At 71.9% G+C, this 115,343-nt stretch carries 94 protein-coding genes (2 of these 94 cut by a window edge); 48 read left to right on the top strand and 46 right to left on the bottom strand.

Annotation, left to right across the window (positions count from 1 at the left end; genetic code table 11):
- On the bottom strand, positions 1-2,047 hold the 5' portion of the coding sequence (locus AB0J87_RS18775) for a LuxR C-terminal-related transcriptional regulator (RefSeq protein WP_363966714.1). Its footprint begins 308 nt before the window's first position; 2,047 of the gene's 2,355 nt are visible here — the first part of the coding sequence; it begins with the start codon at positions 2,045-2,047; its stop codon lies off the left edge, out of view.
- Between the two features lie 257 nt (positions 2,048-2,304).
- Between AB0J87_RS18775 and AB0J87_RS18780 the strand changes: the two genes are divergently transcribed.
- Positions 2,305-3,816 carry a serine/threonine-protein kinase gene (locus AB0J87_RS18780; RefSeq protein ID WP_363966716.1) on the top strand — a complete coding sequence of 504 codons (1,512 nt, stop codon included), beginning with the start codon at positions 2,305-2,307 and terminating at the stop codon, positions 3,814-3,816.
- Between the two features lie 3 nt (positions 3,817-3,819).
- Here the strand turns inward: AB0J87_RS18780 and AB0J87_RS18785 are convergent, their stop codons facing one another.
- The 5 genes from AB0J87_RS18785 to AB0J87_RS18805 form a co-directional block, all read right to left on the bottom strand.
- Complete coding sequence (locus AB0J87_RS18785) at positions 3,820-4,698, bottom strand: nucleoside hydrolase (RefSeq protein WP_363966718.1); 879 nt, start codon at positions 4,696-4,698, stop codon at positions 3,820-3,822.
- Positions 4,699-4,729: 31 nt separating this feature from the next.
- The gene (locus AB0J87_RS18790) at positions 4,730-5,548 is read right to left on the bottom strand and encodes a carbohydrate ABC transporter permease (protein ID WP_363966720.1); all 819 of its coding nucleotides are present in this window, start codon (positions 5,546-5,548) and stop codon (positions 4,730-4,732) included.
- 2 nt (positions 5,549-5,550) lie between these two features.
- The gene (locus tag AB0J87_RS18795) at positions 5,551-6,411 is read right to left on the bottom strand and encodes a sugar ABC transporter permease (RefSeq protein ID WP_355201073.1); all 861 of its coding nucleotides are present in this window, start codon (positions 6,409-6,411) and stop codon (positions 5,551-5,553) included.
- 200 nt (positions 6,412-6,611) lie between these two features.
- Positions 6,612-7,895, bottom strand: coding sequence for a sugar ABC transporter substrate-binding protein (locus AB0J87_RS18800; protein WP_363966723.1), 1,284 nt, complete (start codon positions 7,893-7,895; stop codon positions 6,612-6,614).
- A gap of 166 nt (positions 7,896-8,061) precedes the next feature.
- Positions 8,062-8,613 carry a hypothetical protein gene (locus tag AB0J87_RS18805; protein WP_363966725.1) on the bottom strand — a complete coding sequence of 184 codons (552 nt, stop codon included), beginning with the start codon at positions 8,611-8,613 and terminating at the stop codon, positions 8,062-8,064.
- Between the two features lie 247 nt (positions 8,614-8,860).
- Between AB0J87_RS18805 and AB0J87_RS18810 the strand changes: the two genes are divergently transcribed.
- The 17 genes from AB0J87_RS18810 (at position 8,861) to AB0J87_RS18890 (ending at position 33,149) form a co-directional block, all read left to right on the top strand.
- On the top strand, positions 8,861-10,495 hold the full coding sequence (locus tag AB0J87_RS18810) for a pectinesterase family protein (protein ID WP_363966727.1): 1,635 nt from the start codon (positions 8,861-8,863) through the stop codon (positions 10,493-10,495).
- Positions 10,496-10,583: 88 nt separating this feature from the next.
- Positions 10,584-11,918 (top strand): hypothetical protein, encoded by a 1,335-nt coding sequence (locus AB0J87_RS18815; RefSeq protein WP_363966729.1) that lies wholly within the window; start codon positions 10,584-10,586, stop codon positions 11,916-11,918.
- A gap of 56 nt (positions 11,919-11,974) precedes the next feature.
- Positions 11,975-12,871 carry a nucleoside hydrolase gene (locus tag AB0J87_RS18820; RefSeq protein WP_363966731.1) on the top strand — a complete coding sequence of 299 codons (897 nt, stop codon included), beginning with the start codon at positions 11,975-11,977 and terminating at the stop codon, positions 12,869-12,871.
- A 673-nt stretch (positions 12,872-13,544) separates the two neighbouring features.
- On the top strand, positions 13,545-14,567 hold the full coding sequence (locus AB0J87_RS18825) for a sugar-binding transcriptional regulator (protein WP_363966733.1): 1,023 nt from the start codon (positions 13,545-13,547) through the stop codon (positions 14,565-14,567).
- Between the two features lie 792 nt (positions 14,568-15,359).
- Positions 15,360-17,603 (top strand): Ig-like domain-containing protein, encoded by a 2,244-nt coding sequence (locus AB0J87_RS18830; RefSeq protein ID WP_363966735.1) that lies wholly within the window; start codon positions 15,360-15,362, stop codon positions 17,601-17,603.
- 16 nt (positions 17,604-17,619) lie between these two features.
- Positions 17,620-19,602, top strand: a complete 1,983-nt coding sequence (locus AB0J87_RS18835; RefSeq protein WP_363966737.1) for an ABC transporter substrate-binding protein — start codon at positions 17,620-17,622, stop codon at positions 19,600-19,602.
- Positions 19,603-19,611: 9 nt separating this feature from the next.
- Complete coding sequence (locus AB0J87_RS18840; RefSeq protein WP_363966739.1) at positions 19,612-20,610, top strand: ABC transporter permease; 999 nt, start codon at positions 19,612-19,614, stop codon at positions 20,608-20,610.
- A 6-nt stretch (positions 20,611-20,616) separates the two neighbouring features.
- The gene (locus AB0J87_RS18845) at positions 20,617-21,747 is read left to right on the top strand and encodes an ABC transporter permease (RefSeq protein WP_355201089.1); all 1,131 of its coding nucleotides are present in this window, start codon (positions 20,617-20,619) and stop codon (positions 21,745-21,747) included.
- Positions 21,722-22,717 carry an ABC transporter ATP-binding protein gene (locus AB0J87_RS18850; protein ID WP_363966741.1) on the top strand — a complete coding sequence of 332 codons (996 nt, stop codon included), beginning with the start codon at positions 21,722-21,724 and terminating at the stop codon, positions 22,715-22,717. The genes AB0J87_RS18845 and AB0J87_RS18850 overlap by 26 nt, the downstream gene beginning before the upstream one ends.
- Entirely contained in the window at positions 22,714-23,754 is a 1,041-nt protein-coding gene (locus AB0J87_RS18855; RefSeq protein ID WP_363966743.1) for an oligopeptide/dipeptide ABC transporter ATP-binding protein, read from the top strand. The genes AB0J87_RS18850 and AB0J87_RS18855 overlap by 4 nt, the downstream gene beginning before the upstream one ends.
- On the top strand, positions 23,751-24,791 hold the full coding sequence (locus AB0J87_RS18860; protein WP_363966745.1) for a sialidase family protein: 1,041 nt from the start codon (positions 23,751-23,753) through the stop codon (positions 24,789-24,791). Before AB0J87_RS18855 ends, AB0J87_RS18860 begins: the two co-directional genes overlap by 4 nt.
- Positions 24,788-25,969, top strand: coding sequence for a sialidase family protein (locus tag AB0J87_RS18865; RefSeq protein ID WP_363966747.1), 1,182 nt, complete (start codon positions 24,788-24,790; stop codon positions 25,967-25,969). Before AB0J87_RS18860 ends, AB0J87_RS18865 begins: the two co-directional genes overlap by 4 nt.
- A complete protein-coding gene (locus AB0J87_RS18870; protein ID WP_363966749.1) occupies positions 25,966-27,408 on the top strand; it encodes an ABC transporter substrate-binding protein in 1,443 nt (480 codons plus the stop codon). Before AB0J87_RS18865 ends, AB0J87_RS18870 begins: the two co-directional genes overlap by 4 nt.
- Complete coding sequence (locus AB0J87_RS18875; RefSeq protein ID WP_363966751.1) at positions 27,405-28,793, top strand: DUF5060 domain-containing protein; 1,389 nt, start codon at positions 27,405-27,407, stop codon at positions 28,791-28,793. Before AB0J87_RS18870 ends, AB0J87_RS18875 begins: the two co-directional genes overlap by 4 nt.
- 2 nt (positions 28,794-28,795) lie before the next feature.
- Positions 28,796-29,791, top strand: a complete 996-nt coding sequence (locus AB0J87_RS18880) for a DUF5605 domain-containing protein (protein WP_363966753.1) — start codon at positions 28,796-28,798, stop codon at positions 29,789-29,791.
- Complete coding sequence (locus AB0J87_RS18885; protein ID WP_363966755.1) at positions 29,788-31,839, top strand: hypothetical protein; 2,052 nt, start codon at positions 29,788-29,790, stop codon at positions 31,837-31,839. The genes AB0J87_RS18880 and AB0J87_RS18885 overlap by 4 nt, the downstream gene beginning before the upstream one ends.
- Complete coding sequence (locus tag AB0J87_RS18890; RefSeq protein WP_363966757.1) at positions 31,836-33,149, top strand: glycoside hydrolase family 28 protein; 1,314 nt, start codon at positions 31,836-31,838, stop codon at positions 33,147-33,149. Before AB0J87_RS18885 ends, AB0J87_RS18890 begins: the two co-directional genes overlap by 4 nt.
- Before the next feature lie 72 nt (positions 33,150-33,221).
- Here AB0J87_RS18890 and AB0J87_RS18895 read toward each other — a convergent pair whose 3' ends face one another.
- Entirely contained in the window at positions 33,222-35,093 is a 1,872-nt protein-coding gene (locus AB0J87_RS18895) for a beta-L-arabinofuranosidase domain-containing protein (protein ID WP_363966759.1), read from the bottom strand.
- A gap of 411 nt (positions 35,094-35,504) precedes the next feature.
- Between AB0J87_RS18895 and AB0J87_RS18900 the strand changes: the two genes are divergently transcribed.
- From AB0J87_RS18900 to AB0J87_RS18910, 3 genes are read left to right on the top strand one after another with little or no spacing between them, the layout of a single operon-like run.
- Positions 35,505-37,211, top strand: a complete 1,707-nt coding sequence (locus AB0J87_RS18900; RefSeq protein ID WP_363966761.1) for a hypothetical protein — start codon at positions 35,505-35,507, stop codon at positions 37,209-37,211.
- Positions 37,205-39,883 carry a family 78 glycoside hydrolase catalytic domain gene (locus AB0J87_RS18905; protein ID WP_363966763.1) on the top strand — a complete coding sequence of 893 codons (2,679 nt, stop codon included), beginning with the start codon at positions 37,205-37,207 and terminating at the stop codon, positions 39,881-39,883. Before AB0J87_RS18900 ends, AB0J87_RS18905 begins: the two co-directional genes overlap by 7 nt.
- 22 nt (positions 39,884-39,905) lie before the next feature.
- Positions 39,906-41,117 (top strand): GDSL-type esterase/lipase family protein, encoded by a 1,212-nt coding sequence (locus AB0J87_RS18910; protein ID WP_363966764.1) that lies wholly within the window; start codon positions 39,906-39,908, stop codon positions 41,115-41,117.
- Here the strand turns inward: AB0J87_RS18910 and AB0J87_RS18915 are convergent.
- Both AB0J87_RS18915 and AB0J87_RS18920 read right to left on the bottom strand, forming a co-directional pair.
- Positions 41,054-42,676, bottom strand: coding sequence for a DapH/DapD/GlmU-related protein (locus AB0J87_RS18915; RefSeq protein ID WP_363966766.1), 1,623 nt, complete (start codon positions 42,674-42,676; stop codon positions 41,054-41,056). The two genes, AB0J87_RS18910 and AB0J87_RS18915, sit on opposite strands and share 64 nt — an antisense overlap.
- 15 nt (positions 42,677-42,691) lie before the next feature.
- Positions 42,692-45,649: a glycoside hydrolase family 2 TIM barrel-domain containing protein gene (locus AB0J87_RS18920; RefSeq protein ID WP_363966768.1), complete on the bottom strand. Its 2,958-nt coding sequence runs from the start codon at positions 45,647-45,649 to the stop codon at positions 42,692-42,694.
- A gap of 132 nt (positions 45,650-45,781) precedes the next feature.
- On the opposite strand from AB0J87_RS18920, the gene AB0J87_RS18925 reads away from it, so the two are divergent.
- From AB0J87_RS18925 to AB0J87_RS18940, 4 genes are read left to right on the top strand one after another with little or no spacing between them, the layout of a single operon-like run.
- Entirely contained in the window at positions 45,782-47,278 is a 1,497-nt protein-coding gene (locus tag AB0J87_RS18925; RefSeq protein WP_363966770.1) for an alpha-L-fucosidase, read from the top strand.
- A gap of 15 nt (positions 47,279-47,293) precedes the next feature.
- Complete coding sequence (locus tag AB0J87_RS18930) at positions 47,294-49,786, top strand: family 78 glycoside hydrolase catalytic domain (RefSeq protein WP_363966772.1); 2,493 nt, start codon at positions 47,294-47,296, stop codon at positions 49,784-49,786.
- Positions 49,783-50,778, top strand: a complete 996-nt coding sequence (locus AB0J87_RS18935) for a hypothetical protein (protein ID WP_363966773.1) — start codon at positions 49,783-49,785, stop codon at positions 50,776-50,778. The genes AB0J87_RS18930 and AB0J87_RS18935 overlap by 4 nt, the downstream gene beginning before the upstream one ends.
- A 9-nt stretch (positions 50,779-50,787) precedes the next feature.
- Positions 50,788-52,179, top strand: a complete 1,392-nt coding sequence (locus AB0J87_RS18940; RefSeq protein ID WP_363966775.1) for a glycoside hydrolase family 28 protein — start codon at positions 50,788-50,790, stop codon at positions 52,177-52,179.
- Positions 52,180-52,196: 17 nt separating this feature from the next.
- On the opposite strand, the gene AB0J87_RS18945 is transcribed toward AB0J87_RS18940, so the two are convergent.
- The gene (locus AB0J87_RS18945; RefSeq protein ID WP_185072310.1) at positions 52,197-52,853 is read right to left on the bottom strand and encodes a response regulator transcription factor; all 657 of its coding nucleotides are present in this window, start codon (positions 52,851-52,853) and stop codon (positions 52,197-52,199) included.
- Positions 52,850-53,842 (bottom strand): histidine kinase, encoded by a 993-nt coding sequence (locus AB0J87_RS18950; RefSeq protein ID WP_363966777.1) that lies wholly within the window; start codon positions 53,840-53,842, stop codon positions 52,850-52,852. Before AB0J87_RS18950 ends, AB0J87_RS18945 begins: the two co-directional genes overlap by 4 nt.
- A gap of 322 nt (positions 53,843-54,164) precedes the next feature.
- On the opposite strand from AB0J87_RS18950, the gene AB0J87_RS18955 reads away from it, so the two are divergent.
- From AB0J87_RS18955 to AB0J87_RS18965, 3 genes are all read left to right on the top strand, one after another.
- Positions 54,165-55,451, top strand: coding sequence for an ArsB/NhaD family transporter (locus tag AB0J87_RS18955; protein WP_350733872.1), 1,287 nt, complete (start codon positions 54,165-54,167; stop codon positions 55,449-55,451).
- Positions 55,452-55,524: 73 nt separating this feature from the next.
- On the top strand, positions 55,525-56,085 hold the full coding sequence (locus AB0J87_RS18960; RefSeq protein ID WP_363966779.1) for a hypothetical protein: 561 nt from the start codon (positions 55,525-55,527) through the stop codon (positions 56,083-56,085).
- Between the two features lie 74 nt (positions 56,086-56,159).
- Positions 56,160-56,699, top strand: a complete 540-nt coding sequence (locus tag AB0J87_RS18965; protein ID WP_363966781.1) for a hypothetical protein — start codon at positions 56,160-56,162, stop codon at positions 56,697-56,699.
- Between the two features lie 18 nt (positions 56,700-56,717).
- Here AB0J87_RS18965 and AB0J87_RS18970 read toward each other — a convergent pair whose 3' ends face one another.
- The 4 genes from AB0J87_RS18970 to AB0J87_RS18985 all read right to left on the bottom strand — a co-directional run bounded on the left by AB0J87_RS18970 (position 56,718) and on the right by AB0J87_RS18985 (position 61,944).
- Positions 56,718-57,398 (bottom strand): TetR/AcrR family transcriptional regulator, encoded by a 681-nt coding sequence (locus tag AB0J87_RS18970; protein WP_363966783.1) that lies wholly within the window; start codon positions 57,396-57,398, stop codon positions 56,718-56,720.
- Positions 57,399-57,445: 47 nt separating this feature from the next.
- Entirely contained in the window at positions 57,446-59,164 is a 1,719-nt protein-coding gene (locus AB0J87_RS18975) for an ABC transporter ATP-binding protein (protein ID WP_363966785.1), read from the bottom strand.
- A complete protein-coding gene (locus tag AB0J87_RS18980; RefSeq protein WP_363966787.1) occupies positions 59,161-60,963 on the bottom strand; it encodes an ABC transporter ATP-binding protein in 1,803 nt (600 codons plus the stop codon). The genes AB0J87_RS18975 and AB0J87_RS18980 overlap by 4 nt, the downstream gene beginning before the upstream one ends.
- Before the next feature lie 81 nt (positions 60,964-61,044).
- Positions 61,045-61,944, bottom strand: coding sequence for a MurR/RpiR family transcriptional regulator (locus tag AB0J87_RS18985; protein WP_363966789.1), 900 nt, complete (start codon positions 61,942-61,944; stop codon positions 61,045-61,047).
- Positions 61,945-62,057: 113 nt separating this feature from the next.
- Here AB0J87_RS18985 and AB0J87_RS18990 point away from each other — a divergent pair, with 113 nt between their 5' ends.
- From AB0J87_RS18990 to AB0J87_RS19015, 6 genes are all read left to right on the top strand, one after another.
- A complete protein-coding gene (locus AB0J87_RS18990; RefSeq protein WP_363966791.1) occupies positions 62,058-63,443 on the top strand; it encodes an MFS transporter in 1,386 nt (461 codons plus the stop codon).
- Positions 63,440-63,868, top strand: a complete 429-nt coding sequence (locus tag AB0J87_RS18995) for a GAF domain-containing protein (protein ID WP_363966793.1) — start codon at positions 63,440-63,442, stop codon at positions 63,866-63,868. Before AB0J87_RS18990 ends, AB0J87_RS18995 begins: the two co-directional genes overlap by 4 nt.
- Complete coding sequence (locus tag AB0J87_RS19000; RefSeq protein ID WP_363966795.1) at positions 63,865-65,076, top strand: amidohydrolase family protein; 1,212 nt, start codon at positions 63,865-63,867, stop codon at positions 65,074-65,076. The genes AB0J87_RS18995 and AB0J87_RS19000 overlap by 4 nt, the downstream gene beginning before the upstream one ends.
- A gap of 42 nt (positions 65,077-65,118) precedes the next feature.
- Positions 65,119-65,916 (top strand): alpha/beta fold hydrolase, encoded by a 798-nt coding sequence (locus tag AB0J87_RS19005; RefSeq protein WP_363966797.1) that lies wholly within the window; start codon positions 65,119-65,121, stop codon positions 65,914-65,916.
- A gap of 67 nt (positions 65,917-65,983) precedes the next feature.
- On the top strand, positions 65,984-67,516 hold the full coding sequence (locus tag AB0J87_RS19010) for a carboxylesterase family protein (RefSeq protein ID WP_363966799.1): 1,533 nt from the start codon (positions 65,984-65,986) through the stop codon (positions 67,514-67,516).
- 52 nt (positions 67,517-67,568) lie between these two features.
- On the top strand, positions 67,569-68,900 hold the full coding sequence (locus tag AB0J87_RS19015; protein WP_363966801.1) for a penicillin-binding transpeptidase domain-containing protein: 1,332 nt from the start codon (positions 67,569-67,571) through the stop codon (positions 68,898-68,900).
- Positions 68,901-68,918: 18 nt separating this feature from the next.
- Here the strand turns inward: AB0J87_RS19015 and AB0J87_RS19020 are convergent, their stop codons facing one another.
- From AB0J87_RS19020 to AB0J87_RS19030, 3 genes are read right to left on the bottom strand one after another with little or no spacing between them, the layout of a single operon-like run.
- The gene (locus AB0J87_RS19020; protein WP_363966803.1) at positions 68,919-69,587 is read right to left on the bottom strand and encodes a GntR family transcriptional regulator; all 669 of its coding nucleotides are present in this window, start codon (positions 69,585-69,587) and stop codon (positions 68,919-68,921) included.
- Entirely contained in the window at positions 69,584-70,741 is a 1,158-nt protein-coding gene (locus tag AB0J87_RS19025; protein ID WP_363966805.1) for a CoA transferase, read from the bottom strand. Before AB0J87_RS19025 ends, AB0J87_RS19020 begins: the two co-directional genes overlap by 4 nt.
- Positions 70,738-72,171, bottom strand: coding sequence for an aldehyde dehydrogenase family protein (locus AB0J87_RS19030; protein ID WP_363966807.1), 1,434 nt, complete (start codon positions 72,169-72,171; stop codon positions 70,738-70,740). The genes AB0J87_RS19025 and AB0J87_RS19030 overlap by 4 nt, the downstream gene beginning before the upstream one ends.
- Before the next feature lie 67 nt (positions 72,172-72,238).
- Here AB0J87_RS19030 and AB0J87_RS19035 point away from each other — a divergent pair, with 67 nt between their 5' ends.
- Entirely contained in the window at positions 72,239-73,402 is a 1,164-nt protein-coding gene (locus AB0J87_RS19035) for an acyl-CoA dehydrogenase family protein (RefSeq protein WP_355201148.1), read from the top strand.
- Here the strand turns inward: AB0J87_RS19035 and AB0J87_RS19040 are convergent, their stop codons facing one another.
- From AB0J87_RS19040 to AB0J87_RS19080, 9 genes are read right to left on the bottom strand one after another with little or no spacing between them, the layout of a single operon-like run.
- A complete protein-coding gene (locus AB0J87_RS19040; protein ID WP_363966809.1) occupies positions 73,403-74,470 on the bottom strand; it encodes a C45 family peptidase in 1,068 nt (355 codons plus the stop codon).
- Entirely contained in the window at positions 74,467-75,063 is a 597-nt protein-coding gene (locus tag AB0J87_RS19045; RefSeq protein ID WP_355201152.1) for an FMN-binding negative transcriptional regulator, read from the bottom strand. The genes AB0J87_RS19040 and AB0J87_RS19045 overlap by 4 nt, the downstream gene beginning before the upstream one ends.
- A 4-nt stretch (positions 75,064-75,067) precedes the next feature.
- Positions 75,068-76,054 carry a P1 family peptidase gene (locus tag AB0J87_RS19050; protein WP_363966811.1) on the bottom strand — a complete coding sequence of 329 codons (987 nt, stop codon included), beginning with the start codon at positions 76,052-76,054 and terminating at the stop codon, positions 75,068-75,070.
- Entirely contained in the window at positions 76,051-76,788 is a 738-nt protein-coding gene (locus AB0J87_RS19055; RefSeq protein WP_363966813.1) for a dipeptide/oligopeptide/nickel ABC transporter ATP-binding protein, read from the bottom strand. Before AB0J87_RS19055 ends, AB0J87_RS19050 begins: the two co-directional genes overlap by 4 nt.
- The gene (locus AB0J87_RS19060; RefSeq protein ID WP_363966815.1) at positions 76,785-77,711 is read right to left on the bottom strand and encodes an ABC transporter ATP-binding protein; all 927 of its coding nucleotides are present in this window, start codon (positions 77,709-77,711) and stop codon (positions 76,785-76,787) included. The genes AB0J87_RS19055 and AB0J87_RS19060 overlap by 4 nt, the downstream gene beginning before the upstream one ends.
- Entirely contained in the window at positions 77,708-78,526 is an 819-nt protein-coding gene (locus tag AB0J87_RS19065) for an ABC transporter permease (protein ID WP_363966817.1), read from the bottom strand. Before AB0J87_RS19065 ends, AB0J87_RS19060 begins: the two co-directional genes overlap by 4 nt.
- Positions 78,523-79,503, bottom strand: a complete 981-nt coding sequence (locus tag AB0J87_RS19070) for an ABC transporter permease (RefSeq protein ID WP_363966819.1) — start codon at positions 79,501-79,503, stop codon at positions 78,523-78,525. Before AB0J87_RS19070 ends, AB0J87_RS19065 begins: the two co-directional genes overlap by 4 nt.
- 2 nt (positions 79,504-79,505) lie before the next feature.
- Complete coding sequence (locus tag AB0J87_RS19075; protein WP_363966821.1) at positions 79,506-81,128, bottom strand: ABC transporter substrate-binding protein; 1,623 nt, start codon at positions 81,126-81,128, stop codon at positions 79,506-79,508.
- Between the two features lie 14 nt (positions 81,129-81,142).
- Positions 81,143-83,041, bottom strand: coding sequence for a primary-amine oxidase (locus tag AB0J87_RS19080; RefSeq protein WP_363966823.1), 1,899 nt, complete (start codon positions 83,039-83,041; stop codon positions 81,143-81,145).
- Positions 83,042-83,539: 498 nt separating this feature from the next.
- On the opposite strand from AB0J87_RS19080, the gene AB0J87_RS19085 reads away from it, so the two are divergent.
- Positions 83,540-84,703 carry a LacI family DNA-binding transcriptional regulator gene (locus AB0J87_RS19085; RefSeq protein ID WP_363966825.1) on the top strand — a complete coding sequence of 388 codons (1,164 nt, stop codon included), beginning with the start codon at positions 83,540-83,542 and terminating at the stop codon, positions 84,701-84,703.
- Between the two features lie 7 nt (positions 84,704-84,710).
- Here AB0J87_RS19085 and AB0J87_RS19090 read toward each other — a convergent pair whose 3' ends face one another.
- Entirely contained in the window at positions 84,711-85,379 is a 669-nt protein-coding gene (locus AB0J87_RS19090; protein ID WP_363966827.1) for a lytic polysaccharide monooxygenase, read from the bottom strand.
- Positions 85,380-85,699: 320 nt separating this feature from the next.
- Between AB0J87_RS19090 and AB0J87_RS19095 the strand changes: the two genes are divergently transcribed.
- A complete protein-coding gene (locus AB0J87_RS19095; RefSeq protein WP_363966829.1) occupies positions 85,700-86,290 on the top strand; it encodes a Uma2 family endonuclease in 591 nt (196 codons plus the stop codon).
- A gap of 9 nt (positions 86,291-86,299) precedes the next feature.
- On the opposite strand, the gene AB0J87_RS19100 is transcribed toward AB0J87_RS19095, so the two are convergent.
- From AB0J87_RS19100 to AB0J87_RS19115, 4 genes are all read right to left on the bottom strand, one after another.
- Complete coding sequence (locus AB0J87_RS19100) at positions 86,300-87,343, bottom strand: TauD/TfdA family dioxygenase (RefSeq protein ID WP_363966831.1); 1,044 nt, start codon at positions 87,341-87,343, stop codon at positions 86,300-86,302.
- A 97-nt stretch (positions 87,344-87,440) separates the two neighbouring features.
- On the bottom strand, positions 87,441-88,127 hold the full coding sequence (locus tag AB0J87_RS19105) for a response regulator (protein ID WP_363966833.1): 687 nt from the start codon (positions 88,125-88,127) through the stop codon (positions 87,441-87,443).
- A complete protein-coding gene (locus tag AB0J87_RS19110; protein WP_363966835.1) occupies positions 88,124-89,263 on the bottom strand; it encodes a hypothetical protein in 1,140 nt (379 codons plus the stop codon). Before AB0J87_RS19110 ends, AB0J87_RS19105 begins: the two co-directional genes overlap by 4 nt.
- A gap of 48 nt (positions 89,264-89,311) precedes the next feature.
- Positions 89,312-90,421, bottom strand: a complete 1,110-nt coding sequence (locus tag AB0J87_RS19115) for a hypothetical protein (RefSeq protein WP_363966837.1) — start codon at positions 90,419-90,421, stop codon at positions 89,312-89,314.
- Between the two features lie 325 nt (positions 90,422-90,746).
- Here AB0J87_RS19115 and AB0J87_RS19120 point away from each other — a divergent pair, with 325 nt between their 5' ends.
- A complete protein-coding gene (locus AB0J87_RS19120; RefSeq protein ID WP_363966839.1) occupies positions 90,747-91,499 on the top strand; it encodes a SpoIIE family protein phosphatase in 753 nt (250 codons plus the stop codon).
- Positions 91,500-91,560: 61 nt separating this feature from the next.
- Complete coding sequence (locus AB0J87_RS19125; protein WP_363966840.1) at positions 91,561-92,028, top strand: hypothetical protein; 468 nt, start codon at positions 91,561-91,563, stop codon at positions 92,026-92,028.
- 6 nt (positions 92,029-92,034) lie between these two features.
- Here AB0J87_RS19125 and AB0J87_RS19130 read toward each other — a convergent pair whose 3' ends face one another.
- Positions 92,035-93,102 (bottom strand): CU044_5270 family protein, encoded by a 1,068-nt coding sequence (locus tag AB0J87_RS19130; RefSeq protein WP_363966842.1) that lies wholly within the window; start codon positions 93,100-93,102, stop codon positions 92,035-92,037.
- Positions 93,099-93,638 carry a sigma-70 family RNA polymerase sigma factor gene (locus AB0J87_RS19135; protein WP_363966844.1) on the bottom strand — a complete coding sequence of 180 codons (540 nt, stop codon included), beginning with the start codon at positions 93,636-93,638 and terminating at the stop codon, positions 93,099-93,101. The genes AB0J87_RS19130 and AB0J87_RS19135 overlap by 4 nt, the downstream gene beginning before the upstream one ends.
- Before the next feature lie 88 nt (positions 93,639-93,726).
- Here AB0J87_RS19135 and AB0J87_RS19140 point away from each other — a divergent pair, with 88 nt between their 5' ends.
- Both AB0J87_RS19140 and AB0J87_RS19145 read left to right on the top strand, forming a co-directional pair.
- The gene (locus tag AB0J87_RS19140) at positions 93,727-94,026 is read left to right on the top strand and encodes an SAM-dependent methyltransferase (protein WP_363966846.1); all 300 of its coding nucleotides are present in this window, start codon (positions 93,727-93,729) and stop codon (positions 94,024-94,026) included.
- A gap of 107 nt (positions 94,027-94,133) precedes the next feature.
- The gene (locus AB0J87_RS19145) at positions 94,134-95,123 is read left to right on the top strand and encodes an endonuclease/exonuclease/phosphatase family protein (RefSeq protein ID WP_363966848.1); all 990 of its coding nucleotides are present in this window, start codon (positions 94,134-94,136) and stop codon (positions 95,121-95,123) included.
- On the opposite strand, the gene AB0J87_RS19150 is transcribed toward AB0J87_RS19145, so the two are convergent.
- Positions 95,120-97,459 (bottom strand): glycoside hydrolase family 3 N-terminal domain-containing protein, encoded by a 2,340-nt coding sequence (locus AB0J87_RS19150; protein ID WP_363966850.1) that lies wholly within the window; start codon positions 97,457-97,459, stop codon positions 95,120-95,122. The two genes, AB0J87_RS19145 and AB0J87_RS19150, sit on opposite strands and share 4 nt — an antisense overlap.
- Positions 97,460-97,791: 332 nt before the next feature.
- On the opposite strand from AB0J87_RS19150, the gene AB0J87_RS19155 reads away from it, so the two are divergent.
- Positions 97,792-99,216 carry a vanadium-dependent haloperoxidase gene (locus AB0J87_RS19155; protein WP_363966852.1) on the top strand — a complete coding sequence of 475 codons (1,425 nt, stop codon included), beginning with the start codon at positions 97,792-97,794 and terminating at the stop codon, positions 99,214-99,216.
- Positions 99,217-99,300: 84 nt separating this feature from the next.
- Here AB0J87_RS19155 and AB0J87_RS19160 read toward each other — a convergent pair whose 3' ends face one another.
- A complete protein-coding gene (locus AB0J87_RS19160; protein ID WP_350733938.1) occupies positions 99,301-99,489 on the bottom strand; it encodes a hypothetical protein in 189 nt (62 codons plus the stop codon).
- 451 nt (positions 99,490-99,940) lie between these two features.
- On the opposite strand from AB0J87_RS19160, the gene AB0J87_RS19165 reads away from it, so the two are divergent.
- From AB0J87_RS19165 to AB0J87_RS19175, 3 genes are read left to right on the top strand one after another with little or no spacing between them, the layout of a single operon-like run.
- Positions 99,941-100,942 carry a winged helix-turn-helix domain-containing protein gene (locus AB0J87_RS19165; protein ID WP_363966854.1) on the top strand — a complete coding sequence of 334 codons (1,002 nt, stop codon included), beginning with the start codon at positions 99,941-99,943 and terminating at the stop codon, positions 100,940-100,942.
- A gap of 14 nt (positions 100,943-100,956) precedes the next feature.
- A complete protein-coding gene (locus tag AB0J87_RS19170) occupies positions 100,957-101,232 on the top strand; it encodes a hypothetical protein (protein ID WP_363966856.1) in 276 nt (91 codons plus the stop codon).
- Positions 101,229-102,308: a transglycosylase SLT domain-containing protein gene (locus AB0J87_RS19175; RefSeq protein ID WP_363966858.1), complete on the top strand. Its 1,080-nt coding sequence runs from the start codon at positions 101,229-101,231 to the stop codon at positions 102,306-102,308. Before AB0J87_RS19170 ends, AB0J87_RS19175 begins: the two co-directional genes overlap by 4 nt.
- On the opposite strand, the gene eccB is transcribed toward AB0J87_RS19175, so the two are convergent.
- Complete coding sequence (gene eccB, locus AB0J87_RS19180) at positions 102,302-103,720, bottom strand: type VII secretion protein EccB (protein ID WP_363966860.1); 1,419 nt, start codon at positions 103,718-103,720, stop codon at positions 102,302-102,304. The two genes, AB0J87_RS19175 and eccB, sit on opposite strands and share 7 nt — an antisense overlap.
- A 151-nt stretch (positions 103,721-103,871) precedes the next feature.
- Here eccB and AB0J87_RS19185 point away from each other — a divergent pair, with 151 nt between their 5' ends.
- Both AB0J87_RS19185 and AB0J87_RS19190 read left to right on the top strand, forming a co-directional pair.
- On the top strand, positions 103,872-104,189 hold the full coding sequence (locus tag AB0J87_RS19185) for a hypothetical protein (protein ID WP_350733947.1): 318 nt from the start codon (positions 103,872-103,874) through the stop codon (positions 104,187-104,189).
- On the top strand, positions 104,186-105,025 hold the full coding sequence (locus AB0J87_RS19190) for a hypothetical protein (RefSeq protein WP_363966862.1): 840 nt from the start codon (positions 104,186-104,188) through the stop codon (positions 105,023-105,025). The genes AB0J87_RS19185 and AB0J87_RS19190 overlap by 4 nt, the downstream gene beginning before the upstream one ends.
- On the opposite strand, the gene eccD is transcribed toward AB0J87_RS19190, so the two are convergent.
- Entirely contained in the window at positions 105,022-106,404 is a 1,383-nt protein-coding gene (eccD, locus tag AB0J87_RS19195; RefSeq protein WP_350733951.1) for a type VII secretion integral membrane protein EccD, read from the bottom strand. The genes AB0J87_RS19190 and eccD overlap by 4 nt on opposite strands.
- 102 nt (positions 106,405-106,506) lie before the next feature.
- Here eccD and eccCa point away from each other — a divergent pair, with 102 nt between their 5' ends.
- The gene (eccCa, locus tag AB0J87_RS19200) at positions 106,507-110,502 is read left to right on the top strand and encodes a type VII secretion protein EccCa (RefSeq protein ID WP_363966865.1); all 3,996 of its coding nucleotides are present in this window, start codon (positions 106,507-106,509) and stop codon (positions 110,500-110,502) included.
- Here eccCa and AB0J87_RS19205 read toward each other — a convergent pair.
- The 8 genes from AB0J87_RS19205 to mycP all read right to left on the bottom strand — a co-directional run.
- A complete protein-coding gene (locus AB0J87_RS19205; protein WP_350733955.1) occupies positions 110,499-110,927 on the bottom strand; it encodes a hypothetical protein in 429 nt (142 codons plus the stop codon). The two genes, eccCa and AB0J87_RS19205, sit on opposite strands and share 4 nt — an antisense overlap.
- The gene (locus tag AB0J87_RS19210; RefSeq protein ID WP_363966867.1) at positions 110,924-111,625 is read right to left on the bottom strand and encodes a hypothetical protein; all 702 of its coding nucleotides are present in this window, start codon (positions 111,623-111,625) and stop codon (positions 110,924-110,926) included. Before AB0J87_RS19210 ends, AB0J87_RS19205 begins: the two co-directional genes overlap by 4 nt.
- A 2-nt stretch (positions 111,626-111,627) precedes the next feature.
- Entirely contained in the window at positions 111,628-111,954 is a 327-nt protein-coding gene (locus AB0J87_RS19215; RefSeq protein ID WP_350733958.1) for a hypothetical protein, read from the bottom strand.
- A 4-nt stretch (positions 111,955-111,958) separates the two neighbouring features.
- Positions 111,959-113,209 (bottom strand): hypothetical protein, encoded by a 1,251-nt coding sequence (locus tag AB0J87_RS19220; RefSeq protein ID WP_363966869.1) that lies wholly within the window; start codon positions 113,207-113,209, stop codon positions 111,959-111,961.
- A gap of 14 nt (positions 113,210-113,223) precedes the next feature.
- Complete coding sequence (locus tag AB0J87_RS19225; RefSeq protein ID WP_350733962.1) at positions 113,224-113,559, bottom strand: hypothetical protein; 336 nt, start codon at positions 113,557-113,559, stop codon at positions 113,224-113,226.
- Between the two features lie 5 nt (positions 113,560-113,564).
- Positions 113,565-113,864, bottom strand: a complete 300-nt coding sequence (locus tag AB0J87_RS19230; protein ID WP_350733964.1) for a WXG100 family type VII secretion target — start codon at positions 113,862-113,864, stop codon at positions 113,565-113,567.
- A gap of 16 nt (positions 113,865-113,880) precedes the next feature.
- Complete coding sequence (locus tag AB0J87_RS19235) at positions 113,881-114,204, bottom strand: WXG100 family type VII secretion target (RefSeq protein WP_192791395.1); 324 nt, start codon at positions 114,202-114,204, stop codon at positions 113,881-113,883.
- Positions 114,205-114,288: 84 nt separating this feature from the next.
- Positions 114,289-115,343, bottom strand: partial view of a type VII secretion-associated serine protease mycosin gene (gene mycP / locus AB0J87_RS19240; protein WP_363966872.1) — the 3' portion only. The gene runs 106 nt beyond the window's last position; only the last 1,055 of its 1,161 coding nucleotides appear in the window; the start codon falls outside the window, past its right edge; it ends in the stop codon at positions 114,289-114,291.

Genomic DNA, 115,343 nt, shown 5'->3' on the forward strand with positions numbered 1-115,343 from the left:
CGCGCTTGACGGCCGTCTGGAAGGCCGGTTCGCCAAGAGCCCGGCGGGTACGGTCCTCGCATTCGTCGTGGTACCGGACGAGGTGGCCGAATCCCAGCAGGGGCGTGCCGATCGCCTCCCAGACGTTGCGCAGAACGCCCAGCAACGCGCCGGCCCGCGGGTACTCCTCCTGCGCGGCGGCGATCCAGGCCAGCACCTCGATCGTGAGCCCGACCCCGACCGAGTCGTCCAGAGCGTGGAAGACGCGCAGGCTCTCCTGCTCCAAGGCGGTCGCGCCCCGCACGTCGCCCTGGCGCCAGCGTTCGATGCCGAGCGCCGTCATCGTGTACGCCCGGTGCCAGCTCTCGCCGTGGGCGTCGCAGATGGCGATGCCCTCCTCGGCGGCGGCGACGGCGCTGTCCGAACTGCCGAGGAACGAGTGCGCCAGGCAGAGCCAGGTCAGCGCCTGGACCTGGCCCGCCGGGTCTCCACCGGCGCGATGATGGGTCACCGCCTCCTCGAAGGACTTGACGGCCGACTCGGTGTCTCCCGCGTGCATGGCGACCATTCCGGAGTAGAGCGCGACGTAGCCGAGCACCGGTTCCAGCCCGAGTTTCTCGCCGAGCGTCCTGCTCTTGGCCAGCAACCCGACGGCCGAGGCCTGATCGCCCTGGATGATGGCGAGCGAGCCGCATGCCCACAGCGCCCGGGCCCTGACCTCGGACCGGGCGGCGGGCTGCGCGAGTCCCTGTTCGAGCCAGTCGCGGCCTTCGCCCAGGTGGCTGCTGGTGATCCAGTGGTCGAGCAGGTCGCTCGCCATGTCGATGCAGAGCCCGGCGCGCTCGGCCTGGCAGTACTCCAGGGCGGTGCGCAGATTGGGGTGCTCGACGCGCAACCGGGTCAGCAGCCGCGCCTGCGCCGGGCCGAACAGCTGCGCCTGCGCCTCACGCGAGAGCCGCCGGTAGTAGTCGCGATACCGGCGTTTCAGCTCCTGCTCCTGCCCGGAGGCCACGAGGCGCTCGCGCCCGTACTGCCGGATCGTGTCCAGCAGCCGGAATCGCACTCCGTACGGATGTTCCTCGCGGATCAGGACGGACTTCTCCACCAGGCCGATCATCAGATCGAGGATCTCGTCATGGGCGATGCCGGCCCCGGCGCAGACCGCTTCGACCCCCTCCAGATCCAGGCTGCCGGTGAACACCGACAGGCTCGCCCACAGCCGGCGTTCGTGCTCGGTGCAGAGCCCATGACTCCAGTCGATCAGGGCGCGGAGCGTCCGGTGGCGGGACACCGTGGCGCTCGGCCCCGTGTTGAGCAGCCCGAACAGATCGTCCAGCCGGTCGAGCAGCTGGTGGAGCGAGAGCACGCGCAGCCGTACGACGGCGAGCTCGATGCCGAGCGGCAGACCGTCCAGGCGACGGCAGATCTGCTCGATCATGTCCTGGTTCTCGCTCGTGACGGTGAAATCGGGCAGCACGGCCGTGGCTCGCTCGGCGAAGAGCCGTACCGCGTCGGACATGGCGGACGCCGTGTCAGGCTGGGAGTCGCAGCCCGGCAGCGGCAACGTCGGCACGGGGAACGCCTGCTCGCCGACGGCTCCCAGCGGCTGCCGGCTGGTGGCCAGGATGCGCAGGTCCGGGGCGCAACGCAGCAGCGCCTGGGCCATCACGGTGGACTCGTCGAGGACGTGCTCGCAGTTGTCCAGGACGACCAGCGCCCGCCGCGCGCACAGGTGCTCGGTGAGCACCTGGAGGGGCGGCCGGGCGGTGTGACTCTGGATCTTCAGCGCGGCGATCGTGGCCTGGGGCAGCAGTGCCGGGTTGTCCAGTTCGGCGAGTTCGACCAGCCAGACCCCGTCGGGGAAGGCCCGCCGCAGGTCGGTGGCGACGCGCAGGGCCAGCCGGGTCTTGCCGACGCCGCCCGGACCGGTGAGGGTGACCATCCGGGCCTCGGAGAGCAAGCGCTTGATCGCCGCTACTTCGTGCCGACGCCCGATGAAACTGGTCACCTCAGCGGGCAGACCGCCGGCGTACGTCTGCGCCGAGGCGCGCAACGTGGCAATGGTCATCGATGCCTCGCATCGGCTCCAGCGAGTGGGTCACCTTACGTGACCAAGAGCCGATATAACCAACATATGCCCAGGACGGGCGCCGATGACCCGGACGATATGCGTGGCCAACGGGCATATCTGGACCTTGTACCGAATCATGGGCAACCCCGGCCTCGCGCGTGGAACAAATTTTGCGCTGCGTGTCTGACTTGTCACTTAACTGACCTTGGCGGTGCTCTGATACGATCTTGGCCCACTGACGGGCTGGAGGCTTGGTGGCCGAAGTGTTGGCCCTGTTGGCCGAGGATCCCAGGACGGTGGGGTCCCACCGCCTGGAAGGGCGGCTTGGGGTAGGCGGGCAGGGCACCGTCTACCTGGGGCGCGGCGGCGACGGCGGCCCGGTGGCGGTCAAGCTCCTGCACCCGCACCTGATGGCCGACCACCGGGAGCAGAAGCGGTTCCTGCACGAGGTGGAGACCGCCAGGCGGGTGGCGCCCTTCTGCACGGCCCAGATCCTCGACTGCGGGTTTCTCGGGGGCAGGCCGTACATCGTCAGCGAGTTCGTGGACGGGCCGTCGCTGCATGACGCCGTACGCGACAACGGGCCGCGCGGGGCGGCCGCCCTGCAGCGGCTGGCGATCAACACCGCGACCGCCCTGATGGCCATCCACGAGGCCGGCGTGGTGCACCGCGACTTCAAGCCCGGCAACGTGCTGCTCGGGCCCGAGGGGCCGGTCGTCATCGACTTCGGCATCGCCCGGGCGCTGGACCTCAGCCAGTCGGTCGTCAGCAGCCAGGCCATCGGCAGCCCCGCCTACATGGCGCCCGAACAGATCTCCGGCGGCGACATCGGGCCCGCGAGCGACCTGTTCGCCTGGGGCGCGACCATGGTCTACGCGGCCACCGGGCAGCACGCCTTCACCGGCGAGTCGATCCCCGCCGTCCTGCACACGATCCTGCACGGCGAGCCGGACCTCGGCGGGCTGGACGGGGCGGTGCGGGCGCTGCTGGAAGAGTGCCTGTCCAAGGTCCCGGCCCGGCGGCCCACCGCCGCTCAGGTGATCGAACGCCTGCGCGCTCTGCCGTCCCCGCTCTGGAACACCGTTCCGGTGAGCCGCCGGCCGGGACGCCCGGCAGTCGCCGTTCAGAAGGCGGACGGCCGCAGGCGCGGCCTGGTCATGGGTACGGCGGGCGCGACCCTGCTCGTCGCCGCCGCGGCAGCCGGCTACTTCGCGCTCGTGCCCGCCGCGTCCGGCAGCAAGGCGACCGGGACGACCGCGGCGACCGCGGTGGCGTCGGTGCCCGTGGCCCTGCCTTCCTCCAGCGCGCCTGAAACGCCGACCACGCAGGACACACCCGCCCCGGCGGAGATCGAGCGGTCGTCGGCGGCCGAGGCCGTGCCCAGTACGAGCGCCGTCCCGCGCGGCACGTCGAGCCCGACCCGCAGGGCGTCGCGTACGAAAGCCCCGGTCGTCGAGCCCACCCAGAAGCCGACCAAGAAGCCGACCCGCAAGCCCACGACCAGGCCGACCAGAACCACACCGCCCCCGAGCAGCCCGCCGGCGCCCTCCCAGGGCTCGATCACCTTCAACGACGCCCATGAATACTGCAAAGCGCAGGGCTACAGCATGGCCGCCGGAAACTGGAGCTCGCTGTCGTGCTTCGGCATGACGAACAAACCCATCACCGCGACGGCGGTGTGCCAGTGGAAGTACCAGGGCCGCGACGCGGTCGCCGAGGAGCCTCAGTACGCGTACTCGCAGGAGACGGCCTGCCGGCTGTCATGATGATCATGCCCTCGCGGCGGCGGCCACGATGCGGCGGACGATCTCCTGGGCGATGGGCTCCGGCGAGCCCGAGACGGTGACCCGGGTACGGCCGCCCCCGGGCACGAACGTGCTGGAGCCGTCCGCCCCCACCTCCACCCGGCCCTCCGGGCTGAAGGCGAACAGGTCCGGCGCCAGCATGCTCAGCACCGTGATCGGGTCGTGCGGGCTGTTCCACTCCTCGTTCCAGAACCGCCACCACTGCTCGATCTCCGCCTTCAGCGCCTCCCCCAGCGCCCCGGCCCCCGCGACGGCGGCCACGTCGGCGGCGTCCATCCGGACCGTGGTGGTGATCTCCAGGCCGGTCACCGTGATCGGCGCCCCCGAGCCGAAGACGATGGCCGCCGCCTCCGGGTCGCAGCGCAGGTTGTGCTCCGGCTCGGGGTCGTTGAAGCGGCCGCCCATGATCCACAGGTGCCGGACGTCCCGGGCGAACGACGGCGACGCCGTCAGGGCGTTGGCGAGGTTGGTGAGGGGCCCGACCGCCACGACGTCCACCTGGCCGGGCGCCCGGCTCACCTGGTCCACCAGGTACGCCGCCGCGTCCCCGGAGTCGACCGCCTCGGTCTCCAGGTCGGTGAAGAGCCTGCCCTCGTGACCCGCCCACCAGACGGGCCGGTCCGTCAGGGTCCTGGCCGCCCCCGGGATGACGGTCAGGGACCGGTCCGCGAGACGTACCAGCCGCTTGGCCAGGCGCGCCCGCAGCAACGTGTCACCGTAGACGGTCGTGCAGCCGACCAGGTCCACCTCCGGCGAGCCGAGCAGGACGGCGAGCGCCAGCGCGTCGTCCACGTCGGAGCCGATGTCGGTGTCGAAGATGACGCGCATGGTCGAAGAACTCATGGAGACCCTTCTCGGAGGTTGTTCTCGGAGGTTATTTGAGGCCCGTGGTGGCGATGGACTGCGTGAAGTGACGCTGGAAGCGCAGGATGATCAGCAGCGGGATGACCGTCAGCACGATCGAGCCCGCGAACAGTTGCCCGTAGTCGATGGTGAACTGGCCACGCATGTTCGCCAAGGCGATCGGGCCGAGCTGGTGCTCGGCGTCGGTGCCGATGAGCAGCGGCCAGACGTACGACTGCCACTGGAAGATGAACAGCGTCAGGCCCGCGCTCACCAGGGCGGGACGCGAGAGCGGCAGGTAGATCCTGGCGAACACGCCGAACCAGCCGAGCCCGTCGATGCGCGCCGCCTCCACCAGGTCCTTGGGGATGGCCAGGAAGAACTGGCGCAGCAGGAAGATGGCCAGGCCGTGGCCCAGGCCCGGGAGGATGAGCCCGGCGTACGTGTTCGTCAGGTCCCAGTCCCGGAACAGCGTGGCGAGCGGGATCGCGATCGCGTCGAAGGGGATGAGGAAGCTGAGCACCACGATCGCGAACAGCGCCCCCTGGCCCCTGAACCGCACCGCCGACAGCCCGAACGCGGCCGCAGCCGAGATCAGCAGGCCCACGGCCACGGTGGCCAGCGCCACGAGCAGGGAGTTGAGTATCGCGCGGCCGAAGTCGCCGGTGACCAGGCTCGCGTAGTTGCCGAGGGTGGGAACGGCCGGTACGAGCGTCTCCCACGACAGCCGCGAGATGTGGCGGAAGATCTCCGAGCCGCCACGCAACGAGCTGGACAGGGCCCAGAGCAGGGGCAGCGCGAAGGCCAGGCCGATGATCGTGCCCAGCAGGGCGTACAGACGTCTGGACACGGTCAGTCCCTCCCCCGGAGCAGCCGGAACTGCACGATCACCACGGCCAGGACGAGCAGCACGAGCAGCATCACCTCGGCCTGGGCGAGGTTCAGGTCGCCCACGGAGTAGGCGCGGGTGAAGATGTCGAACATGGTGACGTTGGTGGAGCCCTGCGGGCCGCCGTTGGTCAGCATCTGTACGGGAGCGAAGACGAGGAAGTTCGAGACCGTGTCCGCCACCAGCACGAACGCGAGCGGCCTGCGCAGCAGCGGCAGCGTGACGTGCCAGAAGCGCGCCCAGGCCGACGCGCCGTCGATCGCGGCGGCCTCGTACAGGGAGGTGGGGATGTCCTGGAGCCCGGCGATGAGGAACATCATCCAGTAGCCGACGCCGATCCACGACAGCAGCACGATCAGCGACCACAGGGCCTGGCCCGGCGAGGTGAGGAACGGCTGCGGCGGGATGCCCAGCACGCTCAGCACCGAGTTGAGCAGGCCGTCCGGCCGGTACGCGACGCTCCAGATCGCCGCCGAGACCGCCGGGGGCACCGCGATCGGCAGGATCACCAGCACCCGCAGGAACCGGACGCCCGCGAAGCGGCGGGTGAACAGGACCGCGAGGGCCAGGGCGGCGGCGATCTGCAGCGGGTTGACGATCAGGCTGAACACGAGCGTGACGCGGACGCTCTGGAGGAACGTCGGGTCGGCGAAGAGCGTGGCGTAGTTGCCCAGGCCGACGAACGTGGTCTCGCCGGTGACCAGGCTGGTGTGGCTCAGGCTGCTGGCGAACGCCATGACGGCGGGGATCAGCCGGAGGACGAGGAGCGCGACCAGGGCGGGCGCCAGGAACGCCAGCGACACCAGCACCGGCCGCCCGACCACCCGGCCGCTCCGCTTACGCCGAGACGACGGCCACCCGCCAGCCACGCCTCCGCCTTTACCTCCACCTCCGGACGACAGCCGCCCGCCCGCCACGCCTTCGTCCTTGCCTCCGCCTCCGCCTCCGGATGACGGCCGCCCGCCCGCCACGCCTCCGCCTCCGCCTCCGCCTCCAGAGGACAGGTGCCTATCCGACGCGTCCGTCATCGCAGCTGGGCCCAGGCCGTCTTGACCTCCTGCGTGGCCTGTTCAAGCCGGGTCTTGGGATCGGCGCCGTTCCGGATGTCGGCGAACGCCTTGGTCATTATGTCCTCGAACTGGATGTACCCCACCGACCTGGGCCGCGCGACCGCCGTGTTGTCGGCGTCGTACGTGAGGATCTCGCCGACCCCCTTGCTCTTGTCACCGCCCAGCGCGTCGAGGGTGGGGACGTACTTCTCGAAGGCGGCCCGGTTCGACGGGATGATCGTGGTGGCCTTCGTGGTCAGCAGGTTGCCCTCGGGGTCGAGCGAGGCGTACTCGAGGAACTTGCGCGCGAGCGGCTGGTTCTCCGAAGCCGGGTTGATGCCCCAGGACCACGAGCCGGTCGGCGTCACCTGCTTGCCGCCCTTGAAGTAGGGGTACGGCGCCACGCCCCAGTCGAGGTCCTTGGCCCCCGAGAAGACGCCCACGTCCCACGGGCCGCCCGCGAAGAAGGCCACCTTGCCCTCACTGAACAGCGGCGAGGTCTGGAACGAGCCGACCCCGCGCGGCGCCAGCTTGTTCGCGAACAGGTCGCGGTACCAGGTCATCGCCTTCACCCAGCCGTCGGTGGTCAGGTCGGGCGTCAGCATGTCGGGCCCGGTGATCCCGGAGCCGCCGCCGAGCGACTCGGCCAGGCTCTGCAGCTGGTAGTACTGCTCGATCTGCTCGGGGATGAACGCCCACTGGGCGCCACCCTCGGCCTGCGCCTTCTTGCCCGCCTCGATCGTCTGCTCCCACGTCCAGCGCTTGGCGGGGTCGCTCGGCGGCGGGGTGATCCCGGCCTTCTTCAGCAGGGTCTTGTTGTAGAAGAGGAACTGGTCGGAGGTCCAGATGGGGACGGACCAGAGCTTGCCGTTGTGCTCGTTGACCTCGTACTGGGCGGGCAGGGCCGCCTGCTTGACCCGGTCCTTCCAGTCGCTCAGATCGACCAGGAACCCCCGGGTGGCCAGCGCCGCGACGCGCGGCTGGTCGACGGTGTAGACGTCGATCGTGTCGTCCTTGGCGGCCAGCCGCTGCTGCAGCGTGCTGTTGAGCTGGTCGAAGGGGATCTGCGTGTACGCGACCTTCACGCCGGGGTTCTTGGCCTGGAACCCGTCGATGACCGGCTGGAACGTCTTGGGATCTTCGGGCCCGACGAACCGCAGCGTCGTCGACGCCGAATCTCCCCCGCCCCCGCCTCCTCCGGATCCGCACCCGGCCGCCAGCACGGCCAGGAGGCTCACCAGGGCCAGGCTCTTCTTCATGGCGTTGCTCCTTCAAGCCTTCCGGCCGCTGACCAGGTCAAGCGCCGACTCTACACGTGTCACATCCACGATGGCCGCCCAGCATGCCACGAACCCCCACGAACCGACAAGACCTCCCGCTCTTGACCGATCTTGTCGAGACGTCTACATATATATTCAAAGTCAACTATCCATTCGCTCTCAGAGAGGTGAATGTGAAGGCCCCGATCACCGCGCTCCTCACCGCAGCGCTCGCCTTATCCCCCATTCCCCCACCCTTCACCTCCCCGGGAACGACCCCCCTAGCCAGCGCCGAGACCGCATCCACCAGCAACACCTCAGCCACCACCGCCAGGACGACCACCAGCAGAGCCACAACCACCACCGCCAGGACGACCACCAGCAACACCTCACCCACCACCGCCAGGACAACCACCGGACACGCCCCCGTCCACCGTGACCGGCACCGCCGAGCCACAACCACCACCGGCGGGACGATCACCCGCACCAGAACCACAGCCACCCCCAACGGAGCGACCACCAGCGCCAGCACGACAGCCACCACCACCGCGGCAGCGGCCACCACCAACAGGGGCCCAGCCACCATCGACGGAGCCACGACCACCAGCAGCCGAGCCAACGCCGCCATCGACAAAGCGACGATTAGCGGAGCCACAGCCGCCATCGACAGAGCGACGACCAGCGGAGCCGCAGCCGCCATCGGGGCGGCAAGCGTCAACGGACCAACCACGACCGAGGCAGCGGGAACCCTCACGGAACCGACCGCGGCCGATCGGGCGGGGGCCCTCAGCGGACGGGATGTGCCCAATGCGGCGGGAACCCTCACAGAACCAACCGCGGCCGATGGGGCGGGGGCCCTCAGCGGAGGGGATGTGCCCAATGTGGCGGGAACCCTCGGCGGACCAGACACTGACGATGGAGCGGGGGTGCGATTTTCGGTGCCCGGGCGGGCGAGGGGGACCTGCGTGGACGCGCCGTTGAAGATCAGCTTCCCGGCACCCCCGACGCTGGGTTCCTCTGGCGCGATCGAGGTGCGCCGGGTCACCGACGGCGCGTTGGTCGATCGGGTCGAAGCCGCCGCGGCCAAGGCAGACAAGAAGAACATCGGCGCCGCCGTCTCCGACACGGGCCTGCCGCACGACTTCTCGTACGAATCGATCATGATCGACGGCAACACGGCCAACGTGTACCTGCACCGGCAGCTCGAGTACGGGCAGGAGTACTACGTCACCGTCGACCCCGAGGTGTTCGCGGGGTTCGGCGGGGTGCAGGAAGCCGGAAGGTGGGGCTTCAATACCCGGAAGCGGGGGGTTCAGAGCCGGCACCTGACGGTTTCCGGGACTGGGACCGGGGACTTCTGTACGGTACAGGGCGCCGTCGATGCCGTGCCGACCGGCAATCAGTCGCCTGTGACGATCGACGTACGGCCGGGTGTCTACACCGAGATCGTCTACGTACGCGAGGACCGGCCGCACATCACCGTGCGCGGGGCGGGCGCGGGCCGGACCGTGATCCAGTACGCCAACAACGATCTGCGCAATGGCGACGCCGCACTTCGCCAGGGCGGCCCCGCCGATGTGTGCCCGCGCCGCGTGCTGGAGACCTCGGACCTGCACAACTGCTGGCGGGCCATGTTCGGGGTGGACGCGGCGGACTTCCGGATTCAGAACCTCACACTTCACAACACGACCCCCGACGGCGGCTCGCAGGCGGAGGCGTTCCGGGGCAACAACGAGCGGATCGCACTCGAACGCGTGGACCTGCGCAGCCACCAGGACACCCTGCGCCTGCAGGGCAAGGGGTTCGTCACCGGCAGCCGGATCAGCGGCGACACCGACTTCGTGTGGGGCACCGGCACGGTGTTCATCCAGGACTCGGTGCTGGAGTCGACGGACGCCGGCTACATCTCGCAGAGCCGCAACGACGCGACCCGGCCGGGCTCGGTGTTCGTCCGCACCAAGCTGACGCGCGCCCCCGGCGTCCCGGACGGCTCGGTGGTGCTGAGCCGCAGCGCCGTGTGGCGGTTCACGCACAGCCAGGCTGTGTTCATCGACACCGAGATGGACGGCCACATCGCCCCTGTCGGCTGGGCCATCGACCCGAACGACTGCGCGCAGGCACAGACTCTCTCCTTCTGGGAGTACGGCAGCACCGACCTCACCACCGGCCGCGCCATCGACACCGCGCAACGGCTGCCCTGCTCCCGCCAGCTGACGACCGCCGAGGCGGAGAAGTGGAGCGACCCGTCGTTCGTCCTGGGCGGCTGGAACCCCCCGGCCACGCTGAGCCGGGCAGCGGCGCACCTCCGGCCACCGAACCAAGGCGATGCGCTCTCCTGGCGAAAGGACCGCCGCGGTACCTCTCCAGGCCACCGGACCGGAGCGGTGCACCCCGGCCACCGGACCAGGGCGGTGCGCCTCCTGGCCGCTAGACCAAGGCGGTGCACCTCCCGACCACCGAACCAAGGCGACACGCCTCCCAGAGAACGAGCCAGGGAGGTGCACCTCCCGGCCACCGGGCCAAGGCGGCGCATCCCGGCCATCGGATCGGGGCGGCGCATCCCGGCCATCGGATCGGGGCGATACGGCTCCGACCACTGAGCCAGGGCAGTGCGCCTCCCGGTAACCGGGTCGGGGTGGTGGCGGGTGCTGAGATCACGGGTTTGACGTAGTGGAAGGAATGGATGAGATGGACAAGTTGGCTAGTAGGCGTGCTCTGCTGGGCGGGGTGCTGGGTGGTATCGGGGCGGCCGTCGTCGCGGGGCCGGCCGAGGCGGCGAGTCGTACCGGTGCGGGGGCCGGGGTCGTGGGCCGCGCCGGGAGCGCAGCCGGGGTCGAGAGTGCGGCCGGGAGCGGGAGTGCGGCGGGGGTCGAGAGTGCGGCGGGAACGGGTGGGCTGGACGAGGGGGTGCGCGGGGGGAAGGGGGTGCCGCGGCCGGTGGCGCCGGTCAATCAGGAGGTGGCGGCCAGGTTCGGGCCCGAGTACAAGACGCTGCCGCCCGCCGTCGCAGGCGTCGACATCGAGCCGCTGATCGGAATCGCGTCGGCCGCCGACATCGCCGCCAAACGTAAGGGCATGATCGACTACATCTGGAAGGGCGCGGGGCAGCCGAAGACGCTCCCCACCGTCGAGACCGACGTGCCGGCTCCTGACTTCGCCTCCCTGACGGGTGTTCGCCGGATCGACCGGCTGACGGTCCCCCTGGGCTACCAGGTTTCGGCCAAGGTGTACGACATCGTCCCGCGCCGCGCCTGGAACCGGCGCCTCGCGCTCTACCACAACGGCCACGGCGAGCCGTTCGACACCATGCTCCGCACCGTCCAGGCCCTGCTCGACCGCGGTTATCGGGTGATGGCGTACGCGATGCCGTTCCAGCACTGGAACCAGCAGCAGATCGCCGACCCCAAGGACCCGGCGAAGCTGCTGCCGAACCCCTCCCACCGCGAGCTCCCGCCCTGGGAGAGCACCGAGTTCTCCGCCCTGACCTTCTTCCTCGAACCGCTCACGATCACCCTCAACTATGCGCAGGCCACGTACCGGCCGGCCTCCGTCGAGATGATCGGCCTGTCGGGCGGGGGCTGGGCGACGACGGTGTTCGCGGCGCTGGACCCGCGCGTCACCCGCAGCTATCCCACGGCCGGGTCGCTGCCGTTCTTCCTGCGTCCCGCCTCGCCGAAGCCGCGCCCCACGACCGGCGACTGGGAGCAGACCAAGGAGGCGCTGCCCGGCTTCTACGCCGCCACCTCCGACGACTTCCTCGACATGTACGTGCTGGCGTCCGTCGGTCCGGGGCGTGGGCAGGTGCAGATCCTCAACCGGTTCGACGAGTGCTGCTTCAACGGGGTCGGGCACCGCGTCTACCAGGCCCCGGTACGCGACCGGGTGGCGCTGCTCGCCGGCGGGCGGCCCGAGCACGGACGGTGGGATCTCCTTGAGGACGCCACGCACGACGACCACACCATCTCGCCGTTCGCGCTGTCCGTCATCCTCTGGGACCTTGACACCACAAATGTCACAACCTAATATCGGAATATAGATACGTACTTGAATAGATATTCAAGATAGATGGAAGGGTGTGCATGGCGGGCCGTACCTTTTCCCACCGGCGCAGAGTGATCGTCAACACCGACGCCAAAAACGAGGCGGACGACCAATTCGCCATCGTGCACGCCCTGCTCTCACCGAGCCTCGATATTCGCGGGCTGATCGCCGCGCATTTCGGCAATCGCCGCACCCGATCGAGCCTGGAGGAAAGCCGCGCGGAAATCGACCTGCTGCTGCGGTTGATGAAGCTCGACGGCACGGTCAGGGTCGAGGACGGCACCCCGTACGCGCTGCCCGACGTGGTCACCCCGGTCCCGTCGCCCGGCGCGGACCTGATCATCGAAGGGGCCATGCGGGACGTCCCCGAGCCGCTGTACGTGGCCTTCCTCGGCCCGCTGACCGACATGGCCTCGGCCCTGCTCCTGGAGCCGCGCATCGCCGAGCGGGACGTGACCGTGATCTGGATCGGCGGCAACGGGTACGACGGGCGCGGCGGCCTGCCCGCCCGGCCGGAGTTCAACCTGTCCAACGACATCGTGGCGGCCAATGTCGTGTTCTCCTCGGCGGTCAAGGTCTGGCAGGTCCCGGCGCCGACGTACCGGATGACGGCGGTCGGATACGCCGAGCTCGACGCGAAGGTGGCGCCGTACGGCGAGATCGGCGAGTACCTCGTGCGCCAGCTCGTCGAGTGGAACGAGCAGCACAGCGGGCCGTCGATCGAGTTCCGCGCGCTCGGCGATTCGCCCGCGATCGGGCTGATGCTCCATCCCGACTGCGGGACGTGGGTGGAGCGCCCCGCCCCGAACTTCCGCCACGACGGGTCGTACGACTTCTCCCTCGAAAATCGGGCGATCCGCACGTACGACTCGATCGACGCGCGGTTCATCTTCGAGGACTTCTTCGCGAAGCTGCAGGCCTTCGCCCGGCGGTAGGCGCGATGGTGGGAGGGAGGGGTGCGACGTGGGCTCGCTGACGTTCGGGGGCGGGGGCGGGGGCCGGAGTGGGGCGGTCGGGCAGCCTGCCGGCGGTCTGCGGCTCGGTCGGGGCTCGCCCGGCTCGCGACCCTGGGCCGGAGGAGTGGGCTGCACACGAAGCTGGGGTCGCTCGGCGGCCTCGGCGCGGCGCCGACCAGGTCGAACGGGCCGCGGTCCGATGGTGCTGAACCGACCACGTCGAACGGGCGGTGGGCCGATGGTGCTGAACCGACCACATCGAACGGGCGGTGGGCCGATGGTGCTGGAGCGGCGACGTCGAACGGGCGGTGGGTCGCGGGTGCCGGAGCGGCGACGTCGAACGGGTCCTGCGGTGGTGCCGAACCGGCGACGGTGGCCTGGGGGCGGGGGGACGGTGCTGCGGCAACCGGGCGGCGGGGCGACGGTGCTGGGGTGGCGTGGCTGGCGGATGGAGCGGGTGGGGGTGGCGGTGGCGCGGTCGGTGTACGGTCCCGTCGGGTGCTGTCCTGGGTGGCGGGTCGTGGCGCGTGCCACGTACCCGCGGCATCGTGGTGCGAGCGTGGCCGCGGGCTAGCAGAATGGCACTCGGCAGTGGCCCGGGCTCGCCACCGGACCAGCATGAGCGGCGGAGCCGAAGCGGAGGCCAGCGATCGTGGGAGCTGACAGTCAGTTCGAGAAGGGCCGCTCCGGCGGTGAGCCCATGAGGTTCAGCGGTCGCCGGCTCAGCCAGGAGTCGGAACGCATGCGGCTCCTGGTGCGGGTCGCCCGCCTCTACCACGAGCACGGGGTGCGCCAGCCGCAGATCGCGGCGCAGTTGCGCATCTCGCAGCCGCGGGTGTCGCGGCTGCTCAAGGAGGCCGCGGAGATCGGCATCGTACGCACGGTGGTCGTGGTGCCCAGCGGCGTGCACGCGTTACTGGAGGAGGACCTCGAGCGCAAGTACGGCGTGGAGCAGATCATCGTCGTGGACGCCACCGGCGACAACCACGACGTGGTGGCCGCGCTGGGCTCGGCCGGCGCCACGTACCTGGACGCCACCCTGATCGGCGGCGAGCACCTGGGCATCTCATCCTGGAGCGCCAGCCTGCTGGCCACGGTGGAGGCCATGCAGCGCCGTCCGGTGCAGGTGGCGGAGGAGGTCGTCCAGCTCATCGGCGGGGTGGGCAAGGGGTCCGCGCAGGTCCAGGCCACCCGTCTGGCCGCCCATCTGGCCGATCTCACGGGCGCCGAGCCCGTCTTCCTGCCCGCGCCCGGCCTGGTCGGGTCCGCGGCCGCCCGGCAGGCGCTTTCGGACGATCACGTCGTACGGCAGGTCGTGGATGCCTGGTCGCGGTTGACCACGGTGCTGGTGGGGATCGGGAGCCTGGATCCGTCGCCGCTGCTGCGTGACAGCGGCAACGCCATCTCGGAGGAGGACTTCGAGACGTTGCGGGAGTTGGGGGCGGTGGGTGACGTGTGCCTGCGCTTCTTCGACGCCGAGGGGCGGCTGATCGCGTCGCCGCTCGAGGAACGCATTCTTGGCATCTCGGCGGCTGATCTGCTGCGGGTGCCGCGGCGGATCGCCATCGCGGGGGGTCGCCGGAAGACGGCGGCCATTCGGGCGGCGTTGCGTGGGGGGTGGGTGAACACGCTCATCACGGATGTGGGTGTGGCTGAGCAACTCCTTAAGGACTGACCTTCGCCTGGTCAGGGGATGGTCTTGCTGGGGGCGGTCTTGCTGGGGGCGGTCTTGCTGGGGGTGGTCTTGCTGGGGGTGGTCTTGCTGGGGCCCAGTTGGGCGCGGCTGCCTGAGGGCCGGTGACGAACCGACTGGGCGCTGTGCCTCGTGCGCAGTGCCGCACCCGCGTGCCGGAGGAGCCGTAGGTCTTGCGCGGTGGAGGTCGCCTGGCTTGCATGCCGGAGGGGGCCGCCGGGGTTGCGTGCCGGAGGTGTGCCGGGCTTGGGCGGCGGGGGCCGTTCAGCTTTGTGCTGCAGGTCGCCAGGCTGGGCGGCGGAGATTGCCGGGCTTAGGGGCAGGAGGCCACCGGGTTTGGGTGGCGGGTCGGCGATCCCGCGTGACGGAGGCCGTCAGCGTGCGCGCCCAAAGGGCGTCGGGCTCGTGGGGGCGGACGGCGTCGGGCTCGTGAGGCCGGGGCGGGCCGGGCGGCTGGGGGCGGTGTGAGGTGGGTGGGCGGGTTCGGGTGGGCCCGTTGCGGGGGTTGACGCTGGATCTGGCGGGTTGGAAAGCGCTCTTGACAGTCACAACGGTGTCGTTCACGATGTGATGAATCCACTCCATTCATGGCTGAATAAAAATTCTCACTTAGCGACAGCGTGGTCCGGAGTCGTGCCGAAAGACGGCACAGCCCTGTCTATTCGGGGCAGAAAGCGAGCGTTTCGCATGAGCGAGGCCGAAGGCTTCGATCGCCAGCAATCAGAATTCAGTCGCCGGGATTTCGTGCGGTCCGCGGCGTTGGTTCCGCCCGCCGTGGCATGGGCGGGCACCTCCGGCGTGGCGGCACCGCCCAGCCCGAGCCCCACGCCCACCGTCGCGCCGAAGGTGAAGGCGAAGGGTGTGCCCGCCTTCCCCGGCGCCGAGGGGGCCGGGATGTACACCACCGGCGGCCGGGGCGGCGCCGTGTACGAGGTGACCACCCTCGACGACGACGGCCCCGGGTCCTTACGTGAGGCGGTGGCGAAGTCCGACGGGACGGTCGTCTTCCGGGTCTCCGGGAACATCAAGATCAAGGGCGGCCTCGACATCACCGGCTCGAACCTCACCATCGCCGGCCAGACCGCCCCCGGTCACGGCATCACCGTCATCGGCAACGAGACGCAGATCAAGGGCAGCAACATCATCCTGCGCCATCTGCGCTTCCGCGGCGGCGACGAACTCGGCACCGCCATCGACACCTTCGGCGCCCGTGGCGTGCGGGACATCATCATCGACCACTGCTCCTTCAGCTGGGGCGTGGACGAGTGCTTCTCCGTCTACGGCAACACCAACGTGACCGTCCAGTGGTGCATCATCTCCGAGGGCCTGGTGAACTCGGTGCACCCCAAGGGCCGGCACGGCATGGGCGGCCTGTGGGGCGGCGACACCATCACCTACCACCACAACCTGCTCATCCACGAGAACGGCCGCAACCCGCGCTTCAGCTTCACCGAGGGCATGAGCCTGGTGGTGGACCACCGCAACAACGTGATCTACAACCCCGGGATCACGACCTGCTACGGCGGCGAGTGGGCCAACGGCATCAACATCATCGGCAACTACTACAAGCCCGGCCCCAACACGCTGCCCCCGATCGCCAGGACGATCGTGGCCCCCGGCCGGTTCGGCGAGTGGCACGTCAGCGGCAACACGGTCGAGGGCCACGCCGACCTCACGGCCGACAACACGCTCGGCATCACCTACCCGACCGGCGGCATCACGCTGCGGCCCAGGCCGGTGGAGTTCGAGAACGGCATCACGGAGCAGCCCGCGCAGCAGGCGTTCGCGACGGTCCTGGAACAGGCCGGAGCCACCCTGCCGCGACGGGACGCCATCGACGCCAGGCTGATCAACGAGGCGCGCACCGGCACGGGGCGCCACATCAACTCCCAGAAGGACGTGGGCGGCTGGCTGCCGGCGCCGCCCGAGGTGCCCGCTCCCGCCGACAGCGACCACGACGGCATGCCGGACGAGTGGGAGACCGCCCAGGGGCTGAACCCGGAGAGCGCCGACGACGCCAAGACGGTGGACGGCAGCGGGTACACGAACCTGGAGCGCTACCTGAACTCCATCCAGCGAGCCGGGGCCCGCAACCCCGAGGTGGCGATCCTCTCCCCCAAGATCGACCAGGTGTTCGCGGCGGACACGGACCAGCAGTCCGTCGTCGTCCAGGCCGACGCCAAGGCCCTCGACGGCGCGTCCATCGCCAAGGTCGAGTTCTTCCACGGCGACAAGAAGATCGGCGAGGCCACCGCGGCGCCGTACCAGGCGACCTGGGCGGACGCGACCGACGGCACCTACTCCCTGACGGCGCGCGCGACCGACAGCACGGGGTCGGCGACCACCTCGTCGCTGGTGCCGATCCACGTCACCCGCACCATGACCCACAAGCCGTGGACGGCGAAGGACATCGGCGAGGTGGCCATCCCCGGGAGCACGGCGCTGAAGGACGGCGTGTTCACGCTGAAGGGCTCCGGGAAGATCGCGGGCTGGAAGGACTCCTTCCACTTCGCCTATCAGGCCGTCGGGTTCAGCCAGCGGGGCGAGGTCATCGAGATCACCGCGCGGGTGGACAGCATCAGCATGGGGCACGTCGACGCCGTCGCGGGCATCATGGTGCGTCAGGACCTCGCGCCGAACTCACCGTTCATGCTGGCCGGCATCGGTCTGTCCGCGAGCGGTGACGACGGTGCCGGCATGCGCGCCAAGGCCATCAGGGTCGCCTCGAACGGCAAGCAGCCCAGCGTCGGCATCTGGCCGGCCGCCGGCGAGGACCCGCTGAACCCGAAGAAGCCGTACTGGCTGCGCCTGGTCTGCCGGAGCCTGCTGACCGGGGACAACGAGTTCGAGGCCTTCCTGTCGTCCAACTCGCTGAACTGGGACCGCATCGGCTACGAGCGCATCGCGATGCGGACCGGCCGGTTCTACATCGGCCTCGCCGTCGACGGGAACCAGGAGGCGAACGCGGTCCACGCCTACACCACGGCCAGGTTCAGCCTGGTGAAGGTCAATCGTTAGAACTGGAGCACCCCCCATGACCCACCAACCGTTCACGAGGAGGAACCTCCTCCGCGGCGGCGGCCTTCTCCTGCTGACCACCGCCACTGGCTGCAGCTTCCTCGACACCAGCCCCGACACCGGCGGCGCCGTCCAGGCCGCCGACATGTCCGCCAAGGAGTCCCCGGCGCTGGCGCAGCTGGTCAAGAGCGGCAAGCTGCCGCCGCTGGAGCAGCGCCTGCCGAAGAACCCCCTCGTCGTCACGCCGCTGAAGGAACCGGGCAGGTACGGCGGCACCTGGGCCTCGGCCCTCGTCGGCGACGACGACATCGACTGGCTGACCAACACCCTCGGGTACGAGCCCCTGGTCAGGCTCAAGCCCGGCACGAACGGCCAGAAGGGCCCTGACGACATCGTGGCCAACGTGGCGGAGTTCGAGGTCAAGAACGGGGGCCGGGAATACGTCTTCCGCCTGCGCGAGGGCCTCAAGTGGTCGGACGGCCAGCCGTGCACCGCCGACGACCTGATGTTCGCCTTCGAGGACGTGGCCACGTACCACGACCTGCACACCACCGGCATCTACGACCTCTACCTGGAGAACGGCAGCACCACCGAGCGGGTGAAGGTCGAGAAGGTGGACGACCGGACCGTCCGCTACGTCTACAAGGAGCCGAAGGCGGGGTTGCTGTTCCAGATCGCGGTCGCGACGTTCGAGCGGCCCGGCCCGATCGGGTTCCTGCTGCCCAAGCACTACCTCAAGCAGTTCCACAAGAAGTACAACCCGGACGTCGACCAGCTGGCCAAGGACGAGCAGCTGGAGGACTGGACGCAGCTGTTCATGCAGAAGCAGGACCCGTGGCACAACGCCGACCAGCCCACGCTGCACGCCTGGAAGGTGAGCAGCCCGATCGGCAAGGGCACGGCGCTGGTGGCCGAGCGCAACCCGTACTACTGGAAGGTCGACCAGCAGGGGCGCCAGCTCCCGTACATCGACCGCTACCGGGCGGAGGTGCTGGGCGACGTCCAGGTCGAGCTGCTGAAGATCATGAACGGCGAGATCGGCATGCAGCTGCGCAACTTCAACACGCCGGAGAACAAGCCGCTGGTCTCCCAGAACGCCGCCAAGGGCAAGTACCGGCTGTTCGACGTGCCGAGCCGGCTCAGCAACACGATGATCATCCAGTTCAACCAGAACATCGCGGACGACGAGCTGCGCAAGCTGTTCCAGAACAGGGACTTCAGGATCGGGCTGTCGTACGCGATCAACCGCAAGGAGATCATCGATGGCGTGTACGCGGGCCAGGGCGAGCCGTGGCAGGCCGCGCCGTCCAAGCGGAACGTGGTCTATGACGAGGCGTTCGCCAAGCAGTACACCGAGTTCGACGCGGCGAAGGCGAACGAGCACCTCGACAAGGCCGGGCTGACCAAGAAGGACGCCGACGGCAAGCGTCTGGGCCCCGACGGCAAGCCGCTGATCGTCACGGTCATGGCCAGCACCGAGTTCCCGCACCACACCGAGGCGCTGGAGTTCGTCAAGAAGGGCTGGGAGGCGGTGGGGGTCGGGCTGCGGGTGGACCCGGTCGCGGGCACGCTGTTCACCGAGCGCACGATGGCGAACCAGCCGCAGGTTTCCACGTACACCTGCAGCGACTTCGACATCATCACGGGCACCGGCGGCGACCACTACTACGTGCCGAGCAACTCCGGCAGCGCCCGCTACGCCATCCGCTGGGCGCAGTGGTACGGCAGCAAGGGCAAGGCCGGCGACGAGCCGCCCAAGGAGGTGCGCGACCAGCTGGAGGCATTCACCACGATGCGCACCGAGCCCGACACCACCAAGGCGATCGAGTCCGCCAAGAAGGTGATCGAGATCGCGGCGCAGCAGTTCTACGCGATCGGGATCAGCACGTACCCGGACGAGTACGGCATCGTGTCGAACAGCTTCAAGAACGTGCCCGACTCGATGGCCGGCGCACCCACCACCCCCGGGCCGACCCAGCCCGAGCAGTACTCCCTCTGAGGAGCCGACGTGCTGGGATACTTCGGCCGCCGCCTGGTGTACGTGGTGGTGACGCTCTGGGCGATCTCGATCGTCACGTTCGTCATCATCAACCTGCCGCCGGGCGACTACGTCTCGACGCTCGTGGCCAACGCGCAGGCCGGCGGCGAGGGCCTCACCCCTGCGGAGATCACCAACCTCAGGCACCGGTACGGCCTCGACGACCCGCTCCTGCTGCAGTACTGGCGCTGGATCACGGCGATCCTCCTGCACGGCGATTTTGGTCAATCGTTTGCCTGGAACCAGGCGGTCTCCACGCTCATCGGCGAGCGGGTCGCGCTGTCGGCGGTGCTGTCGATCAGCTCGCTGCTCATGGTCTGGGCGATCGCGTTCCCGATCGGCATCTACAGCGCGGTCAAGCAGTACTCGTGGGGCGACTACGGCTTCTCGTTCCTGGGGTTCATCGGCATGGCGGTGCCGGAGTTCATGCTGGCGCTGGTCCTCATGTACGTCGGCTTCCGCTTCTTCGGCCAGAGCGTCGGCGGCCTGTTCTCCCCCGAGTTCCAGGACGCCGCCTGGAACCTGGGCAAGGTCCTCGACCTGCTCGGCCACCTGTGGGTGCCGATCGTGGTGATCGGCGTGTCGGGCACCGCCGGCATGATCCGGGTGACCCGGGCGAACCTGCTGGACGAGCTCTACCGCCCGTACGTGCACACGGCCAGGGCCAAGGGCCTGCCGGAGTGGAAGCTGCTGCTGAAGTATCCGGTGCGGATGTCGCTCAGCCCGTTCTTCAGCACGGTCGGCTGGCTGCTGCCCGGCCTGATCGGCGGGGAGACGATCGTGTCGGTGGTCATGAGCCTGCCGACCGGCGGCCCGCTGCTGCTCAACGGCGTCATGAACCAGGACATGTACCTGGTCGGCAGCTTCATCATGATCCTCAGCACGCTGACCGTGATCGGAACCGTGCTGAGCGACCTGGCGCTGGCGTGGTGGGACCCGCGAATCCGCAAACGGTACAAGAGAGAGTAGCGCCGCATGTTCCTCAGGCGACCGACCAAGGAAGTGGGAACGCTGCCGCAGTGGCGGCTGATGTGGCGGCAGTTCCGCAGGCACCGGCTCGCGCTGGCCGGGATGGCCATCCTGGTGCCGGTGTATTTCGTGGCGATCTTCGCGGAGTTCTTCGCGCCGATGTCCAGTTCGACCGCGAACACGTCGATGACGTACGCGCCGCCGCAGGTGCTGCGCTTCTCGGGCGACCTCGGCCTGTACGTGCACGGCTACCGCACCGAGCGCGACCCGAAGACGTACGAGCAGCGTTACACCGAGGACCCCGGGCAGCGGATCGACGTCGGGTTGTTCGTGCACGGCGACGAGTACGAGCTGCTGGGCCTGATCCCGTCGGACCTCCACCTGATCGGCCCGGTCACCAAGGGCGAGCCGGTCTTCCTGCTGGGCTCCGACCAGAACGGGCGCGACCTGCTGTCCAGGCTCATCCACGGGGCCCGGGTGTCGCTGTCGATCGGCCTGGTGGGGGTCGCGGCCAGCTTCTTACTCGGCATGCTCATAGGCGGCATATCCGGATATTTCGGGGGCGGCGTGGACAACGCCGTGCAGCGGGTCATCGAGTTCCTGATCGCGATCCCGACGCTGCCGCTCTGGATGGCGCTCTCGGCCGCGCTCCCGACCGACTGGGGGCCACTGACCAGGTATTTCGCCATCACGGTGATCCTGTCGCTGATCGGGTGGACCGGGCTGGCGAGGGACGTGCGCGGGCGATTCCTGTCGCTGCGCGAGGAGGACTTCGTCATGGCCGCCCGGCTGGACGGCGTGGGCCGGCTGTCGATCATCTTCCGGCACATGATCCCGTCGTTCGCCAGCCACATCATCGCGTCGCTGTCGCTGGCCATCCCGAGCATGATCCTCGGCGAGACGAGCCTGAGCTTCCTCGGGCTCGGCCTGCAGGCGCCGGCGGTGAGCTGGGGCGTGCTGCTGGAGGGCGCCCAGAACATCCGCGTGGTCGCGAACGCCCCCTGGCTGCTGGCGCCGGGCGTCGCGGTGGTGGTGGTCGTGGTGGCCATGAACTTCTTCGGTGACGGTCTGCGCGATGCGGCGGACCCATACGGGAACAGGAGGGTCCGGCGTGGCCGCAGACGACGTGCTGCTTGAGATCGAGGACCTGCGCACCCACTTCCTGCTCGACGACGGCGTGGTCTGCGCGGTGGACGGCGTGGACCTGCGGGTGCGCAAGGGCGAGACGCTGGCCATCGTCGGCGAGTCCGGCTGCGGGAAGAGCGTCATGGCCCGCTCGATCCTGCGCCTGGTGGACCCGCCGGGCCACATCGAGGGCGGGCGGATCACGCTGCACCGCGAGAGCGGCCCCGTCGAGCTGGTCGGCGCGAACCGCCGGCTGCTGCGGCAGGTCAGGTGGCGGGACATCGCGATGGTGTTCCAGGAGCCGATGGCCTCGCTGAGCCTGGTGCACACGATCGGCAGCCAGATCGTCGAGGCGGTCCGGCTGCACGAGAACGTCGGCAAGGCCGCCGCCCGGCGGCGCGCGATCGAGATGCTCGACCGGGTCGGCATCCCCATGCCGCAGCGCCGGGTGGACGCGTACCCGTTCGAGCTGAGCGGCGGGATGCGGCAGCGCGCGATGATCGCGATGGCGCTGTCCTGCCGGCCGAGCCTGCTCATCGCCGACGAGCCGACGACGGCGCTGGACGTGACCACCCAGGCGCAGATCCTGGAGCTGCTGCGGGACCTGCAGGCGGACTTCGGCATGGCGATCATGATGATCACCCATGACCTGGGGGTGGCCGCGCAGGTGGCCGACAGCATGGCGGTCATGTACCTGGGCCGGGTCGTGGAGTACGGGGCGGCCGAGCAGGTGCTGGCCGCGCCCCGGCATCCGTACACGCGGGCGCTGCTGCGCTCGATGCCCCGGCTCGGACGGGCCTCGCGGACCCGGCTGACGGCCATCAAGGGCATGGTGCCCCCGCCGTACGCGCGGCCGGACGGCTGCCCGTTCCACCCGCGCTGCGACTCCGTCGTGGCCGGGAAGTGCGACGTCGTGCTGCCGCGCCGGGTCCCGATGGCCGACCGTGAGGTCTCCTGCCTGCTCTACGAGGAGGAAGCGTGAGCACGGAACCCCTGCTCAGCATCGAGGGGCTGACCAAGCACTTCCCCATCCGCAGCGGGCTGCTGGGCCGCCAGGTGGGCGCGGTGAAGGCGGTGGACGAGGTCGACCTGGCCATCGAGCCCGGCAGCACGCTCGGCCTGGTCGGCGAGTCCGGCTGCGGCAAGACCACGCTCGGCCGGTGCATCGTGCGGGCGCACGACCCGACCGGCGGGCGCATGCTCTACCGGCAGCCGGACGGCTCGGTCATCGACGTGGCGGGGCTGCAGGAGAAGGAGCTCAAGCCGTACCGGGCGCAGGTGCGGATGATCTTCCAGGACCCGCACTCCTCGCTCAACCCGCGCAAGACCCTGCGCGAGATCATCGGCGAGCCGATGCGCGCGCACAGGTACGGCTCCAAGGAGGAGATCGACGAACGTGTCGGCGAGCTGCTCGACCGGGTGGGCCTGCGCCCCGAGTACGCCAACCGCTACCCGCACGCCTTCAGCGGCGGCGAGCGGCAGCGGGTCGGGATCGCGCGGGCGCTGGCCCTGTCACCCCGGCTGGTGGTGGCCGACGAGGCCGTGAGCGCGCTGGACGTGTCGGTCCGCGCCCAGATCCTGAACCTGCTGAGGGACCTGCAGGAGGACTCGGGCCTGGCCTACCTGTTCGTCAGCCACGACCTGGGCATCGTCGAGCACGTCTCGGACGTGGTCGCGGTCATGTATCTCGGCAAGGTCGTCGAGCAGGGCCCCACCGAGGAGCTGTACACGCGGCCGCTGCACCCGTACACCGAGGCGCTGCTGTCGGCGGTGCCCGACCCGGACCCGGCGGCCAAGCGGCACCGGGAGCGGATCAAGCTGCTGGGCGACATCGCCGACCCGGCGCACGTGCCGCCGGGCTGCCCGTTCCATCCGCGCTGCGTGTACGCCAGGGACACCTGCCGTACGGAGCCGCCGCCGCTGCGCGAGATCGGGGGCCGCCGGGTGGCCTGCCACCTGGCCGAGGAGCTGGAGCTGCGCGGCGTGCCGGACCCGGACGTACGGGAGGTGAAGGCATGAGTGATCCGCGCTTCGACGGCGTCGTCAGGCCGTCGGCGGACCTTCCGGGCGCGCGCGAGGCGCTGCTGCCCGCGCCGCACGGCCCGGACAACCACGCGGCCAACCTGCTGCGCACCCGGGGCGGCGACCTGCTGTGCACCTGGTTCAGCGGCCCCGAGGAGGGCCACCCCGGCACCGACGTCATGCTGTCGCGGCTGGCCGGCGACCGCTGGGAACCGCCTCAGGTGATCGCCGCCGACCCGGAGCGCAGCGAGCAGAACCCGGTGCTGTTCGAGGCGGACGGGCTGCTCTGGCTGCTGCACACCTCCAGCGAGCCGTACGACCAGAAGAGCGCGCACGTCGTGGCCAGGACCTCGGCGGACGCCGGACGTACGTGGAGCGAACCCCGGGTGCTGCTCGCCGAGCCAGGGATCTTCGTGCGGCACCCGCCGCTGATCCTGGACGACGGCACCTGGCTGCTGCCCGCCTACCACTGCGGCGCCTCCGGCGACCGCAGCGTCGTCGAGGTCAGCGCGGACGGCGGGCTCACCTGGGCCGAGCACCCGGTCCCCGGCAGCCGCGACCTGGTGCAGATGACGATCGCGCGGCGGCCGGACGGCCGGCTGCTCGCGCTGTTCAGGGACCGGAAGGCGGGCCGCGTCCACGCCTCGGACTCCGCCGACGGCCGTACGTGGTCGGCTCCCGAACGGACCGACCTGCCGAACAACGACTCCTCCGTCCAGCTCACGAGGGTGGATGGCCGGCTCGCGCTCGTCTACAACGACGCGAGCCTGGAGCGCGACCAGTTCAGATGGGTGACCAAGAACGGGGAGCGGCGCAGGAAGGCGCTGCGCACCCCGCTGGTCCTCGCGGTGTCGGAGGACGGCGGCGCCCGGTGGCCGCACCGGCGGGTGCTGCAGGACGCCGACCCCGAGTACTGGCAGAACGAGCTCGGCTACTCCTACCCGAGCGTCATCGACGGCGGCGGCGGACGCCTCCACGTCGCCTTTTCCTACCTGCGGAAGACCATCAAATATCTGGAGATTGACCAGCCATGAGATTCAGGCAGAGCATCTTGTACGGCGCGCTGGCGGTGGCCGTGGCCGTCCCGTCGTACGTCACCGATGACGGCGGCGGCGTGGTGCGGGTGGAGCCGACCGGCTCGTACGCCTGCCGCCAGGACGTGGCCGCCCCCGACCCGAACGTGCCCAAGGTGCACGCGGCCGCGATCGCGCAGGCGCCGACGGGCGACATCCTGACCGTCTACTACGGCGGCACCTCGGAAGGTGCGCCCAACCAGGCGCTCTACCTGTCGCGCCTGGCGGTGGGCAAGAAGACGTGGTCCAAGCCCGAGGTGGTGTTCGACGAGCCGGGCAAGGCCGACGGCAACCCGGTGCTGTGGTCGGACGGCAAGCGCCTCTACCTGTTCTTCGTGACGATCGAGGGACACGGCTGGGAACAGGCCCCGATCCGGCTGATCACCTCGGACGACGGCGGCCACACCTGGAGCCGGCCGACCTACATCCGCAAGGAGTGGGGGTGGATGGTCGGCACCAACCCGATCCGCATGTCCAACGGCGAAGTACTGCTGCCGATCTACGACGAGGCGGGGTCCAGCTCCGGCTTCTACGTCTTCAGCCAGGACATGAGCACGTGGAAGGCGTATCCGGAGGAGCACACGAGCTGGATCAGGACGGCGAAGAGCTCGATCCAGCCGACGGTCGTCGAGGTGGAGCCGGGCAAGCTGGTCGCCTACATGCGCACCGGCGACGGCGCGATCTACAAGAGCGTGTCGACCGACTTCGCCCGCACCTGGAGCGCGCCGGTGGCCGAGCCAATCGGCAACCCGAACTCGCGGATCGCCGCGCTCAAGCTGGACGACGGCAAGCTGGTGCTGGCCTACAACCCCTGGGTCGAGCACCGCTCCCCCATGCGGGTGTCGCTGTCTCCCGACAAGGGCCGGACCTGGGAGAACTCCGTCGACGTGGAGGCGCAGTCGGGGCCGCAGTTCACCTATCCGGTGATGACGCAGAGCAGCGACGGCTTCATCCACATGGTCTATTCCTACAACCGCAACAACATCCGGCACGTCGTCTTCAACGAGTCCTACCTGCGTGACGCCGTGGGCCTGCTGTCGAACTGGCCCGAGCACACGATCACCGAATTCAGGAGCGGCGTCCGGCGGAATGTCGTGCGCCAGTGCAGCTACACGCCTTCCAAGGGGGAGTCACAATGAACCACAAGACCCGCGGGCTCGCGCTGCTCGCGCTCGCTCTGACCGTCGTCGCCACCCCCGCCAACGCCTCGGCGGGCGCATCGACTGGGGAGTGTAAGAACGTCCCCAACAAGTACAACCAGCCGTTCAGCGTCTGTGACGACGAGCTGTTCATCTTCGCCGCCAACTACAAGCCGTTCGAGTCGAGCGTCGACGGGAACAGGCAGGGGACCAGGGTCTTCGACGAGATCATCGGGAACAGGCTGCGGGCCGCGTTCCCCGGCGTAAAGATCAAGTACGCGACGTGGGACCTCCCCGTACGCTACGAGAACCTCAAGAGCGCCGGGGTCACCCCCGACATCATCATCGAGGACCCGAAGTCCCGCATCGACCGCGACCTGGAGCCGATGGGCTGGGTCGGCGACCTCACCCCCGACCTCCAGAAGGCCGGCATCGACCTGAGCAAGCTCAACAAGGCCAGCGTGGAGCTGGTCAAGTCGCGCTCCGACGGCGGGGTCTACGGCGTGCCGCTGTTCATCGACGAGCACGTGCTGCTCTACAACAAGAAGATCTTCGACAAGTTCGGGGTGAAGTACCCCAAGCCCGGCATGACGTACGACGAGGCGTACAACATGGCCAAGAAGCTGACCAGGGACGACGGCCTGGACCACTACAAGGGCTACATGCAGCACCCCGACCAGTACCTGGAGTTCAACCAGCTCGGCCTCTACCCGTTCCAGCCCACCACGAGCGAGGAGCCGAAGCCCGAAGAGGTGAAGGTCAGCATCAGCGGCGACGGCTGGAAGCAGTACGTGGAGAACCTGTACCGCTTCCTGGAGATCCCGCGCAACGACTTCACCACCGTCACCGACTTCTTCAAGGGCGACATGAGCCGGCCGGGGCACCTGGCCATGGCGGTCGAGACGCTGTCGCGACTGAACATGTACGCCGGCAGCGAGCTGTTCATCGAGGACGGGGACGAGGAGTCGTTCAAGGAGCAGGCCAAGAACGTCGACATCGGGGTCACCTCCATCCCGGTGCTCAAGCGGGGCTCCAAGGCGATCTACCAGCCGAACACCCGGGCCGCGTTCATCCCGCCGTCCTCGGCGAAGAAGGAGCAGGCGCTGCAGATCGTCAAGTGGCTGGTCTCCGAGGAGGCCCAGACCGAGCTGTCCAAGCAGGGCATCAAGGCCGTCCTGCAGACCGACAATGTCGTGTCGAACTTCGGCAAGAGCGTCCCCGAGCTGGCCGGCATCGACACCTCGGGCGTGTACTGGGGCGAGAACGCCACCGTGTCGAACTACCAGAACACCGAGTTCTGGGACCTGCCGCTGTACTCGGTCTTCCGCCAGCACGTGCTGCGTGACGGCATGACGGCCGAGCAGTCGCTGACCGTCTCCGAGCAGCAGGACATCCCCGCCTACATCAAGGCGCAGGCCGCCGCCGGGAAGGACTGGTGATTTTTCCGGACACCGTGGAGCGCTGGGGCGTCCACGAGATCGAGCTGGCCGGACCGGCGGGCGGCAACCCCTTCGCGGAGGTTCGCCTGTCGGCCCGGTACCAGTACCGCAACCGCGTCGTGGAGGCCGAGGGCTTCTACGACGGCGACGGTGTCTACCGCGTCCGGTTCATGCCGGACGCGGTGGGTCCGTGGCGGTTCACGACCGTCAGCAACGTGAGTGAGCTGGACGGGCACGCGGGCGGCTTCGAGGTGACGCCCGCGTCCGCCGGCAACCACGGTCCCGTGCGGGCCGTCGGGACGGGCTTCGCGTACGCCGACGGGACGCCGTACCTGCCGTTCGGGACGACCTGCTACCACTGGACGCACGACATGGACGAGGAGCGCGAGCGCGAGACGCTGCGGACGCTGGCGGCCTCGCCGTTCAACAAGCTCCGCATGTGCGTGCTGCCGACCGGGCGGATGGCGCCGCCCGAGGTGCCCTTCGCCGGAGACGACCCCGGCGGGCTGGACAAGACGCGCTTCAACCCGGTGTTCTTCCGGCACCTGGAGGCCCGCATCCGGGACCTGCGGGACATCGGGGTCGAGGCCGACGTGATCCTCTTCCACCCGTACGACGAGGGTCTGCGCGGGGTGGAGGACATGGGGCGCGAGGCCGATCACGCGTACCTGAGCCACGTCGTCGCCCGCCTGGCGGCCTACCGGAACGTGTGGTGGTCGGTCGCCAACGAGTACGACTTCAACCACGCCAAGACCGTCGCCGACTGGGACGACCTGCTGCGGACCGTCGTGCGGCTGGACCCGTACGAGCATCTGCGGTCGATCCACAACGGGACGCGGATGTACGAGGTCGCCTCCCTGTATGACTTCACCAAGCCGTGGGTGACGCACCAGAGCGTGCAGCACTGGGACGCCACGCTGACGGACGAGTGGCTGCGTACGTGCCCCAAGCCCGTGGTGATCGACGAGATCTCCTACGAGGGGGACGCGGGCAAACGCTGGGGCAACATCAGCGGGCCCGAGCTGGTGGACCGGTTCTGGGAGGGCATGGTGCGCGGCGGGTACGTCGGGCACGGCGAGGTGGTGACCGGCGGGCCGGGCCGGCCGTGGGTCGGCAACGGCGGCGAGCTGCGCGGGCAGAGCCCGGCCAGGATCGCGTTCCTGCGCGAGGTCATGGAGGCCCGCCGCGACGGCGTGCACCTGCGCTACCTGGGGCGCCGGCAGCCCTCCTCCGTGACCGTCGAACTCCCGGAAGGGAACCACGAGGTGGAGCTGATCGACGCCTGGAACATGACGATCACCCCGGTGGACGGGGTGCACCGGGACCGGGTGCGCGTCGGGCTGCCAAGCCGGCCGTACCTGGCGCTGCGAATGACGAGGGTGTGATCATGATTTCGCTGGCCACTACCGCGCTCGGCTGGCACCTGCAGGGCGAGAAGCGGCGGGCGCGGACGCTGGCCACGCTGGAGTCGTCGCCGTTCGACCGGGTGCGGATGGCGGCGTTCGCGACGCGGTGCTCGCTGGACTCGCTGGAGGAGCGGGTGGCGGAGCTGGGCGCGATCGGCGTGACCGCCGAGCTGGTCCTGCTGCACCCCTCCGACGGCATCGGGGACGTGGACGCGGCCGCCCGCCTGGTGGCGGAGGTGGTGCCGCGGCTGGCCGCGCACGCGAACGTGTGGTGGTCGCTGGCCGCCGACCCCACCCTTTTCCCCGAAATTTCCGAACACGACTGGGTACGTCTCGCGGATCTGGTCGCCGAGGAGGACCCCGGGCACCACCCGCTGTCGATCACCGCCGAGGCGGGCTCGCCGCTGCTGTGGCGGCGCGCGTTCACGCACGGGAGCGTGGCCGCGCGCAGCCCGCGCGACGCCTGGGTGCTGACGCGCGACCACCACAAGCCGGTGCTCATGGACATGTGCGGGTACGAGGGGGACTCGGACGATCCATGGCACAGCCTGACCCCCGAGGAGGTCGTCGCCCAGGCCTGGGACGGGTCGGTGCGGCGCCGGTACGTCACGCACGGGGAGTCGTACCTCGACGACGAGGGACTGACCTGGTCGGAGGCCGGCGGCACGCTGGCGGGCGCGGCCGTGGCGCGGCTGGGGCTGCTGCGGGAGGTGATCGCCGAGACGCCCGCGCAGGCGCGTTACCGGGATCGGGACGCGCCGATGCTGGAGGTGCCCGGGGAGTTCTACCTGGAGTACTGCGGCGAGCACCGGTTCCCTGAGCGGGTGTACGAGGTGCCGGCCGGGCGGTACGAGGTCGAGGTGATCGACACGTGGGAGATGACGGTCGGCTCGCTGGGGGTCCAGGAGGGCGGGACGCTGACGGTCCCGCTGCCGGCCACCGGGACCCAGGCCGTCCGCCTCAGGCGGCACGCGTGACGGCGTCCGCTGTTGTCGCCGCCCTCACCGAGCCGGGCGGGAAGGTCGTCGAGGTGGTGCCCGGCGAGGGCGGCCCCGAGGTGCGGCTGAGCCACCGCGACGCGGACGGCCCGCACCTGCGGGCGCCGCTGCGCGGCCTGCTCACCGCCTCCACCGGCCGCCCCTGGCGGATCGAGCACCCGGGCTCCGTCCACCTCGCGCCCCTGGGCGAGCCTCTGGTGGCGACGGGGCCGCCCGGGGCCGCACCCGGGGGCGAGGCCCTGGTGGTGACGGCGCGGACGGGGCCGCTCGGGGCCAGGCTGGAGCTGGCCTTCACCCCCGGCGGCCTGCTCACCCTCACCGCCACCTGGCACAACGACTCCGAGCACGAGGTGACCGACGTGGCGGCGGGCCTCCTGCTCCCCCTCCCCACCGACGACGCGAACGTCACCATGCCCGGCGTCCTCTACAACGGCAACCCCTCCTCCGACCCCCACCGCAGGGTCCCCCGCGTCGAGCCGGGCGGCGGGTTCGTGTGCGAGCAGGACCGCCTGCCCATCCCCGCCGTCAACGCCGCCTGGTCCGGCCGGTACGTCAGCCTCTTCGCCCACCCTGCCCCCCGCCGCGACGCGGAGGGCAGGGTCACCTACGACTCCCTGGGCGTCATCAGGTACCCGGGCCTGACGGTGGCCGCCATGACCGGCGTGATCATGTTCGACGGCAGGCCCGACGTCTGCTACGTCAGCAAGGCGGAGGTCGCGGACGACCCGATCGGCTACCGGACCCTGGCCCCGGGCGAGACGATCACCACCAGGCACACGCTCGACTGGGGCGCGGTCGAGCCGCGCGGCCACGGCTTCAGGAAGCTCGTCCATACGCGGATCCACCCGGAGGACGAGGGCGCCCGCCCGCTCGGCCGGGAGGACATCGTCCGGCTCAAGGCCAACGCCATGGACGCGCGCTGGACCGGCCACGGCTACCTCGCCTACGAGGGCACCCGCCACGGGCGGCCCCGGTCGTACCTGTACGGCTGGACCGGCCAGTGCCTCAAGCTCGCGCTGTGCGACGCCCTGCTCGGCCGCCCGGAGCGGACCCGCCGGGCGGCGGACTTCTACGTCGAGGGCAGCCGGACGCCGGCCCCAGGGCTGCGGCACGGCCGGTACCTGCTCGACGAGGGCCGGTGGGAGACGTTCCGCAAGGACGGCGCGGACTTCGTCTCCAGCCGCGCCCACGGCGAGACGGTAGCGGACCTGGCCGGGATCGCGCTGCACTTCAGGGAGGCGGGGCTGCCGGTCCCGCCCGCGTGGGAGGAGGCGGTGGAGGAGGCCGCCGCCTTCTTCTGGCGGACCAGGCTCCAGGAGGGCATCGTCCCGATCGGCTGGACGCCGGACGGGCGGCCGTTCTCGGCGATGGTCAGCGCGGCCGGCATCGCCTGCGTCCAGGCCATGCTGGGCGCGTACCGGCTGAGCGGCGAGCGGGTGTGGCTGCGGCGGGCCGAGGAGGTGCTGGGGCACTATCACCGGCTGCACGCGGCCACGTTCGAGCGGCCGTTCGCGCACGCCACGCTGGACGCCTCCGGCGAGGACAAGGAGGCCGGGATGTACTACTTCCTGGCCGCCTTCGAGCTCTACCGGCTCACCGGCCGCGACCTGTACGCGCGGTGGGCGGAGGCGGCGGCGGACTGGCTGCTGACGTTCGTCTACGTGTGGTCGCCGGAGTTCGACGCGGGCAGCACGTTCGAGCGGCGCGGGTTCAAGGCGTGCGGCTGGCCGTCGGTCAGCGTGCAGAACCACCACCTCGACGTGTTCTTCCCGACCTCCGAGCTGATGGAGTTCGGCCTGCTGACCGGCCGGCCCGGGTACGCGGCCAGGGCCGAGACGATCCTGCACGCCATGGGCCAGGGCATCTGCCGCGAGCCCGGCGACTGGGGCTTCGAGACGCCCGGCGAGCAGGGTGAGGGGTTCTTCCAGACCAACTGGCAGCGCAAGGGCGAGGCGAACACGTGGAACCCGTCCTGGGTGATCGCGCTGCCCCTCTACCACGCGCTGCGCATGAGGAAGGTTCCATGAACGAGGAAGAGGCGTGGCGGTACGCCGACGAGTTGCGCGAGCGCGTGCGACCGCCGGAGTTCCCCGACCGGTGGTTCGACCTCACGGAGTTCGGCGGCTCGGGGGGCACGTGGACGGGGGCGTTCCACGCCGCGATCGAGGCGTGCCACCAGGCGGGCGGCGGCCACGTGCGGGTGCCTCCGGGCACGTACCCCACCGGCGCCGTCCACCTGCTCAGCAACGTGGACCTGCACGTGGAGGCGGGCGCGACGATCCTGTTCAGCACCGACCCCGCCGACTACCTCCCCGCCGTCTACACCCGCTTCTCGGCCATCGAGTGCTACAACTACTCCCCCTTCGTCTACGCCTACGGCCAGGAGAACATCGCGATCACCGGCGCCGGGACGCTCGACGGCGGGGCGGGGCCCGAGCACTGGTGGCCGTGGGTGGGCACGCCGGAGTTCGGCTGGCGGCCGGGCACGCCGCACGAGGCCGACGACTGGGCCGCGCTGCAGCGGATGGCCGCGCGGAACGTGCCCGTCGAGGAGCGCGTGTTCGGCGCGGGCCACTACCTGCGGCCCAACCTGATCCAGCCGTACCTGTGCCGCAACGTGCTGGTCGAGGGCGTGCGGATCGTCCGCTCCCCCATGTGGGAGATCCATCCCGTACGCTGCGAGAACGTCCTGGTCAGGAACGTGACGATCCACTCGCGCGGCCCCAACAACGACGGCTGCGACCCCGAGTCGTGCCGCTCGGTGGTGATCTCGGGATGCGTGTTCGACGTGGGCGACGACTGCATCGCGATCAAGGCGGGGCGCGGCCCCGACGGGCGGCGGGTCGGGGTGCCGTGCGAGGACGTGCTGATCGAGGACTGCGACATGCGTTACCGGTACGGCTCGGTCGCGATCGGCACGGACACGACCGGCGGGATCCGCAACGTCTTCGTCCGCCGCTGCCGCTGGGGCGGGCCCGGCCTGTACTTCGGGCTCTACATCAAGACGAACTCGGTGCGTGGCGGCTTCGTGGAGAACGTCTTCGTCAAGGACATCGAGATCAGCGGGCTGACCAAGGAGGCGGTCTCGATCGACCTCTACCACGGCGACGGTCACAACGGCGACGAGGCGCCGCTCATCCGCAACATCAACGTCGCGGGGCTGCGCAGCGACCGGACGCGCAGCGCGTACCTGCTGCGGGGGTATCCCGAGCAGCCGCTGAGGGAGATCACGATCAGGGACAGCTCGTTCACCGGGGTGCTCCGGGCCGACGTGGCACAGCACGTCGAAGACCTGTCGGTCACCGGCGTCACGGTGACCGCCGCGTCTCAGGAGTAGGTCCCTGGGAGGTATGGCCGGGCGCGCGCGGCGACGGCCGTGGTCAGGCCACGCGCGCCCGGAGATCATGGGTCAGCCGTGCATCGGCGCCCAGACCGTCATCGGGCCCGTCCCCCGGTTCGCCCACGCGTAGTACGGCACGAACGTGAGGTCAACCGGGCCCGCGTGCTCCGGTTCGTGGGGGGCGGCGGCGGTGCGGTAGGGGAAGCCGCCGTCCTCCTCCCGGTGCACGTGGGCCCGGCCGCGCGCGATGACCGGCACCACCTCGTCGGGCAGGCCGGTGACGGCGGTCCCGTCGCGGAGGTCCGCGCCCGCCACGCACAGGTCGTCCACGATGACGCCGGGGTGGTCGGCCTGCTCCAGGCAGTAGACCAGCGGGCCGCGCTCGACGGCCACCTGCCCGCGGGCCACGTCCAGGCGGGGTACGGCCACCGTCAGCCGGGGCCGGATCCCGAGGTCGAGCACGATCCGGTCGCCGGGCCGCCAGGTCCTGCGGACGCGGTGGTAGGTGCCGGGCTCGGCCGGCCGGTCGTCCACGCCGGCGGCGTCGGCCCAGGCGGGGATGCGGGCCGAGAGCGTCCACGGCCGGTCGGGGGTCTCCCTGACCGTGATCTCGATCCGGCCGCTCCACGGGTAGCCGGTCGCCACCTCCAGCACCACGGAACCCGCCCGCACGGTGCCGGGCGCGTACAGGTGGAGCTGGACGCCGTCGCCGTCCCTGGTGGCGAGGTAGTGGTCGAGGGAGGAGAGCAGGCGCATCACGTTGGGCGGGCAGCAGGCGGTGCCGTACCAGTCCTGGCGGCCGCGCGCCGGCGAGCGCAGGTCGTCGGGGTCCGCGCCGGCGCGCACGCGCAGCGCGTTGACGTAGAAGAAGCGGTCGCCGCCGAGCGAGACGCCGGGCAGGACGGCGTTGTAGAGCGTGCGCTCGATCAGGTCCGCGAACCCGGGCGCGCCGGTGGCCAGCAGCATCCGCCACGACCACTGGATGCTGCCGATGGCCGCGCAGGTCTCACAGTAGGCGGTGTCCGGGGCCAGCTCGTGGTGGCCGCCGAACGCCTCGCCGTACCAGTTCGAGCCGAGGCCGCCGGTGAGGTACGTCTTGGTCGCCACCATGTCGTGCCACTGCCGCTCCAGGGCGGCGAGCAGCTCGAGATCGGAGGTCTCCACGGCGACGTCGGCCGCTCCCGCGGCCAGGTACATGGCGCGTACGGCGTGTCCCTCGACCGTGGCGGCCTCGCGCACCGGCACCCGGTCCTGCCGGTAGCCGGGCCCGTGGTGGCCCTTGAGCGGGATGAGCGCGTGGCCGCGGGTGGTGACCTGGCGTGCGGCGAGGTCGAGGTACGCGCGCGTGCCGGTCTCCCGGTGCAGCTCGGCCAGGCCCATCTCGACCTCGGGGTGGCCGTCGAGCGCGTCCGGGGGCAGCGCCGCCGCCAGGTGGTCGGCGAGCCGGGTGGCGACCCCCAGCAGCGTACGGTCGCCGACCGCCCGGCTGCCCGCCACCGCCGCCTGCATGAGGTGGCCCGCGCAGTAGAGCTCGTGGCTGGAGGCCAGGTCGGAGTAGCGCTCGGCGCCGGTGAGCCGGGTGTGGGTGTGCAGGTAGCCGTCGTCGCACTGGGCGGCCGCGACCAGCTCGGACGCCTCCTTGTACGGCCGCGCGAGGTCGTCGTCGTCCGCCCGGCCGCGCTCCCAGGCGAGCGCCTCCAGCCACTTGTAGACGTCGGAGTCGGCGAACACCTTGCCGCGATGCGGGCCCGCCTGCCTGAGGTTGTCGAACGCGCCGGACTCGCGTACCCGCTCGCCGCCCAGCGGGATCGTGACCTCGCGGTTGACCCGCTGCCGCGCCCCCCAGAACCCGCCCTCGACCCGCCCGCCCGCCACGGGACGCAGGGCCACCGCCGCGTCGGGGCCGGGCCGTACGACCGAAGACATCCGATCATCGCTCATACTGCTCATCCTGCCTCAGGGCCAAATATCCAACAAGGGTCGAATATTTATGCTCCACGATGCCGTATCCGGGACCCGCCGACCGGGGTTGCCGTCCCTTGGGGAGGGCGCCCACCGGCCACCCGCCGGAATCGGGGTGGCGGCGCGCACCACCGACCGCCCGTCGAGCGTCGCCGCTTGGAGCGGAGCCGTGCGTCGCCGCTTGGAGCGAGGGGCGTCGCCGCCGCTTGGAGCGGGGCGTGGCGCCGCCGAGCGCGCCGTGGGGCGGGAACGGCGCGCACCCTCGGCCACCCCTTCCCCCCAGAAGGACCTCGGCCGAAGTGCGGGGGTGCGGCTTGACGGGGCGGGAGGGACGACGCACGCTTGATGGGACGTCTATGCATGTATGAATATTTATGCGAAGGGACGCCCATGCCCGAAATCCCCGACACGGTGCTGCTGGAAGAACGGGCCGAGCTGGCCATGAACGCGGTGGCCGGACTGCCCGACCAGGACATGGACGGCATCCCGTACTTCAGCGCCGACCTCCTGGCCCGCCCCGCGGCGCTGCGGCACGGCGACTGGGACTACGGCTCCAGCCACGGACGGCTCCTGGACGCCTGCGTGCTCGCCCGGCAGATGACCGGCAAGGACACCTGGCGAGAGGTGGAGGAGGGGTTCAGGCGGCGGCTGATCGGCTTCTTCGGCGACGACGGGCTGAGCTACCGCCTGGCGCGCCCCGAGGTGGGCTGGCCCCCGAACGCCAACCTCATCGACCAGCGGGCGGTCCTCCTCTCGCTCACCACCTGGTACGTCTCCGACGGCGACCCCGAGGCCAGAAGGCTGGCCGACCGGCACGTGGCCGCGCTCAAGCGGATCGCGATCAAGGAGCGGGACGTGTGGTTCTACCCCGCCTCCGAGTACACCCCCGGCGGCTGGCCCTCGCCGAACGCGATCGCGCTCCACCTCGCCCCCGACCCGGCCTCGTTCAGCGGCCGGCTCATCATGCCGCTGCTGCGCTACCACCAGGCGACGGGCAACGAGGACGCGCTGGAGCTGTGCGGCTGGTTCGCCCGGCTGATCGTGCACAAGAGCGGGGTCTTCAACGAGGACGGCTCCTTCAACCCCGCCCGCGCGTACCGCAGCGCCCACTTCCACACCCGCCTCGGCACGCTCGAAGGGCTCGCCCGCTACGCCCGCCACGTCGGCGACCACGAGCTGACCGCGTACGTCCGCCGCGCCTACGACTGGGCACTCGGGCAGGCCACCGCGTTCGGCTGGACGCCCGGCGACCTGGCCGACCAGCGCTACGAGCACGAGAGCTGCTCCCTGGTGGACCTGATCGGCACCGGGACCACGCTGGCCGGGTCGGGCCACACCGCGTACTGGGGCGTGGTGGAGCGGTTCCTGCGCAACCATCTCGTGGAGTCGCAGCTCCTGGACCTGAGCTGGGTGGAGTCCGCGCCCGACACCTCGGGGGACGAACCGGGCTGGGTCACCCACGTGCGGGTGGGCGAGCGGGTACGCGGGGCCTTCGCCGGGTACGGCGCGCCCAACGACTTCGTCTGCGACGTGGAGCTGGGCCGCGGGCACACGGCCGACGTGCAGGCGTGCTGCGTCGGCTCGGGGCTGCGCGGCCTGTTCTGGGGCTGGAACTCGATCGTCACCGCCGATCCCCACGCCGTCCGGGTCAACCTGCTCCTCACCCGGGCCACCCGGCACGTCACCGTGCTCAGCCACCTCCCCCACGAGGGCCGCGTCGACCTGGACGTCCACGAGGACCTGCGCGAGCTGCGGATGCGGGTGCCCGACTGGGCCGGGTACGCCAAGGTGCGCGTCGCCCGCGAGAGCGGGGGCTTCGACGGGACCCAGGCCGGGGCGTGGGCGCCGGACGGCTATCTGTCGATCCCGGCGCCACGGCGAGGGGAGCGCGTCACGGTCACGTTCCCGGTGCCCGAGACGGCGACCACCGAGGTGGCGGCGGGGCGGGAGTACCGCGTGCGCTGGCGGGGGGACGACGTGATCGGCATCAGCCCGGAGGGGACCGCCCGGCCGATGTACAGCGGGCGCAAGGTCCATCCGACCGCGCCCCGGCGCGACTACGAGCTGGCCCGGCCGGCGAAGGAGTGGGCATGGTGAACTGGTCTCTCCCCGAGGTGCCCGCAGGCGGCTCGCTGCGGCCGTACGACCTGCGCTGCGAGCACCGCGGCACCCCGCTCGGCATCGGCACGCCGGTGCCGAGGCTGAGCTGGCGGCTGGCCTCGGACCGGCGCGGCGACGCGCAGGACGCGTACCGGATCCGGGTCCACGCGCGCGGCGCGCTGGTCTGGGACAGCGGCTGGGTCGAGGGCCAGGACGTCAGCGCCGACTACGGCGGCGCGCCGCTGGCGTCGTTCACCCGCTGCACCTGGACGGTCGAGGCCCGGAGCGAGACGGGGCCCGGCGGGGCGGCGGAGTCGTGGTTCGACACCGGGGTGATGCACCAGGACGAGTGGGTGGCGGCCTGGATCGGCCACGATCCCGAGACCGAGCCGCCGTTCGAGCCGCCCACCGACGAGGGCGAGCCGCGTTCCGCCCGCACCGCGGGCCTGCCCGCGCCACGGTACTTCCGGCGCGTGCTCGACCTGCCCCCGGCGACCGCCGTGCGGATCGCGTGCAGCGCCCGTGGGCTGTACGAGCTGCGCGTCAACGGCCACCGGGTCGGCGACGGCGAGCTGACGCCGGGCTGGACCGACTACCGGCAGCGGGTGCCGTACCAGGTGTACGACGTCACGGACCTGGCCGGCGACGGCCCCGTCTGCGTGGGGGCGATCCTCGCGGACGGCTGGTGGTCCGGCAGCCTCGGCTGGGACATGCGGCAGCAGGCGCAGCGGTACGGCCGGCGCCCGCAGCTGCTGGTCCAGATCGTCGCCGAGCACGAGAACGGCTCCCGTACGGTCGTCGGCACCGACGGGCGCTGGCGGGAGAGCACCGGGCCGCTGCGCCACGCCGACCTGCTCATGGGCGAGTGGTACGACGCGCGCCTCGAACAGCCCGGCTGGGACCTGCCCGGATTCGACGACGCCTCCTGGGCCCCCGCCGGAGTCGTGGACACCGCGCACGACGTCCTCGTCCCGTCCGCCGCCGAGCCCGTCCGCGTCACCCAGGACCTCGTGCCGGTGGACGTCCGCCGAGGCGACGGCCGTACCATCGTCGACCTGGGCCAGAACATCGCGGGCCGGGTCCGCCTGGTGGTGCGCGGCGCCCCCGAGGGCGCCCGGGTCACGCTGCGCCACGGCGAGGCGCTCGACGACGACGGCGGCCTCTACACCGCCAACCTGCGCTCGGCCGAGGCCACCGACCACTATGTGGCGGCCGGGGCGGCGGTGGAGACGTTCGAGCCGCGCTTCACCGTGCACGGCTTCCGGTACGTCGAGGTCAGCGGGCACGCGGACGTCGAGGTCGTGGGGCGGGTGCTGCACTCCGACACGCCGGTCGCGGGCGAGTTCTCGTGCTCGGACGACATGGTGCGGCGGCTGATGAGCAACATCCGGTGGAGCCAGCGCGGCAACTTCGTCTCCGTGCCGACCGACTGCCCGCAACGCGACGAACGCCTCGGATGGACCGCCGACGCGCAGGTGTTCCTGCCGACCGCCTGCTACAACGCGGACGTGGCCGCGTTCTTCACCGGCTGGCTGGCGGACCTGCGGTACGCGCAGACCGGCGAGGGCGCGGTGCCGGACGTGATCCCGCACGTGATGACCGAGCGGCACGGCACGCCCGGCTGGGGCGACGCCGCCACCGTCGTCCCGTGGCACCTGTACCGGGTGTACGGGGACGAGCGGGTGCTGCGCGACAGCCTGCCCAGCATGCGGCGCTGGGTGGACCACGTCGAACGCCACAACCCCGACCTGATCTGGCGCAACCGGACCGGCAGCCACTACGGCGACTGGCTGCAGGCGGGCGGGCGGACCTCGCGCGAGGTGATGGCCACCGCGTACTTCGCGCTGAGCGCGGAGCTGACCTCGAAGGCCGCCTCCGTGGTGGGCGACGTGGCCGCTTCCGCCCACTATGCCGAGCTGCGTTCGAGGATCGGGGAGGCTTTCGTCCGGGCGTTCGTGTCGGCGGACGGCCGCGTCACGGGCGACACGCAGACGGGCTACCTGCTGGCCCTCGCGCACGGCCTGATCCCCTCGCCCCTCGTCCCTTCGGCCGTCGGGCATCTGGTGGCCGACCTGGAACGGCGTGGGCGACGCCTGACCACCGGCTTCGCCGGGGTGGGGCTGCTCGGTCCCGTCCTGTCCGCGCATGGCCACCACGACCTGGCCTACTCCCTGCTGCACGACGACCGCTACCCGTCGTGGGGGTACTCGATCAAGCGGGGCGCGACCACGATCTGGGAGCGGTGGGACGGGTGGACGGAGGAGAGCGGCTTCGGGCCCGTCGCCATGAACTCCTTCAACCACTACGCGCTGGGCTCCGTCGGGGCGTGGCTGTACGGCGGGGTCGCGGGGATCGGGCAGGAGGAGGGGTCCGTCGGGTTCCGCCGCCCGCTCATCCGGCCGCTGCCCGGCGGGCGGCTCCAGTGGGCCGCGGCCTCGTACGACAGCCCGCTGGGCCGGCTGGGCAGCCGGTGGGAGGTGGACGGGAACACGCTCCGGCTGGAGGTCCGCATCCCGCCGGGGGCCGAGGCCACGGTGCACGTGCCGACCACCGATCCGGCGTCGGTCCGCGAGTCCGGCGCGCCCGTGCCCGGTGAGGTCGCCGGCGGGGCGCTGGTGTGCCGGGTCGCGTCCGGCCGCTACGAGTTCACCGCGGCGTGGGAGCGATGACGGAAGGCCGCCCGGTGACAACGTGGCAGCCACCGCCGAGCGGGCCGGGAGCAGCCTGATGACGGGAGGCCGTCCGGTGACCACGTGGGCGGCCGCCGCCGAGCGGGCGGGGGCCGGGCTGCGGGATCTCACCGTACGCAATCTGGTGCGGACCGGCGCGGGCGGGACCGGCCTGCGGGTCCGGCTGACCAACGCGCTCGGGGACCGGCCGGTGACCTTCGGGCACGTCCGCGTGGGTGTCCCGCGCTCCGGGGCGGCGCTGGTGCCGGGGTCGAACCGGACGGTGACGTTCGGCGGGCGGCCGGAGGTGACGCTGGCCCCGGGCGCGACCGTGCTCGGGGACCCGCTGCCCGGCCGGGTGGCCCCCCGGCAGCGCCTGGCCGTCAGCCTGCACCTGCGGGGCGACGGCGGCGTCCTGACCGGCCGCAACCGGGCCACGGCCCCGCCGGACGACGCGGCCTACCGGTCGCTCCCCGGTGACCACGCCGCCGACGAGGACGGGGCCGCGTACGTCGAAGGGGTGGCGGTCTGGCACCGGCTGGACGCGTTGATCGTCACCGCGCCCGAGCCGGTGTCGGCCGTGGCGGTGCTCGGGGACTCGATCACGACCGGGGTCGGCTCCGAGACCGGCCACGGCTGGCCGGACCTCCTCGCCGACCGGGCCCTGCTGGAGTCGTGGCCGCTCTCCGTGGTGAACGAGGGCGTGTCCGGCGGCCGGGTGCTGGCCGCCGGGACGGGACGCGACGCCGAGGCGCGGCTGGCCGCCGAGGTGCTGGCCAAGCCGGGGATCGGCGCCGTGATCCTGCTGGCGGGCGTCAACGACCTCGGGGCGGGCGCGCGGGCGGAGCCGCTCGTCGCCGCCTACCGGCGCATCGTGGAGCGGGCGCACGCCGCCGGGGTACGCGTGATCGGCGGCACGCTCCCGCCGTTCGCGGGCGCGGAGTACCACACGGCCGAGGGCGAGCGGGCTCGGGAGGCGGTGAACGCGTTCGTACGGGACGGCGGCGTGTTCGACGGGCCGGCCGACTTCGACGCGGCGCTTCGCGACCCCGCCGACCCCCGCCGCCTGCTGCCCCGCTACGACTGCGGCGACCACCTGCACCCGAGCGCGGCGGGCCACCGGGCGATGGCCGCCGCGCTCGAACTGCGCGTGTTGCTCGATGCCGCCGGTCAGCGGCCGGGTCTGGGCAGGCGCGCCGCCGGCTCCGGGCGGTGGATGCCCCGGGGGCGGTAGCCGAGCGCGTCGGAGACGCCGAGGTAGTCGGCGAGCAGCCAGATGATGGCCAGCCACATCTCGGTACCCTGCAGCCCCGGCGTGCGGGCCGCGCCGCTCCCCCTGGTCAGGGCGAAGCTGAGGCCCGCCCCGTCGTGCCAGCCACCGACCGCCCGGACGAGGTGCTCCTTCGCCCACACCGCACCCTCCTCGCGGCGGTGCCGGGTCTGCCTGCCCAGCAGCCACAGCGGGTGGATGACGTCGAGCACGTTGCAGGCGTTGCCGGTGTCCGGGCCGAAGTAGCGCGGGTCGCGGGCCTGCGCGAGCACGGTGTCGACGGCCCGCTCCGGGTACGGCACCGGCAGCCCGAACTGCGCGAACGTCCCCCGCGTGAGCCGGTAGAACCCGTTGACCACCTGCAGCCAGCCCGCGTCCGGGTCCGGCTCGCCCCACATCCCGTGGGCCTGGCTGCAGCGGGTGAGCAGCCAGCCGTACAGGGTCTCGGTCTCGCCGCGCACGCCGAAGTCGGCGAGGTTGCGGTGCAGGCCGGTGCCGAACGCGTCCACCCACGAGCCCGCCGTCCAGGCGTTGCGCTCCCAGTCGAGGGCGTCGAGCGAGGCGATCAGGTCCTGGGAGGTGACGTCCGCGACGGCGTGGACCGGGTGCCGGAAGCGGGTGCCGAGCAGGTCGAGGGCGTAGCCGACGCAGAGCACGTGATAGGCGGTGACCCCGTCCAGCTCCGGTGGCCCGGAGGCGTCGAGCTCCGGGACCAGGCCCGTGGCCGGGTCCTGGCGGTCGCGCAGGAACGCGACGATCTCCTCCCGCGCCGGGGTCGGGGGCGGGCCGTCCAGGAGGAGGTCGGCGATCTCCACCGCGTCGCACCAGGCGCGGACGGTCGGCGGGGCGTCCGGGCGGTCCACGTACCGCTCCCCCGTCCAGCAGCGCCCCAGCACGTCCTCCGCCTGCTCCCTGGCACGGGCGGCGAACCCGGCGAGCAGCCCCTCCAGATCGTCCCCCGAGCCGGTGGCGCGGCGGTCGCGGATGCGGCGGGCCGGGTTGCCCGCGACCATGGCCCAGGCGGGCACGTCCTTGGTGACCACCGCGCCCGCGCCGACGACGGCGTGGTCGCCGATCGTCACCCCGTCGAGCACGACCACGTTCGAGCCGATCCACACGTCGTCGCCGATCCGGATGCCCTTCGACGTGGTCGGCTGGCGGAAGACCGGGCGGTCGGGGGCGGTGCCGTGGTTGAAGCCGAGCAGGGACGTGTGCGCGCCGATCCGCACGGCGTCGCCGAGCACGATGTTCCCGCGCACCACGGCGTACGGGTTGACGGTGCAGTCGTCGCCCATGACGACGTCATGGGTGACGTACGCGTGGGCCGCGATGTAGCAGTGGTCGCCCATGCGCAGGCGGTCGGCGTACACGGCGGCCAGCGGCGAGACGAACACCTTGCCCGCCTTGAGGTCGAACCTGGCCCGCAGCTCCTCCAGGTGGCTCTCCTGGGCGCGGCGGTCCTCCTCGGTCGCGTGGTCCCAGAACAGCCACGGGCAGAAGTCGAACTTGGTCGGTTCCGTCATGTGATCAGCATCCTCTCAGGCGGTCAACGTCATCGACCAGGAGTGGCGGCGGACCGGCAGCCGGTACCGCTCGGGCAGGGCGGGGCCGCAGGAGGCGCTGCCGAGGCCCTGCTGCCCGTGGTCCAGGTTCAGCCAGACGCGTCCGGAGTCGCGCAGGTCGTGCGGCCTGCCCGCCGCCTGCAGCGCCTCGCTGGTCCAGCGGCGGGCGGTGAAGTCCAGGTGCGGCTCGCCGTCCACGCGCAGGGTCGGCAGCCCCGCGCCGGACAGCATCAGCCAGCGGGTCTCGACGTGGTTGCCGTTCTCCTGCGGCACCACGTACGGGGTCTGGAGCGCGTCGATCGCCAGCGCGTACCGGCCCACCCGCGCGGCGTCCCGGCTGTCCGCGTACGACTCGCCCGGGCCCCGCCCGAACCACGTGACGTCGGTGTAGCCGCCGGGCAGGGCGAACCTGGCGCCCATGCGCGGCGGGCTCACGTTCAGGTGGCCGTAGGCGGTGTCGTGCCAGTCGCCGACGGGCTCGGCCTCGATCCGCAGGTGCAGCGCGCCGTCGCGCCACTGCCAGGTGTACGTGGTGAGGAAGCCGAGGGTCCGGGTGGCCGGGCCGCTCCGGCCGCGGACGACCAGCGTGCGGTCGTCCGGCCTTTCGAGGGCGACGGTCCGGTGCAGGAAGCGGTCGAGCCCCACGGCCTCCCAGTCGGCGGCGAGCGCGTTCCTGGGGCCCTGGCCGCGGTCGTTCTCGGTCGGGGCCCGCCACACGTCCAGCACCGGCCCGTCCAGCTCGACCCCGTGCAGCCGGACCAACCGCCCGCTCCTCCGATCGAACACCGCCCCACCCAACCGCAGCCCGCCACCCGGCGCACTGCCCGGCGTCCTCGTCGCATCGCCGCCCACCAGGCCATCCGCCGTTCCGCCCGCCAACTGGGAGGCGGTGGGGCCGAGGCGGGACTGGGTGAAGGCGACCACGTGCCCCGCCGGCGCCCAGCGGGTCGCGGCGGCGAGCGCGGCTTCGATCGTGATCCACGTCTCGCCTTCCCCCGCGACCGCCACCTCCGGCAACGGCACCCGCACCGTCTCCCGCGGCCCGCACCCCGGGACCCGCAGCACCCCGCCCTTCGACGCAGGGACGCCGTCCACCTCAACCCACCACCGGAAGTCCAGGTGTCCGAGGTCGATCAGGTCGTGCTTGTTGGCGACCACCACCTCCCCCGCCCCCACGTCCACCGCGATCCCGACCGGCTCGATCGCCTTGCGCAGCTCCGCCAGCCCCGGGGACGGCGTGCGGTCGGGGAACAGCAGCCCGTCCAGGCAGTACCGGCCGCCGTTCGGCTGGTGGTCGATGTCCCCGCCGTGCCGGAAGTACGGGCGGCCCAGCGCGTCGTGCCCCGTCAGCCCGTGGTCGATCCACTCCCACACGAACGCCCCGCAGAACCGCTCGTACGACTCCAGGATCGCCTGGTAGTCGGCCAGGGAGCCGGGCCCGTTCCCCATGGCGTGGGCGTACTCGCACAGCAGGAACGGCAGCCCGCGACGGCGCACGTCGTCGGCCGACCCCGGCACGACCCCGTCCGGCGGGTCCTCCTCGCGCCGCCCGATGCGCTCCAGGTCGTCCAGCGACGGATACATGAGGCTGTGGAAGTCGGAGTGCCGGTAGCTCGGATCGCGCTCGTAGTGCAGCGGCCGGCCGGGGTCGCGGGCCCGGATCCACCGCTCGATGTCGCCGAACGCCGGCCCGCTCCCGCTCTCGTTGCCCAGCGACCAGATGACGACGCTGGGGTGGTTCTTGTCGCGTTCGACCATGCGCCGGGCCCGGTCGAGCAGGGCGTCGCGCCACATCGGCTCGGCCGGCGGGTTGCCCTCCCAACCGGCGTAGATGAACCCGTGGGTCTCGATGTCGCACTCGTCCACCACCCACAGCCCGTACTCGTCGCACAGCCGCAGGAACTCCGGGTGCGGCGGGTAGTGGGCGGTGCGGACGGCGTTGACGTTGTTCCGCTTCATCAGCACGATGTCGCGGATCATGGTGTCGCGGTCGAGGGCCCGGCCGCGTTCCGGGTGGTGTTCGTGCCGGTTGACGCCGCGGAAGAGGACCGGCGCCCCGTTGATCAGCAGCCGCCCGCCGGCGATCTCGACGGTCCTGAACCCGATCGGGAGGTCGATCGTCTCCCCGGCCGCCGTGAGGGTGCCGCGGTAGAGGCGCGGGCACTCCGCGCTCCACGGTTCGACGCCGGGGACGGTGACCTCCTCCCCGGTCGCGACCGCGAGGCCCAGCTCGGGGATCTCGACCAGGCCGGGGGCGTCGGCGGTGACGAGGAGGGTGCCGGAGCCGCCGGAGGCGTCGTAGGAGGCGCGGACGGTGAGGTCGTCGATGCCGCCGGAGGGGCGGGCCAGCAGCTCCACGTCGCGGAAGATGCCCGGCAGCCACCACATGTCCTGGTCCTCGAGGTAGCTGCCGGACGACCAGCGGTGCACGCGTACGGCGAGCAGGTTGCCGCGCGGCCGGACGAGCCCCGTGACCTCGAACTCGAACGGCAGCCTGCTCCCCTTCGAGTGGCCGAGCAACGAGCCGTTCAGCCACACCGTGCCGCAGGAGTCCACCCCCTGGAAGCGCAGCATGGCCCTGCCGCCGGGCCGGCCGTCGGGCCAGTCTTCGGGCAGGTCGAAGTGGAGGCGGTAGTCGCCTGTGGGGTTGCCGTCGGGCAGGTGCGGCGGGTCGATGGGGAACGGGTAGGCGGTGTTGGTGTAGAGCGGGCGGTCGTACCCCTCCAGCACCCAGTGCGACGGCACCCGGATCGTCTCCCAGCCGGTGTCGTCGAGCGCCGGGTCGGGCAGCGAGGGGCCGGTGCCCTCGGCCGTGCCGGAGAGCCGGAAGCGCCACTGACCGTTGAGCGACAGGCGCGGCGCGTCGGAGAGGAAGTCCGCGCGTGCCGCCCGCCGCCCGGAGCCCGGCCCGGGATCTTCGTGGAAGTCAACCATCCGCACGCCCTTCCGCGACAAAACGTTTTAACCCTATACGCGAAGATTCCCGCCTGCCAGCTCCTCATGCATTGACATCCGACATTGAATAAATATATCCTAGGTAAATCGTTTCAATAAGATAGGTGGGCCATGCGCGGGTTTCTGCCGGACTGGGAGTCGCTTCGCCGTCACCCCATCCCCGAGTGGTTCGGGGAGGTCAAGTTCGGCATCTGGTCGCACTGGGGCCCGCAGTCCGTGGCGAGCTCGGGCGACTGGTACGCCCGCCACCTCTACGGCATGCAACCCGCCTCCGAGGCCTGGGAGCGCCGCCGCGCCGACCGCCAGCACGCCCACCACCGCGCCCGCTTCGGCGCGGGCGGCGCGAAGGACCTCTTCCACCGCTGGCGCGCCGAGCGCTTCGACCCCGGCGAGCTGATCGACCTGTACGTCTCCAGCGGCGCCCGCTACTTCGTCGCCCTGGCCGCCCACTGCGACAACTTCGACCTGTGGGACTCCGGGCAGCATGCCTGGAATGCCACCCGCATCGGCCCGCGCCGCGACATCGTCGGCGCCTGGGAGCGGGCGGCCCGCGCGGCCGGGCTGCCGTTCGGGCTCAGCTTCCACAACAACTGGACCTGGCGCTGGCTCGACGTCGCGCACGGCGCCGACCCGGCCACCGGCCGGCCGCACGACGGCGCGCTGGCCAAGGGCGACGGCGCCGGCACCTGGTGGGAGGGCCTCGACCCGGCCGAGCTCTACCCGGCCAGGCACGCCCCGGGCGCCAAGCCCCCGCCCCAGGTGGCGGACCGCTTCTACGCCCGCGTGCGCGAGGCGATCGACCGCTACCACCCCGACCTGGTCTATCTCGACGACGGCCGCCTGCCGTTCGACGCGGGCAGCGTGGTCGAGTCGGAGCCGGTCAGCACGCGCGGTCTCGACCTGCTCGCCCACTACTACAACACCTGCCCGACCGGCGGCCTGGTGACCGTCAAGGACGTCCCCGACGCCGACCGCACCGCCGTCGTCCTCGACTGCGAACGCCGCCAGCTCGACGCGGCGCAGCCGTACCCCTGGCAGTTCGACACCAGCGACGGTGAGTGGTTCGACTGCTCGGACGACGACCCGATGTTCCACCCGCGCAAGACGTCCCAGCAGGTCGTGCACACGCTGATCGACGTGGTCAGCAAGAACGGCACCCTGCTGCTCAACGTCCCGCAGCGCGCCGACGGCACCGTGGACGCGCACGCCCGTACCCTGCTGGGCGAGGTGGGCGACTGGCTGCGGGTGTGCGGCGAGGGCGTGTACGGCACGACGCCGTGGAAGCGCGCCGCCGAGGGCGCCACGGGCCTGGGCGAGACGAAGGGGTACGAGGGCTACAACGAGGCCGACCGCGCCTACCGGCCGGGCGACATCCGCTTCACCCGGCGCGGCGACGCGGTGTACGCCACGCTGCTCGCCTGGCCGGAGGAGGGGACGGCCGCGATCACCAGTATGGGCACCGGCGAAGGGCTGCTGGAGCGCCGCCCCGCCAGGGTCGAGCTCCTGGGCCACGGCCCCGTCGCCTGGCGGCTGGCTGAGGAGGCCCTGTATGCCGACCTGCCCCCGACGCCACCCACGAAAGCCGCGTACATGCTCAAAATCACCTGACCTGGAGCCCCTGCCATGGCGACCAACCTGCGAACGTGCGACCTGATCGACCCCCTCGGCATCGAGATCACCCGCCCGACACTCAGCTGGCAGCTGACCGGCGCCACGATGCAGACCGGTTACCACGTACGGGTCGAGCCCGACTTATGGGACACCGGCGAGGTCGAGTCGGCCGACCAGCGCGTGGTGTACGACGGGCGGCCCCTGACCTCCCGGACGGCGGCGCGCTGGCGGGTGCGGATCCGCGACGGCGACGGCCGATGGTCCGGCTGGAGCCCGCCCGCCCGCTTCGAGCTGGGTCTGCTGAGCCCGGACGACTGGACGGCCTCGTGGATCACCCACCCCGACTGGCACGACGAGGGCAACCCGCGCGCGGGCGAGGGCAGGCCGCTGCCGCTGCTGAAGGGCGAGTTCGTCCTGGCCCAGCCGGTCGTCCGCGCCCGGCTGCACGTGGCGGGCCTCGGCGTCTACGTCGCCACGGTGAACGGCGGGCCGGTGACCGACGCCGTGCTGGAGCCGCCGTACACGGACTTCACCAGGCGCGTCGTGTACGCCACCCACGACGTGACCGAGCTGCTGCGCGAGGGCCGCAACACGCTCGGCGTCGAGCTGGGCCCGGGGATCGCGCACGTCTTCCCGCACCAGGACCGGTACATGAAGTTCTTCGGCTCCAAGGCCGCCCCGCGGGCCATCGCGCAGCTCGAACTGGACTACGCCGACGGCTCGTTCGGCCGGTTCGCCACGGGCCCCGACTGGCGGGCCGCCGAGGGCCCGACCGTGCGCTCCCACTGGTACGGCGGCGAGGACCACGACGCCCGCCGTACCGCCTCCGCCTGGCGACCCGCCACCGTCGTCCCCGGCACGAAGGACGTGCTCAGGTCGCGCGCCTGCCCGCCCATCAGGGTCACCGAACGGCTGCCCGCGGCCGCCAGGCTCGCCGCCACCGACGGCACGCCGGTCTTCGACGTCGGCACGGTCGTCGCGGGCTGGGCCGAGCTGAGCCTGGACCTCCCGGCCGGCCGCCACCTGCGGCTCGTGCCCGGCGACCAGCTCGACGGCTACGGCCGGGTCATCCAGTCGAAGCCCACCACCGGTGCGCCGATCTTCAACACGTACGTCACCAAGGACGGCCCGCAGACCTGGCACCCGAGCTTCCGCTACGACGGCTTCCGCTACGTCGAGGTCCAGGGCCTGCCCGAACACGTCGGCCCGGAGGCCGTGACCGCGCTCGTGCTCCGCGCGGACAACACTCCCACCGGCTCGTTCGAGACCTCCGACGCCCTGGTCAACGACATCCACACGATCATCGACCGCGCGGTGCGGGGCAACATGTACAGCGTCCTCACCGACTGCCCGCACCGGGAGAAGCTGGGCTGGCTGGAGCAGACCCACCTGCTGTTCGACGTCGTCGCCTACAACTACGACGTGGCCGCCTACTACCGCGAGCTGCTGGTCACCATCGCCGAGGCGCAGACCGGGGACGGGCTGGTGCCGGACATCGCGCCGGAGTTCCTGGTGTTCGACGCGCCCTTCAGGGACGACCCCAACTGGGGCGGCGCGATCGTCCGCATCCCGTGGCAGCTCTACCGCTGGTACGGCGACCCGTCGGCGATGGAGACGCACTACGACGCGATGCGCCGCTACGTCGACTACCTCACGTCGAAGGCCGTGGACGGCGTCCTCGGCCACGGGCTGGGCGACTGGATCGGACTGGACGACTCGACGCCCGTCCCGCTGGTCTCCACCTGGGGCTACTGGCGGGCCGCGGGCACGCTGGCCCGCGCCGCCGGCGTGCTGGGCCGCGACGACGACGCCAAGCGCTACCGGGCCCTGACCGAGCAGATCACCGCGGCGTTCCCCCGTACTTTCGCCGGCTCCCGCAGCCAGGCGTCGGAGATCCTGGCGCTCGACATGGGCGTGATCACCGACGAGCGGGTGCTGGACCGGATCTCCGAGGCGGTGGCGGGCGGCGGCATCACGGTCGGCGAGATCGCGCTGCCCGCCCTGTTCAGGGTGCTCGGCCGCGCGGGACGGCACGACGCCCTGTGGGCGTTCGCCACCTCGACGAGCCACCCCAGCTACGGCTACCAGGTACGGCACGGCGCCACCGCGCTCACCGAGGCGTGGGACGGGCCGACGAGGGGCCTGTCGCAGAACCACTACATGCTGGGCGCCGTCGACGCCTGGTTCTACCGCGGCCTCGGCGGCATCGGCCAGGCCCCCGGCTCGAACGGCTTCCGCAGGCTGCTGATCGAGCCCGCCGCCCCCGGCGACCTGGAGTCGGTGCGGGCGAGCACCGTGACCCCGTACGGCGGGGTCGAGGTGTCCTGGACCCGCGCGGACGGGGAGTTCACGCTCGACGTGGCGGTCCCGCCGGGCTCGTCGGCCGAGGTGCGGCTGCCGGATCTCGGGCTCGCCCGGCACGCCTTGCCGGACGCGGCGGTCAAGCTCGGGGCCCGTGCTTACGAGGTGCCGGCCGGGCGCTGGACGTTCGGGGCAGGCAGGTGATCGGCACGTACGACGCCGCCCGCGTCAGGACCCCGCACAAGGTCGGCAGGCTGCTGGTCGAGGCGTCACGGGAGCCGGGCAGGTTCGACAGCCTCTTCGTGGACTGCCCGTTCGTGTGTTCCGACGGCGGCGAGTACCTGATGACGTACGTCGGCTTCGACGGGACCGGCTACCAGACCGCGCTGAGCCGATCGGCGGACCTGGTGTCGTGGACGCCGGGGGAGGTGATCCTGCCGCGCGACCCCGCGCACCCGTACCGGGGCTACAACGCGGCGCTCACGTCGATCGTGCGCGACAACCGCCTCGACTCCCCCGGCCAGGTGACCTGGCTGGACGGCCGGGCGGTCGGCACGTACCACGCCTACCCCGAGGCGGGCATGGAGATGGGCGCGGCGGTCATCGGGTTCGTGGCCGGTGACGACCTGCGTACCTGGGCAGACGTGGGGTCGGTGCTGCGCCCGCAGGACGGCGGCGCGTGGGAGCGCGGCGGCCTGTACAAGTCGTGGCTGCTCCGCCACGACGGCCTCTACTACTGCTTCTACAACGCCAAGAACCGCACCTACGACGGCTGGCGCGAGCAGATCGGCTACGCCGTCTCCCCCGACCTCGAACGCTGGGAGCGCCCGGAGCCCGGCCCGGTCGTCCCGCACGGCGGTCCGGGCGAGTTCGACGAGCGCTTCGCCTCCGACCCGTGCGTGCTGCGCGACGGCGACTGGTGGGTGATGTTCTACTTCGGGCTCTCGTTCGACGGGCACGCGAGGGAGAGCTTCGCGGTCTCCCGCGACCTGCGCACCTGGCGCAAGAGCGGCGAGATCCTCATCGACGTGGGCCCGCCGGGCTCGGCCGACGACACGTACGCGCACAAGCCCGCGCTCGTCTCCCACGGCGGGCGGCCCCACCACTTCTACACGGCGGTACGGCGGGTCGAGCCGTACCAGGTCGGCGAGCACACGCTGGTCGAGCGGCGCGGCATCTCCCTGGCCCATGGATAGGAGCGCACCATGAAGTCCCGCAGGAGCTTCCTGGCCGTGGCGGCCGGCGCCGTGCTGGCCCCCCAGCTGGCCGGGCGCGCGGAGGCGGCCCCCGACCTGGACGGCTGGGCCAGGGTGCCGCGGATCCGGCGGCGGATCAGGCCGCCCCGCTTCCCCCGCCGCACCTTCCCCGTCACGCGCCACGGGGCGGTCGGCGACGGGACCGCGATGTGCACCGAGGCCTTCAGGCAGGCGATCGCGGCCTGCGCGGCGGCGGGCGGCGGGCGCGTGCTCGTGCCCGCGGGGACGTACCTCACGGGCGCGATCCACCTGGCCGACAACGTCGAGCTGCACCTGGAGGCGGGCGCCACGATCCGGTTCAGCCGGAACCCCGCCGACTACCTGCCGGTCGTCCACACCCGCTACGAGGGTGTCGAGCTGATGAACTACTCCCCGTTCGTCTACGCCTACGAGCGGGAGAACGTCGCGATCACCGGCAGCGGCACCATCGACGGCCAGGCCGACGCCACGCACTGGTGGGACTGGTCGGGCGACCCGCCGCCGTCCGAGCGTCCCGACAAGAACCTGCTGGCCGCCATGGCCGAGCAGGGCGTGCCGGTGGCCGAGCGGGTGTTCGGCGAGGGCCACTACCTGCGCCCCAACCTCATCCAGCTCTACCGCTGCCGCAACGTCCTGATCGAGGGCGTGACTGTCAAGGACTCCCCCATGTGGAACATCCACCCGGTCCTGTGCACCAACGTGACGATCCGCGAGGTCACCGTGGACAGCCCGAACGGCCCCAACAACGACGGCTGCGACCCCGAGTCCTGCGTGGACGTGCTCATCGAGCGGTGCGAGTTCAACACCGGCGACGACTGCGTGGCGATCAAGGCGGGCAAGAACGCCGACGGCCGCCGGGTGAACGCGCCCTCCATGAACGTCCTCGTGGACTCCTGCGTGATGCGCGACGGCAACGGCGGCGTGACCATCGGCAGCGAGACCACCGGCGGCGTGCGCTGGGTCTACGCCTGGAACTGCACGATGAGCAGCCCCCGCCTGGAGCGCGCGATCCGCGTCAAGACCAACCCCGACCGCGGCGGCTACGTCAGGGACGTCTACTTCAGGGACATCACGGTGGGGCAGGCCGCCGACGCGGTGATCGAGGTGGCCCTGAACTACGAGAACAAGGACACCGGCCCGTACTTCCCCGACGTGGGCGCCATCGACGTGCGCCGCCTGCGGGCCGGGCGGGCGCCCAGGGCGTTCAACCTGATCGGCAACCCGGGCAACCCGATCAAGGGCGTGCGGGTGACCGGCAGCGTGTTCGAGGAGATGGCCGAGGACGACGTCGTACGCGACGTGACGGGGCTCGTGCTGCGCGACGTCTGGATCAACGGCCGCCGCGTGGACTCCGGGGGATGAGACGGTTCCGCCCCTGATCAGGGCTCGACGAGGCCCGCGCGGATGGCGTAGCGGGTCAGGTCGAGGCGGTCGCGCATGCCGAGCTTCTGCAGGATGTTCGCCCGGTGCCGGTCCACGGTCTTCACGCTGATGACCAGCGTCTCCGCGATCTCCTTGGCCGAGTTGCCCTCCGCGATCAGCTTGACGATCTCCTCCTCCCGGGGCGTCAGGATGCTCTCGGGCATGCGCTCGCCCTCGCGCGAACGCTGCAGGTAGTCGCGGATGAGCGCGGTGACCGCCCCGGGATACAGGAACGGCTCGCCGCGCATCGTCGCCCGGCACGCCTCCAGCAGGTCCTGGTCGGCGACCGACTTGAGCACGTATCCCGAGGCGCCGACCTTGAGGGCCTCGAAGAAGTACTGCTCGTTGTCGTACATGGACAGGATCAGGATGCGGATGCCGGGCGCGCGGCGGGAGATCTCGCGGGCCGCCTGGAGCCCGGTCATGCGCGGCATCGCGATGTCCAGGATGGCCAGGTCCACCGCGTCCTCCGACGCGGCCGCGACGGCCTCCGCGCCGTCGGCGGCCTCGGCGACGACCTCCAGGTCGGGCTCCGCGTCGAGGATCATCTTGAGTCCCCGGCGGACCAGCGCGTGGTCGTCGGCCAGCAGGATCCTGGTCTTGGCAGTGCTCACCGCGTTGGGCTCCGATCGCTCGGGATGGTCAGGTGGACGCGGGTGCCTTCCCCCGGTGGGGAGTCGACGGTCAGGCGGGCGCCGATCAGCAGGGCTCGCTCGCGCATGCCCCGGATCCCGGCCCCGTCCTGGCGCGCGCCGCCCTGCCCGTCGTCGGTGACGCGCAGGGTCAGCCGCCCGTCGTGCGTGGCCAGTGACAGCTCGGCACGCGTGGCACGGGCGTGCCTGGCGATGTTCGTGAGGCTCTCCTGGGCGATCCGGTACAGCACGAGCTCGACGTCCGCGCCCAGCTCGGGCAGGTCGTGCTGGACGGCGCGGGTCACCTGGACCCCGCTCATCTGCGAGACGTCGCTGCACAGGGCGCTCAGGGCGGCGTGCAGCCCGAGGTCCTCCAGCACGCCGGGCCGCAGCCGGCGGGCGACCTGCCGGACCTCGTCGAGGCTGGCGCGTACGGTCTCCTGCACGCCGTGCAGGTCCTCGCGCAGGTCGTCCGGCGCGCGGTCGACCACCCGCTTCAGGCCGAGGAGCACCACGGTCAGGCTCTGGCCGATCTCGTCGTGCAGCTCGCGGGCGATGCGCCGCCGCTCGCCCTCCTGGGCGGCCAGGGCGTGGCCGCTGCTGGCGCTGCGCTCGGCCTCCAGGCGGTCGAGCATCGCGTTGAACGTGGCGATCACGTGGGTGAGGTCGCTGTTGCCGCCGTCGGTCAGCCGCTCGCCGGTACGCAGCAGGTCCACGCGCTGCATGAGCGTGGTCAGCGCGTCCAGCGGGGCCAGGCTGCGGCGCAGGAGCAGCGCGTTGGCGGCCAGCATCAGCGCCAGGCCGACGATCAGCACCGGCACCTCGGCCAGCACGAGGGGCGCGGACACGGTGGCCGGTGAGATCGCGAGGACGAGCGTGGCCACCGCGAACACCAGCCCGTTGATCATGAACAGCCGCCGGAACAGCGCCTGTGCCGGGCTCCCGGCCGTCCTCTTCGCCCTCTCGGTCATTTCACCAGCCTCTTTGTCTCCCGGTCCGGTTGTCGATCCGGCCTGACCCCCATCCTGCGGGACGTCCCTACATGCTCCGTCCCTCCCCGTATGGGTGCTGGACCCGATGGTGCCGGGCCCACCCGGGCCACGAGACTGGGACGGAGCCGCCGCCCGCGAAGGATGTCCTCGAAGCGGCGCGCGCGACGAGACGATCATCCTGGAGCGGCGGCTCACCAAGCCCGAACCCGTTCCGACCCCGGAGGTCGATAGTCGTGTGCCGCCAATCCCGCCTTGTATCGTCATGCCCCGCCGCCCGGTCCGGGCCGCCGGGGCGTGACGGATGAGCGCATACGTAGCCCTCGCGATCTTCCTGGTCGCGTTCTTCTTCATCGCCACCGAGAAGGCCGACAAGGTCAAGGTGGTGCTCATCGCCGCCGGGCTGATGGCCGTCCTGGGCCTGGTCCCGGGCGCGGAGGTGTTCTTCTCCGAGCACGAAGGCATCGACTGGAACGTCATCTTCCTGCTGTTCGGCATGATGATCATCGTGGGGATCATCAAGCAGACGGGGGTCTTCGACTACCTCGCCATCTGGGCCGCCAAGCGGTCGCAGGGCAGGCCGTACCGGCTGATGGTCATGCTGATGGCGATCACCGCCATCGCCTCGCCCTTCCTCGACAACGTCACCACGATCATGCTGGTCGCGCCGGTCACCGTCATGGTGTGCGACCGGCTGCGCATCCCCGCCCAGCCGTACCTCATCGCGGAGGTGCTGGCCTCCAACATCGGCGGCGCCGCGACCCTCATCGGCGACCCGCCCAACATCATCATCGGCAGCCGGGCGGGGTTGACGTTCAACGACTTCCTCGTCCACATGGCGCCGATCGTGGTGGTCGTCTTCGCCGTGTTCGTGCTGCTCACGCGGGTGCTGTTCCGCGGGTCGTTCCACTATGACGCCGGGCACGCCGCGGCGGTGATGGCGCTGGACGAGCGGCGGGCCATCACCGACCCGCGGCTGCTGACCCGCTGCCTGGTGGTGCTGGGCCTGGTGATCGCCGGGTTCGCGCTGCACGCGGTGGCTCACGTCGACCCGTCGATCGTGGCCCTCGTGGGGGCCGGGGTGATGCTGATGGTCTCGCGCACGGACGTCCACGAGGTGCTGCGCGAGGTCGAGTGGTCCACGCTGGTCTTCTTCATGGGTCTGTTCGTCATGGTCGCGGGCCTGGTCCACACGGGTGTCATCGGGGCGATCGGCACGTGGGCCCTGGGCGCGCTGGGCGACGACTACTTCGTCGCCGCGACGGCGCTGCTGTTCGGCTCGGGCGTGCTGGGCGCGTTCTTCGACAACATCCCGTACGTCGCCACGACCGCCCCGATCGTGGAGGGCGTGGTCGCGCAGATCCCCGACCCGAGCACGGGGCAGGCGCTGTGGTGGGCGTTCGCGCTGGGCGCGGACTTCGGCGGCAACGGCACGGCGGTGGCGGCCAGCGCGAACGTGGTGGCCCTCGGCATCGCCGCGCGTTCCGGACACAAGATCACCTTCTGGCAGTTCACCCGGTACGGCATCGTCGTGACCGTCATCAGCACGCTGATGGCCTGGGCGTACGTCTGGCTGCGCTACTTCGCCTGACCGGGGAGATCAGGGGAAAGTCAGGGGCGATCACCGATGAGCGCCCCTGACCCGAGGAGGCATCGTGGGCCTCATGAACCGCCTCACCCAGTTCTCCTTCACCGCGGCCCCCGCCGCGCTGCTCGCCGGCAGTCTCCTCACGCGCCTCCCCGGCGCCGATGCCGTCGGCGGGCCGTGGTGGGCGGCCGCGCACGCGGTCCTGCTGGCCGGGTTCCTGATGTTCGGCGTCATGCTCCTGGCGCTGCGCCGTATAGCCGGGCCCGTGACGGGCGGGTGGCGGGCGGCGGCGGACGCCGCCACGGCGGTGGCGCTGCTCAGCACGGCCGCCAACGTCGTCGGTCTCGCCGTCGACCTCTACAACAGGTTCGAGAGCCCGCGCGTCGCGGCGTGGGAGCCGTTCGTCTACGGGGCCGCCTTCGCCGCCCTGGTCGCGCTGGCGTCCGTGCTCGCGGCGCTGCGGCGGGTCACGGTGCTGAGCGCGGCCGTCACGGCCACGGGCGTGGCGGTGCTGATCGGGGGGTTGCTCGAACCGGCCCTGACGCCGGTCGGCATGGCGCTCATCTGGCTCGGCACGCTGCTGCTGAGCAGGGGCCCGGCCGAACCGGCGGGGCAGATCGGCTACCGGCTCCACTGAGCGATCGCCCCGGCTTCAAGTGGGTACGTCCATGAAGGTCCCGACTCCCGGCTTTCATGAAGGAGTGGTGCCCCATGCTCTATGTCTTCGGCTTCGAACGCATCGGCGTCGCGGTGAGCGACATCTACTTCGTCGACCCCGACCCGATCAGGGGACAGGAGGGCGCCGAGCGCGGCGTACGCCTGGAGCTGCGGAAGCTGCATCCCGGCGAGCTGAACGGGTCGATCTACTCGGCCCGGCCCATCACCGTCGAACGCCCCCTCTGGCGGGTTGACCTGCTGGAGTCGGTCAACAGCGCACCCGGCAGCTTCGACCGCACCCACCATCACCCCGGCATCGACGGGTGGGAGCCGGGGAGGCGGGTGTTCGACAAGGAGCTCTCCGGCGAGCCGCTGAAGTGGCTGAGCGGACGGCTGGCCGACCTGGAGGGTGTGCTCGACGAGGTCGGGGTGGACCGCGGCGAGGTGAGCCCGGCGGACGTGACCGGCCTGCGCGAGCGTGCCGGGGAGATCGTCGAGACCGTCGCCCGCCTGCTCGACGGCGTCCACTCCGGCGCCCTCGCGACCCCGCCGGACGACGCCTCGGCCGCCGCCGTCCGCGCCAGCTGGTTGTGAGGACGGCAGCGCTTCTGGCTAGGGGGCCAGGCCGGCCGCGATGCCGTCCAGGACGAGGCCGAGCTTGCGGTTGAACCACACGGAGGCCGGCTCCGACAGCGCCCGCCGCATGACGGGCGCCACCTCCGGGCCGACCGCCTCGGCCCAGGCGTCGGCCGAGCTGTCGCGGACCTTGGAGGTGCCGACAGAGCTGCCTGCGGGCGCGTCCAGCTGCTGGCCCCTGCCGAAGACGTCGATCGCCAGGTCGAAGACGGTGTCGACGGCGAGGAACGCGTCCTCCACCGCGAAGCCGTAGCCGATCAGGCGCTGGACGGCCGCGCCGAAGCGGTGCATCACCTCGTCGGGGAAGCGCTTGAGCTTGAGGAATTCCTTGATCAGGCCGGGATGCGCCTCCAGCAGCGCCCACAGCGCCCCGGCCTGCGCCTCCAAGTCCGATCGCCACTCGCCGGTCGGCTCCGGCCAGTCCGCCTTGCCGATCGCGCGGTTGATGGCCACGATGACCAGCTCCTCGCGGTCGGCCACGTGGCGGTAGAGGGCCGAGTGGGCGACCCGGAGGCGGTCGGCCACGGTGGCCAGGGTCAGGTTGTCGAACCCGACGGCCAGCGCGGCGTCGGCGATGTCAGGCCGGGTGATGCGCGGCGGGCGGCCCCGCGGGCGGCCCAGCACGCGCCACTCCCGCGCCGTCGTCTCCTCACCCATCGAGCCCCCTACCGCCGTCGATCGCGTCGCGCCGGGCCGTCCACCGGTCAGGCGCGTACGAGGCGCCAGCCGCGGGCCCGCGCGCGTTCTTCCCAGAACGCAGCGTACCGGCCACCCGCGTCCAGCAACTCCTGGTGGGTGCCGCGCTCGGCGATCACGCCGCCCTCCAGCATGACGATCTGGTCGGCGGCGGCGATCGTGGTCAGCCGGTGCGCGATCACCAGCAGCGTCCGGTCGCGGGCGAGCGTGGCCAGCGCGTCCATCAGAGCGGACTCGTTCTCCGGGTCCAGCGCGGCGGTGGCCTCGTCCAGCAGCACGATCGGCGCATCCTTGAGGATCGCGCGGGCGATGGACACCCGCTGGCGCTCGCCTCCGGAGAGGGTCGCCCCGGCCTCGCCGACCCTCGCCTGCCAGCCGCCGGGCAGCCGCGCGGCGATCTCCTCGACGCGCGCCAGCCGGCCCGCCTCGCGGACCTCCTCGTCCGTGGCGTCCGGCCGCCCCAGCCGGATGTTGTCCTCCAGCGTGCCCTCGAACAGGTACACGTCCTGGAACACGATCGACAGCTGGGCCATCAGGTCCTCGGGCGGGTAGTCGCGCACGTCGTTCCCGCAGACCCGGACCGACCCGGCGGAGGCGTCCCAGAAGCGGGCGATGAGACGGGTGAGCGTGGTCTTGCCGGACCCGGAGGGCCCGACCAGCGCGGTCACCGTGCGGGGCGCGACGGTGAAGCTCACGTCCCGCAGCAGCGGCCGCTCGTCGTAGGCGAAGCTCACCCCGTCCAGCTCGATCGACGGCTCACCGGCCCGCGCCGTGCCGCCGGACGGCAGCGGCGGCGTGGTCAGGACGTCGCGGATGCGCCGCAGCGCGCCGTGTGCCATGCGCAGCTCGCCGCCCACGTCGGCGGCGGCGAGCAGCGGTTCGGTGAACCGCACGGCCAAGACCAGCACCCCGACCAGCTCCGGCACGTCCACCGCGCCGCCGAGCGCCAGCGAGCAGCCCACCAGCAGGATCGCGGTGAAGGCGAGCTGCACGGTCAGCGCGACCGTTCCGAGGCCGGGCAGCGTGGTCCGCAGGAGGCGCCGCAGCGCCGACCGCTGCCGCACCAGCGCGTCGTCGAGCAGGTCGTAGCCGTCCGCCGTGCGCCCGAACGCCCGCAGGGACGCCTGCTGCCGGGCGAACTCCACCACGCGGTCGGCCCCCTCGGCCCCCGCGTCGTCCATCGCGGTGTCGCTGCGCTGCACCAGGGTCTGCGTCCAGCGGAACGCCAGCCACAGGAACGGCGCCGTGACCAGGGCCGCCAGCCCCAGCCGCCAGTCGAACACGAACATGCACACCAGCACGGTCGCCGGCGCGGTCACCGAGGTCACCACGACCTGGAGCAGGTGGGCGGGCACGCTCATCACGTCCATGACGCCCTTGCCCGCGAGCTGCCCGAGCCGGCCCACCCGGTCGGCGCTGAACCAGCCGACCGGCAGCCCGGCCACGTGGTCGCCCATCCGGTGGTAGAGCGTGCGCAGGGCGGCCAGGCCGACCGCGTAGCCGTACTGCGACTGCTGGTAGGAGGCGACGGCGGTGGCCGCGACCACGACGGCGAAGGCCGCGAGCCACGGTCCGGCCGCCTCGCCGGACAGCAGCGCGCGCAGCACCGGCACGAGCATCGCGAACGACGCGCCCTGCAGCACGCCGTACACGATCATCGCGAGCAGGCTGCGGCGCAGGCGCGCCCCGTGCTCGGGGCCGAGTACGGCGCCCAGTTCTCCGATCATGCCCGGGTCCAATCCCGATCGTCGTCGCGTACGTGGGCCGCCCACAGCCGGGTGTAGAGCCCGCCGGCCGCGCGGAGCTCGTCATGGGTGCCGCGCTCGACGATCCGGCCGCCGTCGAGCACCGCGATCTGGTCGGCGCCGGTGATCGTGCCCAGCCGGTGGGCGATGACCAGCAGCGTGCGCCCGGCCACCAGCGTGGACAGCGCGTCCTGGATGGCCGACTCCGACTCCGGGTCGGCGAACGCGGTGGCCTCGTCCAGCACCAGGATCGGCGCGTCGGCCAGCAGGGCGCGGGCGATCGACACGCGCTGCGCCTCGCCGCCCGACAGGTGGGCGTCCTCCCCGATCACCGAGTCGTAGCCGCGCGGCAGCTCCGTGATCCGGTCGTGGATCTGGGCCGCGCGGGCCATCCGCTCGACCTCCTCGCGCCCCGCATCGGGGCGGCCGAGCGCGATGTTGTCCGCGACGGACGCGCGCAGGAGCTGCACGTCCTGGAGGACGAAGCCGACGTGGTGGTACAGCTCGGCGGAGCCGATGTCGCGCACGTCCACGCCGCCCACCGTCACCTGGCCCGAGCCGGGGTCGTAGAAGCGGGGAAGCAGCTTGGCCAGCGTGGACTTGCCCGAGCCCGACGGCCCGACCAGCGCGGTCACGGTGCCGGGCATCAGGGTCAGGTCCACCCCGCGCAGCACCGGCGTGCTCCCGTCGTACGAGAACGACACCTCGTGGAACTCCACCCGGCGGCCCTGCGGGCGGGTCGGCTCGGCGGGCTCGGGCAGCGGCGGCGTCGCCAGCAGCGCGGCCACCCGCCCGGCCGACTCGGCCGCGCGCCGCAGCCGCATCGAGCCCATGTCCAGGGTGAGGAACGGCGCCGTCAGCGCCACCCCGACCAGCACGAACGGCAGCACGTCCACCGGCGCCAGCCAGCCGTTCGCGGCGAACACGACGCCTCCCGCGGTGGCCACGAGCAGCATGGTCGGGGGCGAGATGAGCGCGTTCGAGACGCCGCTGAGCCTGAGCATGGGCCGCACCCAGGCGCCGAAGAACTCGGCGAAGTCGTCGGCGGCCTCGGCGAAGCGCCGGTAGGAGCGTCTGGCCTGCCCGAACGTCTTGATCACCGCGATCCCCTGCACGAACTCGACCACGGCGGCGCTGATCCTGGTGTTCGCCTCGCTCCAGCGCCGCATCTGCTCGTCGTAGCCGCGCATCATGACCGCGAACGCGACGGCGAACAGCGGCACCGGAATGAGCACGACGAGCGTGAGCCGCCAGTCGACGTACAGCAGGTAGGCGAGCGCGGCCAGCGGGGTCACCACGGCGGCGAGCAGGTCGAGCAGGGCATGCGCGACGAGGTGGTGCATCTCGCGCACGTCGTCCTGAAGGACCTTCTTGACCTGGCCCGAGTTGCGCTCGCCGAACCAGCCCAGCGGCACCCGCGACAGGTGCGCGGCCATCCGGCGACGCAGGTGGAGCTGCAGGTCGGCGTCCGCGAAGTGGGTGATCGCCCCGGCCAGGCCGAACGACGTGAACCTGACCAGCAGCCCGGCCACCGCGATCCCGGCGATCAGCCAGACCCGGCCGGCCTCGGGGGCCGGGCTCAGCAGCACCCGGGCCAGCTCGGCCACGCACACGAACGGCACGAGCGCCGAGACGGCGTACACCACCTGGAGCACGGCGGCGGCGACCAGCCTCGGGCGGATGGGGGCGAGCAGCGCCAGTAACGCGGCGCGGTCGGGAGCGGGCCCGCCGTCCTCGGGCGGGGACGCCACGGGGGCCGCCGGTTCGGCGGTGATCGTCATGTGTGAGCCTCCGCGCTTCGAGGGTTTCCGCCTGGAACCGATTTTGTTACAGGCATTCTCGAATAGGCAAGGCTCACATAACTAAGGCCTCGGCGGACTGGGGGGTGTAGGGGTGGCCGGGCGGCGGTGCAGCAGGCCGAAGCGCGTCCACATGGCCTCCGCCGCCTCGATCGAGGCGCCCGTACGGGCCGGGTCCACGGCGGCGAGCTGGGTGACCAGGGCCTGGGCGACCGCCATGCCCGCCGTCAGCGACGGGAAGAACGCCTCCCCCTCCGCCGGCACCATGACCACCTCCTCGGCCGCCTCGGCCAGCGCGGGACTGGCCGCGTCCGTGAGGGCGAACACCCGCACCCCGCGCGAGCGGGCGACGTTCGCGGCCAGGACCGTGCTCTCGTACAGGCGCCAGAAGCTGATCGCCACCAGCACGTCCCCGGCGCCGAGCGCGGCCACCGCGTTGGCCAGCTCCGCGTCGCCGTTGGTCACGGCCGTGACGGGATAGCCCGCCAGGCGGGCGTTGTGGGCCAGGGCCAGCCCGACGGCCGCGTAGCTGCCGTCGGCGACGATCACGGTACGGCCCGCCGCGGCCACGGCCTCGGCGATCGTGAGCAGGACGCCCTCGTCGAGGCGGCGGTTCAGCAGCGCGAGGCTGTCCAGGTCGCGCCGGAGCGAGCGGGAGCTGGGCGAGCCGGTGCCACGGTGCTCGGCGGCCACCTGGCCGGCGCTCAGCGAGGACAGGTAGCGCGCCCGCAGCTCCTGCTGGAGCGCCGGCCACCCGGCGAACCCGAGCGCCTGCGCCGTACGCGTCACGGTCGCCACGTTCACCCCCGCGACCTGCGCCAGGTCAGCCGCGGACTCGAACGACGCCCGACGCGGCTGGGAGAGCAGGATCTCCAGCACCGCGGCCGCCTTGCCGCGCAGCCCGCGCGGGGGCACCCGGGTCCGCAACCACTCCTCGAAGCTGTCCGCGGCCTGCTCTGTCACCGTGTCCCTCTCCACTGCCATTCTGCAAAGACCATTGCATTTCGGATATTTCGCACTATATGTTGCTTCGCAATCAACCTGAAGGGGCCATGACCTCGGGAAGGTGTTGTTCAATGACCCTGTTGGCCCGTCTGGACCGGCTCCCGCTGAGCCGCCCTCACTACCTGCTCCTCCTCATCGGCGGCCTCGGCTACACCTTCGACGGCATGGACTCGGCCGTCGTGGCATTCTTGCTCCCCAGCGCGCAGGACGCCTGGGGCCTGTCCAACGGCCAGCTCGGCCTCATCGGGTCCGCGACGCCGTTCGGGTTCCTGTTCGGCGCGACCGTCGCCGGCCTGCTCGGCGACCGTATCGGCCGCAAGAAGGTCATGATGTACGCGCTCGCCTTCTACGCCGCCTTCTCGGTGGTCGCCGCGTTCGCCCCGAATTATGAGGTCTTCCTGGGCTCCCGGGTGCTGGCCGGGGCCGGCGCGGGCGCGGAGAGCGCGATCATCGCGCCGTTCCTGTCCGAGTTCGTGCCGGCGAAGCGGCGCGGATGGTTCATCGGCGCGCTGGCCGGGTTCTTCTCGTTCGGGTTCGTGATGGCGGCGCTGATCGGCCGCTTCGTGGTGCCGACGATGGACGACGGCTGGCGGATCGCGCAGGTGATCACCGCGCTGCCGATCGTCATGCTGCTGTGGTGGCGCCGCTCGCTTCCGGAGTCGCCGCGCTTCCTGCTGCAGAACGGCCGCGTGGACGAGGCCGAGGCGGTGGTCGCCGACCTCGAACGCCGCGTCGAGCGGGCCACCGGACAGCCGCTCCCGCCGGTGCCCGAGCCGGCCGCCCAGCCGGCCAGCGACACCGCCACCAAGGCGGCCGGGGTCAACCTGATCAGCGCGCTCCGGTTCCTGTGGAGCCCGGTCATGGCCAGGCGGACGGCTGTGACGTGGCTGATCTGGTTCGTGATCACGTTCTCGTACTACGGGTTCTTCTCGTGGATCCCCACCCTGCTCGTGCAGCGCGGCATCACGGTGACCAAGAGCTTCGAGTTCTCGATCATCATCTACCTGGCGCAGGTCCCCGGCTACTTCTCCGCGGCCTGGCTGTCGGAGCGGCTCGACCGCAAGAACACCATCGCGATCTACCTGTCAGGCTCGGCGGTCAGCGCGTTCTGGCTGTCGCAGATGGACACGCCCGCCACGATCACGCTCGCGGGCGCGGTGCTGTCGTTCTTCCTGAACGGCACGTACGCGGGCGTCTACTCGTACACGCCCGAGGTCTTCCCCACCTGGATCCGCGCCACCGGAACGGGCCTGTCGAGCGCGTTCGGGCGGGTCGGCAGCATCCTGGCCCCGACGATCATCGGGCTGTCGGCGGCGAGCCTCGGCTTCGGCGGCGTGTTCGGCCTGACGACGGCGGTGCTGGTGGTCGGGGTGGTGTGCGTGGTCGTGTTCGGCCTGGCCACGGCCGGGAGATCACTTGAGGAGCTGACGGAACCCGCCAAGGAGGCGAGCAAATGACCGGATTGAGCGAGCTTGAAGAGACCGTGCGGCGGGAGGTGGGAGTGCGGCTGTTCACGGTCCTGGCCTGGGTGCCGGAACGGCGGGCGCTGCGCCGCGTCCACACCAGCCATCCCGAGCAGTATCCGGTGGGCGGGGAGAAGACCGTGGAGGTCGCCCAGGGCTGGCTGGGGCGGTGCATCGAGGGCCGGGAGCCGTACTTCGGCAAGGACCGGGCCGCGGTACGGGAGATCTTCGCCGACCACGAGCTGATCGAGAGCCTGGGCTGCGGGACGATCATCAACGTCCCGGTGGTCGACCAGGGGGAGGTGCTCGGCGTGCTGAACATCCTCGACGCCGAGGGAAGCTACGACGAGGAGTCGGTGGCCGTGGCGCGCTCGCTCGCGCCGCTCGCCGTCCCGGCGCTTCGTGGAGGTGCGGCATGAGCTTGTTGCTGCGTAATGCCCGGGTCCTGGACGTGACGAGCGGCGAGTACGCCGAGGGCGACCTTCGCTGCGCGGACGGCCGGGTCGCCGAGACGGGACCCCGGCTGAGCGCGCCGGACGGCACGCGGGTGATCGACCTCGCCGGTGCGCACGTGGTGCCGGGGCTGATCGACGCGCACGTGCACGTCACCGCCTCCACCGCGAACCTCGGCACGCTCGGCTCCATGTCCCCCTCCTACGTCGCCGCGCACAGCGCCCAGATCATGGGCGGGATGCTCGACCGGGGCTTCACCACGGTGCGCGACGCGTCCGGCGCCGACTTCGGGCTGGCCGACGCGCAGGCCGAGGGGCTGATCCGGGGGCCACGGCTGCTGTTCTGCGGCAAGGGGCTGAGCCAGACCGGCGGCCACGCCGACTTCCGCGGCCGGGGCGAGCACCAGCAGGACGATCACCCCTGCTGCGCCGGCGTCGGCCGCGTGGCCGACGGGGTCGACGCCGTCCGCGTCGCCGCCCGCGACGAGCTGCGCAAGGGCGCGCACCACATCAAGGTCATGGCCTCCGGCGGCGTGGCCTCCCCGACCGACCGCATCGACTCGACCCAGTACTCCATGGACGAGCTGCGCGCGGTCGTCGAGGAGGCCGAGGCGGCCAACCGGTACGTCGCCGCGCACGCCTACACCGCCCGGGCCGTCAACCGGGCGCTCGAGGCCGGGGTGCGCTCGATCGAGCACGGGAACCTGATCGACGACACGAGCGTGGAGCTGTTCCGGCGGCACGACGCGTTCCTGGTGCCGACGCTGGTGACGTACTGGGCGCTCAAGGAGGAGGGGCTCACGTTCGGGCTGCCCGAGCGGAGCTGGCGCAAGGTGGACGAGGTGCTCGAGGCCGGGCTGGTCGCGCTGGAGCGGGCCGCGCGGGGCGGGGTGCGGCTGGCGTACGGGACCGACCTGCTCGGCGGCATGCACCGGCACCAGAACCACGAGTTCCGGCTGCGGCGGGAGGTGCAGCAGCCGATCGACGTGCTGCGGGCCGCGACGACCGGGGCGGCGGAGCTGGTCGGGATGGCGGGCGAGGTCGGCACGCTGGCCGTGGGGGCGCACGCGGACCTGCTCGTGCTCGACGGCGATCCGCTGGCCGACATCGGCGTCCTCGCGGACCCCGCCCACTTCAGGCACGTCGTCCAGGCGGGCCGCGTCGTCTCCGGCTGAGCCGGAGCCGCTTCGGGGCGGGCGGCGTTGCATAGTGGCAGGGTGACCACGCTGACGCGCGCCGCTCTCGTGGTGGTCGCGGTGCTGCTCCTGCTGCTCGCCCTGCTGTGGGTGTTCCAGCGGCGGCTGATCTACCTGCCCGACAGCGCGCCCGTGCCGCCCGCCGCCGAGGTCGTCCCGGGCGCGCGGGACGTCACGTTCACGACCGGCGACGGGCTCCGGCTCGCGGCCTGGTACGTCCCCGGCACCCGCGGCGTGACCGTCCTGATCGCGGGCGGGAACGGGGGTAACCGGCGCGACCGCGCCCCCTTGGCCCGCGCGCTGTCGGAGCACGGGTTCGCGGTGCTCCTCATGGACTACCGCGGCTACGGCGGCAACCCCGGCAGCCCGACGGAGGAGGGGCTGCGCCAGGACGCCCTGGCCGCCCGCGACCACCTCGGCGACACCCGCATCATCTACTTCGGCGAGAGCCTGGGCGCGGCCGTGGTCACCCGGCTCGCCCTGGAGCGCCCGCCCGACGGCCTGGTGCTGCGTTCGCCGTTCACCGACCTGGCCGCCGCCGGGCGGGCCAACTACCCGTTCCTGCCGGTCAGGACGCTGCTGCGGGACCGCTTCCCGGTCGCGGAGAGCATCCGGCGGGTGCGGGCGCCGGTCGTCGTCGTGTACGGCACCCGCGACACGATCGTGCCCCCGCGGCTCAGCAGGGCGGTCGCCGAGGCGGCGGGCGAGCGGGCCACGACCGTCGAGGTCGCCGGGGCGGGCCACAACGACCTGGTCATGCTGGCCGGCGACGAGGTCGTGGGCGCCGTGGCCGACCTGGCCGGGCGCATAAATCAGTAGTTCCACACCCCCTCATCGTGTACGTTCAGGAACGGAAGGATTACACACGGTAACCATAGGGGGCCCAGTGAGACTCGTTCGCGCCGCAGCGGCGGCACTCTCCCTGGTCATGACCACCACTCCCGTCGCCGCCGAGTCGGCCCCGTCCGCGCTGGTGCGCACCGACAAGGGCATGGTCAAAGGCGAGGTGCGCAAGGACCACCGGGCCTTCCGCGGCATCCCGTACGCCCAGCCGCCCACGGGCCCGCTCCGATGGCGGCCGCCGCAGCCGGCCAAGCCGTGGACGGACGTCCGCGACGCGACGGCGTTCGGCAGCCAGTGCGCGCAGCTCGCCGAGCCCTACGGCGGCAAGACGTCGTACGGCGAGGACTGCCTCTACCTCAACGTCACCGCGCCGCGCAGGGGCCGCGACCGGCCGGTCATGGTGTGGCTGCACGGCGGCGGCAACGCCGGCGGCAACCCCGCCTTCTACGACCTGACCAGGATGGCGACCCGTGGCGGCGTCGTGGTCGTGAGCGTCAACTACCGGCTGGGTGCGCTCGGCTGGCTGGCGCACCCCGCGCTGGAGACGGGCGAGCGCTACCAGAGCGGCAACTACGGGCTGCTCGACCAGCAGGCGGCGCTGCGCTGGGTGCGGCGGAACATCGCGGCGTTCGGCGGCGACCCCCGCAACGTGACGGTGTTCGGGGAGTCCGCCGGAGCCGCCGACATCTGCGCCGACCTGGCCTCGCCCACCGCCGCCGGGCTGTTCGACAAGGCGATCGTGCAGAGCTTCAGCTGCTCCTCCCCCACCCGCACCGAGGAGCAGGCCGAGGCCGAGGGGGCCAGGTTCGCCGCGGCCGTGGGCTGCGCCGCAGGAGCCGCCGCCTGCCTGCGGGCGCTGCCGGTCAAGACGCTGCTGGAGGCGTTCCGGGGCCACAACCCGTACCCGGTCGCGGGCGGCGACCACGTGCTGCCGCTCCAGCCCCGCGCGGCGATCGAGAGCGGCCGGATCAACCGCGTGCCCGTCATGCACGGCAACACGCTCGACGAGATGCGCCTGTACGCCGGCCTGACCTACCCGAAGCCGATCACGCAGGCGCAATACGAGCAGTTCGTGCGCGCCACGTACGGGGCCAACGCCGGCCAGGTCCTGGCCCGCTATCCCGCCACCGGCCCCGACCTGCGGATCGGGCTGGCCACCATGCTGACCCACGGCACCGGCCCGCTCGCCACCTGCACGCACCAGGACGCCTTCGGCCTGCTCTCCCGGGCCGGGGTCGAGGTCTACGCCTACCAGTTCGCCGACCGCGCCGCGCCGCCGCTGATGGACGTGCCCGGTTTCGAGGAGGGCGCCGAGCACGCGACGGAGCTGGTCTACCTGTTCCCCGGCCTGCTCGGCCGGCTCAACGCCGAGCAGGAGAAGCTGTCGAACGCCATGATCGGCTACTGGACGTCGTTCGCCCGCGACGGCCACCCGAACGCCCCCTGGGTCCCGCGCTGGCCGCGCTTCAGCGGCTCCGGCGACGTGCTCAGCCTGGCGCCGGGCCGCGGCGGCATCCACCTGACCGACACCGCCGGCGCCAGCAATTGCGCCTTCTGGGGCTCTTTGCAGTCATGATGGCTCATAATGCGGGTTGTCCCTGAAGATCCGCGAGCCCCCGAGGTGAGCCATGAAACCGCTCCGCGTCGTCGTGGCCGCCGTGGGGGCGGGGGCGCTTCTGGCCGGCGGCTTCCTGTTACTGCGCGGCGGCGGCGACAACCCGCCGCCGCGTGATCGCCTGGCGGTCGCGCCCGTGGTCGTGCGTCCCAACGTGCTGGTGGACGCCCAGGGCGCGGTCCTGGAGGAGCTCACCGGCGACTGCGCGGCCAGCCGCTACCCGTATGTCTGCATTCAGGCGAAGGAGGAGCTCGACGAGGACCTGCTCCGCCGCAGCGGCCTGACCATCGTGACGGCGATCGACCAGCGCGTGCAGCGCGCCGCCCAGCAGGGCATCGACCGGTACGTGCGCCGCGAGGACGCGCCGGTCGCCGCCCAGGCCATGATCGTGCCGGGCACCGGCGAGATCAGGGCCCTGGCCGCCAGCCGGGCGCCCGGACCCGGCGCCGAACCGCCCACCGACCGGTTCGGCTTCCAGCAGGGCACCACGGCGATGGTGTACACGCTGACGGCCGCGCTGGGGAGCGGCATGCGTTATGACGACGGCTTCCCTTACCTCAGCCAGTATCGGGCGGCGAACTACCACGCGATCAAGAACTGCAAAGGTGAGAACGTCGCCGAGCCGTCGTTCTCGATCGTCAACAGGCAGCGCGACCACGGCGCGTTCACGACCCTGCGCTCGGGCACCCGGACCGCCGAGAACACGTTCTTCATGAAGCTGACGGAGAAGGTCGGTCTGTGCGAAAGCGTGCAGGCGGCCAAGCGCCTCGGGCTCAAGCGGGCCGACGGCCTGCCGTTCCAGGAATTCGAGACGTTCTCGTTGGGGATCAACGAGGTGGACCCGGTCTCGCTCGCCGGTTCGTACGCCACCCTCGCGGCGCACGGCAGGCAGTGCGAGCCGCGGCTGGTCACGGAGGTGCGCGGCGACACGGGCGTCATGCGTTCCTTCCCGGCGCGGTGTCAGGAGGCGCTGGAGCCCGCGGTCGCCGACGCGGTGACCGACGTGCTGGCGGAGGCGCTGGCCAAGGGCCCGCTCAAGGGGCTCGGCCGGGACGCGGCGGGCATGGAGGGCACCGCTGACGAGTTCTCCACCGCCTGGTACGCCGGTTACACCCCCGACCTGGCCTCTGCCGTCGCGCTCGGCGACCCGCGCGGCGCGGTCAAGCACAAGCTGTCGGACATCACCATCGGCGGTCGTCGCTACCGGCACGTCGAGGGCACGTCGATCCCCGGCCCGATCTGGAAGTCCTCGATGACGGAGGCGCTGGCCGGCAGTGCGGGGACGGCGTTCGCGAAACCGGACCTGGCGCGCTTCGGCGGCTGCCGCGACCACTGCGCCCCGTAACCGCTCCGGCTCCCCCGATCAGGCGGGGTGGTCGAGGAGCGACTCCAGCTCGGCGACCGCGTGGGCGCGGTGGATGTCGAGGGTCCTCACCGCCTCGTCGGCGGCGAGGCGGCGCAGGGCGTCGAGGGTGGCGCGGTGCTCCTTGACGACCCGCTCCCGGTTGCCCGCGTCGCCGTAGTACATCGACCGGTAGGCGTCCGTGGTGTCCCACAGGGTCCTGATCAGGCGGACCAGCCGGGGCATGCCCGCGCAGTCGAACAGCGTCATGTGGAACAGCCGGTTGGCCGTCGCCATGGCCAGCACGTCGCCCGCCGCGGCAGCCCGCTCGACCTCCTTCTGGGCCGACTCCAGCCGGGAGAGGTCGTCGTCCGTGAGCCGCTCGACGGCCCGCCGGACGGCCTCCTCCTCCAGCAGCTCACGGATGCGGTAGACCTCGCGCAGGTCGTCGAGGGAGAGCATGGCGACGCAGTAGCCCTTGTGCGCCTTGTAGGTGACCAGGCCCTCGCCTTCGAGCGTCTTGAGCGCCTCGCGCAGGGGGACGCGGCTGACCTGCAGCTCCTCGGCCAGCGCGTCCTGCCGGATGGGGGCGCCGGGACGCAGGCGCCCGGTGGTGATGGCAAGGCGGAGCTCGCCCAGCACGAACTGCTGGGCCGTCGGCGGCCTGCGTCGTGCCTCGTCCGAACTCATCGCCCCAATATCTCACGAACCCATTCCTCGTCCTCCCCCAGCCGGGGCGGCCGGTGGCGGTAGGAGGGCGGGGTGGCGCTGAGCCGCAGCGGGTTGGCGACCTGGCCGACGCCGTCGAGCCGTACGGAGGGCTCCAGGCCGAGGTCGTCGGCCAGGGCGAAGGCGGCGGCCAGGTCGTTGATCGGGCCGCAGGGCACCCCGGCGGCGGTGAGCGTCTCGAACCACTCGTCGGCCGTACGGGCGGCCAGCGCCGCGTTGAGCTCGGCGACGAGCCCGATGCGGCCGGCGACCCGGTCCGCGTTGGTGGCGTAACGAGGGTCACCGGCGAGGTCCGGGCGGTCCAGCGCCCCGCAGAGGGCCTGGAACTGGCGGTCGTTGCCGGCCGCGATCACGATCGGGCGGTCGGCGGCCTCGAAGACCTCGTACGGGACGATGCTGGGATGCCGGTTGCCCATCGCCTGGGGGACCACTCCGGCGGCGGCGTAGGCGGAGGCGTGATTGGTGAGCGCCGACAGGAGGGACGACAGCAGCGAGACCTCGACGTGCTGCCCCTCGCCGGTGCTGTCGCGGTGGCGGAGCGCGGCCAGGATGCCCAGCCCGGCGTGCAGCCCGGTGATCACGTCCACCAGCGCCACGCCGGCCTTCGTCCCGGGCCCGCCGGGCTCGCCCGTGACGCTCATCAGCCCGCCCACCGCCTGCGCGATCAGGTCGTAGCCGGGCAGCCCGGCACCGGGTCCCGACCCGAACCCGGTGATCGAGCAGTACACCAGCCCGGGGTTGAGCTCGCGCAGCGAGGGGTAGCCGAGCCCGAGCCGGTCCATCGTGCCGGGCCGGAAGTTCTCGACCACCACGTCCGCCCGGGCGGCCAGCGCCCGGGCGACCTCGATGTCCGCGCGCAGGTCGAGGGCGATCGAGCGCTTGTTGCGGTTGACGCCGAGGAAGTACGTGGCCTCGCCGTCGGGCGCGTACGGCGGCCCCCAGGCGCGGGTGTCGTCCCCCGCGCCCGGCCGCTCCACCTTGACCACCTCGGCGCCCAGATCGGCCAGCAGCATCGTGGCGTACGGCCCCGCCAGCACCCGGCTGAAGTCCGCCACCAGCAACCCCGACAGCGCACCGGTGCTGTGTCCAATTGTTCGCTCGCTACGCTCGCTCACGCCGGCGCCCCGAGGTAGACGGTCATCGTGTGGGTGAAGAACTCGCGGGCCGCCCGCCCCTGCTCCTTGGGCCCGAACCCGCTCTGCTTGACCCCGCCGAACGGCACGTACGGGAAGGTCCCGGCCGACTCGGAGTTGATGTGCAGCACGCCGACGTCCAGGCGATCGACCGCCCGCAGGGCCACCCCCAGGTCCCTGGTGAAGATGGCCGCCGACAGGCCGTGGTCGCTGAGGTTGGCCAGCCCCAGGGCCTCCTCGGTCCCCGACGCCCGCACCACGCCCACCACGGGCCCGAACAGCTCGGTACGCCAGAAGTCCACCCCGGTTCCCGGCAGGTCGAGCACGGTCGGCGGCACGAACCAGCCCTCACCGTCGTACGGGGAGGAGCCCGCCAGCGGCTTGGCCCCCTCGTCCACGGCCCGCGCCACCCCGGACGTCACCCGGTCCCGGGCGGCCGAGCTGACCAGCGGGCCCATCTCCACGCCGGGCGACAGGGGGTCGCCGACCACGAGGCGCGCGGCCCGTTCGGCCACCCGCTCCAGCAGCTCGTCCGCGACCGGGGAGGCCACGATGAGCCGCGAGGTGGCCGTGCACTTCTGGCCCGTGGAGCGGAACGCGCCCAGGCAGACCTGCTCGGCCGCGTGGTCGAGGTCGGCGTCGGCGAGCACGACGGAGGCGTTCTTGCCGCCCATCTCCGTCTGCACCGGCTTGCCCAGCTCGCCGCAGCGCGCGATCACGGCCCGCCCGACCGCCGTGGAGCCGGTGAACGAGATCGCGTCCACGCCGGGGTGGTCCACGATGGCCGAGCCGGCCTCGGCCTCGCCGTACACGAGGTTGAGCACGCCGTCCGGCAGCCCCGCCGAGGTCAGCGCCTGCGCCAGCCGGTAGGCCAGCAGCGGCACCAGCGACGACGGTTTCCACACGACGGTGTTGCCGTAGCTGAGCGCGGGCGCGATCTTCCAGGCGGGGATGACGATCGGGAAGTTGAACGGCGTGATCAGCCCGGCCACGCCGATCGGCTTGCGGACCACGAGGACGTTCTCGCCGGGCCGCGGGGAGGCGAAGATCTCGCCGCTCTCCCGGTCGGCCTCGCCCGCGTAGTAGCGCAGGATCCGGGCCGAGCCCCGTACCTCGGCGACCGCCTCGGGCAGCGTCTTGCCCTCCTCGCGGGCCAGCTCGGCGCCCCACTCGTCAGCGGCGGCGTCCACCAGGTCGGCGGCGGCCACGAGCACCGCCGCGCGGGCGTGGTGCGGCATCGCCGCCCACTCCGGCGCCGCCGCACGGGCCGCGGCGACGGCCCGCTCCACCTCGGCTGCGGAGGCGAAACGCCCCCGCGCGACCACTTCACTGGGCCGGGCCGGGTTGGTGTCGGCGAACTCCTCGCCGTCGCCCTCGACCCAGCGGCCGCCGATGAGATTCAGAAGGTCCATGGTCAACGAACCCTAACTGTGCAATATTGGATTTTCAATATTGGATCCAAAATACGGAGGCCATCCGATGATCACCCCGACCGCGCTCTTCGCCATCGACACGCTGCTCACCGAGGAGGAGCGCGAGATCAGGAACACGGTCAGGCGCGTCTGCGACCGGGAGATCCGCCCGAACGTCGCGGAGTGGTTCGAGACCGGCGAGCTGCCGGCCCGCGAGCTGGCCCGCACGCTCGGCTCGCTGGGCGTGCTCGGCATGCACCTGGAGGGGTACGGCTGCGCGGGCATGGGCGCGGTCTCGTACGGGCTGGCCTGCCTGGAGCTGGAGGCGGCCGACTCGGGGCTGCGCAGCCTGGTGTCGGTGCAGGGCTCCCTCGCGATGTACGCCATCTGGAAGTACGGCAGCGAGGAGCAGAAGCAGGAGTGGCTGCCCGCGATGGCGGCCGGCGAGCGCATCGGCTGCTTCGGCCTGACCGAGCCCGACTTCGGCTCCGACCCGGCGGGCATGCGGACCACGGCCAAGCGCGAGGGCGGCGACTGGGTGCTGAACGGCACCAAGATGTGGATCACCAATGGCTCGGTCTCGGACGTGGCGGTGGTGTGGGCGCGTACGGACGAGGGTGTCAGGGGCTTCCTGGTCCCGGCGGGCACCCCGGGCTTCACCGTGAACGACGTCAAGCACAAGATCTCGCTGCGCGCGAGCGTGACGAGCGAGCTGGTGCTCGACGGGGTGCGCCTGCCGGACGCGGCCATGCTGCCCGGCGCGCGGGGCCTGTCGGGGCCGCTCGGCTGCCTGAACGAGGCGCGGTTCGGGATCGTGTTCGGGGCGATGGGGGCGGCGCTCGACTGCCTGGAGACGGCCATCGCGTACGCGGGTGACCGCGAGGTGTTCGCCAGGCCGCTGGCCTCGTTCCAGCTCACCCAGGAGAAGCTCGCCGACATGGCGCTGGAGCTGGGCAAGGGCCTGCTGCTCGCCGTGCACCTGGGCCGGCTGAAGGAGGCCGGGACGATCACCCCCGAGCAGGTGAGCGCCGGCAAGCTGAACAACGTGCGCGAGGCCCTGGAGATCGCCAGGAAGTGCCGCACGCTGCTCGGAGCGAGCGGCATCACCCTCGAATACCCGGTGATCAGGCACTCCGTGAACCTCGAGTCGGTGCTGACCTACGAGGGCACGTCCGAGATCCACTCCCTGGTCCTGGGCAAGGCGCTCACCGGGATCGCCGCGTTCCACTGATCAGAACGTCTGCCAGGTCGCCTCGGTGACCTGGCACGGCCCGCCCTGGTGCACCCGCAGCCGCGCGGCGGAGAGGTCCAGCGCGATCGTCGCGACGGTCTCCCACCGCTGGTTGATCGGCATCGTCTGGTCCGGGTGGGCGCAGACGGGGGCGTCCTCGGGGCCGTGGCTGAGCATGGCCAGCGCCCGCTTGGTGTGGTCGTCGCTGCTCAGGCCCTCGGTGTTGGCCCGCAGGTGCTGGAACCTGGCGTACGTGCTGGGCCGGTCGGTGGAATGCCGCTCGTCCTTGGCCAGCGCGGGGTCGAGGAAGTGGTTGCAGTGCTGCAGCACGCCGTCGGGCTCCGGCGGTATGACCGCGACGCCGGCCGGGGAGATCTCGATCGAGGCCGCGTCCGACGAGGTCACGGCCGTGATGACGGTCGAGGCGGAGACGGTGGCCGAGCGCGCGATGTCGGCGGCCTCCTCCACCGTGGTGGCCTCGTCCAGGATCCTGCGGGCGATCAGGTGGACGGGCACGCCGAGGTCGGCCGTGTCGGAGTCGTGGCGCAGGATGTTGAAGTGGATGCCGAGCCCGGCCGTGTTCACCCCGATCTTGGCCAGCGCCCCGGCCTCGGTGAACGTTCGCACGACGTGCCCCGGACGCGGTTCCAGCTCCCAGAGCATGGGCGCGTCGCGCAGGTGGTCGTGCCAGTCCCACGTCTGCACCGTGCGCGGCGCCTCCCCCGCCCCGGGCAGCACGACGGAGGTGGAGCACTCCCCCTCGCCGGTCGCGTCGATGGCGGCCAGGATCTCCGTGCGCGCGTTGACGACGGCGACCTGCCAGGGCTCCAGGCCGGCGCCGCGCGCGATCCCCGCGATCTCCTCCGCCAGGTGCGGCGCCCAGTCGGCGGTGCGCTCCATGGCCAGCTCGCCCCACGTACGGACCTGCGTCGCGGTGGCGCCCGCGACGGTGAACAGGTCGGTGTAGCCGGAGAGGTTGGCACGGATCGCCCTGCTCCGGTGCGTGCCGAGTTCTTTGCCGCGGGCTCGGGGGTCAATCTGCGTGGACGTGAAGGTGGGGAAAGTCATGAACCATCCATCAGGTCGGCGAGCCTGGGGTTCTCGGCCGCGAACGAGGCGCGGACGCGCGCGTACCGCTCGGCGTCGATGTCCTGGCTCAGTTTGAACATGCTCTTCTCGGTATGCACATGCACCCGAAAAGCCACTACCCCCGGCAAGAGCGCCGCGAACCTCTCCCTGGACGCCGGGGTCGGCTCCCAGGAGGGCGAGCGGAGCGACTCCAGCGCCGTGACGGTGCGCTCCACCACGTCGAGCGCGTCGTCGAGCAGTTCCACCCGTCCCGTCACGTGCACGGCCGCGTAGTCCCAGGTCGGGACGGCCGGGTCGGTCGCGTACACGGTGGGCGAGACGTACCCGTGCGCGCTGGAGAAGACCACGAGCACCTCGGGCGAGGACTCGAAGGAGCGCCAGTGGGGGTTGGCGCGGGCCATGTGGCCGAGCAGCGCGCCGCCTTCGAGCACGCCTTCCTCGAGGATGACGGGGACGTGCGTGGCGACCGGCACGCCGTCCACCGTGCTGACGACCAGGGCGAACGGGTTCCGCCTGACCAGCTCGACCGCCTGGGCCGGGTCCTTGGCGGCGTAACGGGGGAAGACATGCATCGGGCTACTCCACCGCGCTCAGGATCGCGTCCCAGGCGAGCTCCGACGCGAGCGTCCCGAAGCCGGTGGGCTTGACGCTCACCAGGTCCACCTCGTCCGTGGTCATCGCGAACAGCACGTCGCCGTCGTTCATGGTGTGGAACGGCTGGATGCCGCGGTGCATGGAGCTGTGCACCTGGCGGCCCACCTGGAGCAGCTCGATGTCGGTCAGCTTCACGTTCGTCACCATGACGGTCAGCGTGGTGTTACCCATGACGGCCGGGGCCGGGTCGCCGACCATCGCGGCGTAGTCGGCGCCGGGGTGGCGGCGGGCGCCGTCCTCGGCGTGGTAGTTGCCGCGCACGATCCCGCCCTGCCGGTCGACGACCGCGCCGACGGCGTTGACCACGGTCGCCACCAGCACCTTGGCCTCGCCGAACGTGCCGAACGCGGCCCCCTGACCGGCGAACTCCGCCCGGCCGAAGTCCACCTTCCCGGCGCTCGCCGTGCGGCCCGCGCCGCACCGGCCCACCGGGAACTCGCCTTCGACGGCGTTGCGGAGCGCGGCCCGGCCCAGCTCGCCGTCCGGGTAGACGGCGGTCTCCCTGGCCGAGAAGTCGTAGATCACCGCGCCGGACACGAGCTGGAGGTCGTCCCAGCGGGTCCGGTTGTCCCTGCGGGCCAGCAGCTCGTCGCTCACGCCCGCGGCGGCGGCCAGACCGTACACCGAGCCGCCGGCGAAGCAGATGGCGTGGTTGTAGTCGTACCCGCCGCTCATGCCGACCGCGCCGCCGCGCGCGTCCACGGCCGTGCGCGCGCCCGCCGGCACGTGGATCACGGTGCACCCGGTGGGGCCCTCCGCGTACTCGGCCGTGCCGACGAGCACGCCGGGCAGGTCGAACGCGACCGACCCGCGACCGGGGCTGGCCTGCGGGGTCAAAGGCAGGTCCGCGTTGCGCGGGACCCCGGGCGCGAACGCGGACGGAGTTGCAAGCCGGGGCTCATTCGTCACAATGCCTCCAAAAGCTGTTTCGAATACTCGTGAGCGGGGGCCGAGTAGAACGTGGCCGTGTCGGCGGTCTCGACGATCTCGCCCTTGCGCATGACCGCGATCCGGTCGGCGACGTAGCGGACCGCGCCGAGGTCGTGGGAGATGAACAGGGCGCTGAAGCCGTACTCGGCCTGCAGGTCCTTGATGAGATTGAGGATCTGCACCTGCACGGAGACGTCGAGCGCGCTGACGGCCTCGTCGAAGACGATGAACCTGGGCCGGGTGACCAGCGCGCGGGCGATGGAGACGCGCTGCCGCTGGCCGCCGGACAGCTCATGGGGATAGCGCGAGGCGAACGACGCCTCCAGCCCCACGTGCTCCAGCATCTCGGTGACCGCGTCGCCGGCCGGGCGGCCGAGCACGTCCAGCGGCTCGGCGACGCTCTGGCCGACGCGCATGCGCGGGTTGAGCGACCAGTGGGGGTGCTGCAGCACGGCCTGCATCCGGCCCGCCAGCTCGCGCCGCCGCTTGGGGAAGGGGCGGCCGTCGAACCTGACCGTGCCGGACGTGGGCCGCTGCAGGCCGAGCGCGACCCGGCTGCTGGTCGTCTTGCCCGAGCCGGACTCGCCGACCAGGCCGAGCGTCTCCCCCTCCGCGACGGACAGGGACACGTGCCGCATGGCGTCCAGGTGGATGCGCCGCAGCGGCGGACCCGCGGCGAAGGTGACGGTGACATCGTCGAGCTCGAGTATCACGCCGCCACCTCCCCCGCGCGGTGGCAGAGCACGTCCTGGTCGCCCACCCGGACCGGTTGCGGGCGCTCGTGCTCGCAACGCTCCTCCGCGAACGGGCAGCGCGGCGCGAAGGCGCAGCCCGGCGACGGCCCGGTGAGCACGGGCGGGCGGCCGGGCACGGGCTCCAGGCGGACGCCGTGGGCCGCGGCGGCGGGCGCCGACCCGGCCAGCGCCGCCGTGTAGGGGTGGGCGGGATGGCCCAGCACCTCGCGGGCGGGCCCGGTCTCGACGACCCGGCCGCCGTACATGACCGCGACCCGGTCGCATCTGCGGGCGACGGCGGGCAGGTCGTGGCTGAGCCACAGAATGCTCGTCCCGGCCGCGGCGGCCAGGGAGAAGACCACGTTCAGCACCTCCTCGCGCACCTGGCTGTCCAGCGCGGCGGTCGGCTCGTCCGCGACGAGCAACTCGGGCTCGGTGGCCATGGCCATCGCGATGGCCACCCGCTGCGCCATGCCGCCGGAGAGCTGGTGCGGGTACGAGCGCACGACGCGGGGGTCGTCGAGCTTGACCCGCCCCAGGTGGAAGCCCACGTCGGCGCCGCGCCCGAGCACCAGGCGGAGCTGGTCGCCGACGCGCATGGTCGGGTTGAGCGAGGCGATCGGGTCCTGGAAGACGAACCCGAGATGCTGTTTCCGCAGCTGGCGCAGGCGCTTGGGCGGCAGGTCGAACACCGGCTCCCCGGCCACCACGACCTCCCCCTCGCTGCGCCGGGCCGTCCCGGGCAGCAGCCGGCCGACGGCCGAGCCGAGCGTGGACTTGCCGGACCCGCTCTCGCCGACCAGGCCGACGGTCTCCCCCTGCGCCACCTCCAGGTCGGCGCCGTCCAGCGCCCTGGTCTCGGCGTAGTCGATCACCAGGTTCCGCACCGTGAGCAGGCTCATGTCAAGGACCTCGTCTCCCGGGGTTCGAGCCGGTCGCGCAGCCCGTCGCCCACCACGTTGATCGCCAGGATCGCCGCCACGAGCACGACCCCCGGGCCGAGGATCAGCCAGGGCGCGGCGATCATGTAGGTGCCGCCCTGCTGGATCAGCACGCCGAGCGAGGCCTGCGGCGGCTGCACGCCGAACCCGAGGAAGCTCAGCCCGCCCTCGACCGCGATCCCTACCGACAGCGCGTACGTGCCCTGCACCGCGATCGTGCCCGCCACGTTGGGCAGCACGTGCCGCCCGAGCACGCGTGGCAGCCCGGCCCCGCTGATGACGGCCGAGGTGACGTAGTCGCGCTGCGACACGGCCACGGCGGCGGCCCGCACCAGCCGGGTCATCAGCGGGATCGTCACCAGCACGATGCTGGCCAGCGCCGCCGTCTGCCCGGCGCCGAGCACCGCGGCGACCAGGATCGCGAGCACGATGGCGGGGAAGGAGTAGAGCACCTCCACCAGGCGCATCACCAGCTCGTTCAGGTAGCCGCCGCGGTATCCGGCGATGATGCCGAACGTCGCGCTCAGCGCCGCCGTCACCAGCACGGCGACGGACGACAGCAGCAGCGTCGTGCCCACGCCCTCCATGACGCGCGGCAGCACCGAGCGGCCCAGGTTGTCGGTGCCCAGCCACCAGCCGGGCCCCGGCGGCTGCAGGCGCGGGCCGACGATCGCGTCCGGGTCTCCCCCGGCCCCGACCAGCGAGCCCAGCGCGAACACCACCAGGACCGCCAGGCAGACGAGCCCGCCGATGGACAGCCGGTCCAGCTTCCTCATGAACGCCTCCCCGCCAGCACGCCCAGCCTCGGGTCCAGGACCCCGACGAGCAAGTCGATCAGCACGTTCATCACGATGAACACCGCTGCCGCCAGCAGAACGCCCGCCTGCACGACCGCGTAGTCGCGGCGGCCGACGGCCTGCACGATGTAGGAGCCGACGCCCGGCAGGTTGAACACGTGCTCCACGATGAGCGCCCCGCCCAGCAGGTACGCGGTGATGGTGCCGAGCAGCGTCACCACCGGGGTGGCGGCGTTGCGCAGGATGTGGTGCCGGACGATGAACCACGGCGACTCGCCGCGCCCGACGGCGGCCGTGACGTACGGCTCGACCAGCACCCCGAGCACGGCGTCCCGGGTGGTCCTGGCGGTGACGGAGATGGCGAACACCGACAGGACGGCGGCCGGCAGCACCATCGTGGCCAGGTTCGCGGCCGGGTCCTGGGTGAAGGGCACCCACGTGCCGACCTCCAGGCCGAGCGCGTACCGGGAGAAGACGAACACGACCAGGCTGCCCAGCACGAACTCCGGCACGCTGACGCCGAGCCCGCTGAGCAGCCGCCCCGCCGCGCCGCCGCCGCCCGGCGAGCGGCCTGACTGGGAGCGCACGGCGGTGAGCACGCCCAGGGGCACCCCGGCCAGCGCGCTGGCGACCACGGCCAGCACGGTCAGCTCGCCGGTCACCGGCAGCCGGGCCAGGAGCTCCGCGCCGACCGGCTGGCGGCTGATCATCGAGATGCCGAAGTCGCCGCCCGCGACGGCGGCCAGCCAGTGCCCGTACTGCATGAACACCGGCTGGTCGAGCCCGTAGCGGGCGGCCAGCTCCACCTTCTGCTCGGCCGTGGCGAACGGGCCCAGCACGGTCTCCGCGAAACCGCCGGGCATCAGGCGCACGGCCGTGAAGATCAGCACGGAGACGCCCAGGAGCGTGGCGGCCGAGCTGAGCGCCCGGCCGGACCACCACATCAGCAGGCGCATGGTTACTGGGTCTTCTTCACGCGGGCGTCGGCGATCAGGCGCAGCACGTTGCCGTACCCCTCGGTGGCGTACAGGCTGGGGCTGAGCGCGTCGGTCCGGAACGCGATCGTGGCCGGGCGGGTGACCAGCGGGATCATCTGCGCGTCGGTGTCGGCCTTGGCGCAGACGGCCGCCAGCGCCTTGTCGCGGGCGGCTCCCGCGGGCTCCTTGCCGGCCGCGTCGATGAGGGTGTTCAGCTCCTTGTCGGGCTTCATGAAGCCGACGTTGAAGCCGGCCGTCTCCGGGTTCCACCACTTGGTGACCATGCCGGGGTCGGCGTAACCGGCGAACCAGGACATCGCGGCGTCGAACTCGGCGGGCGCCTTGCCGTACACCTTGCCCGACCAGCTCGCCTCGTCCAGCTGCTCGATCTTCATGGTGATGCCGGCCTGCTGGAGGTTCTGCTGAATCACCTGGGCGACCGCCGGGGCGGGCTCGGTGGAGAAGATGCTGAGCGTGAACGTCAGGTTCTGGGCGCCCGCGTCGGCCAGCAGCTTCTTCGCCTCGTCCACGCTCTTGGACGCCGACGGCAGCGCGGCCGGGTCGCACGCGCCCGGCAGGCCAGCCGGGGTGACGGCCGTCGGCTTGCCCTTGCCGCCGAGCGCCACGTCGGCGATCTGCTTCGGGTCGAGCGCGATGGCGACGGCCTGGCGCACCCTCGGGTCGGCGAACTTGGAGCCGGCCGCCTGGGTGTTGAGCATGAGGTAGTAGAAGTCCGTGGTGGCCTGGGTGACGACCTGGACGTTCTTCGCCCCGGCCAGCATGGTCGCCGAGTCGACGTTGCCCAGCGTGGCCAGGGCGGCGCTACCGTTCTGCAGGGCGGCGATGCGCGCGGCCTCCTCGGGGGCGATCGTCACGTTGACGGCGTCGGCGGCCGGCTTGCCCTTGGCCCAGTACTTGTCGTTGCGCTTGAAGGTCCACGACACGTCCTGGCGGTGGTTCTCCACCACGTACGGGCCGGTGCCGAGCAGCGTCTTGGCCGGGTCGACCGACTTGTCGTCGATCTCCTTCATGGGCAGGACAGCGGCGGGGATGTTGGCGAGGGCGGCCAGGAACGGCGTGTACGGCTCGCTCAGGGTGACCTTGACCGCGCGGTCGCCGTCCTTGGCGACCGACTTGACCGGGCCGAGCTGGCCGCGCCAGACCGACTTGGAGGCCAGCAGCCGCTTCAGGCTGCCCACCACGTCGTCGGCCGTCATCTCGCGGCCGTTGGAGAAGGTGACGCCGTCGCGCAGGTGAAAGACGTACGTCTTGGGGTCGGGGGTGTCCCACTTCTCGGCCAGCATGGGCTGCACGCTGAAGTCGGGGCCCACCATGACCAGCGTCTCGTAGGACAGCGAGAGCAGCTGCCAGGTGGTGGCGACGTCGGCGAGCTGCGGGTCGTACCCGGTGGCGGCGCCGCTGTCGATGTGCACGGCCAGGTTGAGCGTGCCACCGGTGGGGAGCGACGGGTCGGCTGTGGCGAGGTAACCGGTCGGATTGGGCTGGTCGGGGGCTGTGGCGGGGGTGGTGGTCGTTCCGGTGGCGGCGCAGGCCGAGGCCAGCAGAGCTGCCATGACACCGCAGGCCAGGCGTATGGGACGCATGGGCCTCTTCTCCTCTAGTGGCAGGAACGTTCGGCGGCGCTCGGCGGGACGTCGAGCGTGGGGTTGCGGTCGAAGAACCCGACCGGCTTGAGTACGAAGCCGCACGTGTCGACCGGCATGATCGGCCAGTCCTCCGTGCGGGGGAAATGTGTCAGGCCGAACGTGTGCCACAGCACGATGTCCTGCCCGTCGATGTCGCGGTCGGCCCTGGTGTAGGTGGGCAGGCCCGCGCCGCCGGGATGCTGGTTGACCAGGTCACCGGCAGGATAGCGCTCTGCGGGATGGTACCGCGTCACCCACAGATGCCTGGTCGCGAACTCGGCACGCCTGCTGATCGACGACTCCGGGTGCGCGAGCAGGGCCGGCTTGCCCTCGGGGTACAGGGCGTAGCCGACCGGGCGGCCGAGGCGGTTGCGTACGTCGGGGTTGACGACATGCCAGGTGCGCTCCCTGGCGAGGTCGGCGTCGCGCCGCCCCTCCCCCTCGGTGCGCAGCCGCTTCACGGCGCGGCCGAAGGCGTTCCCGTACGGGCTCTCGACCGCGACCGCCTCCACCTCGTCGACCGCGTTCGCCACGCCGTCCACCGTCATGTCCAGCCGGGCGCTGAACAGGTGCTGGTGGTACGGCGCCGCCAGCCCCGGCGCGACCTCCGAGCTGTAGGGCGCGGCGCGGTCGTCGTAGGCGCCGGTGAAGACGATGCCGGTGGCCTTGACCTCCAGCTCGATGGTCCCGTCGAGGTAGAGGTACCAGTAGAAGCCGTAGTCGTAGTTGCCCACCGTGACGAAGAACGAGATCACCAGGCGCCGCTGCCTGCGGGTCTCCCTGGAGCCGTTGGCCGGATCGGTGTGCTTCCACAGCACGCCGTAGTCCTCTTCGTGCATGCAGATCGCGTTCGCTATCACCTTGGGCACGCCGGCGCCGTCCGTCACGACGGCGTCGAAGTACGTGATCTCTCCGAGGCAGTCGCAGCCGAGCTCCAGGGAGTTGGCCAGCTTGCCGAGCTGGTACTCGCCGGTGTCGAAGTAGTTCTGCCAGAACCGGATCGGGCTCGGGTCGCCGTACGGGACCAGCATCTCCGCCACCGACGCCCGGTAGACGATCGGCCTGACGCGGCCGTCGTCCTCGAAGCCGAGCTGGTGCAGGGTGAGCCCTTCGCGCATGTCGTAGCCGAGGCGCAGGCTCCACTTCTCCCAGGTGACCAGGGGACCGTCGACCGTGAAGCTGGGACCGTCCGGCTGGGTGATGTGGATGGGCTTCTGCGTGGTCCGGTGCGGGCCCAGGTGGTAGTCGCCGGGCTCGGCGGGGATCGGCTGGGGGCCGGTGTCCACCATCTCCATGACCTCGCCCTTGAGCAGGTCCACGTACGCGACCAGGCCGTCCACGGGGTGGGCCCACGGGAGGCTCTCGGGCGTGGGCATCAGGTGCGCCAGCACCCTCGCCACCCGCCGGCCCTTCTCCTTGGGGAGGCCGAAGTTGCCCGCGCTCAGCGCGGCCAGGTAGACGCCCGCCGGGTCCTCGATCCCCCGGCGCCGCAGCGCCTCGGCCCAGGCCGGGTCCTCCCGCAGCACCCGCCTGACCAGGGCGTGCTCCTCGTCCAGCATGGGCACCTGGCCGTCGGTGACCGGGTCGATGGGCCTGCGCTCCTCGACCGTGGCCGTGGTGATCGACACGATCACGTCCTCGGCCGTCTCGGTGGCCAGGTCCAGGAGGAACGCGCGGGCCCGGCGTCCGACGGGGGCGCCCGGCTCGTACGCCAGGACCTCGCCCTTCGGCGGCTCCTCGAGGCCGAGGTAGGACACCCGCACCGTGTCGGTCAGCAGGCCCTCCTGCATCAGGATCCGCCTGACCTCGTCGATCTCCTGCGCGGCGAGGGGGTCGAGAGGATGGGGGTGCTTCCCGGTGGTCAGGTGCAACGTTCCGCCCCTTTCTGATGCCGGAACGTTCCGGCAAGGTTTGGGCTAACTTAGTTGCGACCCCCGGACGGAGACAAGACCCAACCGCCACCCGAAACAGACCGTTTACCGAAGCCCCCACCACCCACGCGGACCTCCACCCGCCCATGGGTCGCGCCACCCGACGAGGGGGAACGCCGGACGGCCCTTGCACCTCGTGAGACGCGCAGACCGCCGGAAGCCCCACCACACTGGGAACGCCGAACCACCGGAGGGCCCCGCTGCGCGCGAGACGCGCAGACCGCCGGACGGCCCCACCACCCGTGAAACGCGCAGACCGCCGGACGGACTGGCCACACGGGAAACACCGAGGCCACCGAAGAACCCCCGTCACACTGGAAACGCCGAACCGCCGGAGGGTCCCGCCGCGCGCGAGACGCGGAGACCGTCGGGCGGTCCGGTGGGGGCGCGGCGGCTCGCTCGGCGGAAGTGGGCGATCAGGGCCGCTAGCATCGGGGCGTGCGAGCAGACGAGGGGCGCGAGCGGGCAGGCGTGCGCACGGAGGAGCCGGTCACGATCCTCACCGTCGCCAGGGAGGCGGGGGTGTCGAAGACGACGGCCTCCGACGCGCTGCGCGGCTCCGGGCGGGTCTCCGAACGCACCCGGGAGGCGGTCGCGCAGGTCGCCGAGCGGCTCGGCTACGTGCCCAACGGCTCGGCCAGGCACCTGCGCAAGGCCAGCACCGGCACCATCGGCCTGCACGTTCCCGAGGTCCTGACCCGCTCCTCCTACTACATGTCGTTCGTGTTCGGCGTGGTGGAGCAGGCGGCGCGGCACGACTACGACGTCACGCTGATCACGTCCGGCCAGCGCCGCTCACGGCCGCCGCGCGTGGACGGCCTCGTGCTCGGGGACCCGCTGGGAGGCGACCCCGTGGTGGAGAGCCTGATGGCGACGGGCCTGCCGACGGTCTCGTGCGAACGCTTCCCCGGCTCCCGGCAGGCGGACGGCGTGGTGTGGTCGGAACACGCCTCGATGCTGGGCCGCCTCCTCGACCACCTGCGCGAGTCGGGCGCGTCACGACCGGCACTCATCGTGGCCGGGGACGAGAGCGACTGGGCGGCCAGCGTGCACCGGGGCTACCTGGAGTGGTGCACGGCACACGGGGTGGTGCCGCTGGTGCGACGGGTGTCCTTCGACGCCTCGGGCGACGAGGTCCGCGCCGCCGCCCGCGCCCTCCTCGACACCGCCGGGGGCTCCGGCCGAGGCGCCGACCTAGGGGCTGAACAGGACGACGACCGCTCCACCGACCGGGGGGCCGGGCGGGGTGAAGGCTGGTCCGTCAGGCGGGACGACGGTCAGGGGCGGGGCGAGGCGGTCTTGGGGCGGGGCGGGGACGGGCCTTTGGATGCCCTGGTGTGCGCACCGGCCGGGGCGGCGACCGAGGTGGCGCCGCTGCTGCGGGAGGCAGGCGTGAACGTGCTGCTCGCCTCATGCGTCGACAGCGCCGCCACCCGCCAGTCCGATCCGCCGATCACCGCGATCGACCTGCGACCGAAGGAGGCGGGGGCGAGCTGCGCGGAGTTGCTGTTCGAGCTGCTGTCCGGGGCCGCGCCCCTGGGCACGGAGCGTGTACACCCGATAGAGCTCTCCATCCGCGCCTCGACCCGCCCCCGCCCGTAGCAGCGGCTCAGCCGAAGTTGACGTCGCTGCAGAAGTAGAACGACTGGTCCATGTGCGAGGCCTGCCAGATCGTGTAGATCACGTGACGGCCGGTGCGCGAGCCCTTGCTGATGTTGTTGATCATGTACACGTCACCGGGCGCGTACTTGGGGGTCGTGCGGACCAGCTCCAGGTTGTTCCAGCCCAGGGGCGTGGTGAGGGCGTTGTAGCCCTGGCGGGTGATGTAGACCCTGATGTAGTCCGCACCGTGCCTGGCCTGGTCGTTCAGACGGATGTTGAAGGTGCTGCCGGTGAGGTTCGCCATCGTCCAGGCCCCTGGCTTGTCCATGGAGCGGTAGCGGCCGCCTTCGGTCAGGCCGGCGCTGCACAGCTGGCCGTTGGGGATGACCGCCTCATGGTTGCCGGCGACCCCGTTGCGGTAGAGGCCGTTCCAGTTCCACATGGCGTTGGTGTTGTCCTGCCACGCCTGCCAGCACATGGGGTCCTGCTGCTGCATGGCTGGGTTCTGGAAGTCGTTGCCCCAGCGCAGCCAGCAGCCGTAGTTGCGGGAGGCGGGGTCGACGACCGAGCCGTGTGCCGAGGCGGACTCGGCCAGGGGGACGGCGAAGATCATCGCCGTTGTCAGCAGCACCGCGAGGGCGCGCCGCGCCCAGCGGTGGGGTCCGGCTTGGGGCATAGTGCGATCTCCGTGTTCCGGTCGGGGGATTCCGGGAAGGGGAGCGCTCCGCGAGGCGACCGTATCTGACCCCACAAGTCCACACAAATGACGGGCTATGTCAGCTCATGGTCATCGCTCCGCACACCCAGGTCGGCGTGCCGGATGAGCAGCGGAAAGGGCTTTCCCACAAAGCCGCCAGATTGACTGAAACTTTCAGCTTTTGTCCGGTCCGGAGGTGATGTATCAATACGTGACTGCGTCAAAACTTAAAGTGATGAGATTTGGGGAAGTAGCATGTGGGCGAGGGCAAGGTTCCCGATACTTGGTGGGTGACCGCAATGGCGACGATCGAACCGGCGGGACGCACGGCATTTCCCAGTGCGCCGTTCACTGTCGACGACCTGCTCGAGTTCCCCGACGACGGGAACCGCTACGAGCTCTTCAACGGAAGCCTACTGGTGAGCCCTTCCCCCACATCTCCCCACCAGCGCGCCATCTATCGGCTGCAGCGCATCCTCGACGATGCTACGCCGCCCGAGCTGGAGCCCCTGGCAACCGTCAATCTCCGCGTCTCCGACAAGGACTACTACATACCTGACCTTGTCATCGTGCCTGCAGGCACCGATCAGCTCATGTACTCGCCGGAAGAACTCCTGCTTGCGGTGGAGGTTGTCAGCCCGAGCACCAAGAGTAGGGACAGGGGCCTCAAGACCGATGCATACGCAGCGGCGGGCATCCCCAGCTATTGGCGAATCGAGTTGGATGAAGGGCCGACGCTCTACGCCTACGAACTCAACGGCGCCAGCTACGACCCGCCGACCGCCTACAAAGCAGGTGCCGTTGCGAACGTGACGAGACCTTTCCCCGTCAATTTCGATCCTGCCGATCTCGTGTTCGATCCTGCCGATCTGGAGCGCCCACGACGCTGACCCCTTATCTCATCCCGTCGTGAGCCAGAGGCGGAGTAGGTGGCGGCGGCGGGAGGGGTCCGGGTGGTCCTCGTAGGCGGTGCGGCTGTGCAAGGTCACGTGGTTGTTGAGGAACTGCAGGTCGCCCGGCCGGAAATCCATGGTGAGCGTGAAGCGGGGGTCGTTGGTCAGGTCGTCGAGGAGGGACATGGCCTCCTCCTGCGCCCGGGTGAAGGGCGGCACGGTGGCGCCGCGCTGGGCGGAGCGTAGGTAGTCGGGGCCGTACGCGATGGACACCCCGCCCTCAGGGCGAGCCGCGCAGATCGGCTTGGTGTAGAAACTGTCGGGGCCGTCGCCGGTGCGGCGGTCGTGCCACCATGGCTCGTAGAGGACCTCGGCCAGGTCAGGCCGGGTGCGCACGACCTCGTTGTGCACCGCCACGGAGCTGACGACGGCGCTGAGGCCGCCGGATTTCGCCGGGCGGACGCAGAGGAGGGCCACGACGTCGGTCGGGTCGCTGTGGTAGCCGAGCCGGCCGCTGTGCTGGTAGCTCTTGGTCCGCGCATGGGACGGGTCGGCGCCGGTGTCGCGTACGTGCATCAGCGGCGCTCCCTCCGGGGGCTGCGGGACGATGCCGCCCACGTGGGAGGCGAGGCCGAGGGCGGCCGTCTCGCACTGGCGCTCGCTCAGCCCTTCGACGGGCACCCCCTGGATCAGCGCGAAGCCGCGGCCGTGCGTGAGCTCGTCGCGCACCCGGCGCAGGACGGGGCCGAGCGTCGGCAGCCGGAAGCTCTCTCGCGACACCTCGCTCCCCGCCGCAAGCACTTCCTGCCGGCGCGCCTCCGTGACCTCGCTCCCCGCCGCGTGCACTTCCCGCCGGTGCGCCTCCGTGACCTCACTCCCCGCCGCTTGCGCTTCGTGCCGGCGTGCCTCCGTGACCTCACTCCCCGCCGCTTGCACGGCGGCGAGCACCTCCTGCCGGTGCGCCTCCGTGAGCCGGATCCGCCAGCTGTCGTCGCCTCTCAGCTCCGACCCCAGCCACTCCCCCGGGCCCAGCACCTCCGCCACCGCCATGGCGTGACACCACCTCTCGATCGGCAGACCGTTCGAGAATCACCTTGCCCTTCCGGATCGGCCCAGGCAGCCCCGCATCGCCCACGGCATAACGTCTTCACCCAGGGCGGAACTCCTCGGACGGCGTCGCCGCCCGGGCTGCCAGTGAGGTGTAGACGGTCACCTCGTCCGGCTGGACCAGCCCGTCCTGGATGGCGCAGATGAGGAGTTTCTCCTTGGTCGGCGCGGGGCGGCCGGCGGCGGCGTACTTGACCCTGGCGCGGTCGATGTACTGGCGCACGGTGCGCTCCTTGATGCCCATCCTGGCCGCCACCGACGCCTTCGACATCGACTGGAACCAGAAAAGCAGCGCCGCCCGCTCCTTGTCGGACAGCTGCGGCCGGTGCGGGCCCTCGTCCGTGGCGATCGCCTGGGCCATGGGCGGCGTGACGGACGGCCGGTCGGCCGCCACCTCCAGGATGGTCTCCAGGCAGGACTCCCGGGTGGCCCGGCCCTTGCCGATGAACGCCGACGCCCCCGCGTCCAGCACCGCGCGCACCGTCTCCGGCTCCTCGTGCTCGGAGAAGACGATGACCCGCTGGCCGCCCGCGCACAGCTCGGCGACCCGGTCCACGACCATGGTGCCGTTGAGGTTGAGATCCAGCAGGAGCACGTCGGCCTGCACGCCCCGTACGGACTCGATGGTCGGCCCCTGCGCGACCAGCTCCACCGGGCTCGGCGGCCCGAACCACGACCTCACGCCGTCCACCACCACCTGATGGTCCTCCACCAGGGCGACCGTCACGCGTCCCGCCGCTCCGCCGGCGGGCCCTCCCAGATGCTGTTGACCCATACCTCCCCTCCCTGCCGCTGATAGGTGACGACGACCCCGCTCGGCTCCCGTACCGGGGTGGCGCTGACGGGCAGGTCGTCGTTGTCGGCCACGACGGCCACGCTCACCATTGTGGACATCGCGGACACCGTGACCCTGGCCCGCGATCTCGCCCCGTCCAGCGCCCGTACGGGTGCTCTGAGCAGATCCTCCCGTACGCCGTCCGGCAGCGCGGGCATGCGCTCCCCGAACGGCGGCGCCGTCACCAGGACCTGGCGCCGCTCGGCCGCGTCGATGCGCTCGCGCAGCACCGAAACCAGCTCGTCCGGTACGTCCTCCCGCTCCGTGATGAGCCGCCGCAGCCGCATGGCCCCGGCCGTGCAGTCCTCGCGTACGCGGGGATCCCCCGGGTCGGCCCCGTCGGCGAGCTGGTCGAGCAGCGACTCCGCCACGTCACGGATCGCGGCGTAACGGCGGATCCGGTCGGCGTGGATGCGCTGGGCGGACTCCCGCCAGGCGTCGTCGGCGGCCAGCCGGCGGGCCAGCAGCGCGGCGTCCTCGGCGCGGACGCGCAGCGTGTGGCAGCCCGCCGCGTAGCCGAGCTGGAGCGTGATGCTCCCCACCATGACCATGAGGTATTTGGCGATGGAGACCCGGTCGTCGGTCCCCGTCACGATCATCGCCGTCAGCATGATCCCGGCGTTGAGCGCGAGGAACGCGATCAGCTCGCGCCGCCAGGCCGGCCGGTTCCACAGGAGCAGGACGCCGACCCAGCCCACCGAACCCCACCCCCAGTCGCTGGGGCCGAGCAGGTCCTCGGGGCGGCAGGACACGATCACCGCGATGTCCGCGGCCAGCACGACGGCGGCCAGCACGCGGGCCCTGGCCGGCCCCTCGAACGCCGTGACCAGCGATCGCGCCGCGATCACGACGACCGCCGTGTAGGCGATCCAGGCCACCGCCACCAGCCACGGCCAGCGGAAGGCCGGCCAGCCCGAGACGGTGACGGTGAGGTCGTAGCCGGTGTGCCAGACCGCCGTGATCACGACCGCGCCGATCGCGGTGTAGCGGGCGTACCGCTGCGCCACCTCTTCGATGTCATCGGTCATGGCCGCCCCCAACGCCGCGAGCTGCCCCCGGGCCGCAGATGCCGCCGGTCATGGCCGCCACCACAGGCTCACCCGGGTGCCCTGGTCGCCGGACCGGATGTCGGCGCCCGCGTTCGGGAGCGAGCGCATCGTGTCGAGGATCGACCCGCGCACGCCGAACCGGTCGGACGGCACCCGTTCCATGTCGAAGCCGCCTCCCGCGTCCGCGACCTCCACCCTGATCTCGCCGTCGGACCGGCTGGAGACCAGCTCGGCCTCGCGCACCCCGGCGTGCAGCGCCACGTTCGCCAGCGCCTCGGTGACCGCGCGGGCGAACCGCTCCGCGACCTCCCCCGGCACCGTCTCCGGCGTCAGCCGCCTGCGGACGTCCAGCCCCGTCACCCGGCCGGCCACCTCGTCGAGCAGGGCGTCCAGGGCGATGGGCGCGGACTCGGCGCTCGGCCGGTCGCGCAGCTTCTCCAGCGCCGCCAGGTCGGCCACCGCCTGCCGGCGCAGGGTGGGCGAGGGCTTGTCGTACGTGCCCAGCCCGACCATCGTCAGCGTGTGCAGCGACGTCTCGTGGACGCTGCCGACCTGGCGCAGCTCGTCCTCGCGGCGCAGCCGCTCGACGATGAGCGCGATCTCGGCGCGCGCGCTCTCCCGCAGGAACGCGTCCGCCGAGGCGGCGGAGCGGCGCAGCAGCGTCATCAGCAGCGCGATGCAGAGGATCTGCACGAGGTGGATCCCCAGCGTCCCGGCCACCTCCTGGTCCGGGGCCGCCAGCCGCATCCCGGCCAGGTACGCCCCCGCCACGACGAGCCCGACGGACACGGCCACCCACGGCCGCCACGTGACCCCCGATACGACGATGGTCATCGTCACCAGCCCCGCGATCCAGCTCGACCCGCCCTCGAGCGCGGCCCCGCCGACGAGATGGCCCTGCGCGAGGCAGAGGGCGACGGTGATGACCGCGTCACCGGCCACCAGCCAGGCCGGAAGCCGCCGGCCGCGCCAGGCCACCCACAGGAACAGCCCTGTCCACACCAGGTCGACCGCGAGCGCGGGCGCCAGCCACGCGACGGACACCGGTGGAACGGCGCCGAGGGTCGCGGCGACGATCGCCACGAACCCCACCACACCCCGTGCCCCCGCACCGGTGCGCGCGATGGTCCGCTCCATGTGCCTGGTCGCGGAGTCGTATCTCGTGGAACCGGGGAGAGACATGAGCCGCCCGCTCGCGATGACAGCACAAGACGGGCTTCACAATAACGTAAGAGCGTCTCTGTGGCGCCGGGTGGAGACATGGATCGCATCGTCATTTCCCTCGTGCCGGCTCTGCTCGCGGTGTTGACCGCCTCTCCGCACCCTCGCTCCCCGCGCGTCCCGCGGCACGACGGCTGATCGGCCGTCATTCGCTACGACGGCCGATCAGCCGTCAGTCGCGTCCGCTCGGCAGCGCGTGTACTGGGCTGCGGGTCGCGACGATGCGACGAGAGGGGACCTCATGACCTTGCTGGTGATCTCGATCCTGGTCGGCTGCCTGTCGGTGATGACGGCCCGCGGCCGCCGGGGGAACTGGCCGCCCGGCATGCCGGTGGCCCGGCCGCGCCTGGTGGCGGTGGGGGGCACGTACGAGGGCTCGCGCGGGCGGCCGTCGGACGCGTACGTCATCCAGGAGCGGCTGGTCGCGGCGGCCCGCGGCGCGGCCGGCGGCGGGGCGGCCCACACGGCCGCGGCCCTGGCCCTGGGCGCCGTGGTCGGCGCCAGGCCGAAGTACCAGGAGAACCTGGACGAGTGCGCGCAGGCGGCGCATCGCGCCGTGCGGACCGCGTCCCTGCGCGGCGGCGCGGGGTCCGCCCTGGTCACCAGCCTGGACGTGATCGTCCTCGAACCGGGCGAGAGCCCGCGCCTGCGCTTCGCGCACGTCGGCGACGGCGCGATCTGGCACTGCCCGAAGGGCGGGCGACCCCAGCAGCTCACCACGTCGCACTCCTTCGGCGACGGCCCGCCGTTACGCGGGATCGGCTTACCCTCAGAGCTCAACCCCGAGGTCGGAGCCGTTCCGCTCCGTCCTGGCGACCGCGTCGTGGTCGTCACGAGCGGCGCGATCAGGGCGCTGGGGGCGGCGCGCATGAAGGAGCTGGTCACCGGGGGGATGTCGCCGAGCGCGTGCCTGGACCGGCTGTACGACGAGATGGCCGCGGCCGACCCCAAGGACGACGCCACGGTGATCATCGCCGACTACGCCACCGCCTGAGACGCCCGCGCGGGCCGGGATCCGGCTAGGCAGAGGTCCCGGAGGCTTCTACGCTCCGGTTGTGGCGGACATCAGCTACTTCGACGCGTGGCAGCTGTGGCTCCAGGGCAGGCCCACCATCGGCTCCGACCTGTTCGGCGTCCCGATGCTGTGGTGGGGACGCACAGGAAAGATCCTCTCGTTCGTCGCCGGCACCGTGGTCATCATCGACCTGGTCGGGGTGGAGAAGCTCGCCCGGTACGGTGAACGCCTGGTGGGGTTCATGGCCGCCCGGATCACCGTGCGCCCGTTCGTCGTCGGCCTTTTCGCAGGGATGATCGCGGCGGCGTTCACGGTCGTCGTCACCGGGCCGATGGGCAATGACTCCCAGCTGCGGTACGGGCTCGTGCTGGCGGTCGGCAACGTGAGCGGCGGGCTGGCGGGCGTCATCGGCTACGCGCTTCAGCATCCCAAGTTCGCTCCGGCGGCGCGGTGGATGTCCCTGGGGCTGTTCTTGATCGGTTTCCACTTCGACCTGCTGGCCTCATAGCCGCGCTCATGGGCCGATGATCCTGGTCGGAAGCGCCGGTCTCGTGTCCGTCCAGCCGGACGCGGTCAGGGCCGTCCACGAGGTCAGTGCACGCGCGTCCCGTTCCTCCGCGGCCAGCAGCCGGCCCGAGGTCTCGTCGATGACGATCCGCCGGCCGCTGCCCGACAGCTCGATGCCCGTCCCGGCGCGTCCGATCGGGTCGGTGGTCGCTCCGGTGTTCCGCATTCGCGGCACATCCGCCAGCACGCGGTAGAGCGCGGCCCGCAGCCGGGGAGTCGTCGGAAGTTGCGAGAGCAGGCTGGTGGCCTGCGTGTACAGGGACTCGTCGTCGGCCCGCTGACCACTTCTCCGGGTCCACCCCTGGAGCACCTGCCGGAGCTTCGCCACGTCGGTCGGCAGGTTCATGACCTCCTTCGTGGTGACGTGGGTGGATCCCACCTGGGGATAGGAGACTTCAGGAGCGAGCTCGTCGTCGAGCCGTACGGCGAACGGCGGCGACGGCACCACACCTCCCACGCCGGGAACGCCGGGCCCCTCGCAACCGCCGAGCCGGTACGCTCCCTGCCGCCGCCAGGTCTCCTCGTCGGCCTCGGTGAGCGGCTTCCCTGACTGGGCGGTGACCACGAGCCAGCTGGGATCCCGACCCGACTTCGCCATCCAGACCTCATGGGTGCACGTGACCCGGTAGTTGACCAATCGAGGCTCCATGCCGGCGGGCGCCTGTCCTTCCGCACCGACAGCCATGCTCTGACCGATGGTGTGCCAGTAGCGGCCGGTCGCCGGGTTCGCGGTCTCGATCCGAGCCGCGGCGGCGAGCAGCACCGTACGGGCGGGCTCCAGGGAAGGCGTAGCGCCCTCGCTCCGGACCAGGACGACGGCCGCGACCGCGACGGCCGTCGCGACGGAGGCGAGCCGGAAGGCGGTCAAGAGGCGCGGCCGCCTGCGGCCGGGCTCTGCCGGCGCCTCGGCGGCCGCCTTGACCAGCAGGTCGTCGGCGGACACGCTCGATCCGCGGTCCAGCGAGGCCGGTCGCGCCATGGTGAGCAGGCGCATCGGGTCGGGCTTACGGCTCATCGGGGTCCCCTCCCTGGAACGGTCACGGGCTTTCGGGATGTGGCGGTGTCCGCGGCGTCGATCGCCGACCGCAGCCGGCGGCGCGCCCGATGCAGCCGGACGAAGAAGGCGGCTCTGGTGCAGCCCAGCACCTGGGCCGCTTCGGCGGTGGACAGGCCGTGCCAGGTGGTCAGGGTCAGGATCTCCTTGTCGTCGTCGGACAGGGTGGCCAGCGCGCGGAGCACGGTGAGCCGCTCGGTGGCGTGTTCGCCCACGTCGGCGACGGCCTCCGTGATCCACGTGCGCAGCTCGGCCTCCAGGGATTCGCGGCGGGCGGCCTGCCGGAAGTTGTCGCGCAGGATGTTGCGGGCGACGCGGAAGAGCCATTGCAGCTGTACCTGGTCGGGGATGTCGTCGAGACGCCGCCAGGCGACCAGGAAGGTCTCGCTGACCACTTCCTCCGCGAGTTGGTGCCCGGCTCGGCCGGCCGCATAGCCGTACACCCGCGCTTGGTAGGTGTTGTAGAGCACGGTGAAGCGCTCATGTCGGTTGGGCAAGCCCGTTCCTTCGGTCGGGAACACGTCTTTCATGGCGTATGTGGTCCGAAGGAAGGGTTTCTTACATCCCCGGCTCAAGATCGTGAGCGTGACCGTACCGCACGGCATCAACCCCGATGTCCCGCATTCGGCCCGCGACTCCTGGCTGGGCGGCAAGGACGACTTCGAGGCCGACCGCCGGACCTCGGCACGGGCATCCCGACCCAGGGCAACACCCACGAGGTCGCGCAGGCGCCGGACGCCCAGGACGGGCGAGCAGATCACCCGCTGCTTCGACGGGTTCGACCTGGTGGAGCCGGGGCTCGTGGCGGTCTCGGAGTGGCACCACCCGCCGCTCTTCGCCGACCCGGCGACCTGGAGGTACGCCGGGGTGGGCCACAAGCGCTGACCTCCGCCGACGCCGAACCTGAGAGCGAGCTGTGGACCCGGCGCGAGCCGCCGCAAGGCGGTTTAAGGTTCAAGCAGCGGAACGACGCGCGGACGGGACGGCGGAGTGTGAGCACAACGGTGGAGACCGGGCGGGCCACGGCGGGCGGCTCCCCTGCTCCCGGGAAGCGGCGCAGGCGGTGGCTCGCGTGGACGGTCGTCGCGCTGCTGGCCCTGTGGGCCGTCATCAGGGTCGCCGGCATGGAGGGCGGCTCGTTCGTGACCCAGCTCATGACCGTGACCCCCATCGGGGCCGGGCTGGCGGCGCTGACCGCGATCCTGTCCCTGCTCAGGCGCAACCGCCCGGCCGCGCTCGCCGCGGCGCTCGTCTGCGCGGTGCTGGTGTCGGTCGTGACGCCGCGGGCCTTCAGCGCCGAGCAGCCGCCCGCGAAGGGCGCGCCGCTGCGGGTGCTGTCGGTCAACCTGTTCGGCCGCGGTGACGCGCAGACCGTCGTCGACCTGGTACGCAGGTTCGACGTCGAGGTGTTCAGCGCCCTGGAGCTCACCCCGGCCGAGGTCGAGCGCCTGGACGCGGCCGGGCTGAAGCAGCTCCTGCCTTACCGGGTGCTGCAGGCCGACTTCGGCGCCACCGGCAGCGGCATCTTCTCCAAGCATCCGGTGACGGAGCTGACCGGCCTGTTCACCCCGATCGGCCACAACATGCCCGCCGCCACCGTGGCGCTGCCCGGCGGCGGCAAGGTCGAGTTCGTGGCCATCCACCCCAATCCGCCGCTCGGGCGCATGGAGGCGGAGTGGAAGGCCTCCCTGCGCGCGCTCCCCCCGGCCTCGCCGTCGGCGATCCGGGTGCTGGCCGGCGACTTCAACGCCAGCCTCGACCACCGCGCCTTCCGCGACCTGCTCGACCGCGGTTACGTGGACGCGGCCGACCAGGTGGGCAAGGGCCTGATCCCGACCTGGCCGAACGGCCGGGCCGTGCCGCCCGTCATCTCCATCGACCACGTGCTGGCCGACCGGCGGGTGGCCGTGAACCGGGTCGAGATCGTGGACGTGCCCAGGACCGACCACCGCGGCGTCTTCGCCGAGCTGCGCCTGCCCTAACCGGCTCGGCGGGCCGGCGTCTCGTGGGTGGTGAGCCGCCGTTTCGAGCCGAGCACGACGGTCTCGCCGGTGAGCCGGACGGCGGCCCGCAGCGGCAGGTCCTCGGCGGAGGGCCCGGCGGACAGCACGATCGTCCCAGGCTCGACGATGCGCCGCAGGTCGGGACCGGTGTACGAGAACGCGTCCGCGGGCACGCCGAACGCCACCGCCCGCTCCTCCCCCGGCTCCAGCGCCACCCTGGCGAACCCGATGAGCTGCACGACGGGCCTGGCGACCTGCGCGACCGGGTCGGAGGCGTAGAGCTGCACGACCTCCTCCGCCGGCCTGGCACCGGTGTTGCGCACCTTCACCAGGGCCTCGACCGAGCCGTCGGTGGGGCACTCGGCCGCGTCCGTCGTCATGGCCACGTACTCGACGGCCGAGTACGACAGGCCGTGCCCGAACGCGTACGCCGGAGTGGGGTCCAGCACCGTGATGCCCTCCGCCCTCCTCCCCAGGGGCGGCTGGAGGTAGGTGGACGGGCTGATCGGCGGCGTGCCGGGGATCTGCACCGGCAGCCGCCCCGACGGGTTGACCCGCCCGCTCAGCACGCCCGCCACCGCGGCCGCGCCCTCCACGCCGGGGAAGAACGCCTGGATCAGCGCGGCCACCCGATCCTTGTAGGCGCCGAGCGCGTACGGCCGGCCGGAGACCACGACGAGCACGGTCGGCGTGCCGGTCGCGAGGACCGCCTCGACCAGGTCGGGCTGGAGTCCCGGCAGCCGCAGATCGGCCACGTCGCAGCCCTCGCCCGACGTGCCGCCGCCGAACAGCCCGGCCCGGTCGCCGACGAACACGAGCGCGAGATCCGCCTCGGCCGCGACCTCGGCGGCCCCGGGGATCCCCGACGCGTCGTCGCCCGACACCTCGGCGCCGAGGCAGTGGCGCACCTCGGCGTAGGGGAACTCCAGCGCGAGGCTCTCCCTGATGGACGGGATGGGCAGGCCCATGCCGTGCTCCGGATAGCGGTCGAGCACGTGGTTGGGGAAGGCGTAGCAGCCCATGAGGGTGCGCGGGTCGTCGGCGCACGGCCCGATGACGGCGAGCCGGGCGGTCGTGCCGGGGCCGATCGGCAGCAGGCCGTCGGGGTTGCTCAGGAGCACGATGGAACGTTCCGCGATCTCGGCGGCTATCCCGCGGTTGCGCGGGCTGTCCAGATCGACGTCGTCCGCGCCGTCCGGGACGAGCGGGCCGCCGTCCAGCAGGCCGAGCTCGATCTTCTGGCGCAGGACCCGGCGTACCGACTCGTCGACCAGCGCCTCCTCGACGTGGCCCGCGCGGACCTTCGCGACCAGGTGCGCGCCGTACGACACCGTCTCGGGCAGCTCCACGTCGACGCCCGCCCGCAGCGCCACCTCCCCGGCCGCGGCGTCGTCCTCGGCCACCCGGTGCGTGGAGGCGAGGAACGGGACGGACCAGTAGTCGGACACCACGGTCCCGTCGAACCCCAGCTCATCCCGCAGCAGCCGCCGCAGCAGGTCCGCGCTCGCCCCGACCGGCACGCCGTCGAGGTCGGTGTAGGAGCACATCACCGAACGCGCGCCGCCCTCGTGCAGCGCGACCTCGAACGGCGGGAGGATCACGTCGGCGAGCTCGCGCGGCCCGATGCTGACGGGGGCGTGGTTGCGGGCCGCCCGCGAGGCCCCGTACCCGGCGAAGTGCTTCAGGGTGGCGATGATCCCGGCGCCTTCGAGGCCGCGCACGTAGGCCGTGCCGATCCGGCCCACCAGGTACGGGTCCTCGCCCAGGGACTCCTCGACCCGCCCCCAGCGGTAGTCGCGTACGACGTCGAGCACCGGCGACAGGCCCTGGTGCACGCCCGCGGCCCGCAGGTCGGCGCCGATGGCCGCGGCCATGCGCTCGACGAGCTCCGGGTCGAACGTGGCCGCCCAGGCCAGCGGGGTCGGGTACGCGGTCGCCCCGAACGTCGCGAACCCGGTCAGGCACTCCTCGTGGGCGATGGCCGGGATGCCGAGCCGGTTCGACGTGACCACCAGCTCCTGGAGCTTGCGCAGCCGGGCCGCGCCTTCGGCGGCGGACAGCGGCGCGGTGCCGTACACGCGGGTGAGATGCCCGAGCCCGTGGGCCAGCTGCTCGTCCAGCCCTTCGGCCTTGTCGAAGCGGTCCTGCATGGGCGCCACGTTGCCGTGTTCGGGCCCGTTCTGCAGCCAGATGGAGCCGAGCTGCGCGACCTTTTCCTCCAGCGTCATCTCCGCGAGGAGGGACTCGACTCGTTCGCCGACCGTCCGCGCGCTGTCCCGCCAGGGTGCCAGACCCGGCGCGTTCACTGATGTCATGGCCTTCCTTCTGAAACCTTCGAAAGCTCATTCCGATCATTGAATTCGGACTCTAGGTGCCCACCGCAAAAGCCGTCAAGAATATTTCGATGGCTCGCCGAAACTTTCGGACTGCGGCGTTATCAAGGAAAATTGCGAGAAATCCGGCCACGCTCCCGCGCAGGCACACTGGCCAGGTCAGCACCCCAGGACGCGCTCGGAGAAGATCGAGCGGGGGTCACCGCAACGGCAGGCGACTGTCACCGGAAGGCTAGCCCGAAAATGTGTTCGAGCGTGGAATCGTCGTCATGCCCCGGGACGCCCCCGGGGCCGCCGACAGCGAGGGGAATGCCTTGCCCGTTCTGAGATCCTTACGCGTGGCCGCGCTCGCGCTGGTGAGCGCCGCCGCGCTCGTCCTGCCCGCCTTACCCGCCCAGGCCACGGGGCCCGACGTGGTCGTCCGGTGGAACCAGACGCTGCTCACCGCGGTGCGCGCCGGCACGCTGGGGCCGCCGCTCGTGGCCAGGGCGCTGGCGATCGTGCACACCTGCGCCTACGACGCGTGGGCCGCCTACGACGCGGTCGCCGTCGGCACCCGGCTGGGCGGCTCGCTGCGGCGGCCCGCGGCGGAACGCACCGATGCGAACAAGGCCAAGGCCGTCAGCTTCGCCGCCCACCTGGCGGCGGTCGACCTCTATCCGGCGCAGCGGGCCACGTTCGACGCGCTGATGACCGACCTGGGCTACGACCCGGCCGACACGTCGAGCGTCCCGGCGCAGACCGGCGTCACCGCGTGCCAGGCGGTGCTCGACTACCGCCACACCGACGGCTCCAACCAGCTCGGCGGCTACGCCGACACCACCGGCTACGCGCCCGTCAACGCCTCCGTGGTGGTGGCCGACCCGCTGACCTCGCTCAACGATCCCGGCCGGTGGGCGCCGCTGACGTTCGTCAACCGGGCCGGGGCGACGGTCACGCCGCCGTTCCTCGCGCCGCACTGGGGCCGGGTGGCCTCCTTCAGCGGCACCGCCCGCGGCCTCGCCGACGCCGTGCCCCCACCGTACGCCTACGGCTCGTCCGGCTTCCGCACGCAGGCCGCCGAGATCGTGTCCATCACGGCCGCGCTGACCGACCGGCAGAAGTCGATCGCCGAATACTGGGCCGACGGCCCCAACAGCGAGACGCCGCCCGGCCACTGGAGCCTGTTCGCGCAGCAGATCTCGGCGCGCGACCACTACGGTCTCGACCAGGACGTGAAGCTGTTCTTCGCGCTGGCCAACTCGGTCATGGACGCCGGGATCGCCTCGTGGGAGGTCAAGCGCGACCACGACTCGGGCCGCCCGATCACCGCGATCCGGTTCCTGTACAAGGGGCAGCAGATCCCGACGTGGGGCGGCCGGACGATCGACGGGGCCACGTGGGCGCCGTTCCAGGTGTCGACGTTCCCGACGCCGCCGTTCGCCGAGTACGTCTCGGGGCACAGCACGTTCAGCGGGGCGGCGGCCGAGGTGCTCAAGCGCTTCACCGGCGGCGACGCGTTCGGCGGGCAGGCCGTGGTGGCGAAGGGCTCGTCGCTGGTGGAGCCCGGGGTGACACCGGCGCAGGACGTGACGTTGCGCTGGAACACGTTCACCGACGCGGCCGACGAGGCCGGGATGTCGCGCCGGTACGGCGGTATCCACTTCCGCCTGGGTGACCTGCAGGGCCGCGCGCTCGGCCGCGCGGTCGGCACGGCGGCCTGGGACCGCGCCAAGGCGTACTGGACCGGCCGCGGCTGACGTCCGCCCCATGGCAGGACGCGGCACCACGGAGGCGCCCGCTCCACTGCGCTGAGAGCGGGCGCCTCTTCGTGCGGCGTGGCGTCAGGCCACGTTCTCCTGGGCCAACCGGTTGAGCGTCTCGAGGTCGAACGAGCCCGCCTTGACCGCCGTGGTGAACGACTCCCAGTCGCGGCGCGGTACTTCCAGCACCGCGTCCGGGTTGTCGACGTGAATGAGCTCCACGTGGTCGTTGATCCGCTTGGCCTCGACGCGGCCGGCGACTTGACTCATACGCACTCCTTCCAGTGCCCTGCGGGGATTCCACCCCGGCCACCCGTTCGCAGGAGGACCGGGGCGGATGCGGGAAGCCTTGCACTCCGAGGGGTGACCCGGCCACTGGGCCGGGGACGAGGGAGGTTGGAAAAACCCACTCACAGGAGGCGATCTCTTGACCCGGGACGCAAGATTGCCGACCCTCAGGGCGCACCAGTGGCCAGCGATGGACAAGTGTCTGTTAGAGCCTTTTAAGTGAGAAGTTAGTGGAGGGGCGTAAGTTCTCGATAAATCACAGCACAGCACCACAAAGAGGACACATCATGAACGTGACCCCAGAGCGGCGGACGCGCGTCCCGGAAAGCCGGAGCGTTCGCATCACGTAGAAGTTGATCATCCCGCTTACGGACGTTTCGAGCATTCTCGAAGCATTCCTCCGGAGATGTCTTCCCTGTCTACAGTCCTACCTGTGGGGGCCCAAGTAACACGCACCAAGGTGTGGAGCGAGCTGCGCGTGAGCTCCACTCCTCAGCTCTATATCTCCGTCTCGCCCAACCTGACCGTCCTCGCAATGATCGCCGACGCCCTCGCCGGCCGCCGCCGCGGCCTGCCCGAGCTCTGGCGGCGGGCGATCAGCTCGCGCGTCGGCCCGCTGGGCCACGAGGCCGTACGCCCGCTGGCCGCACCCGGCCACTCCGTCGCGCCGGACATCCTGGTGCCGCACACGCCCATCGGCCAGGACGTCTCCATGCAGGCCCAGATCAGCGCCCTGCACGACACGCCCCCTGACCACCTGATCAGGGACCTCGAGCAGGCGTTCGGCCCGGGGCCGCTGCCCCCGCACTGGCGGGCGGCGGCCGAGCGGCCGGCCCGCTGGCTGCTCGGCTACGCCGGCGCGTTAGCCGACGTCTGGAACACCACCGAGCCCCTGTGGAAGCGCGGCCGCCCGCTGCTGGACAGGGAGATCGAACGGGTGGGCGTCGCCACCGTGCGCGGCGGTCCCGAGCTGCTGCTCGGCGCGCTCAGCGACCGCCTCGTGTACGGCGAGCACGGCCTGCTCGTCCCGGACCTCGAACCCGGCACGTTCGAGCTGGGCGACCGCAAGATCGTCCTGGTGCCGATGCTGGCCGGCAAGGATGCCCTGATCCTCAGCATGGACAGCCCGGAGGCCGTGTGGATCGCCTACCCCGTGCGAGGGGCGGACTCGTTGTGGCGCAAGCCCCTCGCGCCGGCGGTGGACGAGCTGTCGGCGCTCGTGGGGCCGGTCCGCGCGGACCTGCTGTGCGCGCTCGACCAGCCCATGACCATGTCGATGCTGGCCACGGACATGAAGATCGCGCCCAGCGGCCTCACGTACCACTGCGACCGGCTGCGGGCCGGGCGGCTGATCACGCGCGAGCGCCGCGGGCGCGAGGTGTGGATCGCCCGCACCCATCGGGCGGACGAACTGCTGGAGCTGTTCCGGCGTTGACGGGAAGGAGCGGAATGCTCAAGTTCCAGCGCGACGCGCTGGCCACGTGCGCCGAGGCGGCCGGTGCGGCGTCCGGCGCGTTCTCGGGGATCAAGGGCCAGGCGCCGGGCGCGGCGGCGTTCGGGAACGTGTCCGGATCCGCGGCCATGGCCACGGCGGCGGCCGACCTGGCACGGGTCTCCGAGCTGGCGGCGAGGACCCTGGGCGGCCGGCTGGAGGCGGTCGAGCGCACGCTCGACGCCGTCCGGAGCACGGTCATCGAGGCCGATGGCGGCGCGGTTCGAGCATGAGCCCGCTCGACGAGGTCAGAGCCGCGCCGGGTGGCGCGGAGCTGGCCGAGCTGGCCGCCAAGGTGATCGGCGACCCGGGCGGGATCGCCGCGGCGGCGAACGCCTTGCGCACCTCCGCCGGCACCGGCCAGCGGCACACCGAGGCGATCCGCACCGCGACCGCCGGCGTGGGCGGCGCGTGGCAGGGCGGCAGCGCGGAGGCGTTCACCGGCTACATGGGCCAGGTGGTGCGCTGCGGCGACGGGCTGCGGCAGGCGCTGCAGGAGTGCGCGGGCCACCTCGACGCCGCCGCGAGCACCCTGCGCTCGGCAGAGTCGCGGGCGCTGGAGACCTGCCACGCCTACGCCGCCGCCGCGCAGGAGGTGCGGGGCCGCGAGCCGCGGCCCACCGAGGAGCAGGTCACCCAGAGCCTGAAACCCGCGCTCGACCAGGCCCGCGGCACGCTGCAGCAGCTCGTCGCCGACACCGGCACGGTCCTGTCCGACACGGCGGGAAAGATCCAGAAGGCGCTCGGCACGATCCCGGACGTCGCCGCCGAGCTGGGCGAGCCGGACGCGCAACCCTTCGCCCCCCGCGCGGGCAAGCCGCTCGGCTGGTCACCCGCGCAGCAGGGCCCGGGCACGACCGCGCTGGCCGCGACCACGGGCTCCTCGGGCGCCGGGTTCAGCGGGTACGGCCCCAGCGGCCCGCCCCCGCCCGGCGGCGGGCCCGCCCCTCCAGCGGAGATCGCCGGCTGGATCAGCCAGGCCATCGAGATCCTCAAGGCCAACGGCTACCCGGTCGAGAAGATGAACGTCAACGACATCTACACGATCATCCGGCACGAGTCCGGCGGCAATCCGAACAGCATCAACACCTGGGACTCCAACGCGGCCAGAGGCACGCCGTCCAAGGGGCTGATGCAGACCATCGACCCCACTTTCCAGCGGTGGAAGCTGCCGGGGCACGACAACGTCTGGAACCCGGTGGACAACATCATCGCGGGCGTCCGGTACGCCATCGAGCGCTACGGCTCGGTCTCGAACGTGCCCGGCGTGGTCGGGATGAAGACCGGCGGCGGCTACCGCGGCTACTGACCCGCGGCCTGCTGCCCCCTCCCTTCGAGCAGGGGCTTGGCGGCCCTGGCCGGGTCGAGCACCGGCCCTTCGGGGATGAGCTGGAGCACGTTGGCGGGCACCGGGGTGGCCTGGCCGGGGGCGTAGCCGAGCTTGGCCAGCACGTCGGTGCCGGGCACGGCGTAGCGGCGGCCCTCGGCGGTGACCAGGTAGTAGGACTGGACCGCGTTCAGCTGCCCGTCGCCGGGCAGGACGCCCGCCAGCACCGCCCTGCCCGGCGGCAGGCGTACCAGGTCGGTGGCGTCGCCGCGCGGCTCGGGCAGCTTGGCGCCGGTGGTGAGCCGGACGCGGGTGGATCCGGTGCCCGTGTCGGCGTAGACGACGCAGATGGCACTGGCCGGGTCGTAGGCGGTCATGCGCGGCATGACCGCGGGCAGGCCGTCGGCGGGGACGGCGGTCCGCGAGTGGGGGGCGGCGTTGGCGGAGGCCGCGTCGACGGCGATCTCCCTGACCGCGCCGCCGCCGTAGGCCGCCCTGCTGTCGGGGTCGCTCAGCAGCAGCGTGGCCTGGGTCTGCGTGATGGGGGCCAGTCCGTCGTCCAGCAGCACGTACCAGCGGTCCTCGCCGCCGGCCACGCCGCCCGCGCGGAAGACCTGCCCCACGGCCGCCGTCCTGCCCCCGGGCCCCGCCACCGGCCGGCCGCGCCCGCGGACGTCCGGCGCGGCCAGGTCGGGCCCTTCGGGCAGCGCGTTCAGCCAGGCCACGGGCACGGCGGCGGGGACGGCCGAGGTGAGCCCGCGGGCGATGCCGGTGGAGACGCGCATGCGGGCACCCCGCCAGATCGCCCACCGCTGGCCGCCCACGTCGACGAGCAGCGCGTTCCCCTCCGCGAGCGGCGTGCCGCCGAGGTCGCGCCCGGCGACCAGCGTCACGTACGGCTTGCGCCCGGTCGGTTCGGCGCGCTCCTGGACGCAGGCCGCCCAGGGGCCGCGGGCCAGGTTCGCGGGGCCGGGCAGCGAGTCGGGGGCCTCGGGGATGCCGATGAGGGCGCCGCGCTCGTACTTGGCCAGCGCCTCCCGCGCGACGACGCGCTCCTTGACGTCCTGGGAGGCGAGCACGAGGCGGGCGGAGGCGTAGTTGGCGACGGGGATGAGCCGTCGCTGCTCCTGGCTGTAGACGAACCTGGCGCCGGTCTCGCGCTCGATGATCAGCGTGCCGGGCTCCTCCAGCGCCTTCGTGCCGCCCGGGCGCAGCAGGCCGAAGACCGCGAAGCCGACGCAGAGCAGGACCGCGACCATGATGCCGGCGAGGAAGCCGATGTTCTGGCGGCGGAGCGGCCATTCGGGCTGGTTCGGCTGGGCCCGCAGGAGCGCCAGGCCGATGCGCTGAACGGTGAGGCGGTACGCCTGATAAAGGTCGCGCTGGCTGTGCAACTCCCGCCCCTTGGATCACATGACTCCCCTACTTAACCCAATTTATCGGGATAAATAGTGAGAAGCTGTCTGGTTTCGTAATTGAGAATGATCAATGACCAGTGAATGACGTACCTGTCCCGCGCGCCCGGCACGTTACAGGCTGATGATCGTGAATCCGGATACGCGTTATATCACCCCCGATGCGATCGGCGAGGTCCGGCGGGGCATCAGGGACGACCTCCTGCCGGTTTTCGACGAGGTGCGCCAGATCTTCGAGCAGAACCGGGCGGTCGGCTTCCCCGGCTGGGGGCCGCTGGGCGAGTGGACGGTCGGGGCACTGTACCGGTCGCTGATCGACTCGTTCGTCCGCGACACCGAGACCGCGCTCGCGGTGATGCGGAAGTGGGAGGGCGAGGACCTGGCCTTCGCCGAGCGCAACTGGCGCACCGCCGAGGACCTGATCGTCCAGCGGGTGAAGAAGCCGTGAGGCCCAGGGTGGCCGGGCGCGCCCGGGACGGCTCTCCCCTGCGCCTGTCGAAGAACCCGCCCGACCCCGAGGCCGTGCAGGGCATCCTGCGCAAGGCGGCCAGGATGGAGCCGTCGGTCGTCGTCGGCATGCTGGCCACCGTTCCCGCGGTCGCGAACGTGCCCGGTATCTGGGAGGCGGCCGCCAACCTCCAGGCGGGCGCGGGCGGCCGGCTCGACAAGGGCGCGAACAACTCGATGACCATGGTGATCAACAACTCGGGGCAGAACTGGGTCGCCGGGGACCAGAAGGAGTTCGCGAGCGCGGCCAACCGGCTGCGGGCCGAGCTCGACGCCTTCCGCACCAACGTGCAGTGGGTGGCCGGGCACGTGGACAGCATCGGTGACGGGTTCATGGTCTATTGGGGGGCGGCGGCCAAGATCGCGCAGGAGACGTACCTGCGGCTGGCCGCGCTGCAGGTCCTCGCGCTGGCGCCGCAGACCAGGCTGGCCGCCAGGATCGCCATGCGCAGGACGGGGGTCCAGGCGAGCGCGTCGCTGGCCGCCTCGACCGGCGCGCTGAAGCGGTTTCTCGGCTCGCTCGGGCTCAAGGACGTGCTGGGCGGCGTCGCGGCGGGCGTCGGCGGGACGGCGGCCGTGCAGCTGGCCTTCATGCGCCCGACCGGCGCCGCGGCGATCGACTTCGGCACGGGGGCCGTCGACCCCGCGAAGGCGGGGACGTTCGCCGCTCCTCCGCAGGGGCAGCCGCTCCCGCCCGGCACGGGGTCCTTCCAGTGGACGGTCAAGGCGCCGGGCGGCGACATGAGCCTCGAGGACGTGGTCAAGAGCCGTAGCTAGCTCACCAGCCCGCGGATGGTCTCGTACAGGTCCATCACGGCCAGCGCCAGCGGGATCAGGGCGATCATCAGCAGGATGTCGAAGATGTCGCCCACCCGGCCCCAGAAGGGGGACGGCCGCGCGGACGTCAGCCACAGCGCCGTCCCCGCCACGGCCAGGGCCAGCACGACCAGCCCGGGGACGATCCCGTAGAGCACCACCCCGTCGGCCGCCGTGACCACCGCGGCCGCGGCGGGCAGGGCCACCCCCAGCAGGGCCGCGGTCAGCAGCCAGGCCCGCTGGCCGCGGCCCTCGAACACGCGGGCCCGCATGAGCAGCGACAACGACAGCACGGCGCTCATCGCGAACGCGGCCCAGGTGCCCGCCACCGTCAGCAGCACCTGGGCGGCGAGCACGATCACCGCCACACCGGCGACCAGCCCCGTGCAGAAGCGGTCGGCCACCACGGTCTTGTCGATCACCAGCTCCCCGTCCAGGTCGCCGCTCTCGCGGCGCAGCTCCTCCGCCGTCGTCGGCAGCGCGGGCAGCGGCATGCCCGCCAGCCGGAACGACAGCGAGGGGATCGCCGTGGTCAGCCCCACCGCCAGGGCCGCGAGCACCGCCACCACCCCGGCCGCGGGCAGGTCGAAGGCCATGACCAGCCCCGACGCCAGCAGCCCGGACAGCGCGGCGGCGGCCACGCCGAGGAACGTGGGCAGCCCCTGGGCGACCGCGAACCCGGTCGCCGTGGCCAGCATCAGCACCACGCCGCAGGCCGACAGCAGGGTGTCCGGCTGGACGACGGCCGCCGAGGCCGGTCCGGTCAGGCCCGCGACGAACCCGTACGGCAGGGCCGCGTACCCGATCACCGCGCCCGCCCGCGCGTCGCCGAGGGCCCGCGACAGCGCCACGGCCACCAGCAGCAGGACCAGCGCGACGGCGCCCGCGACGAGGGCCGTGGGCAGCCAGGGCGGGCCGGTCGCCGGCAGCGCGGCGGCGCCCGCGCCGAGCAGGGTGGCGGCGGCGCGCAACCCGTAGGCCCTGGTCGTGGCGGGCTGCCAGCGGCCGGTGCGCTCCAGCACGCCGGTCGCCACCGCGTCGGCGACGTCGTCGAAGACGACCTCAGGCAGCTCGTGGCCGCGCGGCCGCAGGTGCAGCATCTCGCCATCGTGCACGGCCAGCTCCGACAGGGTCGCGTTCACGTCGAACGGCGGGCCGCCCAGGCGCTGGAGCACCCAGCCGCCGTGGGCCAGGCCCGCCTCCGCGAGCCCTTCGCCGGCGACGCGCAGCAGGGTAGGCAGCAGGTTGCCGAGCGGGATGTCCGGCGGCAGGCCCAGGTCCAGGAATCCACGCGGGGTCACGACGGTGACCCGGCACAGGTCGGTTCCGGTGGCGCTCACCCGGACGAGTGTATGGATCGGACACCGAACGCGACGGGCTTAATACGTACAGGAAATTTGAAATATCGCCTGTTTCGCTACGTCAGCGACTTGTATGGCGTCGTGAGCGGCAGCCTGATCGTGGTCCGCAGGCCCGAGCGGCGCCGGCCACCCGAACCTCCCGGCGGCGAGGTCCTGCTGGAGTCCCCGCCCGAGATCCCCGAGACGGTGACGGGCGGCGGGCTGACCCAGCTCCTGACGTACCTGCCGATGCTGGCGGGCGCGGGCGCGATGGCGCTGATGTTCACCGGCGGGTCCACGAACAACCCGATCATGCTGGTCTCCAGCGGCCTGTTCGCGGTCTCGATGATCGGCATGACCGTGGGCCAGATGATGCGCGGCGCGGGCGAGCGCAAGAGCCAGCTCAACGGCCAGCGCCGCGACTACTACCGCTACCTGGAGCAGGTCAGGAAGCGGGTCCGGGCCGCCGCCGCGCAGCAGCACAAGGTCATGACCTGGAGCCATCCGGACCCGGCCGCCCTGTGGTCGCTGGTGATGACCACCCGGCTGTGGGAGCGGCGGCCCCGCGACGACGACTTCGCCCAGATCAGGATCGCCACCTCGGCGCAGCGGCTGGCGCTGCCGCTGATCCCGCCGGAGACCAAGCCGATCGAGGACCTCGACCCGGTGACGGCGGGAGCGCTGCGGCGGTTCGTGCGCACGCACGCCACCGTTCCCGGGCTGCCGGTGGCGCTGGCGCTGCACTCGTTCGCCAGGATCGTGATCACGGGCGACCCGGCGGCGGCGCGCGGGCTCGTACGGGCCCTGCTGGCCCAGGCGGCGGCGCTGCACTCGCCGGAGGACCTGCGGATCTCGGTCTGCGCGGGCGCCGAGAGGGCCCGCGAGTGGGAGCCGGTCAAGTGGCTGCCGCACGCCCTGCACCCCACCGAGGAGGACGGGGCCGGCCCGGTGCGGCTGGTCTCGGGGGATCTGGGCGAGCTGGACGACCTGCTGGGGTTCGAGCTGAAGGACCGGCCGCGCTTCAGCAAGGGGCTCTCGCCGGACGCGCTGCCGTACCACGTGGTCGTCATGGACGGCGGCACCGTGCCCGCGGGCAGCCAGCTCGGCCTGGACGTCATCGAGGGCGTGACCGTGATCGACGTCGGCGGCAGCACCGCGCAGGTGCCCGCGCAGCTCACGCTGCGGCTGGAGGTCGGCGCGGACGAGGTGGTCCGGGTCGCCGAGGACGAGCTCGGCAAGGAGGTCAGGTCGGGGCTGGGGCGGCCGGACCGGCTCGACCCGCCCGCGTTCGCCGCCCTGGTCAGGCAGCTCGCGCCGATGCGGACCGGCTCGGGGGCGGGCGCGGAGGAGGTACGGGACGTCTTCGCCACGAACACGACGCTCACCGAGCTGCTGCGGATCGGCGACGCGCGGCGGCTCGCGCCCGCCCAGACGTGGCAGCCCCGCCCGGTCAGGAACCGGCTGCGCGTCCCGATCGGCCTGGGCGCCGACGGGCGGCCCGTCGAGCTGGACATCAAGGAGGCCGCCCAGGGCGGCATGGGACCGCACGGGCTCGTGGTCGGCGCGACCGGCTCCGGGAAGTCGGAGCTGCTGCGCACGCTCGTGCTCTCGCTGGCGATCACGCACTCCTCCGAGACCCTGAACTTCGTGCTCGTCGACTTCAAGGGCGGCGCCACCTTCCTCGGGCTGGACACGCTGCCGCACGTCTCGGCGGTCATCACGAACCTGGAGGACGAGCTGCCACTGGTGGACCGCATGCACGACGCGCTCCACGGCGAGCTGGTACGCCGCCAGGAGCTGCTGCGGGCGGCCGGCAACCACGCCTCGCTGCGGGACTACGAGCAGGCCCGCGAGCAGGGGGCGAACCTGCGGCCGCTGCCGACGCTGTTCATCGTGCTGGACGAGTTCAGCGAGCTGCTGTCGGCCAAGCCGGAGTTCATCGAGCTGTTCGTGATGATCGGGCGGCTCGGCCGGTCGCTGGGCGTGCACCTGCTGCTGGCCTCGCAGCGGCTGGAGTCGGGGCGGCTGCGCGGGCTCGACACGCACCTGTCGTACCGGATCGGCCTGCGGACGTTCTCGGCGGCCGAGAGCCGGGCCGTGCTGGGGGTGGCGGACGCGTACTCGCTGCCGCCCGAGCCGGGCAACGCCTACCTGATGTTCGAGACCACGGGCATGACGCGGTTCAAGGCGGCGTACGTGTCGGGGCCGTACCAGCTCGCCTCGGCGGAGGGGCCGGCGGTGACGGCGCGCGCCGGGCACCGCGGGAAGATCGTCTGGTACGGGCCGGAGCGGGTGCCGATGCCGCCCGTCGAGCAGGCCCCGCCGGTGGTGGCGGAGCCCGGAAAGCAGGGCAAGAAGGACAGCCTGCTGGAGATCGTGGTGGGCCGGCTGGCCGGGCAGGGGCCCGCGGCGCACCGGATCTGGCTGCCGCCGCTCAAGGAGGCCGCCTCGCTCGACCAGCTGCTGCCGCCCGTCGAGGTCTCGCCGGAGCACGGGCTGACGGCCGCGGGCACCGCCCAGGACCGGCCGGGGCGGCTGCACGCCGTGGCGGGGATCGTGGACAGCCCGTTCGACCAGCGGCGGGACCCGTACTGGCTGGACCTGTCGGGGGCGGCGGGCAACGTCGCGATCGTCGGCGCGCCGCAGACCGGCAAGAGCACGCTGCTGCGCACGCTGATCGCCTCGCTCGCGCTCACGCACACGCCCAAGGAGGTGCAGTTCTACTGCCTGGACTTCGGCGGGGGCACGCTGTCCTCGCTGACCGGGCTGCCGCACGTCGGCGGGGTGGCCAACCGGCTGGACGCCGACGCGGTACGCAGGACGGTCGCCGAGGTCAAGACGCTGCTCGACCGGCGTGAACGGCTGTTCGTCGAGCGCGGGATCGACTCCATGGCCACCTACCGGAGGATGGTCGCCTCGGGCGCCTTCGAAGGTGACGGCTGGGGCGACGTGTTCATCGTGGTGGACGGCTGGGCGATCCTGCGCCAGGAGTACGAGCTGCTCGAACCCGACCTCGGCGACCTGGTGACCCGGGGCCTGGGGTTCGGCATCCACGTGATCGGCACCGCGAACCGGTGGATGGAGTTCAGGGCCGGGGTGCGCGACCTGCTCGGCACCCGGCTGGAGCTGCGGCTCGGCGATTCCTTCGACTCCGAGATCGACCGCAAGGCGGCCTCGAACGTGCCCGAGCGGGCCCCCGGGCGCGGGCTCACCCGCGAGGCCCTGCACTTCCTGGCCGCGCTGCCGCGCATCGACGGCCGCTCCACCGTGGACGACCTCGCCGACGGGGTCGCCGCCCTGGTCGAGGCCGCGGCGGCGGCCTGGCGCGGGCATCCGGCGCCGCCCGTACGGCTGCTGCCCGCCCTGCTGCCCGCGCACACCCTGCCCGCTCCCCTGCAGGGCGGCACGCGCGTCCCGATCGGGATCGACGAGGCCGCGCTGGCGCCCGTCCTGCTGGACTTCGACGCCGACCCGCACTTCGTGGTGTTCGGCGACACGGAGAGCGGCAAGACCAACCTGCTGCGGGTGCTCGCCCGGGGTATCGCGGCCGGGAAGACGCCGCTGGAGGCGCGGTTCATCGTCATCGACTACCGGCGCTCGCTGCTGGACGCGACCGACACCGAGCACCGGATCGGGTACGCGGCCTCCAGCGCCGCCGCGGCGGAGCTGCTCAAGGGCGTCCAGGAGGTGATGCAGACGCGGCTGCCGCCGCCGGACCTCACCTCGGAGCAGCTGCGGACGCGGAGCTGGTGGACCGGCCAGGACCTGTACGTCATCGTGGACGACTACGACCTCGTGGCGACCTCGGCCAACCCGCTGTCCGTGCTCGGCGAGCTGCTGCCGCAGGCCAGGGACATCGGGCTGCACCTGGTCCTGGCGCGCGCCATGGGCGGGGCCGGGCGGAGCATGCTGGACCCGATCGTGCGGCGGCTGAAGGAGATGAACTCGCCCGCCGTGATGCTGTCGGGCCCCCGGGACGAGGGCCAGCTGTTCGGGAACGTGCGCCCGCGCCAGCTCCCACCGGGACGCGGGCTCTACGTGGACCGGCGGTCGGGCGAGAAGCTCGTGCAGACCGCCTACCTCGACCCTGGCCTTTAACGGTCCAGGTCGCGCTCGATGCGGCCCAGCTCGGCCACCGCCTGGTCCATGGCCTGCTCGTACGCCTCCCGTGCCTCCCGCATGCGCAGGTCGGCAGGGTTGTTCTCGGCGGCCAGGTCCAGCGGGCCCTCCCCCAGGACGTCCCCGAGGAGCTCGGTCGATTTGGCCTGCATGTCGGACAGGGCGTCGGCGATCAGCACCAGGATCGTCTCGGCGAGGCGCTGCGAGCCCCAGCGCATGGCCCTCGGGTCGATGTCCAGCCCGGTGACGCCCTGCGCCGAGCACTCGACCCGTACGAGCTTGTCCGGGTCCTGCGCGGACCCCTTGACGGCGAGAACCTGATCGTAGAGGTCGTCCAGCCCGCCCGCGGGCCGCTGGGCCTCGGCGATCAGCCGGTCCATGGCACTCTCGTCGAACGCCGTCATGCCTTCACCCCCGGAGTCGGAGCCTCGAGTTTCGTACCGCTGAACTGGTCGGCGACCGCCGACTGTCCGATCATCCCGGCCGTGACGGCCGCGGCGCCGCCCACGAGCGCCTGCTTGGCGGGCGACATCTGCACCAGCTTCTGCGCCACCTTGCCCAGCACGCCCTTGCCGCCCTCCGCGAACGCCCGCGCCCTGGCGGCGATCGCGCCGGCCTGGTGGTCCGCCCGGCGGCCGAAGCCGGTGGCGGCCACCTCCGAGGCGACCCTCGTGAACGCGTTCATCTGGGCGACCTTGTGCATCACCCCGGCGGTGAGGATGCTCGCGCCGGTGAGGAAGACGGCCTTGCCGAGGACGTCGTACACGCCGGCCGTGAGGCGCAGGGTGTCGGCCGAGGCCTTGGGCGAGGCGGACTTGTCGGCGGCGTCGTCGGAGTAGTGCTGCACGGTGCCCTTGTAGAGCTCGGCGCTGGGGGCGGTCCACTCGACGTTCCTGACGGAGCCGTCCACGAGGTTCGGGTGCGCCCGCAGGGCTCCGGCCAGCTCCTCCCACACCTCGGCCGCCGCCCGCTGCTGGGCGGTGTCGCCGTACATGAGGGGCAGGACCAGGGTGGCGTAACGGGCGCGGTTCCAGCCGAGGAGCAGGGAGCCGGTCACGGCCATCGCCGAGCCCTCGATGACGGACCACGGTTGTTCGATCATGTTCACGTCCTGGTGATGTCGGCGGCCGTCCGGCCGGCGGTGCCGTCGCCGTCCACGTAGGTGTTGGCCGTGCCGTATGCCTTGTCGTGGATGCCGGCCACCTCGGCCCGCTTGGCCGTCAGATACGTCAGCGCGGCCCGCTTGACGTCGTCGAACGCCTGCCCCAGCGAGCCGCCGAGCAGGCCGAACGCGCCGTAGGCGCCGGAGGAGAGATCGACGTGCCCGATGGCCGAGGACATCCGTTCCAGGTCCCGCATGGGGGCGGCGGCCATGTTGCGGCCCATCTCGCGGATGGAGTCGACCTGCGTCGCCACGAAGTCGCCGGACATGGCCTCACCCCACCACCGGCGGGCCGTGCACGACCTCGGGGCGGAAGAAGTCGTCGTCGGCGTCCTTCGCCGCGGTCGACCTGCGGGCGTGCTGCCCGCCGTCCCCGGGGCCGCCCATGGGCAGGAACGGCATGCCGCCGGAGGCCGCCGCGCCAGACTCGGCCCCTGCCACGGGCGACCTGGCCGGGGGCCATGAGCCGTCCACGACCGGCACGCTGCCCGGCCGCACGGACGGCCCGGACGGCCCCGGCTCCTGAGCGGCGCTCGTGCCCGGATCGGCAGGGCGGACCTGGTACGGGTCCACCGGGCGATTCGTCCCCGGGCGGCCCGGGTTTCCCTGGCTGCTCGGTGGCCTCGTGGTCCCGGCCGGGGTGGTCCCTGTCGTGCGGGGATCGCGTCCGGCCGGGGTGGGAACCGTGCCGGGCGGTGGCAGCGGCCCGGCGGGCGGCACCGTCCCGGGCGGGGCGGGTTGCCCGCCTCCCACGGCGGGCGGCACGCCCGGCCAGTTCGCCAGGGAGGTGGGCGGTGACGCCCCCGCGGGCGCACCCGGTACCGCAGCTTGACCGGGTAGCGGGCCCGCGGGAGTCAGTGGCTGGCCGGGCGTGCCGGCCAGATCGGTGCGGGACCGCACCGGCACCGTGCTCTCGAACGGCAGGTCGCCGCTCTGCGCCGGCACCGAGGCGGGGCCGACCGGCGGCGGCAGGTAGGGGGCCGGCGAGGCCAGCTCCGGGTCCCACGCCAGGGCGTCCGGCATGGCCGTGTACGCCCGCTGGTAGACGCCGTTGAGCTGCTGCATGAAGGCCCGCGCGTCCGCGTCCGGATCGTTGAGCGGCTCCATCGACCCGGCGCCCATGCCGCTCGCCTCCACCCAGTACTCCTGCTGTTCCGTGGCCTTGTCGAAGCGCTCCTTGGCCGAGGCCAGCTCGCCGCCCACCGTCTCCAGCCCGGGCGGGACACCGTCCACACCGTTGCGCAGCGACTGCAGGTACGCCTGGAGCCGGTTCATGCGCGTGAGCATGGCCCTGGCGGACTCCCCGCCCCAGTTGCCGTCGGCCACCAGCCGCGCCGCGCTGTCGCCCAGCGCCGCGATCGTGTCGGTGAGCAGCTGGGACGTCTTCTTGTACGCGTCCACGACCGGCGCGAACTCCTCCGGCCCGGTCCCCATCACCAGCCGCCGGATCTCCTCGCGCCCGCCGTACGCGTTGACGTTCCCGCCCTGCAGGCAGCCGTGCTTGATCGGTTGTGGTTGCGGCAACGGGTCCCCTCACATCACGTACGCGGCACCGCGCCCGCGGCCCGCTGGTCGGCGTCCCGCACGGTGTTCGCGGTGGCGGCCAGGTCGTCGACGATCCGCTGGACCTGCTCCATGACGAACTGCAGCGAATCGCCCGTCGCCACCCGGGCCCTGCGCACGGTCTCGCCGTACCCCTGGGCGATGTCCCAGCTCCCCGGGGCGGCCGGCGACAGGTCGGGCACCTGGTACACAGCCGCGCGCAACCGGGGCAGCAGGCTGTCGCCGAGCTTGCCCGCCACGTCGATGAGGGCCTCCGGCTTGCACATCGCCGTGTCACCCGCGGTGGCCGGGTCGATGAGAGGCTGATCCACCGGCCTCAGGTGCCCCAGCGGCGGATGTTCATGGCCTCCGCGTCGCGCATGATCTCCGTGGCGTCGTGCAGGGCGGGGCCGAAGCGCTGCATGGTGTCACCCATGGCCACGACCGCGTTGTTCCACTGCTCCTTGGCCGTCCGGTAGACCTCCTTGGCGGAGCCGTCCCAGGTCTCCAGGACCTTGAGGTCGTCTTCGAGGTCGGCCAGTTCGCCGACCAGATTGGCGTAGGCCCGGCCCAGTTCCGACGCGATCTCGTCCATCTCGTCGAAATTGGCGAGGATGATGTCTCCGCCACCCGTCATGGTGATTCTCCGTTCGTCAGAGCTGGCCGCCGCCGAGCGCCGCCTTGAGCCTGGTGGCGACCTCGCTGGCCTGGGTGTTCGCCTCGGTGTACGTGATGCCCGAGCTCTTGAGGTTCTCCGCGATCGTGTGCAGCGCGTCGATGACCTTCTTGAACTGCGGGTTCCATTCGTCGAGGACCTGGCGGTAGACGTTCGCGGACTCGCCTTGCCAGGCGGCGCCGAGCGTCGCGGGAATCTGGGTGAGCCTGTTGTGAATCTGCGTGATGTTCTGGTGTGCGATGAGCGCGCGTTCTGCCGCGCTGTGCTGGCTGCCCTCTTGATAACGTGTCGGCTCTGCCACGTGCACCTCTCGGATCTCGTGAACCCGAATTCGACCGGGTTTTCCGTACTGTGGATCAAAGTAAATGGGTCAAAGCGGGCAGGGCTACGATTTCAACTTTCCTGTAAATGTCGTGGGCCCTCCGGCCCGCCAGCCCCTGCGACGGGCCCTGGGCAGCGTCAACGCCAGGAACACCACCAGCGCGGTGGCCCCCACCGCCCCCGCCGTGATCGCCACCGCGAGGCCGCGCGTACGCGGGTCCGGCACCGGAGCCCTGGCCAGCACGATCGGCGGCGCGGCGGGCGCGCGCTCCTCTGCGTCGGGCTGCACCGAGGTGACCGCGAGCAGCGGGTTGACCAGCCCGGCCCCGGTGCCGGCCGCGCCGCCGCCGTCCGCCGTGCGCTCCAGCCGGCGCTTGACCTGCCAGTGGTCGAGTTCGGGGTGCCGGGCCCTGACCAGGGCGGCGACGCCCGCCACGAAGGGGGCGGCGAAGCTGGTGCCGTCCAGCTCCGTACGGTAGCCGCCGCCGGTCCACGCGCTCGTGATCCCGGCTCCGGGGGCGGTCACAGAGATGCGGGTCACGCTGTTGGAGAACTCCGACTTGCCGCCGTCCGGCGAGGCCGAGCCGACCGCGATCACTCCGGGATACTCGGCCGGGTACGCGGGCGTGACCACGCCGTCGTCCTGCCGTACGTTGCCCGCGGCCGCCACGATCACCGCGTCCTTGGCCTGCGCGTACGCCACCGCGGCCTTCAGCGCGGGATGGTCGTGGGCCTGCACGGACACGTTGATCACGTCCGCGCCCAGCTCCGCGGCCCGCCTGATGCCCTGGGCCAGCCGGGACACGTCGCCGGAGCTCCCCTCGGTCTGCTTGATCGACAGGATCCTGGCGGCCGGCGCGACGCCCATGACGGGCACGCCGCGCGCGGTGAGGTCCCGGCCCGCGATGATCCCGGCCACCGCCGTGCCGTGCCCGACGCAGTCGCGCAGGTCCGTGCCCGTGAGATCGACCTGGGTGATGACGGCGGCGGCGAGCTGGGGATGCGTGGCGTCCACGCCGCTGTCCACGACGGCGACGGTCACCCCTTCGCCCTTGGTGAAGCGCCACACCCGCTCGAACCTCAGCCTCTCCTGCGGCCACGGCTTGCCGGTGACCTCCG

This window comes from Nonomuraea sp. NPDC049625 (assembly GCF_040675285.1).
Lineage (GTDB): Bacteria > Actinomycetota > Actinomycetes > Streptosporangiales > Streptosporangiaceae > Nonomuraea > Nonomuraea angiospora_A.

Excerpts from the sequence above, each read along its gene's own strand:
- AB0J87_RS18995 (WP_363966793.1), top strand. The coding sequence starts at position 63,440 with ATGACCGGATTGAGCGAGCTTGAAGAGACCGTGCGGCGGGAGGTGGGA.
- AB0J87_RS18960 (WP_363966779.1), top strand. The coding sequence starts at position 55,525 with ATGAACCGCCTCACCCAGTTCTCCTTCACCGCGGCCCCCGCCGCGCTG.
- AB0J87_RS18925 (WP_363966770.1), top strand. The coding sequence starts at position 45,782 with ATGCGCGGGTTTCTGCCGGACTGGGAGTCGCTTCGCCGTCACCCCATC.
- AB0J87_RS18950 (WP_363966777.1), bottom strand. The coding sequence starts at position 53,842 with ATGACCGAGAGGGCGAAGAGGACGGCCGGGAGCCCGGCACAGGCGCTG.
- AB0J87_RS18880 (WP_363966753.1), top strand. The coding sequence starts at position 28,796 with ATGATTTCGCTGGCCACTACCGCGCTCGGCTGGCACCTGCAGGGCGAG.
- AB0J87_RS19120 (WP_363966839.1), top strand. The coding sequence starts at position 90,747 with ATGACCTTGCTGGTGATCTCGATCCTGGTCGGCTGCCTGTCGGTGATG.
- AB0J87_RS18940 (WP_363966775.1), top strand. The coding sequence starts at position 50,788 with ATGAAGTCCCGCAGGAGCTTCCTGGCCGTGGCGGCCGGCGCCGTGCTG.
- AB0J87_RS18975 (WP_363966785.1), bottom strand. The coding sequence starts at position 59,164 with ATGATCGGAGAACTGGGCGCCGTACTCGGCCCCGAGCACGGGGCGCGC.
- AB0J87_RS18905 (WP_363966763.1), top strand. The coding sequence starts at position 37,205 with ATGGTGAACTGGTCTCTCCCCGAGGTGCCCGCAGGCGGCTCGCTGCGG.
- AB0J87_RS19175 (WP_363966858.1), top strand. The coding sequence starts at position 101,229 with ATGAGCCCGCTCGACGAGGTCAGAGCCGCGCCGGGTGGCGCGGAGCTG.
- AB0J87_RS19075 (WP_363966821.1), bottom strand. The coding sequence starts at position 81,128 with ATGCGTCCCATACGCCTGGCCTGCGGTGTCATGGCAGCTCTGCTGGCC.
- AB0J87_RS19210 (WP_363966867.1), bottom strand. The coding sequence starts at position 111,625 with ATGATCGAACAACCGTGGTCCGTCATCGAGGGCTCGGCGATGGCCGTG.
- AB0J87_RS18895 (WP_363966759.1), bottom strand. The coding sequence starts at position 35,093 with ATGAGCGATGATCGGATGTCTTCGGTCGTACGGCCCGGCCCCGACGCG.
- AB0J87_RS19215 (WP_350733958.1), bottom strand. The coding sequence starts at position 111,954 with ATGTCCGGCGACTTCGTGGCGACGCAGGTCGACTCCATCCGCGAGATG.
- AB0J87_RS19030 (WP_363966807.1), bottom strand. The coding sequence starts at position 72,171 with ATGGACCTTCTGAATCTCATCGGCGGCCGCTGGGTCGAGGGCGACGGC.
- AB0J87_RS19065 (WP_363966817.1), bottom strand. The coding sequence starts at position 78,526 with ATGAGGAAGCTGGACCGGCTGTCCATCGGCGGGCTCGTCTGCCTGGCG.
- AB0J87_RS18815 (WP_363966729.1), top strand. The coding sequence starts at position 10,584 with ATGGACAAGTTGGCTAGTAGGCGTGCTCTGCTGGGCGGGGTGCTGGGT.
- AB0J87_RS19230 (WP_350733964.1), bottom strand. The coding sequence starts at position 113,864 with ATGACGGGTGGCGGAGACATCATCCTCGCCAATTTCGACGAGATGGAC.
- AB0J87_RS19150 (WP_363966850.1), bottom strand. The coding sequence starts at position 97,459 with ATGACATCAGTGAACGCGCCGGGTCTGGCACCCTGGCGGGACAGCGCG.
- AB0J87_RS18980 (WP_363966787.1), bottom strand. The coding sequence starts at position 60,963 with ATGACGATCACCGCCGAACCGGCGGCCCCCGTGGCGTCCCCGCCCGAG.
- AB0J87_RS19205 (WP_350733955.1), bottom strand. The coding sequence starts at position 110,927 with ATGACGGCGTTCGACGAGAGTGCCATGGACCGGCTGATCGCCGAGGCC.
- AB0J87_RS18920 (WP_363966768.1), bottom strand. The coding sequence starts at position 45,649 with ATGGTTGACTTCCACGAAGATCCCGGGCCGGGCTCCGGGCGGCGGGCG.
- AB0J87_RS19060 (WP_363966815.1), bottom strand. The coding sequence starts at position 77,711 with ATGAGCCTGCTCACGGTGCGGAACCTGGTGATCGACTACGCCGAGACC.
- AB0J87_RS19045 (WP_355201152.1), bottom strand. The coding sequence starts at position 75,063 with ATGCATGTCTTCCCCCGTTACGCCGCCAAGGACCCGGCCCAGGCGGTC.
- AB0J87_RS18860 (WP_363966745.1), top strand. The coding sequence starts at position 23,751 with ATGAGTGATCCGCGCTTCGACGGCGTCGTCAGGCCGTCGGCGGACCTT.
- AB0J87_RS19115 (WP_363966837.1), bottom strand. The coding sequence starts at position 90,421 with ATGGAGCGGACCATCGCGCGCACCGGTGCGGGGGCACGGGGTGTGGTG.
- AB0J87_RS19110 (WP_363966835.1), bottom strand. The coding sequence starts at position 89,263 with ATGACCGATGACATCGAAGAGGTGGCGCAGCGGTACGCCCGCTACACC.
- AB0J87_RS19095 (WP_363966829.1), top strand. The coding sequence starts at position 85,700 with ATGGCGACGATCGAACCGGCGGGACGCACGGCATTTCCCAGTGCGCCG.
- AB0J87_RS19020 (WP_363966803.1), bottom strand. The coding sequence starts at position 69,587 with ATGAGTTCGGACGAGGCACGACGCAGGCCGCCGACGGCCCAGCAGTTC.
- AB0J87_RS18820 (WP_363966731.1), top strand. The coding sequence starts at position 11,975 with ATGGCGGGCCGTACCTTTTCCCACCGGCGCAGAGTGATCGTCAACACC.
- AB0J87_RS18970 (WP_363966783.1), bottom strand. The coding sequence starts at position 57,398 with ATGGGTGAGGAGACGACGGCGCGGGAGTGGCGCGTGCTGGGCCGCCCG.
- AB0J87_RS19130 (WP_363966842.1), bottom strand. The coding sequence starts at position 93,102 with ATGAGCCGTAAGCCCGACCCGATGCGCCTGCTCACCATGGCGCGACCG.
- AB0J87_RS19170 (WP_363966856.1), top strand. The coding sequence starts at position 100,957 with ATGCTCAAGTTCCAGCGCGACGCGCTGGCCACGTGCGCCGAGGCGGCC.
- AB0J87_RS19160 (WP_350733938.1), bottom strand. The coding sequence starts at position 99,489 with ATGAGTCAAGTCGCCGGCCGCGTCGAGGCCAAGCGGATCAACGACCAC.
- AB0J87_RS19015 (WP_363966801.1), top strand. The coding sequence starts at position 67,569 with ATGAAACCGCTCCGCGTCGTCGTGGCCGCCGTGGGGGCGGGGGCGCTT.
- AB0J87_RS18955 (WP_350733872.1), top strand. The coding sequence starts at position 54,165 with ATGAGCGCATACGTAGCCCTCGCGATCTTCCTGGTCGCGTTCTTCTTC.
- AB0J87_RS19070 (WP_363966819.1), bottom strand. The coding sequence starts at position 79,503 with ATGCGCCTGCTGATGTGGTGGTCCGGCCGGGCGCTCAGCTCGGCCGCC.
- AB0J87_RS18870 (WP_363966749.1), top strand. The coding sequence starts at position 25,966 with ATGAACCACAAGACCCGCGGGCTCGCGCTGCTCGCGCTCGCTCTGACC.
- AB0J87_RS19040 (WP_363966809.1), bottom strand. The coding sequence starts at position 74,470 with ATGACTTTCCCCACCTTCACGTCCACGCAGATTGACCCCCGAGCCCGC.
- AB0J87_RS19100 (WP_363966831.1), bottom strand. The coding sequence starts at position 87,343 with ATGGCGGTGGCGGAGGTGCTGGGCCCGGGGGAGTGGCTGGGGTCGGAG.
- AB0J87_RS18990 (WP_363966791.1), top strand. The coding sequence starts at position 62,058 with ATGACCCTGTTGGCCCGTCTGGACCGGCTCCCGCTGAGCCGCCCTCAC.
- AB0J87_RS18865 (WP_363966747.1), top strand. The coding sequence starts at position 24,788 with ATGAGATTCAGGCAGAGCATCTTGTACGGCGCGCTGGCGGTGGCCGTG.
- AB0J87_RS19090 (WP_363966827.1), bottom strand. The coding sequence starts at position 85,379 with ATGCCCCAAGCCGGACCCCACCGCTGGGCGCGGCGCGCCCTCGCGGTG.
- AB0J87_RS18800 (WP_363966723.1), bottom strand. The coding sequence starts at position 7,895 with ATGAAGAAGAGCCTGGCCCTGGTGAGCCTCCTGGCCGTGCTGGCGGCC.
- AB0J87_RS18965 (WP_363966781.1), top strand. The coding sequence starts at position 56,160 with ATGCTCTATGTCTTCGGCTTCGAACGCATCGGCGTCGCGGTGAGCGAC.
- AB0J87_RS18930 (WP_363966772.1), top strand. The coding sequence starts at position 47,294 with ATGGCGACCAACCTGCGAACGTGCGACCTGATCGACCCCCTCGGCATC.
- AB0J87_RS18835 (WP_363966737.1), top strand. The coding sequence starts at position 17,620 with ATGACCCACCAACCGTTCACGAGGAGGAACCTCCTCCGCGGCGGCGGC.
- AB0J87_RS18845 (WP_355201089.1), top strand. The coding sequence starts at position 20,617 with ATGTTCCTCAGGCGACCGACCAAGGAAGTGGGAACGCTGCCGCAGTGG.
- AB0J87_RS18890 (WP_363966757.1), top strand. The coding sequence starts at position 31,836 with ATGAACGAGGAAGAGGCGTGGCGGTACGCCGACGAGTTGCGCGAGCGC.
- AB0J87_RS19035 (WP_355201148.1), top strand. The coding sequence starts at position 72,239 with ATGATCACCCCGACCGCGCTCTTCGCCATCGACACGCTGCTCACCGAG.
- AB0J87_RS18785 (WP_363966718.1), bottom strand. The coding sequence starts at position 4,698 with ATGAGTTCTTCGACCATGCGCGTCATCTTCGACACCGACATCGGCTCC.
- AB0J87_RS18900 (WP_363966761.1), top strand. The coding sequence starts at position 35,505 with ATGCCCGAAATCCCCGACACGGTGCTGCTGGAAGAACGGGCCGAGCTG.
- AB0J87_RS18915 (WP_363966766.1), bottom strand. The coding sequence starts at position 42,676 with ATGACGGAACCGACCAAGTTCGACTTCTGCCCGTGGCTGTTCTGGGAC.
- AB0J87_RS19000 (WP_363966795.1), top strand. The coding sequence starts at position 63,865 with ATGAGCTTGTTGCTGCGTAATGCCCGGGTCCTGGACGTGACGAGCGGC.